This window comes from Cutibacterium porci (assembly GCF_009696315.1).
Classification (GTDB): Bacteria; Actinomycetota; Actinomycetes; order Propionibacteriales; family Propionibacteriaceae; genus Cutibacterium; species Cutibacterium porci.
Genome location: NZ_VUMG01000001.1, coordinates 403,700 through 519,042 on the forward strand (window position 1 = coordinate 403,700; position 115,343 = coordinate 519,042).

Here is a 115,343-nt window from a genome sequence, read left to right on the forward strand (position 1 = left end):
CGCGCCCTTAAACGTCAGGACTCCCAGATCGTCGAGGCATGCTGACTCGTGTTCTTGTGGCCCTACTGCCGTTGACGGTGTTCTTCGGTTCCTACGCGGCGGTGGGGCCCCTGACGTCCTTTCGGGTTGTCGTCGCTGCTCTCGGCGTTGCGGCCCTCATTAGGGGAGCGTCATGGTCGCGGCAGCGGGCGTTAGCTATTTTCGGTGCGGTATGGATAGTCGTCGGGGTGACATCCGGTCTGTTGGCCTCATGGACGCCTGCCTGGGGTGACCTCGTCAATCTCGTTATCGGGTTCGTGCTGGTGTGGGCGCTATCACGGGTGCGCGGCGACCATACTCTTGGTGACCTCACTCATGGCTGGGAGGTCGCTATCGTTATCAGCCTTCCGATTGCTGTGTGGGAGAACCGCACGACGAGACACTTGCCGCGATTCATCGACGGTCAGTGGCAGGGGCGGCCGCTGGTATATCCGCTGCCGGGAACTTTTTTCCCTAACCCGAATTATTATGCCTTGTTTCTCGTGTTGGGGTTGGCGCTTATCGTCTGGCACACGGTCATTCGGGGCGGATGGGAACGCTGGTGCCACGGCGTGATAGCCCTGATAACCTGCTACCTTCTGCTGCTCACTGGGTCGAAATTGTGTCTGCTGGGCGCGGCTCTCATGGCCGCCGGGGTGGCACTGACGTGGAGATGGGGCCGCATTGCCGTCAGCGTCGGATTAGCGACGCTTGTTGTTGCGGCCCTGGGGCCGTTACGCGCAACGCTCATGTCGATCTGGAACGACGTCACCGCAGTTATGGTCCACCACGCCGATCTGGGCGCCCATTCGTGGCCGGTACGTCTGTCGTTGCTGGCCTTCGGGATCCACCTTGTCGCAATGCGACCCCTCATTGGTGCTGGCCCCGGGGGATTCGCCCACCTCGCTCGTCACCCCGGCGATTTTGCACTACATCACAAGACCAATCCGCATAATGGTCTGATTCATGTGGCCTGTGATTACGGGGCCCTCATTGCTCTCGTGCTCATCGTGGCGTGGGTGTGGGGAATTGGTCGAGCGTTCCGACAGTGTGTGCGCCCGCCCGCCGCGACACGCCAGATCGCCAGATTGTACGCCGCGATGATGTTCGCGGTTCCTGCGTTGATGATGGCCAATAGCGTTTTTGTCGGTCCCAACGTTGTTGCGCTCTGGATGGCGGTACTAGTCCTGCTTGACACCATGCTCGGTTCGATGGATTCGCGGTGCGATGGATGGCACAGACCTTGTCACCGCGCCGGTTCCCCTCGACGGGAACCGATAAGCTGAGGTCCCGTATGGTACGCGGGCAGGAAGGTTCATTAATGCGCGTCGTGAGCATCGTCGGGGCTCGACCCCAGTTCGTGAAGTTGGCCCCGGTGGCCAGGGCTTTTGCGGCCGAGGGGATCGACCACAAGATCATCCACACCGGGCAGCACTACGACGTCAACATGTCTGACTCCTTCTTCGTCGAGCTCGGGATCCCGAACCCGGACCTGCATCTCGGTGTAGGGGGTGGCTCCCACGGCGTCATGACCGGTCGAATGCTAGAGCAGCTCGACCCGGTGCTCGAAGAGATGGACCCCGACTGGGTGCTCGTCTATGGCGACACTAACTCGACTATTGCCGGCACCCTCTCGGCGGTGAAGATGCACCTGCCGGTGGCCCATTTGGAGGCGGGACTGCGCTCCTTCAACCGCCGCATGCCTGAGGAGCACAACCGTGTCCTCACTGACCACGCCGCCGATCTGTGCCTTGCCCCGACTCAGGTAGCCATGGGTCATCTGGCCGAGGAGGGGTTGTCTTCCCGGGCGGTTCTTGTCGGAGATGTGATGACCGACGTGTGCCTACAAGTGCGCGAATCTGTGCTCGCCAGCCCGCGTCCAGTGCCCGGTGTGGTGGCGGGCGAGGAGTACGTCATGGCGACGATTCACCGCGCCGATAACACTGACGATCCCGAGCGCCTATCCCACATCCTTGACGCCCTCGGTGGCCTTGATCGTAAGGTTATTTTGCCGGTGCATCCGCGTCTGCGCGCTCGGGCCGAGGCTGATGGCATCACCATCGCTCGTGGAAAACTCACCACCATCGATCCATTGGCCTACCCTGACATGGTCAACGCCGTCACCAACGCCGCTGGAGTCATCACCGATTCGGGTGGTTTGCAGAAAGAGGCCTTCCTCCTTGGCACTATTTGCACCACGGTGCGCACCGAGACCGAGTGGGTGGAGACCGTCGAGAATGGCTGGAATGTGCTCGATCCCGACGCCGAGCACCTACGCGAGTACGCCACACGCCCGCACCCCGCGCGTGATCCGGGGCATCCCTACGGTGATGGCAAGGCTGCACGCAATGTTGCTGCGGTGCTGTTGAAGGCCGGCGAACGAGACCGCTCCTGATGGTGAGTTCTTCCCGTCGGGGCAGAGTCGTCTCCCTCTCGACAGTGCATCACGGCCACGACAACAGGGTTTTCAACAAGGAAGCCAAGGCGCTTGTCGCGGCGGGTTACGATTACCACCTTGTCATTTCGGCCGACCGTGATGGGGTCGACCAGGGGGTTCCCGTCGTCGCACTGCACCGCGAGGAGAGTCGGATTCGCCGACTCGTCGTCAGTCAGCGGGAGGCGTGGCACCAGCTGCGCGTCCTTGAACCGGACGTGTTGCATATCCATGATCCTGAGCTGATTCCACTGGCACTAGCGTGGCGCCAACGGCATCGCTGCAAGGTGATCTACGATGCGCACGAAGACCTCATCGGCCAAGTTGACACGAAACCGTACCTGGGGGCGGTAACGAGACCACTGGCCAGAATGGCCGCTCGTGGGCTTGTAGGGTTGGCCGGCCGCAGCGCCGACGCCGTCGTTGCGGCCACGCCGACTGTGGGGGAGAGGTTTCACCACGCCCCGGTCACGGTAGTGCGCAATTACCCGTGGCTAAGCAACTACACCACGACACCAAATCCAGTGCCCGGGCGGCTGGCATACGTTGGCGACCTGTCTGAGGAGCGCAAGCTTTCCTTCATGATCGAGGTGACGCGAAAGGTTCGTCAGCGAGTGTCGGGAACACATTTAGTACTCGCCGGGCGGGTGTTGCCGCGCTGCCAAGAGACGGTAGAGCAGGCTGTGGCGGAGGGGTTTGTGGAGCATCTCGGGTTGGTGGCTCCTACCGAGGTGCCGCAGGTACTGGCTAGCGCACAGGTCGGTTTGGTCTTCCTTAAGCCGTTGCCGAACTATGTTGCGTCGCTGCCGACGAAGCTGTTTGAGTACATGGCTTCCCAGGTGCCTTTTGCTGCCTCGGACTTCCAGGCTTGGCGCGAGATGTTCGATGGTTTTGGGGCTGGGGTCTTTGTTGATACTGAAGATGTCACTGCTACGGCGAATGCCCTTAGCGAGTTGTTGGCTGATCCACAGCGGTGCCGGAAGATGGGGTATGCCGGGCGTCGAGCGGTTGAGTTGGGGCTCAACTTCGAGTCTCAGGCGGAGGCTCTGACTGATCTGGTCGCCGGTTTACTCGAGGGCTGATTTTCGGCTGGGGACGTGTCCAGCTCATAGTGACCTCGTTAGCCTTCTTGGCTTCGCGTCCGTCACTGTTGGTCGCCCGTATGTACCGGCGGCTATAGCTTTCATCCCCCTCTTTCGCTGTGGTGATCCGGGTCGGGATGGGCCTCGGTGTCATTCCTGCCAGCAGACGCCAGAGTCACGAACCGACTTTCCACAGGCTGGTTGCGTAACCGGACCGAAGTTGTCCACAGGTCTGAAATTGCGTGGCGGAAATCAACTCTTCCGACGACAACTTTTTACGTGAGGAATCTTGGAGAACAACTCGACCGGCGGGGTGTGGCCCGCATCCATCGGCACAGCTATGTCCGGGGCCAGGCCGACCGGGCGGTAGCCCGCGGGGACGCCGTACGCATCTTGCCGGGAGTGGTCGCTGTGACTGCCCTAGCCCGGGACCCGAGGGTCATTATCCGGGCGTTACTGCTGTGGCACCGCGACATTGTGCTGGTCGGCAAAGCGGGCCTCGTCATGCTCGGGATGACGGCTCCAGGCACAAACCGGCGCATGGACTTTCATCGCGTTAACGAGGTGGAGGCGTTCTCTACAACTCGGCGCGTCAGCCGGCCGGGAATTCGGGTGCGTCGGTGGCATGTGCCACGCAGGTTTATTACTGAGCGGGAGCACGTTCGTGTTGCCGCCGCCGAAGTGTCGGTGCTCATACTGGCTATACAGGGCGAGTGGGAATGGGTATGTGAGGCGCTGCGACAACGAGTCGTGACGCCCGAATCGTGTCGACGAGCGCGTAACAGTCTGAGGGGTCGATATCCCAAGATCATGATTGATGCGGCACTGGCTGACATCTGCCTTGCCGCATGGTCAATTCCAGAACTGGAGATGGGAAGGGTGCTCCGTGCGACAGGGATCACGGGGCATAAACCGAATCATAGAATTCGCGTGGGTGATCGGTATTACTACCTTGACCAGGCCTTTGAGGCTGAGAAGGTGGCTTTGGAGGTCGATGGTCGGTCAGTTCATGGAACTATCGATGGGTTTGAGGCGACCATGATGCGTACAGCGCAATTGGATCGTCACGGCTGGAAGGTGCTTCACGTCACCCCAACCATGTTCCGTGAAAACCCCAGGTTTGTCCTAGACTGGCTCGCCTCCCACCTCCACCGACGCCATCGACCCAAAACGATGTTCACTGAGCCAACCTTGCGGCGGATTATGAACGGTGCTGCTCCCGCTTGAAACCGCGGCGCGGTCTAAGAGCGAGGCACTGGAGTCTTGCCCTGCCCCTCACATTCACTTCTTTCTAACCCCGTTGTGGAAATCGGGGTGATGCCCAACTCATCTGCAACCTCACGGAGCATGGTGGACTGTCAGGTACCTGATTACCACAAACACAATGGCCCTGTGGTAACGCAGGTCCTAATAACTGATGGACTGTTTCTTGGCGGGCTCAGGCTCACGACATCGGAGGATGGGGGTGGCGTTTTCGCGTCTCCCCTACCCACCGATCGTGACGTGTCACTTGTAGGAGTAGAAATCGGGGGCCGTTGATACTCGCCCGATGCCACATAGCGGGGTAGCGTGACCGTCAGCCCGTGGATCGCGACGCCGGGTCACTCTGCCGCCGCTGGGCTTGCGCTGAGCGAGATTCTCGAACAACGAAGGATCCTGAGAACCCTTGTCCCGCGGACCTTTGCGCAGAGCTACTACTGCGATTCCGACAATGGCGACGGCAGCCACCGCTACGGTGATCAAGGTGCCCTTGGTGATCTCTTCAGGGCGGATGTCGGTTTTACTCATGCTCCTCACTTCTTCCCGTCGATGGGCTTGGCGCCCTTTTCGTCGTCGTCACGGAGGGCATTCTTGTTCATGTTCTCTTTGCCCTCCTCGGTGAGGACGTCACCGACAATGGCTCCGGCCTCGCGGTGGAAGGCGATGTAGCGGGCGCTGAGGTTGATCATGGCCTGTAGACGGTTGCGGCCTCCCAACAGGGTGTAGACGTGTACGGTGACCCACGTCAGCCACGCGCCGATTCCGGTGAACTTGAGCCTTTCGGATAGCTGCACGACGGCAGAATTTCGGCCAATCGTCGCCATCGTGCCCTTGTCGTTGTACTCGAATTTCTCCAGCGGCTCGCCGAGCTCAAGGTGAACGATCTGACGGGCCACGCACTTTCCACCCTGGATGGCGGGCTGAGCGAGTTGAGGTTTGGGGTCCTCGGTATTGATGGCACCGTCGCCGATAGCAAAGATGCGGTCTTGGCCGTTGACGAGCAGGGTGCCATCGGTGGCGACACGGCCGCCGCGACCTTGCTCGAATCCCCAATCTGCAATGGACTTGTGGGCACCAACGCCAGCAGCCCAGATAACCATGTCGGCGGGGAGGGTCTGTCCGTCTTTGAGGAGCACGGAGTTGCTCCGTACTTCGGCGATGGCAGTCTTGGTGCGCACATCCACGCCGCGTTTCTGCAACTGGCGGCGAGTGTAGTGACGCAGCGTCGAGTCAAATGGCATCAGGAGATGGTCGGCCATCTCGACGAGGGTCACGTGAACTCGGTCGATAGACACGCCCGGGAAAATTGCTGGGATGCCGATGGACTTCATCTCAGCGAGGGTGCCGGCCATCTCGACGCCGGTCGGGCCGCCGCCAACGATGACGACGTCAAAGGTCTTGTCATGCTGGGTGTCAAGGTCCTCAAGGTGGGTGAAGATGGCGTCACGAGCGCGCAGCGAGGAGGCGCGGGTGTAAATGGTGTACGAGTTCTCGGCAGCACCGGGCGTGCCGAAGAAGTTGGCCCCTACCCCCTGAGACAGGACGAGGTAGTCGTAGGAAACCGGGTCGCCGTTGTCGACCTCGACAATTCGGTTCTCGGTGTCGATGCCGGTGACGCAAGCACGACGGAAGTGGGTGCGCGGACCGTTTTGGGCAGCGAAGGAGCGAAGTCGGTAGGTGACGTCCCCAGGATTAAGGCCACCGGTCGCAACTTGGTACAGCAGCGGCTGGAACGTGGTGTAAGGGTTGCGGTCGATGAGGGTGACATCGCAACCTGCTTCGGCAGTTTTCTCGGCAGCAGCCAGGCCGCCGAATCCGGCGCCGACGATGACAACTCGAGGCTTGGAGTCTGCCAGGACCGGTTTGCGACCTAGGCCCGGCAGGCCGATGTCCGACAACAGGGTATTGATGTCCATCTAGACCTCCGATTGATGTTGTGATGTGACGATCCTCCCAAAAATGTCTCGTCACTTGCAATGAGGTAGGTGCCATCAGGAGGTATCGAACAGGCACTTCTGCTTCCAGCGTGACAGGCTGGGAGCATGCCACATCTCCATACCCAGCCGCACGGACATGACGTGACGATCAGCGCGTGGATCCTTAGACAGTTTCCGTCTGACGGCCCCCGTCGTCGCCAGTGGAAAGCACTAGTCCACAAGCACCGCAAGATGAATCTGTGGATCCAACCTGGGGGACACGTCGAGCATACTGAGAATCCCTGGCAGGCGTTGGCCCACGAGCTTCACGAGGAGACCGGCTATCGCATCAACCAGCTGAGCGTTCTGCAGCCCTGGGAGCGGTTGCCCGACGGTGTGCATGATCTCATGCACCCCACTCCGGTGCTCCTCAACACCCACAGCCCGTACCCGAGCCACTTCCACTCCGACATTGTCATGGCGATGGTCGCCCATGGCGATCCGGTGGAGAAACCGCGTCCGGGGGAGTCTCAGGAGCTGCGATGGGTCAGTCCTGACGAATTTGCCATGCTGCCGGGGGCTGAGCCTGACGCCGTCATGATCATGACGATGATCGTTGAAAGGGTCGCGGACTCCTGGTTGCCTATCCCCGCGTCGCGGTGGTCGCTGGCTGATGCCCCCGTCGAGGCGATGACTGATCGTTCCGTCGCTGAGGCCACCGCTCCGGATCCTCTCGATGACCGAGAAACATCGGAGTGGGAGACAACTAAGTGATGAAGAAATGGGGCCCAGACCTTGCGAGGGTGGGGGCTGGGCTACCGGTTGCCGCATACCGTGACGAGATCACCACGGCATTACAGGGTGGTCGAGCCGTCATCGTCGCTCCGCCGGGTACCGGCAAGACGACATTCGTTCCGCCCCTGGTGGCTTCGAGGTGCTCTGGTCGGGTCATTGTTACCCAGCCACGGCGGGTGGCAGCGAGGGCCGCTGCTCGCCGACTTGCCACACTAACCCTGACCCGCCCCGGACAATTTGCCTCGCACACCGTGCGCGGGGAGTCAACGACGACCCGTGACACCAAAGTTGAGTTCGTTACTACCGGAGTTCTGCTGCGTCGCCTACTCAACGATCCCGATCTGACTGGGGTGGATGCCGTCATCCTCGACGAGGTGCACGAGCGTCACATCGACGCTGATCTCGTCGTGGCAATGGTGTGCGAAGTCGCCCAGTTGCGCTCCGACCTGACCATCGTCGCGATGTCGGCGACTGTTGACAGCTCGGGCTGGGCGACTCTTCTCGGCGACGCTGAGCCGGCCCCGGTCATCGAGGTTGCTTCCGCTATGCACGAGCTCGAAGTGGAGTGGGCCCCGGTGCCTGGTGCTGCCGTGGAATTTCGGGGCGTAAGCCGGGAATTTCTCAGTCATCTTGGCAGCGTGACTGTCGACGCGCTCAAACGCCACACGGAAGGGTCGGTACTCGTCTTCGTTCCGGGTACCCGCGAGGTCGATCATGTTGTCGCGGATCTGCGCTCCCGACTCACCGGGATCGAGGTGGTTGGGCTGTCCGGGTCGATGTCAGCGCGAGAGCAGGATCATGCCTTGTCAGATCCAGGGAACGGGCGTCGCGTCATTGTCTCGACCTCTGTCGCAGAGTCTTCCCTGACGGTGCCTGGGGTGAGGCTTGTTGTCGACTCCGGGCTAGCTCGCGAACCGAGGCTCGACCGTGGCCGAGGCATGACAGGCCTAGTGACAGTCCGGGAATCTCGCGCCTCAGCCGTACAACGGGCAGGGCGTGCTGCTCGTCTGGGCGCGGGGGTGGCAGTGCGATGCCTGCGCGCCGAGGACTGGGCGGGTATGGACGCCGCCCCTGCCCCCGAGATCGATCACGCAGATCTTGTGGCACCTTTGTTGTCCTTGGCCATGTGGGGATCTCCTCGTGGCGAAGGGATGGCACTTCCGACACCATTGCCACAGGATCGGGTGGCGGCGGCCGAGGAAGAACTGCGGGATCTGGGAGCCGTCGATGCACAGGGCCGGATAACGGCGAGAGGCCGTCAACTTGCCACGCTTCCACTGGATCCGCGTCTGGCAAGGGCATTGACTGACGGCGCCGCCATAGTAGGGTCGCGACGCTGCGCGGAGATCGCCGCCATGCTTGGTTTGGATGACGGCCAAGTCGACCTAGTTGGGCAGTGGCGTCAGTTGCGGTCTGGGCGACACCCCGAGTCCACAGTGTGGCGTCGTGAAGCTGATCGACTCGCCCGGCTCATTGACGACGTTCCCTCGACTGGCGTCACTGATGATGACGCCGTCGCCGTTGTTGTGTCCCTTGCGCGTCCGGGATGGATCGCGCGCAGCCGAGGGGAGGGGTCTACGTCGTATTTGCTGGCTTGTGGCACGGGAGTCGACCTGCCTCGCAATTGTCCGCCAAGGCTGCTCGGACAGCGGTGGCTTGCAGTGGCACGCACGTCCCGCGTTACGAGCGGCGCCATGATCCGGGCGGCTGTACCGTTGTCGGAATCGGCTGCTCTAGACGCGGGCGCATCGATGCTGGCAAGCGACACGTCGGTGACGTGGGACGGAGGGAAGGTACGAGGCAGGCGGGTGTCTCGACTCGGCGCGATCGAGCTGTCATCGACTCCGCTCCGACCGGATCCAGTGCAAGCTCGCCGTGCGGTTTTGGAAGGAGTGAGGTCCGAGGGGCTTGTGGTGGTCTTGACGAAGAGCGGTGAGGCCTTGCGACGGCGGCTCGCTCTTGCCCATCGAGTGCTCGGTGATCCGTGGCCTGAGGTTAGTGATGAGGCCCTTCTAGACCGTGCCGAGGAATGGCTCGACCTCGATGCGCTTGCAGCAGGACGGCGGAGTGACGCGACCTCGGGGTTGCGGGGATTACTGGGTTGGCAGGAATCTGCCCGTCTCGACGAGGTCGTCCCGGAAACCATTACCGTCCCTAGTGGATCGCGGGTTCGGGTTGACTACCCCGGCCATGACAGTGACGCTTCCCCGATTCTTGCGGTCAAACTCCAGGAGTGTTTTGGCTGGACTGACGGTCCTGCGATTTGTGATGGCAAGGTACGGGTGGTTCTTCATCTGCTGTCACCGGCCCGACGTCCACTGGCCATCACCGACGATCTGGCAAGTTTTTGGGCCAATGTGTATCCCGCGGTGAGGGCCGAGAATCGCGGACGCTATTCCAAACACCCCTGGCCGGAAGACCCTATGACTGCACTCCCGACCAAATACACCAACCGTTCTCTGAGGTTGGACTGAGTCAGTGACGTGTTGGTGAAGCCGCGTGTGGTGAATTGGTTTTCGACGCCGTGAGCAGCCACCTGGAGTGGCTCCCCGAGGGTCATTAACCACGATTGCCACAGGTGGTGTGAGATCGTCGAGGGCTTCTTGCGGGCGCCGGGGCGTGATGCTCGGTGGTTGAGCGCCGGTTCGGGGTCGTAGTCCGGCGGCCACATTCGTAGGCGTTGGCTCGGCATCGTGTCGCTGGGTCTCCCAATCGACCCGACGGCCACATATCGTGGGCGCTGGTGGTCTGCCAGCTGCGTGGCTATGATCAGTGGCAACGACAGGGGAGCATCATCGGATGCTGAGAGTGGGCACTACCCAGACCCTCGAACCTGAACCGGTTAGAACCGGCGTAGGGAGTCGGGCTCTTCGCGCTTTTCGCGCCCCTTCCGAATGAGCGGAAGGACTTCCATGACTAACGACGCGCTTGCCGTACGGTACCGCACCATCGACATCGTTACCCCGGTGATGATTGCGGTAGCATTCGGCGTCATCTTCCTCGGCTATGGGGCGGTATATAGCCTCCTCGCGCCGGCCACCAAGGTGTATCCGCCTGTCGAGGGGCTCCTCGCCGGCGTCTGGTTCTTGCCAGCGCTTCTTGCCGGACTCATCGTTCGTAAACCTGGCGCAGCTTTACTCTCAGAGGTTCTTGCTGCCGCCATCGAGGCAGCACTTGGCGGCCAGTGGGCGATCGGCACCCTCATTTCAGGTATTGTCCAAGGTTTGCCTATGGAGCTGTGCTTGCTCATTGTCGCCTACCGCAAAGCTGGTCCCAAACTTGCCATGGTGGCTGGGGCTCTCACCGGTTTCGCCGAGGCCATCTACGAGCGTCTTGCCTACTATCCGATGTTCCGCGCCAGTGACACCATCGTTTACTTTGTTTTCATGATCGTTTCCGGAGCGTTGCTCGGCGGTCTGGTGGCGTGGGGGATTGTCCGAAGTCTTGCGGCGGCTGGCGCCCTCAATCCCTTTGCCGTTTCTCGTGAATTGCGTGGCGCGAAATCGTCCCGGAGTACGGCATCGTCGCGGAACCTGTCATGACTGACGTCATGGCCCTTAGCCAGGCTGACGAGGTCTCCGATCGCCAGGCGGTACCGGTAGATGTGGAGGGGCTGACGGTCAGGGTTCCCGATCGTGACGAGCCCATCCTTGGTCCGATCGACCTTCATGTGGCGGCGGGCGCCCGAGTGCTTGTCGCCGGGCCGTCAGGGGCAGGCAAGACCACGCTGCTGCACGCCATTGGTGGTTTGCTGGAGGAGGAAAGCCACGACTTGTCCGGGCGGGTGGATACCTGGTCTGGTGGAGTGAACGTCGGTTTGTTGCAGCAGGAACCGGTCCACTCTGTCGTTGCTGCCACGTGCGGGCGAGACATTGCCTTTGGTCCGGAAAACCATCGTGTCCCACGCGAGGACATCTGGTCGATTGTCGAGGACTCTCAACGACGCGCCCGGTTCACTATGTCCACCAACCATTCGACGACGAAGATGTCCGGCGGCCAGATGCAGCGTCTGGCCATTGCGGGAATCCTCGCTACTAACCCCGGCCTGGTGCTGCTCGACGAGCCCATCTCCATGCTGGACGAGGAGTCAGCTACAGCAATCCGTGACGAGATTGCGAGGATGGCCCACGACCGGACAGTTTTTGTCGTCGATCACCATCCCGACCAGTGGCGTGGCATCCTCGACCAGGTCGTCGAGTTGACCGATCACGGCACCCTCAGCAAAATCTGGGATTTTGAGGATTTCCTGGACTCTCGCGAGGCAACGCCGATACCGCTCCCCGCTGCCAGCGCCGGCGAGACAGTCGCCCGCGCCAACGCCCTCGACGTTCACCGCCCTCAGTCTGACGATGTGCTGCTGCGCGGCGTCACCATGTCTGCTCGACGCGGCCACATCACGGTCCTGTCGGGCCCGAGCGGGATCGGTAAGTCGACCCTGCTGAGGCTGCTCGCCGGCCTTGACGCTCCCGTCTCCGGTGAGCTGACGTTGCCGGACCAGGTTGCCTGGGTTCCGCAGAACCCAGAGAACTACCTTGTGGCCCAGACGGTTGCCGACGAGTTATCTGCCTCACCGCTGGTCCCTGACGACGCTGATTTGAAAGGCCTGGTGAGGACTTTTGGGCTCGCGCCGATTCTAGACTCGCACCCCATGACCTGCTCCGGGGGCGAGAAGCGACGACTCGCGATCGCGGCGGCCCTCGCTCAGCGTCCCGACCTTCTGCTGCTCGATGAGCCGACTGTCGGTCTCGACGATGACCGTGGCGCGAGCGTGCTGTCAGCGATTCGTGCCGCGGCCGATTCGGGTGTGGCCATCGTTGCTTCCTCGCATGATCGGCAGGTCGTCGACATGGCTGATGAGGTCGTCGACGTCGCTTCTTACCGAGTGCCGGACCCCACCCCTGACGAGCATCCGGAGGACAAGCCAGCTTTCCTGACGACGATCAATCCGCTCGTCGTCCTCGTCATTGCCGTCGCTGGCATCCTCGGATCCCTTTTTGTGCGTTCCCCGCTCGTCGGGGCAATTGGGCTGATCCCTGTCGTCGTGATGGCTCCATTGTGTTCGCATCATGTCAAACCCCTGGTGGCACGGACGGTGCCGGTTCTCATCGCCGCGGTGATGCTGGTATGGACGACCCTGCTCCTGCACAGCGGCTTTACTGATTCAGCAACGTGGCGTGAAGGGATTCGTCAGGGGTTAAGGATCCTCGTCTTTGTGCTGCCGGGCGCGCTGGCCACGGCGGCCGTCGACCCCACTCGGTTGGGTGACGCCTTGGCCCAGCAGACCCACCTGCCGCAGCGCCCAGTCGTAGCGTCGGTGGCTGGTGTGGTACGGATGGGACATCTCGGTGACCAGTGGCGCATCCAGTCCGATGTGCGCAAGCTGCGCGGGTTGGGGCCGAAACGCTCCCTGCCTTCGTGGATCAGGTATCTGTCGTCGATGACTTTCGCGATGGTGTTGTATGCGATGAGGTCTTCGGAAGTCCTGAGCCGGGCGATGGATTCTCGCGGCTTCGCAACCGCAACCCGCCGAACCTACGCGGTGGAGTCGCGCCTGCGTGCTCGTGACCTGTGGGGAGTGGTGCTTGCAGTGTTCGTCGTCGCAGTTCCAGGGCTGGCGGCAGCGCTGCTCGGTTAAACCAGCTGAGCTGGCTCAGCGATACAGCGCTTTCTCCAACACGGTCGCCAGCTTGTCGACGGATGCCTGCAACGAGTACTTGTTAGCCATGAGTTCGCGGGCTCGCTTGTGCCAGCGCGTCATGGTGGCCTCGTCGGCGTCACGCACCCGCTCGATGCCGGCAACTAGATCGGTCGGATCGACACAGGCGCCCACCTCGTCGTCGCTGATGACGTCACGGATCGGCACTTTGGCGTTGGAGACGACGGCCAGGCCAGCAGCCATGTAGTCGTAGAGCTTGTTGGGGCTCATGCCTTTGTCAAAGACCGATTGCGGGGACACCGTATGTAGGCCGACGTCGCATGCTGACAGGATGCGCACTAATTCTGATTTCGGCACTTGGTCGTGGAAGGTGACGTTAGTCAGGCCGAGCTTGGCGACTTCGTCTATAGCCCACTGTTTGCGCGCCCCGGCACCCACAAGTAGAAAATTGACGTCTGGCAAGCGACGGGCGGCGTCAATGATGAGGTCTAATCCGACGTAGTTCGCGTGGGTTCCTGAGAACACCGCGGTGAATCCGGAGATGCCGTACCGTTTGCGCAGCTCCTCACGGGACTCTGTGACCTCGTATTCGGCCAGGTCGGCGCCGTTGGGGACAACGGTGACCTTATCGACGTTGATGCCGAGTTCGCGAAAGTGGTCCTCCCAGCCCTTCGTCACGACAACGATCTGACGCGCGTGGGCGTAGATAGTTTTCTCTAACCCTTGCAGCACTTTATGCAGGGTTGACCCTTCTTTGAGAGCACCGCCCGATACCAAGGATTCGGGCCACAGGTCGCGGACTTCAACGACGAATGGCTTGTGGCGAAGTGCGGCAACAACCATGGCGGCTGCGGGGGCCAAGATCTGTGGTGAGGAAGCGAAAATGACGTCTGCCGGGCGGATAAGGGCACGCGCGCCGGCACCGGCGGCGAAGGCTATCCAGCCGAGGACCCGTTTCACACCGTTACCCTTGTACTCCGGGATCGGGACGAGTGTGTAACGAGGGTCGTCGACCGTCATGTGCTCGCCGGAGGTGTGGTTGATGTTGGCGGCGTAAAAATGAGGCTGCCAGCCGCGTAGCCGGGAGAACATATCAAAGTTGCGGGTGATGCCACCCGACCCCGGCGGAAAGGCGTAGTGGTTGATCACGCTGACCTTGCGTTGCGGCATCTTTCCTCCTGAGTTGGCGCGCACACCAACCCTACCGGGTGCGGCTGTTGCCCGTGGCCACGATCAGAGTCGTAGCCGATCAGTCTTCGCGGGTGCCCTCCAGAGCTAGGCCTACCAGGATTGGCTGGAAGAGCAGGCGAATCGCGCGTTTGCGGTCGTCATCAAGGCCGAATCCATCTTTGTGCTCGACAAATTGGCCAACGTTACCGGGGAAAATTGCGGCGAAGAAAGCGGCTGCGCTGCGTCCCCAGAATTTCTTGTGACGGCCTGACAATAGACCGGTTCCCAGGATGATCTCGGCAGCGCCGGACAGCAAAACAACCGTGTCGTCGTCCATGGGCACCCAATCTGGAACTTGAGCCTGAAATTCCTCACGGACGAAGGTGAGGTGTCCAACACCCGCGTAGGCCAGCAGACCACCCACTCCAAGTCGGCTCAGGGTGCGCAACGGATGGCGCTTCGACGGTGAAGGAGCGGTGAAGTGTGATGAGTGGGACATTGATCCTCCTGATGGATGTGACCGAAACCGGTACTCAACCGATGGTAGCTCGTGGAAATCCTGTCAGGTTTTCGCCTCAGGGGCTGGCAACAGTGGCAGGGGATTCCGCATGTAACCCATATGCCACAACTGGTCGGTGGGCTGCTTTGGCCGGTGGGCTGCTCTGATCGTCGTTGGCTGACCGGATCCGCCAACGAGAGCCCCCTTTGTGACAGCGAGTGGCTTTGACGTGCCGCGGGTCGGATCTGGATGCTGCTGTGGCAATCCGGTTGGTGATCGTTGAATGAGCTACCTCAGGTGGCAGCCGACGCTATTGGTAACCCGATTACCACACCAGGCTGAGCAGGGGTTGCCGCTGTGTGCGGTTGAGCGGACTGAAACGGTGCGCGGGCGAGGCTAGGTTGCAGCTCAAGGGTGCTTGGAACGCGCATCATCTAACACAGCCGTGCCGTTGCGGCCGCTGTGTTCGTCGATCCGTGGCAGGCATAAAATTAGGGGCCGGTGACAATTGTCATCGGCCCCGTGAGGATCGGGATCAAGACCCGTACGTTGCTTTAGCCTTCTCGAGGGCTGCAACGTAGCCGTTACGCTCATACTCAGCAGTCGACGCATCACTGGGAATGGCGAGCATTCCACGAAGTGTATCGAGGTCGACCTCTTTGCGCTGCAGGTAGGATTCCAGCCCTTTCTGCAATTCTGCTGCGTACTCGGCGCCGTGGCGCACCAACGCTGACGTGGTCATGACAACGTCAGCTCCAGCAAGCAGGTACTTGACGACGTCGTCGGCGGTCTCAACACCGGAGGATGCAGCCAGAGACGCGTCAATGCGGCCCGACAACGCAGAAATCCACGTCAATGGCAGGCGAGCATCGGTCGGGGACGACAGCCACACGCCGGGCTCCACCTGCATTGTCTCGACGTTGATGTCAGGCTGCATGAACCGGTTGAACATCACGAGGGCATCGGCACCAGCGGCATCTAGCCGAGTCGCCATATTGCCTAGAGCCGAGAAGAACGGTGACAGTTTGACGGCAACTGGCACGCTCACAGCATCCTTGACGGCTTGGGCGATCTCGACGTGACGGTCCTCGACTTCCTCGGCGGACTGTTCCAGATCGCCGGGCACCATATAGATATTGCACTCGATGCCTGCCGCACCGGCGTTTTCCATCCGCTTGGCGGTATCGACCCACCCGCCGTTTGTCGCGCCGTTGAGGGACCCAATGACGGGGATGTCAACGGCATCGGCGCTGGCCTCAAGGTGGGCGAGGTAGCGGTCGGTGATGCCTCCCTCATTGCTCGCCACGGTCGGAAAGAAGCTCAGCGATTCGGAGAAGGAGTCCATGTACTCCAGCTCGAGCTCGGCTTGCCGAGCCTCCTCGTGCCTCACCTGCTCTTCGAACAGGGAGTACATGACGATGGCTCCGACCCCAGCGTCAGCGAGGGCCTTGACCCCGTCGACTTTCTGCTGGATGGGGCCAGCGGAGGCAACCAATGGCGACCTCAGCGTCAGCCCCATGTACTTGGTGTGAAGATCACTCATGACACGTCATTCCTTCGTGGCTATCAGGCGCGGTTGGATGAAGCGGCGAACTCGGACATACGGGCGTCGACGGCGAAGTCTTCGGCAGTGCGGGATGCCATCTCGGCGTATTCGGAGTACCGGCGCTCCACCTGGCGTTGACCCAAATCCAGCATACGTTCGGCCTCTTCAGGATGAGCCTTCTGAAGCATCCGGTAGCGCAGTTCGAGCTTGGTGTATTCCCGCCACGTCTGGTCAGGCTTGGGCGAGTCGAGCAGGAACGGGTTGCGCCCCTCGTCGGCCAGCACTGGGTTATAGCGCATCAGCGGCCAGTGTCCGCAGTGGACCGCCTTGTACTGCTGGTCGAGGCCATTGCGCAGGTCGTAGCCGTGGGCAATGCAGTGGCTGTAGGCAATGATGAGGCTCGGGCCAGGATAGGCCTCGGCCTCGCGGAAGGCCCGCAAAGTTTGCTGCGGATCGGCGCCCAGGGCCACACGGGCGACGTACACCGACCCGTAGGCGATGGCCTGTAGGGCCATGTCCTTCTTAGCGGTGGGCTTGCCAGCTGAGGCGAACTTGGCGACGGCACCCAGCGGGGTCGATTTCGACGCCTGACCACCGGTATTGGAATACACCTCGGTGTCAAGGACGAGGACGTTGACGTCACGGCCAGAGGCGAGCACGTGGTCGACGCCACCGGAGCCGATGTCGTAGGCCCAACCGTCACCGCCAATGATCCATACCGACCGGCGCAGCAAATGGTCGGCGACACTCATGAGGTCGCGCACTGCCGGGGTCTGTTCCAGGTCGGCGAGCTTGGCTTGCAGTTCCTGAACGCGGCGTTGCTGGCTTTGTAGGTCGTGTTCGGTCAGCTGCGGGGCGTGCAACAGATCCTCGACGAGTTCCGGGTCGAGCTGATCCGCCACTTCCTGGAGGCGACGCTTGGCCAGGTCGGTCTGGACGTTGGCGGCCATACGCATACCGAGGCCAAATTCGGCGTTGTCTTCGAACAGCGAGTTCGACCATGCCGGGCCACGTCCGGACGCATTCTTGCCCCACGGGGTTGTTGGCAGGTTGCCGCCGTAGATGGAGGAGCAGCCAGTGGCATTCGCCACCTCAGCGCGGTCGCCGAACAGCTGGGTGATGAGCTTGACGTACGGTGTCTCGCCACATCCTGAGCATGCTCCGGAGAACTCGAAGAGAGGCTCCAGGAACTGGGTTCCTCGTACCGTGGCAAAGTCGACGCGGGAACGGTCATTAACGGGGATCGTCTCAAAGAATTTCACGTTTTCGCGCTGGACGGTCTTGTCGAGGTGCTCTTCAAGGTTGATGGCCTTGCGGTCGGGTTCGCCGACCGGATGCGCCGGGCAAGCCTCGACGCACAGTCCGCAGCCGGTGCACTGATCGGGGACGATCTGCAGGGTGTAGCAGGATTCTGGTAGGCCGGCGGCATTGAGCTCGGCGGACTGGAAGGATTCCGGGGCACCTTCCAACTGGGACTGCGGGTAGTACTTGGCGCGGATGACACCGTGCGGGCAGACGAAGGCGCAGTTACCGCACTGGATACAGGCGTCGGGCTCCCAGGTGGCGATGACGTCAGACAGGGTGCGCTGCTCGTACTTCGTGGTTCCGGCCGGGTAGGTGCCGTCGTCAGGTAGTGCCGAGACGGGTAGCAGGTCGCCGAATCCTTCGATCATTCGGGCGGTGACAGTCTTGACGAAGTCTGGGGAGTCCTCGCGCACGGCTGGAATGAGGCTGTGGTCGGCGGTCATGTGGTCGGGGATAGTGACTTGGTGCAGATGCTCCAAGGAGGCGTCGACGGCCGCGTGGTTCATCTCGACGATCTTCTGGGACTTCTTGCCGTAGGTTTTCTGGATCGAGTCCTTGATCTTGGCGATGGCCTCATCCTTGGGAAGCACACCAGATATCGCGAAGAAGCAGGTCTGCAAAATAGTGTTGGTGCGGTTACGCAGACCCACCTTGCGGGCTACGGACAGAGCGTCGATGGTCCACAGGTCGAGGTGCTTGTCGAGGATCTGACGTTGCATGGTGTCGGGCAGCTTGTCCCACACCTCATCGGCGTCGTAGGGGGAGTTCAGCAGCACCGTGGTGCCTTCGCGAGCCATCGTCAGAACGTCGATGGACTCCAGGATTCCCCAAGCATGAATGCCAATGAATCCGGCCTGGCTGACCAGGTAAGGAGCCTCGATCGGTTTGGGTCCGAAACGCAGATGGGAGGTTGTACGCGATCCGGATTTCTTGGAGTCGTAGACAAAGTAGCCCTGGGCGTAGGTGTTGGGGTCTGATCCAAGGATTTTGATGGTGTTCTTGTTAGCGCCGACAGTGCCGTCGGAACCCATGCCATAGAACACTGCGCGAATCGTCTTGGGATCCTCAATGTCGAGCGGCTCCCACGGCAAAGAGATGCCGGTGACGTCGTCGTCGATACCGATAGTGAAGCGCGGACGCGGGCTGTCCAGTTCGAGTTCAGCGGCGATCCCGGCCACCATCCCGGGGGTGAACTCCTTCGACGAGATGCCGTAGCGGCCCCCCGAAACAATTGGCATGGAGTTGCGGGTGCCGCGGGAGTGCGCTTCGGATAGGGCAGTCAGCACGTCCAGGAAGAGGGGCTCGCCGTTCGAGCCGGGCTCCTTGGTGCGGTCCAGAACGGCGACGGCGCGGGCCGTCTCCGGGATGGCCTTGACGATCTCGGCGGCTGGGAAGGGACGGAACAGGTGCAACTCGACGAGGCCGAGCTTATGTCCTTGGGCGTTGAGGTGGTCGACGGTGTGCTCGATGGTGCGGGCGCCGGAGCCCATGCACACCATGACTTCAGTGGCTTCGGGGTCGCCGTGGTATTCGACGATGTGGTACTGCCGTCCGACGACCTGGGCAAACTCGTCCATGAGGGACTGGACGATGCCCGGCACCTTCTCGTAGTACTTGTTCGCGGCCTCACGAGCCTGGAAATGGGTGTCCGGGTTCTGGGCAGTACCGCGAATGAACGGGTGAGCAGGGGATAGGGCACGATCTCGGTGGGCGTGGACGAGGTCGTCAGTGATGAAGTGACGAATATCGTCGTCCGAGAGCATCTCGAGCACGTTGAGTTCGTGGGAGGTGCGGAAGCCGTCAAAGAAGTGAATAAAGGGCACGCGGGAATGCATCGTGGCGGCCTGGCTGATGAGAGCCAAATCGTGGCATTCCTGTACCGTTGACGAGCACAGCATGGCGAAGCCGGTCTGACGGCAAGCCATGACGTCTTGGTGGTCGCCGAAGATAGATAGGCCTTGGGCTGCTAGGGAACGCGCGGCGACATGGAAGACCGTGCTGGTGAGCTCGCCAGCGATCTTGTACATATTCGGAATCATGAGCAGCAGACCTTGGGAGGCCGTGAACGTGGTACTTAGCGCGCCGCCCTGCAGGGCACCATGCATGGCACCAGCGGCACCACCTTCGGACTGCATTTCCATGACGGTGGGGATGTCTCCCCAGATGTTTTTGCGCCCAGCGGCAGACCATTCGTCGGCGGTCTCGGCCATCGGGGACGATGGGGTGATCGGATAGATCGAGCACAGCTCGTTACAGCGGTAGGCGACCGAGGCGGCGGCGGTGTTGCCGTCGGCAATGGTACGGACGCGGGAGTCAGAGCTATTTGCCATGGTCAGTCCTCCTTCTCAGTTCTCGGAGTCGACGGTGAACTTCAGTGAAGCTGACCGTTGTGGATTGGGTTCAGGACGCACCGCCCAGCCGGGGGTGGGGTTGCCCGATCCTGGCACGGTGGCCGGGTCGGTGCCTTCGGAGATCATGTCGATGGCATGGACGGGGCACTGGTCGAAGCAGGTGGCGCATCCGGTGCATTTGTCGTAATCGAATTCGTAACGGTGGCCCTTACCGAGCTTGATAATGGCGTCTTCGGGGCAGGAACCGTAGCAGCCGTCACATTCAAAGCAGTTACCGCACGACAGGCATCGGCCAGCCTCAAAGTGGGCTTGTTCGTCGGTGAGTCCGCCGACGACCTCGTCGAATCCGACGCGCTGAGTTGGGTCGAGTTCGGGCTGGTGACGACGCAGGTGGTCGCCGAAGTACCACAGGTTGAGGTCGTTGAAGCCCACCGTGGTGTTCTTCGCGGCTGGGTAGCCGGACTGACGGTTCAGCCACAGATCGATTTGACGGGCAGCGCGCTTGCCGTGGCCGACGCCGATCGTCACGGTGCGTTCGGAGGGGACGGTATCGCCGCCGGCGAAAATGCCGGGGACGTCGGTCATGAGCGTTGAGGGGTTGACATCGACGACGTCGTTGCGGAACCTCATACCGGGCATCTTGTGCAGGAAGCCGGTGTCTGCGTCCTGTCCTACGGCAAGGATGACAGTGTCGGCCTCGAGCTTTTCGTAGCGTCCAGTGCCGCGCGGCTTGCCGTCGTCGTCGAGTTCCATGACCTCGACGGTGAGGTCGTCACCGACGTCGGTGATGGTGCGCAGCCAGTTCATCTGTACGCCCTCGCGTTCGGCTTCTTCGCGCTCTTCGGCGTGGGCAGGCATCTGGTCGGCCGTGCGTCGATAGACGACGATGGATTCTTCAGCGCCGAGGCGCTTGGCGACGCGGGCGGCATCCATGGCGGTGTTGCCGCCACCATAGACGGCTACCCGCCGTCCGATGAGGGGTTTTTCACCGGCGGCGACGTTGTGCAAGAAGCTGACTGCATCGACCATCCGGGATGCGTCGACAGTCGGGATGTCGACGCGCTTGGATAGGTGGGCACCAATGGCCACAAAGACGGCGTCGAAACGTCCCTTGGCTTTCTCTTCCATAAGGTCGTTGACGGGGTGGTTGAGGACGATTTTGATGCCGAGGTCGGTGAGTCGTGCCACTTCGGCGTCAAGGATTTCACGCGGTAGGCGGTATTCAGGGATGCCGTAGCGCATCATGCCGCCGACCTTGTCGCCTGCGTCGTGAATTTCAACTTCGTGGCCGAGCATCGCCAGGTGGTATGCGGCGGACAGGCCGGCTGGGCCTGCGCCAATGATGAGGACGCGGTGTCCGGAAGGCTCGGTGGGTTTGGTGAACTTCCAGCCCTTCTCAATGGCGAGGTCACCGAGGTACCGCTCGACGGAGTGGATCGAAACGGCTCCATCGAGTTCGGCACGGTTACACGCCACCTCGCACGGGTGGTAGCAGACGCGCCCGTGGATGGCAGGGAAAGGGTTGTCGGCGGTGAGCTGACGCCAAGCCTTCTCTTCTTCGTGGGCCTTGATGAGGCGCAGCCACTCCTGAATGTTCTCGCCAGCTGGGCATCCAGCGTTGCACGGGGGGAGCATGTCGAGGTAGACGGGTCTGCGGGTACGGGTTGGGGTGACGCGACCGGTGGTGCGGGCCAGGTCCGGACGTGCAGTGATGTCCTGGGTTTCCCTGATGACGTACCCGTTGGGGTTGGTGGTGTCACTCGTCATAGTCTCGGCGCTCATACCTAGCTCTTCCTGTTGGAAATGCGGCATTTCAGGTTACGAATGTGGGGCTCACAAGCGAACCTGGAGCCGATGGTAGTCCACATTTGAAAGGTCGTGCATGTAAGGGTGTGAGAAATGAGATTTGGTGCAGGAATGTTTTCTTAAACAATTGGTTGCAAAAATCCAATTATGAACTATTTCTGTGTCGTAAATCAGTGGTAGTCCGGGCGCCCAGAACACTCTGTGCTCCTGGCAGGGTAAGGGCGGTGGACTCCCCGATCGATGGTGCAAGACTGGAGTCATGATCGTTGCTTTCAGTCTTGTTCCCAGTGGTGGTCGAGCTTCGCGAGAGGACGGCGGCGTCGCGGATGCCGTTGCTGCTGCCGTAAGGGTGGTTCGCGATTCCGGGCTGCCTAACCGCACCTCGTCGATGTTCACCGAGATCGAGGGGTCGTGGGACGAGGTTATGGACGTCGTCAAGCGGGCGACTGAGGCGGTTGCCGAATATGGCACCCGAGTGTCGCTCGTCCTTAAGGCCGATATTCGCCCTGGGCGTACCGGCGAGATGACGGCCAAGCTCGAGCGGCTCCAGGGGGAGTTGGATAAGCAGCAGAGGTGATGGCGACCCATCAATCCTTGCCAATGAGCAACGTCTCGTAAGCATTGCGGATGTGCGCTTCGGTGACTTCGGCGGCTCGCTCGGAGTCGCCGTTCTCGATTGCGGCGAGCATTTCTTTGTGGTCGTTGACGAGACCTTCGCGCCACGTGTCCCAGCCGATGAGGGAATGCTCGGCCTTGAGGATGGGTAGGTGTACGGCCTTGCGAATGGCCACCGTCAGGTTGCTCATGAGGCGGTTGTCTCCGGCCTCGGCGAGGGCGACGTGAAAGGCAGTGTCAAGGCTGTTGAAGGAATCTGGCTGCATGGCGTCATGCATCTGGGCAAGGATGTCACTCGCCCGCGCCAAGGGTTCCGGGGCCCGCACCTTCGCCGCTGCGGCGCAGGCGGCTTTTTCGAGCGCCACGCGAGTCTCGGTGAGATCGGCGAACGAGACGACGTCGAGGGCTAATTGCAGCCGAAGGATGCGTCCCATGGCGTCGGAGGGTCGGGCGTCGACGCGGGTTCCATTGCCGCGCCCTGTCCCTGACGACAAGATCCCCTGGGCTTCCAAGGCTCGAATGGCCTCCCGAACTGCCCCTCGACTGACGCCAAGCGACGTGGCGAGTTCGCGTTCAGGGGGAAGGCGGGAGCCGTTGACCCACCGTCCGGCGAGGATTTCGTCGTCGATGTGACGCATGGCGACCGAGAACCCTCCCGTTTTTGAGCCGGTGCTCGACTGCGTGGCCGCTGTCGGTCGTCCAGTGTGTGAGTCTGGCTGACCGGAGTCGGCGTCGCGGGTCTGTGTCATGACTGGGGTCCTCGTCGCAGAAGTGATGTGGTGGCATCAGCCGTTTATTTTATGTCCACCCCATGAATAGCGGGTGATCTCACGGTATTTCGACGTTTCCCCTCTCGGTGTGGAGCGGGGTCATTGCGGGCTGATTTTTAAGGGTGGCAGTAGCTCTGAGGTGTCAACGCTAATGGCCTATTTATGGGGTCAGCGAGAAGGCCTCGGGGTGTGAGGTAGAAATACCGACGACGTGGTCGATAGGTTAGGCAAACCTTAATTATGCACAAATGACTGTGAAATTGGCGACGAATTGAACGGAAGTGCTTGACGACTATCGCAGAATGGTCCTACCGTATTATTGGTCGGACCAAATCGGTTCGACCTTGCCAGCGGTTAGCCGACCGTAGGCAGTAGTTGAACAACGGAGTTCTTCGATGGCTCTTCTCCAGACCTTCACCCCATCGGCCAATCCGTTGGGGGCACAATGGCTGTCAGCCCTCTTGGCTGTCCTGCCAGTGCTGGCCATGCTCATTACTCTTGGCGCGCTGCGTTGGAAGGCGCACCTGGCCGGCCTCTTGTCGTGGGGTATCGCCCTCATCGTGGCGATTACCGCCTTCCATATGCCGATTGGTATGGCGGTTTCCTCAAGCATCCAAGGCTTCCTGTACGGGCTGTTCCCAATTTCGTGGATTTTGTTGGGCGCCATCTGGATGTATCAGGTGACGGTCATTTCCGGCCGTTTCGACGACTTGCGTCGCACCTTCTTCCTTATTAGCGATGACCCGCGTGTGTTGGGCATCCTTATCGCCTTCTGTTTTGGTGGTCTGCTCGAGGCCTTGGCCGGTTTTGGTGCCCCCGTTGCCATTGCGGCTGCCATGCTGATCGCCATTGGTTTCGGCAAACTGCGCGGTGCCGTCACAGCCCTCGTTGCGAATACCGTTCCGGTCGCCTTCGGTGCCGTTGGTCTGCCGGTCCTCATGGCCGCCAAGACCAGTGGTTTGGACGTCGCGACGGTGGCTCCGGTCACCGCCCGAGTCTGCGCGGTACTGTGCCTCGTCGTCCCCTTCCTCATGCTGGCGATCATGGACGGTCGCAAAGGTATTCGCGAATGCTGGCCATTTGGCCTGTTCGTCGGTGTTGTTTTCGGTGCGACAAAGATCATTGTCGGAGGCACCCCGGTCTACAACCTCACCGAGATTTTTGCTGCCGTCGTCACAGTCGCCCTGTCCATGCTCTTCCTGAAGGTGTGGAAGCCCACAGGTGGTCGCGAAGCCGCTGCGCGTATTGGCATCCCGATGGATCCGGCCATTGAGACAGAGCCGGTTGAGGCTCAGGAGGTTGACACCTCTGATCTTTCTGGCAACCGCATCTTTATGGCCCTCGTTCCCTACATCCTCGTCATCGTGGTCTTCGGTATCGCTGCTATCCCCGCTGTCAAGGAGGGGTTGAAAGCCGCCGACGTCGCGATGACCTGGCCTGGGCTGTCCGGGCTTCTCGCTACCGGTGGCAAGCCTGCTGCCCATCAGGCCTACACCTGGCAGTGGTTGTCACAGCCGGGCTTCTTGCTTGCCGTAGTCGCACTCCTCGTTGGCGTCATCTACCGCGTGTCCCTTTCTGACGTTCTCAAGGAACTGTGGGTCAACACCAAGAAAATGAAGTTTTCGATGCTGACCATCGGGTTGGTCGTTGCCCTGGCCTATGTCATGGGCGATTCTGGTCAGACTCTTGCCCTTGGCATGTTCATTGCTGGTGCCGGAGCGGTCTACCCGTTCCTCGCTCCGATCCTCGGCTGGATCGGGACCTACGTCACCGGGTCCGATACCTCCGCCAACATTCTGTTTTCCGGCCTGCAAAGCAGTGTGGGGCAGCAAGTCGGCGCTGGGTCGTATCTTGGTGTTGGCGGTATGCGGCATTTGCTGGTTGGTGCGGGAGCATCCGGCGGCGTCGTCGGCAAGATGATCTCCCCGCAATCGCTGACTATCGCGGCCACCGCGATCGGCTTAGCCGGTGGCGAGTCGGTTATCCTGCGCAAAGTTTTCAAGTTCTCGATCATCCTTCTCGTCCTGATGTGCATCATCGTCGGCCTGATGTCGACGCCGGTGCTCGGATGGATGGTCCCCTGAGTCTGCTGACGGTTGACACCGCCTGGCATCCGTTCATCATCGATGGAGGTCATTATGACAACCACTACGAGCCTGGGAACTAGGGCGGCCTCGCCCGGCCTGCCGGGGGCCGGAATGACCGTTGGGTTGTTCATCACGTGCATTAACGACGTGATGTTCCCTCAGACGGGCATCGCCGTCACGACGTTGTTGGAGCGCCTGGGCTGCACGGTTGAGTTTCCGCGTGAACAGACCTGTTGCGGCCAGATGACGACCAATACCGGATATTTCGACGAGGGTATTCCCACTGTCCGTCAGTATGTGCGAGCCTTTGGAGACTACGACTACATCGTCGCTCCGTCGGGGTCGTGCGTCGCAGCAGTGCGGGACCAGCATCCGATGCTCGCCGAGCATGCCGGCGATTCCGGTCTCGCTAAGGAGGTTGAGCACACCAGTCAGCGCACCTACGATCTGCCGGAATTCCTCGTCGATATTCTCGGCGTCACTGACGTTGGTGCATACTTCCCACACCGGGTGACGTATCACCCGTCGTGCCACGGTAAGCGGCTGCTGAACCTTGGAGATCGCCCTTACGAGCTGTTGCGTCACGTCAAGGGCATGACGTTGGTCGATTTGCCGATGGCTGAGCAGTGTTGCGGGTTCGGGGGCACTTTCTGCATCAAAAACCCCGATATGAGCGCGGCCATGGCCAACGACAAGGCCCGCCACGTCCGCGAGACCGAAGCCGAATATGTCGTTGCCGGCGATAACTCCTGCCTGATGAATATCGGCGGGGTGCTGTCGCGGCAGAACTCGGGCGTCAAGCCAATCCACCTTGCCGAGATCCTCGCCACCACTGAGGAGGACTGACCCATGAGCACCGAACTGCGTCGCGTCACATATGGAAACCATGGCGTTGCCCGCCTGACCCCGGCCCCCGACAAGCCCGGCCCGTACCTGGGTATGCCGAAGTTTTCGAAAGCCGTCAAAGCCGAGCTGAACTTGTCGGTGCAGCGTAAGAACATGCGCAATGCCACCACGACGATTCGTAACAAGCGCGCCATGCGCGTCTCAGAGTCGCCGGATTGGCAGGATCTGCGCGATGCTGCCGAGGCCATCAAGAATCGCGTCGGTCGCCACCTTGACCATTACCTCATTGAGGCCGAGAAGAACCTCACTGCCAACGGGGTTCACGTTCATTGGGCCCGCGACGGTGAGGAGGCCAACCGCATTGTTGCCCAGATCGCCAAGGACAAGGGGGTTGACGAAGTCGTCAAAATCAAGTCGATCACTAGCCAAGAAACCGACCTCAACGAGTACCTCGAAGAGCAAGGCATTGCGGCATGGGAGACCGACTTGGCCGAGCTTATCGTGCAATTGGGCCACGACCGCCCCTCCCATATCGTCGTGCCGGCCATTCACCGTAACCGCGCCGAAGTCCGCGAGATCTTCCTCCATGAGATGAAGAATTACGGCCGCCCGGCTCCCGAAGACATCTCGGAGAATCCGCCGGAGTTGGCCAACGCTGCTCGCCTGCATCTGCGTGAAAAGTTCCTGCGTGCCGAGATGGCCGTCTCGGGCGGCAATTTCGTGCTCGCTGACACCGGTTCTCTGGTGATCGTTGAGTCTGAGGGAAATGGACGAATGTGCCTGACCCTGCCTGACACCCTGGTCTCGATCGTCGGCATCGAGAAGGTCTTGCCGAGTTTTGACGACCTCGAAGTCTTCCTTAAGCTGTTGCCGCGCTCGGCCACCGGTGAGCGGATGAACCCCTACAACTCGGTGTGGAGCGGTGTGACGCAGGGGGATGGCCCGCAAGAGCAGCACGTCATTTTCCTCGACAACGGCCGTACTGACGTCTTGGCCGACACGCTTGGACGCGAAGTGCTGCGGTGTATCCGATGCGCGTCGTGTATCAACATTTGCCCGGTTTATGAGCGCGCCGGTGGTCACGCCTACGGTTCGGTGTACCCGGGGCCGATTGGAGCTGTGCTTAATCCGCAGCTGCGCGGTGTTACGCATCCTGTCGATCGCGGTTTGCCGTACGCGTGTTCGCTGTGCGGCGCCTGCAATGAGGTATGCCCAGTGAAGATTCCCTTCACCGACATCCTCCTCAAGCTGCGCAACAAGGTGGTCGAATCTGAAAAAGCTGACCGTATCCCGCAAGACTATGAGGTGGCCGGTGAGATGGGGCTCATGAAGACCGCCTCGTGGGCGTTTAGTGACCACAAGTACTTCGAGGCGATCCAAGTTGGCTCGCGTGGTGTGGGACGCGTCCTGCGCGGCAAGAAGATGGGTCCGATTCCGGTGCCGGTGGCCGAGCGGTGGCTCAAGTATCGCGACGTCGACGCACCGCCAACTGACACTTTCCGCACCTGGTGGAAGAAGAACAGGGAGGCTCAGCAATGACCACGATTAGCACTGATCCCGTTGCGCGTACCGAGATCCTTGCTCGGATTCGCCGCGCTAGCACCGATATCACTAATCCCGACCCGATCACAGATGTGCCAATCAGGTGGCAGTACGGCACTGGCGTTGAGATGGACGACGTCGTCGGCACCTTCGTCGAGAAGGTCATCGACTACAAGGCGACAGTGGTGCGAGTTAAGGGACTTGACGTTCCCCAGGCCGTTGTCGAGGGGCTGAAGTCTACCGGAGCCGAGCACAGCGCTGTCGTCCCGGTTGGTCTGGATGCGTCTTGGGCCGAGGCGATCAAGGCTGCCGGGTTTGATGTCCGCGTCGATGATCCGCAGTTATCAAAGCAAGACCTCAACAACACCGACGCTGTCGTTACTGCGGCTGCGTGCGGGATCGCCGACACCGGGTCGATCGTCTTAACGCACGTTGAGGACCAGGGGCGGCGGGCCATCACTCTCGTCCCAGATCGCCACGTGTGCGTCATTAAGGCAAGCCAGGTTGTTTCTGACGTTCCGCAGGCCATTCAGATCGTCAAACCAGCGGTTCATGAAGGCCACCCGTTGACCTTCATCTCCGGTGGTTCGGCCACTTCTGACATCGAGCTCTCCCGTGTCGATGGCGTTCATGGGCCACGTCGGCTTTATGTCATCGTCGTCGACGATCAGTGAGCTAATCGACTGACTCACACGCAAGACGCCTCCGCCTGACCAATCGGGTGGGGGCGTCTTGCGTGCGGGGGGGGTACTTGCGTCAGCGAGAGTCTGACGTGCTACGTGCGGTGGCAACATGAATGACCGCTGACGCGAGGCCGATCACAGCGAAGGGGATGTAAATCCACCAGTGCGTGCCGTGAGTGAGCGCATCGGTGATTTTGACGACAATGAAACCGGCGACAAGCCAGCCGACCAAGGCCAGGAAGGCGTTGCGCCAAGAGCGTTGAAACATGGTGATGAATCTCGTTAGCCTAGAGTAGGCAGCCGCTGACAGCGTCGCCAACGAGGATTGAGTGGACTGTTGCTTCACCTTCCGCAGGGGTGGTGATAGCTAGTGCAAAGTTGTCCGATCTGGCATCCGAGAGTTGCGACTGTGCTATCGCTGCTCCTCGTGACGCTGCTGGAGGACCCGGGTAGGGAAACTGAGAAAGATTCATTGAGAAGTGCGTAATTGATTACCGCTATTAGAGGCACGAACTTCAGTACGCTCGGTGTCCTGAGCTGTTGATGCAGTCGCGTGGACGATATTGCCAAAAATGTAACAGGGACAGTGTCACATTCAGTAACGACTTGTAGATTCCAGATTTAGTCTCATGTGTGCTGAAGGTCGCCACTGCAGCTGATTCGTGAGGTTGAGTGACGTTCGTCGTTGGCGGTCCCTGGCGAGTTTGCTGTGTAAGTTAGCCCACGTGCCAGATCCGGTCGCATCGTGCCATGACGAGGGGATCGTGGGTGATGACCACCTTCGCGGCCCCACCGGTGGTCGCCCACAGATCGTCCATGAGAGCTTCGGAGGTCTCGACGTCCAGGTGCTCGGTGGGTTCGTCGAGGATGAGCAGGTCGTGCGCCGCCGCATCAGCGCTGGCCTCGTGGTTGACGAGCACTCGGGCTAGGGCAAGTCGCTGGGCCTCCCCGCCGGACAGCGTCCCACCGTCCTCGGCGATGACCCGCCCCGGCGGCATAGTAAGCCCGGCTTGATCCAAGGCTGTGAGTACCTCGTCCTCGGTGGCCTCCTTGCAACCGATCCGCACGTTCTCGCTGATCGACGTTGCGAACACGTGGGCATTCTGGGCCAAGTAACGCACCCGCCCGGTGGTCGTCACTGTCCCGGTCAATGGTGGGATGAGCCCCATGATGGTTGCCGCGAGGGTCGTCTTGCCAACTCCTGACTTGCCGACGATAGCCACCGATTCCCCAGCCGTTACCTGCAAATTGACGTCCGATAGCACTGGCTGGTCTCCCGGCCAGCCAACCGTCAACCCCTCGATCACCAAGGAGGGTTTTCCCTCGGAAGCGGTCGCAGTGGGGGAGTCGCCTACCCCGACCTGAGGCGCGTCGAGCACTTCGCCCACCCGCTGCAGGGCCGCCTTGGCACGGGTATGAGTCTGGGCGGCTCCAGTGAACGCCCCGAACACTTCGTGGAGGGCCAGCGGGGTCAGTACCAACACAGCGAGCGTCCGCCCGCCGATCCGCCCGTCGGCGACCGCGTTGCCACCGATCCACAAGGCCGAGACGACTGCCAGCCCAGCCGCCAGAATTTGACCGGCAGTGCCGATCCCGCGCCCCCAGGCAGCTCTTCGCTCTGCGGAACGAAGACGAGCATCGACATCCAGTACGTCGGCCAGGATCGCATCTTGGGCCCCGTAGGCCACCAGATCGGGGGCGCAATGGGCTAGCTCACGGGTGCGGTCGGCCAGCTCACCACGTAGCGGTACCAAGGACGAGTCTGCGGACCGGGACAGGCGCTTAGTGACTGCTGGCATGATGGCGGCTGCCAGTAGCGCTGATAGCAGCAGAACCCCAGCCGAGGCCAATGAGAACCGGGCTAGCAGCGCCGTCGTCCCGATGATGACCAGGCTCGACGCGCATGCCGGCACGATCACCCGCACGACCATGTCCAACACCGCATCGACGTCGGCTGTCACCCGTACTAGGAGGTCGCCGCGGCGACGTCCCAGCAGAGTGGTGCGTGACAGTCGGTTATAGACCCGCATCCGCAATGCGCCTTGCATCCGCAGAGCCAGGTCGTGCCCGACCAGACGCTCGGCATAGCGGAAGACGCCGCGGGAAATACCGAAGAATCGCACCCCGACGGCGGCGGCCTCCAGGTAGAGCACTGGTGGCATTTCCGCGGCCCGAGACAATAACCAGGCTGAGACACCCATGAGGGCCACTGAAGCACCGGACGCACACGCTGCGAGCAAGGATGAGAGCACTAACGTCCAGCGACCGCGGGGCACATCCTGCAACAGGGTCTTGAGTAGCTGGGTGGTTCGCGTGGTCATGGCGTCACCTCCACGTCGACGACCCTGTCAGCCGCCTCGATGACATTGCGACGGTGGGTCACGACGAGCACCGACGCGCCTGATGCCCGTACTGCCTGCAACACGGTCGCTTCGGTGGCGGCGTCAAGACCTGCGGTCGGTTCGTCGAGGACTAACAGGCCGGCCCCGGCGTGTTCTACACGCACCAGAGCGCGCGCCAAAGCTACGCGGCGACGTTCTCCGGCAGACAGCCCCTCGGCGTCGTCGTCGACTCGCTTGTCCAACGGGATTGACGCGGCCCCGCAGCGGTCCAGGGCGTCGCGCAGCACAGACTCAGGTGCATCCGGGCACCCTAAACGGATGTTCTCAGCAACCGTTCCGGCCATCATTGCAGGCAGCTGAGGCACATAGGCTAGGTGACGCCGCCACGCCTGCCATACCGACTCGTCGGCTCCGACGAGCTCGCGATCACCAACGAGGATGGACCCGGCGTCGGGGTCGATGAATCCGAGCAGACACGACAGGGCAGTCGTCTTGCCACCGCCGGAGTGCCCGACGAGGGCGACGAGATTCCCAGGCTCGATGCGCAGGGACAACCCGTCAGGGGCGGCACGATCCGCCCCTTCATACGTGTGCGTCAACCCGCTGATGACCACCGGGACCTCGCGAGGTGAGGCGATCTCGACGTCGCTCTTGGGTGCCGTCGGCCGCCCGGACTCAATAAGCCCGAAGGACACTTCTGCGGCGGCCATTCCGTCAGCGGCATCGTGGAAGAGCACCCCCACCTGCCGCACCGGCAGAAATACTTCAGGGGCGAGGATGAGGATGAACAGGGACGTGCGCAGATCCATCCCGCCGGCGGCTACCCGGAACCCAATGGTGACGGCCACCAGCGCTACTGAAAGAGTCGCCAGTAGTTCAAGCACGAATGAGGACAAGAAACTGATGCGCAGGGTGTGCATCGTTTCTCGGTGATTGGCGGCCTCGGTACGACGCAGTCCCTCAAGTTGGGCGCGTGCTCGTCCAAAGACCTGCAGGGTCGGTAGACCGGCGACCAGATCGGCGAAATGGTTGGCCAGCCGGGTGGCCACGGCGAACCGCTTCGCTACAGCAGCCTCGGTTCGCCATCCGATAAGCGCCATGAAGAGGGGAATGAGCGGAATCGTTACGACAACGATGACGAGGCTGGTGAGGTCGTTGAGACCGATCGCAGTCGCCAGTACCACCGGCACGATGACGGCGAGCACGAGTTGGGGAAGGTACTTCGAGTAGTAGCCGTCGAGTGCGTCTAGACCCGTGGTCACCAGGTTTATGAGGGTCCCCGACGGCATGGTGGCGTCGGTGGGACGCGACAACCGGGCGTGCAGAATATCGCGTCGCAACTGTGATTTGACTGACGCTGAAGCCCGATGAGCCAGGGATTCTTGCAGCCAAGCAAGGCCGGCGCGGCCACAGAACACCGCTGCAAGCAGCCCACACCAGATTGCCACACCGTCGAAGCGGTGGGTAGCAAAGACCGACGAGATCCCGCGAGACAACAACCAGGCCTGTGCAAGGATGAGCAAAGCTGTAGCCACGCCCACCACGCACAGACCTGCGAGGAAGGGAAGAGTGGCCCGCGCCCGGCGAACCAGGCGCGGGTCAAGCGGAGCTGCCACGGATTATGCAGCCACCGCGGTGTCCGGGATAGCTTCCCGTGTGAGGCGCTTGCGGAACACCCAGTAACTCCAGATCTGGTAGGCCAGCACAATCGGTACGAAGACGCAGGCGCTGATCGTCATGATCTTGAGGGTGTACGGCGTCGACGAGGCAATCCACATGTCGAAGGGAATTCCTGCCGGGCGGTAGCCAAGGTTGCCGTACATGGCAATCATGCAGGCAACGATCATGAGGGCGATACCTAGACCGGTGCACAGGAATGCCAGACCTTCGCGACCCTTCGCAACGACTGTTGAACCCGCCGCCAGCAGTACGACGACGAGCAGGGCGAGAATCCAGGTGAGTACCTGACGCCCATCATTGGTGACGTACATGAGGTTAAACATCAAGGCCCATACCAGGGCGACGATGGTGGCGATCCAGCCGAGCTTGGCCGAGGTCTTGCGGGCGCGGTCGTGCAGGTCACCCATAGTTTTCAGTGCGACGAAGTTGGCTCCGTGAGCACAGAAAAGCACCACAAATAGGATTCCGCCCATGAGGGCAAACGGGGTGAACAGTCCCCAGAAGGAGGTCGTCACCAGCGGCGCGGTGCCTCCGTCAGGGGTCGGGCGTGGGCCGACGGCCAGGCCGCGTACGAAGTTCGCGAAGCCGACGCCGAGCACCAGGGTGGGCAGGAAGGACCCAATAGTGGCCATCCAGTCGAAGGTGTTGCGCCACGAGGACGATGGGTGCTTTGAGCGATATTCAAAGGACACGCCACGAATGATGAGTCCGAGCAGCACGAGCAGCAAAGGCAGGTAGAGGCCCGAGAACATCGTCGCGTACCAGCCGGGGAAGGCAGCAAACGTTGCGCCACCGGCGGTCAGCAGCCATACCTCGTTGCCGTCCCATGTTGGGCCGATGGTGTTGACCATGACGCGACGGTCCTTGTCGTCACGGCCCAAGAAGGGAAGCAGCATGGCGACGCCGAAGTCGAAGCCCTCCAAGAAGAAGAACCCAACCCACAGCACGGTGATGAGGATGAACCAGACGATCGTCAGCGGCGAGTGGGCGGTTGTTTCAAGAACGGGAAGCATGTCGGTGACCTCCTCAGTACGCGAAGGACACCACAGTGTCCTCGCCCTCGACAGCAGGTTGACGACGGTTCGGCAGTTCAGGCAGGCCCTTCTTGAGGGTCTTCCAGAACAGGCTCACCTCGACGATAGCCAGGATGCCGTACACCGCGGTGTAGGCGATCGTCGAGAAGAGCACGCTACCGGCCGAGACACCAGGAGACACAGCAGCTGTGGTCGGCAGTACACCGGCGACGATCCACGGCTGCCGTCCCATCTCAGAGAAGATCCAGCCGAAGGAGTTCGCGAATAGTGGCAGCAGCGGCAGGAGGGTCATGAAGACGCTTAGCCAACCGTGTGGCTTCGGATTGCGGTCACCACGCATTGCGACCAGCATGACGATGCCGACGATGACGGCGATCATGCCGAGGGTAATCATGATGCGGAATGTCCAGTAGGAGACTGGGACATTCGGCTCGAGCTTGATGCCGTTGGCGTCGATCTTCTGACGCAGCACATCCTGGTAGGAGGCTTGCAGGGAGGTCTGTGAATTGTCCCTGCGATGGTAGGTGTACTCATGAACCTGGTAGTTCTTGAGGTCGTCGATACCCTTGATCTCCTCGCCCCACTTGCCAGTGCCAAGGAAGCCGAGCATGCCCGGAATCTTGAGGGCCCACACCTCCTCGGAGCCATCCTTGTTGCCAATGGTGAGCACCGAGAAGTCTGAGGTGTTCTTGAAAGCACCTTCGGCGGCTGCCATCTTCATCGGCTGGGCGTCGGTCATTACCTTGCCCTGGTAGTCGCCGCTAAAGACGACGCCGATACCAGCGATGATGAGCACCCAGGCTCCGAACTTTGAGGCCCAGCGCCACGTGCGCGCGGTTTCGACGTCGTCGGCGTCAGAAATCTGGGAGGTGATGCGACCCTTGGCAACTTTGGAAAGGTGCCAGAAGGCGATCGCAGCGATGACAGCTCCCGCCACCATGTAGCAGGCGGAAATCTGATGGAGGAAGGTTGCCTTGAAGACCGGATTGGTGAGAACAGCACCGAAATCGGTCAACTCGGCTCGGTGGGTGACCGGGTTATAGCTGGCCCCGACGGGGTTTTGCATCCACGAGTTCGCCGCAAGGATGAACACAGCAGAAATCATGGTGCCAAGGGCTGTCAGGTAGATGCAGGCCAGGTGAACCCCCTTGGGGAGCTTGTCCCAGCCGAAAATCCACAGGCCGACGAAGGTCGACTCCATGAAGAAGGCCAGCAAGGCTTCGAGAGCCAGCGGGGCACCGAAAATGTCGCCGACGAACCGCGAGTACTCCGACCAGTTCATGCCGAACTGGAACTCCTGCACGATTCCGGTGACGACACCGAGGGCGAAGTTGATGAGGAAGAGCTTGCCGTAGAACTTGGTCAGACGTAGATAACGGTCGTTATGGGTCTTTAGCCACACTGTCTGCATCACAGCCACGAGCATTGATAGCGCGATCGTGATTGGGACGAAGAAGAAGTGGTAGACCGTCGTGATCCCGAATTGCCATCGGGCGATCAGTTGGGCATCCATGGCGGGTACCCTACTATCTGGGCTCATCGGTTTGGCCCGTCTGCGCAATGTTGCGTCAAAAAAGATCAAAAGGCCAGGGGGAGTCTCCCCATACAGGCAGTTTCAGATCACAGCCGTGTGGCCGTCGGCACCGATTGACTGCACACCGGTTCACGTCGTCGAATTCTCGTCGCCGTTTGGCAATGCCTCATGCGCGGGCACAGCGTCAGTAGAACTGTTCCGACGCAGTGGGGCACCGCGCCAATAGCCGACTAACGCTGTGACGATGATGAACGCCAAGGTGCCAAGCGTTAACGCCTCGAAGGACGCATACGACACCCCCTGCGCCTGCGAGAAGTCGTGCGGCATTCCGACGAGGGCCTCCACAGTGCCGGGGAAGATGCTGACCCACGACCCGAAGGCGACGAACGCCGTCGTCACGGTGCACATGAGGACGAACAGCCAGTTTGGTCCGGCTCGGAAGGGCCGCTCGACGTCAGGCTCAGTGAGGCGCAACTTGGCCGCGGCTGGAATGACAAGCAGGTAGCTGAATAGGTAGGTCGTGACTGCCACCCCTAGGACGACGTTGAAAAGGTCGGCGCTGGAGCCCGTCAGCTCCATTGCTGCCAACATGAAAAGAGTGGAGACAATACCCGATAGCAGATTGACGTGTACTGGCGTTCCCAGCTTGGGGTGGAATTTTCCGAAGAATCCACCAAAGAAAGAGCCGTCGGCAGCGGCCATAGCTTGCATTCGGTCGGACATAATCATCCAGGCTGCGCCTTGACCGATATTTGCCAAAGTGAACATGACAACGGCCAGCACCATCATTGGCTGTGCAGCCGGGCCGTATACTGAGAATACTGTATTGACGGCGTTAAGCAATCCGGAGACTCCATTAATGCCCGACGGCGGCAGGACAAGCAGGATGGTGGCTACTGGAAGTAAGTAGAAGATTCCTGCCATGGCGGCTGAGCGCAGCACTGAGACTGAGACGTCGTGCTGGGCGTTTTGCATTTCACCCGATGCGCTCGATCCGCTCTCAAAACCCAGGAAAGCGAAAAGCAACAAAGGCGTCAGGGTGATGAATCCGCTCAGAGTGGGAGAAAAACTATTGAGACTGAGGGGCTGGACGCCGTGCTTAGTTGCGTACACGGCTGCGGTGGCGATGAATATGCAGAGGAAGGAGATTTTGAAGAAAGCGCCGGCGGTAGGAATCCATTTGGCTTTTGCTAAGGACAGAATAGCGGCAAGTACCGTCAACCAGATGAAAGCTAATTTAAACAGGTAGTCGCCGGTAGACCCTGAGGAAAAGTGGACGAGGTGGTTGCGAGCAGCCTCCGCGTTGAGGAAGGCCATTGACCCTCCTACCCATACCGGTTGGGTGATCCAAGTGAAGACACTGGTGATAGCGGCAGCTGGCCGTCCGAAGGCGCGACGGGTCCACAGATACACCCCTCCCTCTCCGACAAACGCCGAGCCGGTCTCGGCAAAAATCAGGGAATAGGGGATGAGGAAGACGATGATGAGGAAGACCAGCCAGGTGAAGGTTTCGGGGCCTTGAGCTGAGACCGATCCCAACATTTCCAGCCCGACCACTGCCGAGACGATGAGGAAGACGATGTCGAATCGGTTGAGGGTGCGTTGTAGGACCTTCGTCTGGTCCTTCGCCATGGTGGTGTCGTTGTGGGCAGTGAGCTGGGTATCGGTGACCTCGGCCATGGGTCTCTTTCGTCGACGGGAACGACCGGCTGGGGGCTGGCCGGACGCTGCGCCCTAGCGGGCGCTGGATTTACTGTAAAGCCAGGCGGTGCCAACAGATGCGGCATCTCATTCATGCCGCGTTGAACTGCGTTTGGTACAGCTCGTAATAGTGGCCTTTACGCTCCAATAGTTGGCTATGGCTTCCCTGCTCGACGATGTCGCCATGCTCCATGACGAGGATGAGATCAGCGTCGCGGATAGTGGAGAGGCGATGGGCAATGACGAAGCTGGTACGCCCATCGCGCAGGTTTGCCATGGCTTCTTGGACGAGCATTTCGGTTCTGGTGTCTACCGAACTTGTTGCTTCGTCAAGGATGAGCAGGTCAGGGGCAGCGAGGAAAGCCCTAGCAATAGTGATGAGCTGTTTTTGCCCTGCCGACACATTGGATCCGTCTTCATCAATGACGGTGTCATACCCCTCGGGCAGGGTGTGGACGAAATGGTCGACGTGGGCGGCACGCGCAGCGTCAAGGATGTCGGTCTCGGATGCCTCAGGGCGTCCGTAGGCGATGTTGTCGTGGATCGATCCGCCAAATAACCAGGTGTCTTGTAACACCATGCCGAGTCGGGAGCGCAGCTCGGTGCGGGGGACGGTGGAAATATCGACGCCGTCGAGGGTGATGGCCCCGCCGTCAATCTCATAAAACCTCATGAGCAGGTTCACTAGCGTCGTCTTGCCTGCACCGGTGGGGCCGACAATCGCAACCGTCTGCCCCGGCTCTGCGACGAGAGACAGATCGGTAATGAGGGGCTTGTCCGGGCTGTAGGAAAAGTGAACGTGGTCGAAGACGACACGTCCCTGTGTTGCCGGAAGGGTCCCGGTAGCATCCGTGGATAATTCGTCGGCATCAAGGACTTGGAACACCCGCTCTGCGGATGCAACCCCGGATTGCAACAGATTTGCCATAGATGCAATCTGGGTGATCGGCTGGGTGAACATTCGGGAGTATTGGATGAAAGCCTGCACATTGCCTAGCGGCATCTGGCCTTTCGCGACTCGCAAGCATCCGATGAGGACGATGATGGCGTAGTTCGCGTTACCGAGCAGGAACATCACCGGTTGGATGAGGCCGGACACAAATTGAGCTTTGGCGGTAGCACGACGCAGCTCTTCGTTGCGGTCGTGGAATTCGTGCGCGACCGCCTGGCTGCGGCCAAAGGTTTTGACAAGGGCATGTCCCGAGTACGCCTCTTCCACCTGGGAATTGAGTTCGCCGGTGGCTTTCCACATCCGGGCAAACTGCCCCTGGGCCCGTTTGCCAATGAGGCCCGCGACGACCCCGGCGATCGGGATAACGATGAGGGAGATGACAGCCAGCAGCGGTGAGATCCAAAACATCATGGTCAACACCCCGATGACTGTCAGGACGGCGTTGAGAAGTTGCTGCAAGGTTTGCAACAAGGTTTGGGAGACGTTGTCGATGTCATTGGTCATCCGGCTCATGAGTTCGCCGTGGGGCTGTCCGTCAAAGTAGGACAGCGGCAATTTCTCCAATTTTGCGCTGACGCGACGACGCAGGTCATACATTGACCGCTGAATGGCGGTGTTGAGTAGGAACCCTTGCATGAACATGAGGAGCGCCGCGCAGGCGTACAAAGCCAGTGCCCAACCCATGATGATGCCGAGCCGGTGGAAATCGACGCCAGCGCCAATGATGACGTCAGGGTATTGCTGCAACAGGGTGACAATCTTGCCTCGATCTCCACCGTGGCCAGCCTGCCCAAGGCTGCTGATGAATTCGCCAGCTGTCATGCCGTGGGCCTCGGGAACATACTTGCCTATCTGCCGTCCGATGATCCCGCCGAAGATGACGTCGGTTGCGCGTCCCAGGATCTTCGGGCCGATGACGTTGAAGGCCACCGAGACCGCAGCCATGATGACGACGACTGTCAGCGTGATGCGATGCGGTTTGAGCTGGCCGAGCAGCCGTTTGAGGGAGGGGCCAAAAGAGATAGGTTTCTCGGCAACCCGAGCGGCACCGTGCCGGGAGGAGGCTCGGGCTATCTCGGCGTGTTTACTTCTGGTCGGTGCTCCAGCGGAGTCCTTGCCGGTCATGCCGCCTCCTCAATTGAAAGCTGAGAGTTGACGATTTCGATATAGGTCGGGCACGACGTGATGAGGTCGTCGTGGGTTCCCTGACCGACGATGCGTCCGGCGTCGAGAACGAGGATCTGATCGGCATTGCGGATTGTCGAGACGCGCTGGGCGACGATGAGCATCGCGGCGTCACCGTGACTGGCGTCGAGAGCGGCTCTGAGTCGGGAATCGGTGGCCACGTCGAGGGCGCTGAAGGAGTCGTCAAAAATGTAGAGTTGGGGGTTCTTGACCAAGGCACGAGCGATGGATAAACGTTGCCGCTGGCCGCCGGAGACGTTGGTACCACCTTGGGCGATGGTGGCTTCCAACTGGTTGTCCATGTGGGAGACGAAATCGTCAGATTGTGCGATACGCAGGGCATCCCAGAGCTCGTCGTCGGTGGCGTCGGAACGGCCATCACGCAGGTTCGATGCCACCGTGCCACTGAAGAGGTAGGGGCGTTGTGGTACCAAGCCGATGCAGCTCCACAGGCTTTCGGGGTCGTATCGGCGAACATCAATGCCCCTGACGAGCACGTGTCCGTCGGTGACGTCGACGAGCCGAGGAATGAGGTTGACCAGAGTGGTTTTCCCCGCCCCGGTCGACCCAATGATGGCAGTCGTCGTGCCACGGTTCACAGTGAAAGAGATGTCCTGGAGGACGGGCTCGCTTGCACCGGGATAACTGAATGTGACGTCGCGGAACTCTAACAAGGTGGGGTCATCCGGCAGGGTCGTCACGGGTTCGGAATCAATGGTCAGAGACGAGGAGGTGTGGAGCACTTCTTGAATGCGGGTGGCGCATACTGCGGCTCGGGGCCACATGACGACGAGCATGACCGCCATCATGACGCTGATGAGAATTTGCATGAGATATGTGGTAAATGAGGCCAGCACGCCGACTTCGGTCTGTCCGTTATCAATTCGTGCTGCCGCAAACCAAAACACCGCAATCTGGGACAGGTTCATGATGAGCATCACGAGAGGGAACATTGCTGCCATGGTCCGTCCGACGCTGACCTGAATGTCGCGCAGGGAGGAGTTGGTGACGTCAAAGCGCACTGCTTCGTGGCGCTCCCGGGCGAAGGCTCGAACGACGCGGATACCGGTTATTTGCTCACGCACTACCCGGTTGAGGTCGTCGATGCGTTGTTGCTGGCGCTGAAAGAGTGGTCCCATCCGGGAAACGATCAGTCCCGCGCCGACGGCTAGCAGGATGACCGCTGCGACGATGATCCAGGACAGCCCGACGTCGGCACGCACAGCCATAATGACCCCAACCACCATCATGATCGGCGCTCCGACAAGCATCGCCAACGTCATGAAAACCAGCATCTGGACTTGCTGGACGTCATTGGTGGTGCGGGTAATGAGTGACGGTGCCCCGAAGTGGCTGATCTCGCGGGCCGAGAAGTCGAGGGTTCGGGTGAACACGGCGTCGCGAATGTCGCGCCCCATTCCCATTGCTACCTGAGCGGCGAGGAAGACGGCAACGATCTGGCAGATCGTCTGTCCTAGAGCGACCGCCAGCATGAGGAGGGAGTGAGAGGTGACGTAGCTGGTGTCGACGTTGACGACGCCTTTATTGATGATGTCTGCGTTGATGGTTGGCAGGGTCAGGGCAGCGATTTGGGCGCATACCTGCATGACGATGATGACGGCTACTTGGGGTCGATAAGCCTTGAGGTGCTGGGCCACGAGTTTTGTCAGCAAAAGTGCTCCTTGGGCGGGAACGTGTGCAAGCGCCATTGTTGGGCGAATGCGAACCGACGACAGCCTAGTGGAGTTCGTCCTCGTCGAGTTCGCCGGTGGTCCCAGTGATGGGTCGGTAGGCTGTAGGTCGCAGGAGGCGGGTTGTTATGAGGGGGATGACGAGGCGGAGGCTGGCCCTGGTGACGGCCGGGGTCCTGGTGACGAGCATGGCAGCATGTTCGCAAGCGTCGTCCCCCATGGCTCCTCCCAGCTTTGATAATGCCGTTGACGTATGGCATCGAATGTCTATGGCTCCTGGGCTGCCAAGCCTTGAAAACGCTGGGGATGAATATCAGCGACGCAACCCTGGCGTGAATCTCAATGTGCACGCAATATCTGCAACAACTGACACATACCTCACCATGGTGGAATCTGCGGTTGCAGCCGGAAAAGGGCCATGTATGGCTCAGGTTCCAGAGGCGTCTGTCGAGAAATTAGCTCATGACGGGGTGCTGCAAGATGTCACCCAGTTTGCCGAACAGTATCGCGACAAATATGACCGTGGTCCGATGTCGAGGGTGTCATATCAGGGTCGCACCTACGGTCTCCCGCTCGACACTTCTCCGCTGGTTCTTTTCTATGATTCTGACGCTTGGGCTGCGGCTCATGTTGCACCGCCGAGTCAGTGGAGCGAGTTGCGTGCCGCAGCGGCAGTCCTGGCTTCTTCAGGTAAAGCGATAACCGATATGCCGGTGCAGGATGCGGGGTGGCTGGCAGCAATGTCTGACGCCACAGGTTCACCGTGGTTCACCCCAGTGAATGACACAACGTGGCACGTTGGTATTGATTCTGACGGAATGCACAAACTCGCCGATGAGCTGCAGCAGATGGTCGGTGCCAAGCAGATTATTTTATCGCGCAGTTGGGAATCAGTCCACAGCGATTTCGCTTCCGGGAAAATCGTTGGGCATATCGGTGCTCCAGGTGATCTCCCTGATCTCAAGGCTGTCGTCGGGGCAGGGCAGCATCATTGGAAAATTGCCACTATTCCTCCTTTCGACGGTCATGATGCGCGGGTGCCGTCATATCGAGGATCATCATGGGTGATTATGAAAGGGTGCAAAGCTCCGAAGGAAGCATTGGACTTTGCCGATGAGTTGGATGGTCAACCCGACCTCTTGACGGAGCGTGGTCTCATCCCGGCTGGTAGGGCCGACAAGATGACGACGCCAGCCTCGTTGAGAGGCTTGGTGGGGGACGAGGACATTGTCAAGGATCTGGCCGGTCATGGCCGCACAATTGCGGATGATTCATCGGTGTCCCCAGTGTGGGATGAGGTGGCTGCGGCATGGTCTCCTAGTGCGGAGCTGTGGGCGTCAAAGACAAAGGTGTCGACGACATTGCCCGCCCTGGCCGCTACGGCCAGGAGCGCCTTGGCGGCTAGTGGACTCAAGAGCAGCGGCAGGTAGGGTGCAGCAGCGCCCCACTAGCCGAGGCGTACCGGGGATTGGTAGCTCGGCGGCTTCGCCAATGCGCCATCGTCCCATCGCGTGCTTTTCGATAGAATCTTCCGGTGAATTCTGACACCGCATCCAGCCAGTCCCCTGACGTCTCTGAGCAGATGCAGGTCCGCCTCGATAAGCGGGCCCGGATCATTGCCGACGGAGGTCAGGCATATCCGGTCGATCTGCTTCGCGACCACACCTTGGCCGAGATCCGTCAGAAATACGCCGATGACAATGGCGAACCGATCATGGCCCCCGGTGAGGAGACGACCGATGAGGTCACTGTTGGCGGGCGTGTTGTCTTCGTTCGCAATACCGGAAAGCTTTGTTTTGCCAGCCTTCAGGACGGGTTTACCGAGGCGTCCAACGGCGAACGGCTACAGATCATGCTTTCCAAGGCTGAGGTAGGTGACGAATCCTTAGCCGCGTGGAAGTCCGACGTTGACTTGGGCGATCATGTCTGGGTGCGTGGCCGTGTCGTCGTTTCGCGTCGCGGTGAGTTGTCGATTATGGCCGCTGAGTGGCGGATGGCCTCGAAGGCGCTGCGCCCACTGCCGACCCTCCACAAGGAGCTTTCGGAGGAGACCCGAGTACGTCGCCGCTACGCGGATCTCGTCGTTCGCGAAGAGTCGCGTCAGATGGTGCGTACTCGCTCCGTCGTCACCCGCACGGTGCGTCGCGTCCTTGACGAACGTGGATTCCTTGAGATTGAGACTCCGATTTTGCAGTTGGTTCATGGCGGTGCTGCTGCCCGCCCGTTTAACACCCACCTCAACGCTTTCGACATTGACATGAGTTTGCGCATCGCCCTTGAGCTTTACCTCAAGCGGGCGATGGTTGGCGGCACCGATCGGGTCTACGAAATGGGTCGGGTGTTCCGCAACGAGGGCATTGATTCCAGCCATTCGGCAGAGTTTTCCATGCTCGAGGCCTACATGAGTTGGGGCAACCAATTCACTATTGCCGAGGTCATCAAGGACGTCATTATGGCGGTCGCTGACGCCCTTGACGTCCATCAGATTGAGACCCCCAAAGGTGTCATCGACCTCGACGGTGAGTGGCGCTGGGTCAGTGTTTATCCTGGGCTATCCGAAAAGCTAGGGCGCGAGGTTACCCTCGACACCCCACTGGAGGATCTGCGGGCAATCGCGGCTGAGCACGATGTTGAGGTTGACTCGTCGTGGGAGGCCGGGAAGGTCGTCATGGAGTTGTTCGGTGAACTCGTTGAACCTGACCTCATTAACCCTACGTTTGTCTGCGATTACCCGGCTATCGCCCAGCCACTGGCTCGCCCACACCGAGACGATCCTCGCATGGTCGAGGCCTGGGATCTCATTATTGGCGGCATGGAGCGCGGCACTGGGTTCTCTGAGCTCGTCGACCCAGTCATTCAGCGTGAGGTGCTCACCAAGCAGTCTCTCGCTGCCGCTGCGGGCGACCCTGAAGCTATGCAACTCGATGAGGACTTCCTTGAGGCGTTGGAATTTGGCTGCCCGCCCATGGGCGGCCTGGGGCTTGGCGTTGACCGGCTGGTGATGCTCTTTACTAACGCTGGCATCCGCGAGACGATCTTGTTCCCGCTGCTCAAACCGGAACGCTGATTCGGGTCGGGGTACGTCGGCGGGCGGCGTGCGTCGCCCGCCAACACACGTGGGATTGTATGTGTCGTGCGGGGCGGTGAATCGCTAGCTTATTTCCACAAAGTGGCGATGCCGAACCCGGCAGCCATGAGGCCCATACCGATGAGGATGTTCCAGTCACCCAGGTTGCTCATGCCGGGCACCTGATTACCCGCGATGTAATAGACGATCAGCCACAGTACGCCGAGCAAAAAGAGGGGGACGAAGACTTTCGGAACCCATGACCGATCAACCGGGGCAGCCTTCTTTTCAGCCCGGCGTTCGTTCATGGTGGCCCGGTCCTTGGCCTGGGCCTTCTTCTTGGCTTGCGGTCTGACCTTCGATTCGGGCACGGTGACTACTCCTGGGGATTGAGGACACGCCCACCGACCGTGGACTGCTTGACTAGCCTAGAGGACGTACGCCAATTCCGGCGAAACGGGTCAGCTTACAAGAGGGGGACGATGAGCGACGACACCAACCCTGACGATCGTCGCGGCGACGACGTCGATTGCGACTCCAAGGCTGCGACAGACCCGTCAATTCAAGATGTGCGATCGGATTCGCGTTATCCGCGTCTGGCCAGATTCGCCACCATTCTTGTCATGGTTTTGGCTGGGTTCATGATGACGACGGCTGCTATCAATTCCCGTGGCCGTGATCTTCGCCCTGAGCGTGACACCGACATGGCAACGTTGGTGCGGAACCAGGCTAGCCACAACGCTGCTCTGCAAAAGGAGGCAGCCGGTTTACGGGCTCAGGTGGACGATCTTTCTAAGGCCGATCAAACACCGGGCGCGAAATCCTCAGTCGTGTCGTCGGCGTCGGCCTTAGCGCCGTCTGTCGGTTTGGGGGCTGTCAGAGGGACAGCTTTGCGCGTCACCCTGAAAGACGCGCCTCTCAGCGAGAATCCGGACGGGGTCGACGCCAACATGCTGGTCGTCCACCAGCAGGACATTCAGATGGTCGTCAACACCTTGTGGTCCGGGGGAGCAGAGGCTATGACCATTCAGGGACAGCGGGTCATGTCCACGACTGCGGTGAAATGCGTCGGAAACACTGTTGTCTTGCATGGTGTCGCCTATGCTCCGCCCTACGTCATTGAGGCGATTGGCGACCCCGATGCTATGGAGGACGCCCTCGACACCTCCGAGGCGGTAAGCATATATAAAGAGTATGTGAGTGCTTACCAGCTTGGGTGGTCGGTGGAGAGAGCCGGTGACGTCACCATGCCTGCCTACACCGGTACGGTTGCCATGGGCTATGCCACGCCTCGGTGAGCCATTCTTGGGTAGGGCATTCTTGGGTTTGGACATGGACACAACTCGGTCATGATGGCGTCGCGGCGTCAGCCTGCGCCACAATGACCCCATGACTGCCAGGATCCTCGTCGTCGATAACTACGACTCATTCGTGTGGAATCTTGTGTCCTACCTAGGTCAAATTGGGGCGGACACGACGGTTGTTCGCAATGATGATCCCCTCTTCGATACCCCGCAGCGGTGGCAGCCCTTCGATGGCATCCTGCTTTCACCTGGACCTGGGCGTCCCGAGGATGCCGGGGTGTGTGTCGATATTCTGCGCGGTGCTCGTCGCCCCATCTTCGGCGTGTGCCTTGGAATGCAGGCCATGGCCGTGGCGTGGGGAGGCCATGTCGGTAGAGCCCAGGAACAACTTCACGGCAAGACGTCACCTATTCACCATGAAGGCAAAGGGGTTTTCGCTGGCCTGCCGGACCCCATCGTTGTCACCCGCTACCATTCCTTGGCCGTGGATGAGGTTCCCGCCGAGCTGGACGTGACGGCACACACTGATACCGGCGTCGTCATGGGGCTGCGTCACCGCAGCTTGCCAATCGAGGGAGTGCAATTTCATCCCGAATCGGTTCTTTCCCAGTACGGTCACCAGATGCTTGCCACCTGGCTGGCGGAGTGCGGGGACGCTGATGCCCCTGCTCGCGCCAGTCAGATGAGCCCGCTGATGAGTGCTCCGGGTTTTAGCGCCCCGACGTTGAGCTAGCTGTGGGTCGAGCAGTCGACGAGGGGGGCACTACGGGGGTCGGTACCGGGGCAATTGACGACGACGGATCCTCAGTCGGAGCAGAATCTGTCGGTGATTCGCGTTGAGTAGGCTGCGATGGCGTGACGGCAACGAAAACCTTGATAGCTGTCGACCTGTCAGCAATAGCCCCGTAATCCGGGTCCTGACCAAAGACGGTGCCCGGAGCAGCAGTGGACGTCATCTGACGCTCCACCGAGATGGAGAATCCGCTCGATCCAGCGGCTGAGTTAGCCTCCTCGACGCTCATGCCTTTCAGGTTCGGTACCACCGATTTGCCGGTGGCGATCGTCAAGGTGACTTGCTGATCGGGGGTTAGCGACGTCCCGGCGTCCGGGCTGACGGCGTCGACGGTACCAGCCTTCGCTGAATTCGGCTCAGTCTTGGGGTCGTCGTTCGTTACCTTGATCTGGCTATCGGAGAACCCGGCATCTGTGAGGGCTTTAATCGCGTCAGCCTTAGACGATCCGACGATGTTTTGCGGGATCGTCAGCTGCTTCGGGCCGTCGTTAACGGTGATCGTCACCTCACTACCTGCAGGAACCTTCTGGCTGGCGGCGGGACGCTGCGAGACAACTTGGTTGGCAGTCGACTCGTCCTTTTGGACGTGGCTGACCTTAACCTTCAAACCGGCATTTTCCAGCGTTGAGGTTGCTCCCTGCTGGCTCAAACCGGTGACTGCCGGTACGTCAACCATCGTCACGGTGCGGGAGGGCGTCGGTGCGGCAGGTTCGGCGGACGGACTCAGCATTTTGTGTAATCCGAACCCGAGTAGAACAAGCAACACCACAATGATGGCGAGCACAATTGGCCAACGTTTGCGGCGCGGTTTCTCAGGTTCTTGGGGGCTTTCAGCGCGAGCAGGGCTGGCTTGATCCCGCTGAGTAGCAGCTGTCGGGATGGACGTTGCAGCACTCCCGGCAGCCGCTGGAATGAGGTGAGTTTGCTCCTCGGTGTCAGCCTCGGCGTCGCCGTGAGTCTGCATCGCGAACGGTTCACGCCCCGACAGCAGACGATCAATGTCGTCGCGCATCTGTTTGGCAGTCTGGTAGCGATCCGCCGGGTCTTTGGCGAGCGCTTTCAGCGTGATGGAGTCCATCTGGGGTGTGATCTCAGTATCCAGAGAGGACGGCGGGGCGGGAATCTCGCGGACGTGTTGGTAGGCCACCGAGACGGGGGAGTCCCCGATAAACGGCGGGCGCCCGACCAACAGCTCGTAGAGCAGACAGCCGGTGGCATAAATGTCGGCGCGGTTATCGACGGTTTCACCGCGGGCCTGCTCGGGGGACAGGTACTGGGCGGTGCCAATGACTGCGGCAGTTTGAGTCATGGTGGCGGAGGTGTCGGCGACCGCTCGCGCGATACCGAAGTCCATCACTTTGACGTAGCCCTCGCGGGTGAGCATGACGTTGGCCGGCTTGATGTCGCGGTGGACGATTCCGGCAGCATGGGAGTAGCTCAGCGCGTCGAGTACACCTTGGGTGAATTCGAGTGCACGGCGGGGGAGGATCTTGCGACCGTCACGCAGCACATCGCGCAGAGTGTGACCGTCGATGAGCTCCATGACGATATACGGCACCTGTAGGCCGGTGGTGGGGTCCTTCGTTTCACCGGTGTCGTATACGGCAACGATATTGGGGTGATTGAGCCGCGCAGCCGACTGCGCCTCGCGCTGGAACCTCGCCTGGAAGGTGTCGTCGCTGGCGAGATCGGTGCGCAGCTTCTTGACTGCAACATCGCGGCCGAGACGGTGATCCCGTGCCTTCCAGACATCAGCCATGCCGCCACGCCCGATGAGATTTTGCATTTCGTAACGCCCGGAGAGCCAACTCTCAGCGCTCATTGAGGGATCTCCTTTGTGTTGACGTCGTGAGGTGTGTGTCTGCTCGTCATCTCATCGCCTCGATAACATCTTTAGCGATGGGAGCCGCGAGTCGGCCTCCCGAGACCTCGTTGATATCAGTGTCTGACGATTGAATAAAGACGGCTACCGCGACGTGCGGGTTGTCTGTCCATCCCACGAACCACGCATACGGGGCTTTACCCTTCAAGGTTTGCGCAGTGCCGGTCTTGCCGCCGACGGTGACCCCGGAGATGCGTGCCCGTTTGCCGGTGCCGTTATTGACAACCGAGACCATCATCGACTTCAACTGTTCGGCTGACTGCTTGGTCATCGGCTGGGACATCTGCTTGGGACGATGCTCGGAGACCACCTGCAAGTTGGATGCCCGGACTTGCGCTGTGAGGTAGGGGGTCATGAGTTTGCCGTCGTTGGCGATACCGGCGGTCACCATTGCCATTTGCAGTGGAGTGGCTGCGACGTCGAATTGGCCGATCGAACTTTGCGCCAGCTCGGCATCGGTGAGGTTCTGCGGGAATTTCGACGCGACGGACGAGATGTCAGAGCCGACGCTCTTGCCAAATCCGAAGCGCTCAGCTTGGTCGCGAACCTTGTCCTGGCCCAAGGTCACCCCGAGTTTGCCGAAGGCGGTATTGCACGAAATTTCGAGGGCATGGTTCAGGGTGATCTGGCTTCCCCCGCAATTGGAGTCGTTCGTCAGCGGGGTGCGAGTGCCTGGCAGAATCCAGTCTTCCGGTGAGTCGATTTTGGTATTCGGGTTGTACCCGTTCTGTAGAGCGGCTGCAGCAGTCACCAGCTTGAATGTCGATCCTGGGGCGTAGATCTCTCGCGTTGCACGGTTCGACAGTGGAGACGACTTATCTGCGACGAGGTCTTTCCACGCCTGGGTGGTGTCGTCGAGGTGATGGGAGGCAAGGGCGTTGGGATCATACGAGGGCGAGGACGCCATAGCTAGTATTGCGCCGGTGGTGTAGTCCATCGCAACGACGGCACCCTTTTTACCCTTGAGCCCGTCCCATGCGGCATCCTGCGCTTTAGCGTTGATCGTCGTCGTGATGGAGCCGCCTTCAGGTTTGTGGCCAGACAGCGTTCCGGTAATGCGGGAGAGCCACTGCGCATCGGACGTTCCGGTGAGCTGGGCGTTCTGGGTCTGCTCCAGCATGGTGCGTCCATAGTAGTAGGAGTAATACCCAGTAATGGGGGCATATTCTGGCCCTGACGGGTACACCCGCTGATAGGCAAACTTGCCGCTGCTTGACGTTGTCGTGGCGATCGGCATCGAGCCAACCAGGATGTTGCCGCGGTTTTGGGAAAATTCTGCGTCGCGCACCCTGACGTTGCGGGGGTCATTGTTGAGACCGGCCTGGCGGAAAAGAGCCGAACCCGTGAGGTTAGCCATGAGAGCCAGAAACATGAGCCCGGCAAGTAAAGAGACTGCGCGAATTTGCTTATTCATCGCGTGCCTCCATGCGACGTGATTTCTTGTTGTGGGTTAGGGGCGGTGGCGACGAAGTTGTCGGCAGGTTTCCGGTTTCGGTGCGAGACGATCATGATAATCGCGACGATGACCCAGTTTGCTATCAACGACGATCCACCTTGGCTCATAAACGGTGTTGTCAGACCAGTCAACGGCAGGAGACGGGTGACGCCACCGATGATGGCGAAGACCTGCAAGGCGAGCGTGAAGGACAATCCAGCGACCATCAGTTTGCCGAACTCGTCGCGGCAGCCCAGGCTGGTGCGCATACCGCGAGCGGTAAAGATGAAAAAGAGCACGATGACAGCCATGAGGCCTGTGACGCCAAGTTCTTCGCCAATGGATGTAGCGATGAAGTCGCTCCACGACAGTGGGACCATGCCGGGACGGCCTAACCCCCAGCCGCGCCCAGCTAGCCCTCCCCAGGCGAGCCCATATTGCGCCTGGATGATTTGGTAATTCTGGCCGTAATCGGTGAAGGGGTGCAACCACGAGTCGAAGCGAATCCGTACGTGGCCAAAAAAGGCGTATGCCAGTACTGCGCCGCCGATGAAACTCACCGCTCCCAGAATGGCCCATCCGACTCGCTCGGTGGTGACGTACAGCATGACGACAAACATGCCGTAAAACAGCATTCCAGTGCCCAGGTCATTTTGGTAGACGATGACGAGCATTGTCGCTACCCACATGACGGCAATAGGGCCGAGGTCGCGGGCGCGCGGCAACGTAATTCCGAGGATCTTATGCCCAGCGCGGGACAAGACGTCGCGATTGTCGACGAGGTAGCCAGCGAAAGCGATAGCTAACACGACTTTCGATACCTCGGCCGGCTGAAAAGTATAGGAGCCAACGTGGATCCACACTCGGGACCCCAATTTCTCAATGCCAAGGCCTGGTATTAAAGGCAGCAAGAGAAAACTGAGGCCCACGATAAACAGTACGTACGGGTATCGCTGCAAGTTTCGGTGGTCGCGCAGGATGAGCAGGGTCGCAATGAACAGGATAACGCCCATAGCCGTCCACAAGGCTTGGGTTTCCATGCGGTGGTAGTGGGGGTTGGGAATGTAGTCAATGCGATGAATCATCGCTAGCCCGAGCCCGTTGAGTGTGAAGGCAATGGGCAGGATGACCGGGTCGGCATAGGGGATGACGATTCTCACAAAGATATGCGCGACGAGTGCGATAGCTAGCCATGCACCACCGACGATCGTCCAGTTAGCTGGCACAACGTCATTGATGTTGAGTTCGGTTAAAGCCCATCCGCCGAAGCCGATAGCCCATGAAAGGAGGAGCATGAAGAGTTCGGTCCAGCGCCTCTTGGCCTGTACGACGACTGTGCCGTCATCGAAATCCTGTTCGATATTCATCGGCAATCTCCCGGATTGACGGCTGGGAGGTCTACCTCATCTTCCGTTGGAGATGGCGTCGCGGAGGATGGCGTCGGTATGGCCGGGGGGCGCGCGGCCTGGCCACTTGGGTGGGCGGTAGCGGAAGGCCGCAGGGGTGCTGGGGGAGTCGTCGGGGATGTGGCGGGGGTCGGTGCATCCTCGTGCCTGATCGCTTGGCATTGCTGAGCTCCGCTACGCAGTTCAGCAACGGTGGCATGTGCTGAATCCATCGAGGAGACTCGGATGTTCGCTGAGACGCGGCTTCGGTAATAGCGGGGAAGATCAGCAGCCTTGATGTCGGTTTTTTCGGCGACGTGGGATAGCTGAATCCAGGCTAAATTGTCGGGTGATCCCTGGTAGATGGCTACGGTGTCGTTGTCAATACCGACGTAATACTGGGTACTGAGGTAGGCCCGAGTACCGAAAATCCCGCCGGCCACTACTGCGATGACGGCTGCAATGACAACCGGCCACAGCCAATGGCGGTGGTGACGGTTCATGGAGTCGACAGGGGCATAACGCATTGACTCTTCGGCTTCGGAGTCAAACAGCACCGTTGACTTGCCGCGGCTTTTCGACGTGGACGGCGGTTGCTCAAGGGACAACGGTGCGGTGACCTCATGTTCGGGTACCTTGCGGGTTGTCGCCGCGCCAATGATGTGAGGTTCTGACGCGTCCAATATGGGATCGAACTCGACGACCTCGGCGACGACGATGGTGATGTTGTCAGTGCCGCCGCCAGCATGGGCATCTGTGGTGAGCAGATCGACGACGTCGTCGAGGTTGGTGGTGTTGAGGTGTTCAGCGATCGTGTCGTCATCGACGAGGCCGCACAGTCCGTCAGAGCAGAAGAGAATGCGGTCGCCTAATCGAACATCCACGATCTGGGTGTCTGGGACGTGCTGAGGCTGACCGTTGAGCACCTTGAGTAGCAGGGACCGGTGCGGGTGAACAGCGGCCTCCTCGGGGGTGATCTGCCCGTCGTCGATGAGGGACTGCACCCAGGAGTGGTCGTGAGTCATCCGCTTCATGTGGCCTTGGCGCAGCAGGTAGCCACGGGAATCGCCGATGTGGACGATGCCGAGCTGGGTACCAGAGAACATCGCGCCGCAGAAGGTTGTTCCCATTCCCTCCAAGGAGGAGTCCCATGCGACGAGATCGGCGAGCTCGTCGTTGGCGTCAGCTACCGCACCAGAAAGAACGGTGAGCATCTCCTCGCCGTGAGGGTGTGCCGGGGCGTCGTCGCCGGAGAATCGTCGATCGACTCTCGCTACATGACGCACGGCGACTGTCGAGGCAAGATCACCTGCGGCTGCCCCGCCCATGCCGTCAGCGACGACGAGCATCCTTGGGGAGACGTATCCGGAGTCTTGGTTGTTGCGCCGGACTAGGCCTATCTCGGAGTGGCATCGAATATCGAGGGAAAAGGCCATCGCTCACCGCCCACCGGTGACAGTCATGATGGTCCTGCCGATTCGCACCTCGTCCCCCACCGATAGGCGCGTCGGGTGTTCGATGCGCTCACCGTTGACATGGGTGCCGTTTGTTGAGGCAAGATCCTCAACGAACCATGCGCCGTCGATTCCTGGGCTGAACTCGGCGTGGTGGGTGGAGGCGTAGTCGTCGTCGATGGGCAGGGTGCAGTCGTTTCCTCGTCCCACTGTGACGGTATTGGCCAGCGGAATATAGGTGCCCGCCCGGCTTCCCGAGATGACTTGCACACCAGTTGGCAGCGGAGCAGGTTCACGACGGCGAGCTTTACGGCCTCTGTCGCGTCGCCCTGATTCCACAGCTCCGCCATTGCGGGGAACACGGTGGCCGTAGATATCGGTGCGAATGACATTGGTGATGAGCAGGATGAAAACCCACAATAATGCCAGATAGCTGATGCGTAATAGTGTGACGAGAAATTCGCTCACGATCACATCCCCGCTGGCGAGTGGATCAGCATCCTCGTCGAGCCGATCTCGATGCGTGACCCGTCGCAAAGCTCGGTACTGGCAATCTTGACGCCATTGACTGTGACGCCGTTTGTGGAGCCGAGGTCCTCAATGGACAAGCCGATGCCGTCGCCCTGGGGCCAGACGTTGATACGGGCGTGGAGGCGGGAAATACCTGGATCGTTGATGCGGATGTCGGCGTCGGAACCGCGGCCAATCGTCAGTCCCGGAGGAGTGAGGGGGTGACGCACTCCGTTGACCTCCAAGACCAGCGGTGCACGCCGATGTGAAGTGGCCTTCGCGTGGTCTTCTCCGGTAAGGACAGTGAACTTGCCTACCGGAAGGGAGTCGTCTAAGTCGTACCGAATGTGGATAGGCCCGTTGAACACGTAGCGACGTTCGCTGGCGTGGTCACGCAAAGTCGGGATGATCTCGGCGTTAAGGGTCTTGGTGTAGGGGACAAGACGCTCGTAATCGTGGCTCGACAGCCGGACGACGAAATCGTTCGGGACTAGCGACTTGTCGCGGGAAAGGATCTGTGCCTCGGAGTCGAGCTCGCGTTGCAGCCGACCAGCAATCTCCACTGGTTCAACCTCACCGCGGAAGGCGCGCGCAAAGACGCCGCTGACGGCACCTTCGATCGACTTCTCGACTTTGTCCAAGAATCCCACCCGGCTCCTCCTTCCGGCTTTATGTCGGGTTGGGCACCTGTTTCACACAAGTGACCACCATGCGAGTGTACCCAGAAGGTCGGACGACACCCCGTGCAGATCATCTTCCGCGTGGCGTGAGGATCGTGAAGCACGCATTACTAATATAAGCCACAGGCTGTTGAGAACGGGTTTTAGCGGCGGTTGCGTCCAACATTGAACATGAGGTCGAGCCATGCTCACCAATCTTCTTGCTGGCGTGGTCGGCAAGAACTGTGGCGATAGATTCCCGCTGGATTCGACGTAACGGGGCGTCAGCCATCCCCTGAGCCAACGCACTAGACAACTCATCAGTTGCTGGGGAGCATTTGATCTTCTCATGAAGATGGGTGTAAAAGCTTTTATCGCTGAGGACCTCGGTCTCTACCCCACTCCAGAAGCACCTACCGTTCGATTGGAAAAGCTTTCACGCTTTTAAATGAAAGAAATCAGCATGAATAAAGCAACGATTCGACGGCGAACTGTGATAGCCGGAACTGCATGGGCAGCACCTGTCGTTATCTCGTCGTCCCGCATGCCAGCTTTCGCGGCATCCACACCAGTTCCCTCGGAATCCGCCCAATATGGTCTCTTCGTCACCGCCGGTTCGTACAGCACCAACAACATCGGTTACGACGGCACCGACAACCCCGGGGTGGTGACCGCACCAAAGACCCCAGACGAGTATTTCGCTCAGGTCAAAGCCGGCACCGATCCCGATAACGACATCGCTTGGACGGACTCCAATACCTGCTACAGTGATATTTCTTACTTTCGGAACGGCGAAGGATCATTCACCCCTGTCACCAACTCAGCTACGGGAAGCCCTGGTTCCTATGCGTCGTCAAGCGGTTTCTGGTGGTCTGTCCCCACGACGTCATTGCAGAGCGGAACAGCATATATCCCTGGCTCGTCCGCTACGTTACAGGCAGGAGCCACGTTTGTTACGGAGGTCGAGCTCATCGTGCCCCCGGAGGCCTCGTTCACGGCAACCAATATCAGGATAAGCGGATTCATTTGGAATAAACAGCTTTCTGGCAAGCGAGCGTTGCGGGCAGCCACGGCGGCTAACTTGGCCAGCCAGACTGTCGCCGGTACCTGGTCGATCACCGCGCCGACGACGACAACCCTGCCAGACGGATCCATCAGAGTCACGGGCACGCTCACTTATCAGACAACGGCGCCATTCACGGTTACCCAGAAAGGCACCGTGTATTACGGGCAGACCGAGTTCATGCCGAACAATATTCAGGTAATGCGGACATATGGATGGACGTCATTCAGCCTTACGTCATCTGTACAGTCCGCGACCATTACTTACACTGGGCAGCCTGCCGATTCACCGTCAAGCCGCACCCTATTCGATCAGTTGCTAACGACGAGCAAAATCGTCAATAAGTCCTGCTGAGAGCGGTTAGCGCCGTCTCGTCATGACGGTAAAAAGTCAAGATCTCATAGCTCAAGGGCCCTTTTGGTTGATGAAGAATCTCTCATTACCCAGAAAGGCCCTCCGCTGTCTAGTAGGGTCTCACTCGAGTGACGAGTGTGTTTTCGTATCCTCACCACCAATTGCGGCGAGGTCATCTAGGCCCTCCAGGGCCAGTTGCTAGTGATTCCTATCATCCTATCAAAGTTAATGAATGTCGCGGTGTAGCAGCCGACGCATACCAGCAGAGAAGGGGAATGCTGTCGCAACGGCGCTAGTGGCGCTGGCCCCAGGCTACTCATCTTATCCGGCTCTTCTGATCGAATGGTGGGTGTGTTGGAGTGGCGATGCCGTGGGTTGCGTGGTTGATGGTTTTGGTGAGGTCGAGACGAGTTGTATGAATGCCTATTCTGCCGCGCGACGGGGGCTTACGGGGGTCAGCATGTGTGCAAGGTCCATCAGAAGTGTGTCTAATGTGTCAGCGCACGACCGCGCGGCTTCGCTGCCTTGGCGATATGGGTCTTTAATATCGCCGGTGTTTCCCGCGACAGCGCGATTCCGAAACGCTTTGTCAATGACGTCTTGAGGGGCGGTTGAAGGATCATCCCAGGTGAGTCTGCGGGCGATTTCGACGAATTGTGGTAAAGTAAATGCCCGTTTCATGATGTAAGGCCACCACCCGACGATGGTGTCGCGCTGACTGGCCGTCATGGTGAGAATGAGGTCCGCGCCCTCAAGATCGTCGATCTCGGTTTGGTGAGAAGACACGGGGAGTACCTGGGGTTGGCGTCGTTCAAGCTCGCGGTGCATCTGTGCACACATAGGAAGACCCTCCTCCGCCTGTATACCTGAGCTGGATACCTCAAAGCGTGAAGGATCGAATAAATAGAAGGCCCGGGCGTGGCAGTACGCTGAACGGCAGATATTTGCGGTGCAGATGAAATGGATTTGTAGCATGTCCGCAGTAGATGTGTGACTGGTCATAGGTGACTATTCTCTCGCGATCACGATACCTAGAGTTCGCAGATGTTGTAGGTAATCGGACACGTCATCGCGTATGCGATCGGCCGGCACCTCGGCAGCTGAGGCGACGCTACGGATGACCTCTCTAGTTGTGGCGTTGGGGTGTTGTGCCAGAGCATCCCAGATAAGCACACCGCTGGACTCAAGACGGTACACCTGGGTATCGGGAACAGTAGCGACCGCCACCGCGTCATTGTCATCCGCCCATGCCACATGGGGGTTAACCATCCACCTCATCGACGTTTTCTCCGGTGTTGCGAATCTAGCCGTCTGCGAACGTGGCTTCGGGCGATGTTAAACACCTCTCGGGAGGCTTTGACGGTGCGGTTGAGGTAGCCTCGTACCACGTCAGCACGGGTGAGCTCGTGGTCGAGCCCCATCCGTAAATGGCTACGGTTGAGGGCCAGGGAACTCAGTATGACTTTGATAGCAGCCGTGCGAGTAGGGGCTGCGCGAACCCGGGCGCGCCACTCATGCAGACGGCTGGAATCGCCAGTAGAGAATTGTCGCCAAAGGTCATACGTCCGGTAATTCCGATAGCGCTCTAATTCGCCGATAGCTGCAGCTAAAGCGACGTCGGCGTCAAGATCGCGGGCCAGGGCGCGGATGGTGCGGCGCTCTCGGTCGTCAACATCATCCCAGCAACGCGCCGTGTCAGGGTGGTTTGAGCCGCCGCTTCGGGCCGCGTGCAGTAACAGGATTAGGCGCTGATCAGTGACACTCGGAGTGTGAATAATGGTATGGGCAATGGTGACCTGCTGACGGCGCGACCACAGCGCTTGGAATGCTTGTGACGGTGCGATTCCAATACCAGGAAATTGACGGTGAACGTCGACATATCCGAGCAGATCATGCCAATAATTGGCGGCATGGCCAAAGGCTGATCCGTCGCGAAAGTCAGCCATTTTTTGCCAACCGTGGTTAGTCAACATGGACTCAAATAGACTCAGATGCTCGGGACGTACTAAGACGTCGGCATCCGTGGAATTGCGTGGGATGATGGTGTCCTTACCCGCGATAACACGGTGCTCCAAGAGCTCGGGGGAAACGGTGGGGCCTTTGATGTGCAGCAGATCAGCCCCGCATAAGTTGGCTAGCCGCTGCAGCACGCCGTGAGTCAACTCGATACGACTCGCGGTGTCGATTATCGTTTCCTCGATCATTCCATTCACCGACGTGAAGTTTATCAATTGGCAGCGTTACGACGTCGTCACTATCCCGTTGTGGGATAAGTCATCAATGAAAGTCGCGAGAGCTTCGGTCAGCGTCCCTTCGGGCGGTGGCCCAACGAGAGGCTCGAGCTGACAACGCAACTCCTCGAACTCCAGCGGAGTCTCCAGAACCTCCCAGATGGTGACAGCGAGTGGGGAGAGCCGAAAGATGCAGCTATTGACGACGACGAGTGCTTCACCGCCTTCAAACCAGATGTCTGTGATATTGGCTCGCTGAATCAGCACGGTGCCCCCAATAACCCCTCGATGAAAGGTTCTAGGGTGTCGTGTTCGGCATATTGTGCCCGCCAGACTCCTCCAGTGTGCGACATGAGATCAGCAAGCAGATGCAGGGGTTTGGGTAGCTTGTAGATTGATGATGATTGTTCGGCAATCGCCGTCATGGCATCCAGCTGTGATTCGATCATCGTGAGTTTCGGGGAAGAACCACAGCGGGTGAGTAAAATCAGGTGGCTGGCATGAGGATCAGGATGGCTCGGCTTCAAGTTGAGGTCGTCAGGGCTGAGCTCGGCCTTCTGCCCCGAAAGTTGCGGAATGCGAGTTGACAGCGGCTTGGGATAGGGATGAATGCGCCAGGTTCCCGGCTCGATGGCCACAGTCTCATCGCTGATATAACCGTATCGTCGGCCCAAATGGGTGGTGAGAGTCGTTTTTCCTGTGCCTCCTGGAGCGATGAAAACAACCGAGTCTCCAGTGATTGGGTGGCACACAGCACCGGCATGAAACATAAGCAGCTGGCCGATCTGGCGGGAAATGAGCTGCCGGGTGATTTGCTGAGTCAATGCGGATGCTGTTATCGGTCCAGGGGTGAAAACTGATAATTCAGGATCCGGGTCACAGAGGCAACGAGTCCACGCATGATAGACCTCCTTCTCATCTAACCCAGTGCCAGAGAGGTCGACCCGCACTCTGGTGCCGAGGCCGGCAATATCCATCATGCGGTCAGGCCTAGATATTCACGCAACCGCACAGTGGCATCTTGCGGAGTGAATCCAGCAGCCTCAATGCGGGACAGGTCGAGGGTAGAATACGTTGGGCGGGGGGCCAGATTTTTGTCCTTACCCCATTCTGCGGTCGAGGTTGGGATGACGGTTCCCCTTGCGCCGAGGAGTGTGAAAATCTCGGTGGCGATATCGAACCAGGATTGGGCCGGCCCTTCGTTGCTGAGGTTATAGGTGCCGAAGGGAACGTCGGTTTCCAGCACGTAGACGATCGCGGCGGCAAGGTCGCGGGCAAAGGTGAGGCGACCATACTGGTCCGACACCACGTGCGGGTTGATACCGCGACGGGCCAGGCTCGCCATGGTATCAACGAAATTGCTGCCCTCGCCAACGACCCAGCTCGTCCGAAGCAGGTAGTGATGCGGATAGCTGGCGACGATCTCGTCAGCGGCTGCTTTAGTGATGCCGTAGACGCTTAACGGGCTAACACGCTCGTCCTCAGTATGACGTGGCTTGGTGCCGTCAAAGACGTAATCACTGGAGATATGGACGAGGGTGGCGCGTCGTGCGGCGGCGATGTGAGTTAGGTGGGCGACCCCGGAGACGTTTGTTGCCCAGACTTGAACTCGGTTGGCTGCGTCTTCGGCGGCATCCACTGCGGTGTAAGCGGCAGCGTTGATGATGGTGCTGACATTATCCCAGTCAAAGCCGTCAAGGCTGGCTTGATCGGATAGATCAAGGGTGGCTCGGGTCGTGAACTCTGCATCGGGAAGTAACGGGCGCAACGCCTGGCCAAGCTGGCCGTTGGAACCGAGGACGACTGTTCTTGGTTGACGGATAGGGGTGACCTCACTCAAAGGTGGGTGGTTGCGATCGGCTTCAGATAACTCGGCATCATTGAGGGAGATTGGCCAATTGATGCCGAGAACTGGGTCGGCGAGGTTAACGAATGTGTACGACTTCTTGGCTTCGGCTGACCAATGGTCGTTGACGAGATAGGTGTACGTCGTGCCGTCTTCGAGGGCCTGGTAGCCATTCGCGACGCCTCGGGGAACAAAGACGGCAGTCTCGGGTCCCATCTCGATAGTGACCACAGTGCCAAGGGAGTCTCCGTCACGAAGATCTACCCAGGCGCCGAGGATACGTCCGGTAGCCACTGAAATGAGCTTGTCCCACGGCTCGGCGTGCATGCCGCGGGTGACGCCAGCGCGCGTGTTGTGCGACATATTGTTTTGTACCGGCCTGAAATCGGGCAGGCCGAGAGCGATCATTTTTTCGCGTTGCCAGTTTTCTTTGAACCAGCCGCGGTTGTCACCGTGCAGGGGCAGGTGCAGGACGAGAAGGCCGGGGATGTCGGTGATATCGATGTTTAGCTCACTCATCACTGTCCTTTCGCTGCGTAGGCGGCTTCGGTGGCCTCCTTCTGGGGGCGCCACCACGACTCATTGTTTCGGTACCAGTCGATTGTCGCTGCCAGGCCGCCACGGAAGTTTGTGTACTCCGGCTGCCAGCCGAGTTCCTCGCGCAGTTTAGTGGCGTCGATGGCGTATCGCAGGTCGTGACCGGGGCGGTCGTTGACGTGGTCGTAGCTGTCGGTGGGCTGGCCCATGAGTTCGAGAATGAGTTCGATGACGGTTCTGTTGTCGAGTTCTCCATCGGCTCCGATGAGGTACGTTTCGCCGATCGTGCCGCGTTCGAGGATTGTCCACACTGCCGAGTTGTGGTCGTCGACGTGGATCCAGTCGCGAACGTTGAGGCCGCTCCCATAGAGCTTGGGGCGGCGTCCGTCAAGGATCTCGGTGATCTGGCGGGGAATGAACTTCTCGACGTGCTGGCGCGGGCCGTAATTATTTGAGCAGTTCGAGATGGTGGCCTGTACACCGAAGGAACGTACCCAGGCGCGCACTAGCAAATCCGCAGAAGCCTTGGCGGCCGAGTAAGGGGACGAGGGGTTGTATCGCGTCTCGGGGGTGAACCGTGTCGGGTCATCGAGCTCGAGGTCACCATAAACCTCATCGGTGGAGATGTGATGCAAACGGGTGTGATGTTTGCGGACGGCTTGTAACAGGGTGAAGGTGCCGATGATGTTGGTTTTGATGAATAGGCCCGGGGTGTCCAGGGAGTTGTCGTTGTGGGATTCGGCGGCGAAGTGGACGACGGCATCGTGGCGGGCGACGAGGTCGTCGACCAGATCAGCGTCGCACACTGATCCGCGCACCAGCTGGAAACGCTTCTCGGGTAGCCCGACCAGGGAAGCCTCATTAGCGGCGTAGGTCATGGCATCCAAAACAGTGACTGTGGAGTTGGTGTTATCGAGGACCCAGCGTACAAAGTTGCTGCCGATGAAACCAGCTCCGCCGGTGACGAGAAGGGAGTGCATGACAAACAGTCTAGAGGACACAATGCTCGATGGCTTTGCTCACGGCTGGGCAACATGGTGTTGCGGCAGAACCAGCCTCACATCGGCCTGTCTTCATGTGCAGTACTACGTTCAGTGTGTCAGAACCAGCATCATCCTCACGCCATGAGGTGCTTGTCGTTCGCTCGACGACTGACCTTTGTGCTGTGAGGAGGTGCCAGGTATGGCGTCTGGCAGGGCCAGGCGTTGGTCAATCCGTCAAGTATCAAGGAGGGGGAAGGTGAATCAGATTCACCTTCCCCCCTCTCGGTGAGGACACTAGAGAGTGCCTCAGCACTTGTCGGTGTAGTCCTTGGGGTTCGTGGACATGCCCTCGGGGACCCAGAAACTGATCGTGACGTTTCCGGGCTTGCCATAGTTCTTCGGTAGACTAGGTGCTATTAACACTGTGCCGTTGGAACGCTCGCCACCAGTGTCGGGGAAGTCGAACGCCCCGGTTGCACTGAAGCCACCATCCAAACTGGGTGCGAGGTAGCTGCTGCCAGCGCCGCCGGCGCCAAGAGCCCCCAACTGTCCGGGGAGGTCGCTAGCGGCCCACTTCAAGAGTGGATCGCGCGAGATGAGGACGAGTGCCCCAGAACCACCGCCGGCATAGCCGCCGCCACCTGCTGCCGAGGACAGCGCGATGAAGTCATCAATGTGACCGTCTCCGACTACGTGGCGCCTGCGCTCGAATTTGACAGGCGCACCACCGTTACCACCACCGTGGTTACCACTGCCGTGGTTGCCGCCTGACTGGCCCGCAATGATGTGGTCGAACTCGAGGTTGCTGGCAACGTACGAGGTATTTGCCTTGCTGCCTCCGTTGCCACCATCACCTCCGTGGGCCCCTGAACCGCCGGCTGCAGTGACCTGGGCGTATGCCGTCTCGAAGTGGGACTGACCGCCATCAGCGCCGTCCCAACTTTTGCCGCCGTCACCCCCGTTGCCGCCCTCTCGGACAGGCCAGACTGTAGGGCCCATATTTGCCGCTTCACGTGAATACGTACCTGTACCTGCGGCTCCGCCGCCGCCGGCCACCGCCACCAGTTGGCCTGGTCCCTCAGGGTCACCGCCGATGGCTATTGCCGAACCGGCACCGCCACCGTGGCACCAACGTTCAGACCACTCTTCGGTTGAAACCATACTGGTGTGGTAACTCACCCCAATAGACGGACCGCCGTTACCGTATCCGGTTGCGAACTCGACAGCGCTGTCGTTCCATGCGGCTGTGGGTCCGTAACCACCAGCTACACCCCAGATGGTAAACCCCTGTGCCGTGGCCGTGCCCTCGCCAGGCCGACGAATCTGGCCTTGCACCTGGGCGCCGGATCCGCCGCGTTCGCCCCAGCTGTCCTTGGGGCCTGCGCCGCCTGCCCCGCCGCGGATGGAGTAGGCGATGTCAGTAGCTTCGGCTGGCACGCGTACGCACTGAACGGTCTCTTTGTGCTTCTTTGCGTCGAAAGTGATCGTGACCTTCTTGCGTTGTGTACTGGCCGCAAAAGCCGGCACCAGTGTCATGCTGGTGATTGCCGGTATCGCCCATGCAGTGCCCTTGGCCACTGACCGGCGTGATACTTGTGACGGCTCAGTTGTGTGGACTTGTCCTTCCTTGCTGCTGACCATGTCTGCTCCTCGGAAAAATAGCAAAAGTTCTTTCTAAAGCTATGAGGTTTTGCTAAACAGTTACGACAAGATAAGTAAGACTATAGCACGTGTGCATGGTTTACATCCAGGGCCTGGCCATAGTGTAAACACTGTAATCGCGCTACGTCACTATGTCTTTCTGGTGATTCCTGGGATGGCGTCCCTCTTCGCCCCTTGCCGGAGAACCAAGAAACCTGCCAACTCCATGGCAGGGGATGCACAGCGATGTTGCATGGGGCTGTGATTACACAAGCTCTTCAATGATGAGGATGTGGGCGGACCTTTGGGCGGAGATGAAATGTGTGGTCATCATGTCTGGCATGATGGGGGCATGCGAGGCATCATCTTGGCCGGTGGTACTGGCTCCCGGCTTTACCCAATTACCTTCGGGATAAGTAAGCAGCTTATGCCTGTCTATGATAAACCGATGGTCTACTACCCGCTAACTACGCTCATCTTTGCGGGTATTCGGGATGTTCTTGTTATCACGGCTCCTCATGACGCCGAAGCCTTCCGTCACTTACTCGGCGACGGTTCTCAGTTTGGGATTTCGATCAAGTTTGCAGTGCAGCCTGAGCCCCAGGGACTCGCTCAAGCCTTCACGATCGGGGCTGAGTTCGTCGGGTATGATTCGTCATGTCTCATCCTGGGGGACAATCTTTTCTCAGGGCCGGGGCTAGGAACTCGCCTCCTGGCTAAGGCCCAGTCAGTGGACGGTGCTCTTATCTTTGGCTATCAGGTTGCTGATCCGCGCGCATACGGCGTTGTCGAGGTTGACAATGACGGACTTGCGGTCTCTATCGAGGAGAAGCCGGAGCGTCCAAAGTCGCATTGGGCGGTACCGGGGCTTTATTTTTACGATAACGATGTCATCGAGATTGCCCGCAGCCTCAAGCCTTCTGCGCGTGGCGAGTTGGAGATCACAGACGTTAACCGAAAGTACATGGAACAGCGCCGTTTGCATGTGGAACTCTTGCCGCGTGGTACCGCATGGCTGGATACCGGGACCTTCGACTCTCTCAACGATGCAGGTAATTTCGTGCGCGCAATCCAGGCTCGTCAAGGCCTGCAGGTGGGGTGCCCTGAAGAGGCGGCGTGGCGGCGGGGATTTCTCTCTAATGAGGAGCTCCTCGAGCGCGCGGCGATGTTCGACAAGTCAGGTTATGGGATGTACCTGCGCGGCTTGGTGGAGTCAAATTGAGGCTGCTGGAATGATCGGGACTCGCCCGTTCGCCCGGAGCGACGTAACATTATCGCGCCTGCATGCTGTTTAGCCGACCTGCATGAGGGTCAGCGAACGACCAGAGGAGTCCAAACGCCGTGACAATCGTCGATATAGTCCGCATTCTGCGCCGCAATTTTGTTCTGCTTGTTGTCTGTGTCCTTGTGGGGGGATTAGTCGGTGCGGTGTATCAGTTGACGCGCCCGGAGGTGTTTACGGCTAAGGCGACTGGAATTGTGGTGGCCGGTGATTCTGCTTCCGTTGGCGGAACGATCTCAGGAAACACCATCGCCCAGCAGAGAGCGGTGACGTACACCAAGCTGGTCGGGACTCAAAGCATGGCACAGAAAACGGCTGAGATCCTTAAGAAGCGGGGAATGCCCGAGGCGGCGAATGGACAGTTAAGTGCTTCCGTGCCGGCGGACACGGCGTTCATCGACATCGAGGCTACCGGCGGCACGGCGAAGGATACCCAAGCGCTTGCAAATGCCGGGTTGTCAGCACTCATATCCGAAGCCCTACGTATGGAGACGTACGCTCAGACTGGCGGGGCAAGTAAGAGCGATGCCGAGCTTGCGAAGATGACCACTGTGCACGTTTTGGGTTACGAGTCTGCAAGCCTGCCCTCTGGTGACCGTGGCAAGTCGCTGATCATTTATGTGGTGGGTGGTTTAGTCGCCGGCTTCCTTGTTGGTGCGGTTGTGGCTGTGATCCGAAAGCAGTTCGATGCCAAGATCCGAGATCAAGCGACCGTCGAGGAACTCACTGGTTCCGGCATCCTCAGCGTCATTCCTGATGACAAGAGGCTTGCCGAACAGCGTGAGAAGTCGATCGTCCATCTTTCTGGCGTTACGGGTGAGGCTTTTCGGCAGCTTCGCACGAATTTAAGGTTTGCCAACGTCGACAATCCGCCACGAGCTGTCGTTATTACCTCGGCAAATCCTGGTGAAGGTAAGTCAACTGTGTCGACTCACTTGGCGGTTGTCATCGCACAAGCGGGTGAGAAGGTCGTCCTTATTGATGCTGACATGCGTCGCCCTGTTCAGCATAAAGTTTTCGGAGCTGAAGCAGGGGTTGGCTTATCTCAGGTTCTGGCCGGTGATGTGAGTTTGGACGATGCCCTGATGAAAACTGAGACCAAACGACTTCAAGTGCTCTCTGCTGGACGGATTCCCCCGAACCCTTCCGAATTACTCGGCTCTCAGCGGATGAAAGACCTCTTGATCGAACTTCGAAGCCGTGGCTATTTCGTTGTCATCGATGCGCCGCCACTGCTGGCTGTCACGGATGCGGGCTTGCTTGGAACAATTACTGATGGAACTATTTATGTTGCTGTTGTCGGCAGGACTCATCGCGATCAGGTGTCGCTTGTAAATAAAAGACTCGAACAAGTTGGAGCGCCATTGCTTGGGTCGGTTCTCACTCGGGTTCCCCGAAAGAAAATGGGTGACGTATTATACGGCTATGGTGCATCCATGTACGGATATCGTTCCTACAGCGATTACGATAAGCATGGCTATTATTCTTCGTACGGCACCGAAGAGCAGGGTAGCGAAGAGTCGTTGGCGGTAGCTAAAGATTCATCGCGTGCTGATGAGGATTTAGTCCGGACTCGGAAGAAGAGCCGTACTGATTTTGACGCTGCAATTACCCCACGACGAGCGAAATGATCGGCGCAGTGCCTGATAACGTTTCACACCCTAGGACTGCGGTGAACAATGCCTCGACTGTCGGCTCGAAGATTCGTGATATTGCAGGGAGGATTGGCGGCATACGGGTACCTGACTTCCTATTCGGGATGATATTCATCCTGGGGCGTTACGACCTCGGTCTTCCGCTGCCAATAGACGTCGTCCTCATGGCTCTCGCTATTACGGTGTCGACCTTTGTGCGTCCGACCATTAAGGTTTGGGGGCTTGGATACTATGCCCTGTTGTGGCTGGGGATGCTATCATGGGTAATTTCGGTATCTATATATCTGAATCAGCCGTGGGAGCAGCGGTCGTTACGATGGTTCCTGCTGGTTCTGTTCTCAATGTGCATCGCACAGGGGCGGATTTTGTGGCCATCTTTTATCGCAGGATACGCTTTCGGGCTGCTTGCCATCAATATTCCCGTGAACTCTACGTCACTGCGTTCGCCAGGTTACCAAGGCTACTTGGTGGGTTTTTTGGGTGACAAAAACGTGGCCGGATTGGTATATGCAGTAGTCGGAATTCTTGCTTTGGCTGTACTGCGATCTACAAGAACGAAAATGATTGTGGTGCTGGCCTTTGCAGTTGCCCTGTTTTTCACAGGTTCTCGAACATCGATGATGGCTTTCGCGGCTGGGTGTGTGTGGATCTTTGTCAGGAACCGCCTTGCCCTCTTTCTTCGACTTTTCATCGCGCTCATGGGGTGGATGGGAATTAGGTGGGTTGAGGAGAATTTGGCTCGCGTTGGAGTCTTTTCCGACCGGATGGGGACGGATTGGTTTCGAGGTATCATTGAAGTTGCGACTGCGGCAAAAGTTAACGCATCGCCGTGGTACGGCAACGGATTGGGTACAGCCTGGGTTATGATTTCAGAGAATCGCCGTATGTGGTTCCATGATTCCTATGCTGCCCTGCGGATTGAGGGGGGAATTCCCCTTTTCCTGGCAGTCGTCGGGCTTTTTGTCTTCGTAGTGTGGGGGTTGACGGATCAGCGGACTGAGACTTCCGACAACCAGGCGATTGTAGAAGGGGCGGCCGTCACCGTTCTGGTGTGTGCTTGGAAGTTGGGTGAAGTGTTCTTCACCGTTCCAGCCTTCGTTGTGATCGGCATCAGCCTGTGCGTGCGATATGGCTCTCCAGTCACTGTGGAATCCGAGACGTCAAGGCACAATGCAGTCGCAGGGCCTGTCTTGAGTCAGTCGCGGGGGAGAAGCATTTATGGAGTATTGGGTTGATCCCCTCATCGCGCTGATGACTGCGGTGTTTTGTTATGTTGCACGTCGAAATCTCCTTAAGGTGGTGAACTTATGCGACTTCTTATCGTGACTCCACGCTTCCATGGTTATGGGACTGCCATTGGTGACGCTTTTACAAGGCGAGGATATGACGTCGTTGTCTACGCATACGACGCCGCACCCCGGATCGAAAAGGCTTGGAACAAGATCCGATACGAACTGCCGGCCAAAATTCGTGGTACCCAAGAGCATCTCTCGGGCGAGACCGTGACGGCTCGGGCGATCGACTGTATCCGTGCTGTGCATCCTGAGCTTGTACTTACCGTCCGAGGTGATGTTCTCGGAGCGGCTTATTGGGAAGAAATGAGGCGCGTCACCACACATTCAGTTTCTTGGCTTTATGATGAATTGCGGCGCATGACATTCGATATTGACATGGCGGCGGCTGTTTCCACGATCATCACCTACAGTCGTGAAGACACTGCGGAGTTGCAGGGCAATGGAATCGATGCTCACTACGTTCCGACAGGGTTTAACATGTCGGCGAAACCCTCGGGTCGCTGGCCACGGAACGACGTTACTTTCGTGGGGTCTAACCTACCTGCCCGTCAGCAGCTTCTTGTCGCTCTCGACAGCGCGGGAATCCCCGTGATGGCCTATGGCAGGGAATGGTCAGATCATCCGATTGATCGGCTGAGAACTTGGCGGCTGAAGCCCATCGGTATTCCTGCGAGACGAGACGTCAGCCTTAGCGAGGCATACGGCATCATGCGGGACTCGGCGGCCACGATCAATGTTCACGGTGACCAGGATGGGTTCACCATGCGAACTTTCGAGGCCTGCGGAGTTGGCGGCATCCAAATCGTGGATCGAGACGATGTGACTGAATTCTACGACCCCGGCAAGGAAGTGTTAGTGCAACATAGTGCCGAAGAGACGATTGAGCTAGCACGTCAAGTGCTATCGGATCCCCATCGGGCGATATCCATGCGGCGCGCTGCGAAAGCTCGGACGATGGCCGAGCACACTCTAGATCACCGTGCTGCCGTCATTGATGAGTTGTGGTCATGAGTGAAGTTGGACTTGTGTTCCCGGAAGACCTCGAAGCGTGGCGTATGTGGTCCGATAGCCGTAACCGCGTGCGCTTCGCGCTGTCGGCGGCAAGAAGACGATTCGGGGGCGCGTCAGTCCCTGTGAAACCGATGCTGTACTTGCCGGTCGAGGAGCCACGGGTTTTGGTGGTTCTGGATCAAGTGTCCGCAAGCTGTCGGTATGCGACCTTCGATCCGTTGGCCCATCTGGATCCCAAATACACAGCGGTATTGTCGCACCATCCCGAAGCGCGGGAAGCCGCCACGGGTGCCGTTCGCGTCATGGAATGGCATCGCGGTGCGCCACTACCTCGGTCAATTGAGCAGATTCTTACACTTGGTGCCTTTAATGGTCTCGCCGCCGATGTTCGTCAATGGGCGGTACAGCGCGATGTCCGTTTCTGCGTCATTCAGCACGGTTTATTGACCCCTTGGTCCCCGCCATTGAGCTCCGGTGACCATCTGTTTGCGTGGTCGGATGCCGATGAGGAATATCAGCGCGCGGGGCGTAGTGACGTTACCAGCGAGGTTGTCGGTTCGCAGATGCTTTGGAAGGCATCCTTGATGCCGACAGTAGACCTTATCGACGAGACTCCTGTCATGCTGGGGCAGTTGCATGGTTCCGAACTTGGAAGGTTAGCCAAGCAACGCATTTACACCGATTTTTGTATCCGTAACGGCGCGACGTATCGCCCCCACCCCAACGAGGCAGATGCGCTGTCCCGCGCTCAGCACCGCCTCATGCAGCGAGCCGGGGTTGTTTTCGAGAGGTTTCGGGGGTCCTTGGTGGAGCAGGGGCGACCTGTCGTCTCGATCTTCTCGACCGGAACCTTGGAGATCGCATGTCGCGGCCTACCCGCGTGGGTACACCATCCAGCACCGCCTGCATGGGTTAAGGCGTTCTGGCATAGGTATGGTCTGTCGCCGTGGGGCAGTGAGCCGACTCAACCGTTGCCGCAGCCCGAGAAGGAGCCGGCTCAGGTCGTGGCCGAAGCACTTATGGGGCGCGCGTATCGCATAGGATAAGTAACGCTGATTTTCGCTTGGTGACCGTTGAATTTATCACGCAGTGGGCGGCGCGGGATTGCGAGTTATCGCTATCGCTGTCACTGCCTGAGCGTGTTCATTGCGAATCGTGGCTTTTGCCAACTCGAACATGCCAAGCGTGTGCGATTAGTCTGCGCTCGTATGCGCTGATAGCGCGGGCGTCAACGTCTTTTACTCGCCGTATCTGACGGCTCAGATTCCACACGAAATTGACTTCGGTTGCCGCCATGAGCAGTACCCGTAGTCTTCTGGCGCCGCCCCACTTGTGGGCGTATTGAAAGCGTGAATCGGTTACCCAACTTCGACGTCTATCTGATGGTGTGGAGCCGCCCGCAGCGTGCTCGACAGATACTCCCGGAATATATATTGACGACACGCCTATTGCAGTTAGTCGTCGTTGCAGGTCGACCTCTTCACTATTCATGAAAAAGCGCTCGTCGAAACCGCCTACCTCCGTGAAGGCGCTCCGGGGGATGAGCATACAGGCACCCATCACCCAGTCAACGTGGCGCGCTGTGATGGCCTCGTAAGCTGCAAGGTCATGGCCGACAAGTCGATGCCATAACCTGGTGTGCCTGATACGCGCGAAAGGCGTCATCCACTCCCAGACGTGATGACGATTTTTCGGCCAGTGACGAGCGGTGTAGTTCGGACGATCGTGCTCCACTACCCGAGGACTCACGACAGCAGGCATGTAGGGCTGGGATGCTCGCAAGAGTTCGCCAATGAATGTCGGAGATAGGGACAAATCACTATTAAGGATAAGCAATAGCTCGCCTGTGGCCGATGCGGCACCGGAATTTACGGCGGAGCCGAAGCCGCCGTTGTGATCTCTGCGAACGACACGGTAGCCTTCGCCCTTGGGGAATGGCGAGGGTGAAGCATCGTCGCTAACGATGATTTCTAAGCGTGTGTCTTGGTGCCTTAACTGGGATATCAATCTCAGTGTTTGGAAAGGATCCCCATAGTGGGGGATCACGACGCTTACGCGGTGTTCGTCGTTCATATGAGATTTCCCAACGCAATAATAAGCTTTATGGGTCGCGATACATTCATGCATAATCCTAGGCAGAGTAGCTATGTTAGCTTAGAATAACTGAACCGTTTGGCATGTCCGGAGGTGTGCTGTTGATGTCCGAGTGGTTTGTCTGAGTGGATTGACAAGGAGGAGCGCACCGAAAGGGTTTCATGACAATGAAAGGATGGGAAGTCTAGGCGTTGCCCGATTTCCAATTCGCCACAGCCGACAAACCACATATCGTGCCTGAAACTATTGAACCGTTGGGTTACCGCTCCTTGGTGTGCGAGTCAAGGTCGCCAAGCTCGACGAGCTGAGCGAAGGACGGCGACTGCTGTTCGACCTCGGAGAACGTTCCTCGTGCGGCGATTTCACCGTGCTCAAGGAAGAGGAGTTGGTCAACATCGCGAACCGTCGACAGGCGGTGTGCTACGAGAATAGTCGATACTTTCCCCTGCAGGTTCTGGATCGTTTTGGTGATCTCGGCTTCGGTAGCATTATCAAGGGCTGAGGTGGCTTCGTCGAGGACGAGGATTTGCGGATTACGGTAGAGGGCCCGTGCGATACCGATGCGTTGCCGCTGGCCGCCGGATAACCGAGTCCCGTTGGGGCCAATACCGGTATCCAGCCCCTCGGGCAGCTCATCAACGAAGTCTCGAAGTTGAGTGGCGTTGACGCACATGTCGATTCGATCATTATCCCAGTCGTCCTCCGGGATGCCAAACGCGATATTAGCCCGAATCGAATCGTTGGTCAGGAAGACGTCCTGGGGGACGTAGGCGACGTTTTTATGCCATTCGAGCTGGTTTGCGAAGATGTCTTGCCCGCCAAAAGTAACCGATCCCTTATTCGGGTTGATGAGACCCAGCAGGATGTCGACGAGAGTCGTCTTTCCTGATCCAGAAACTCCGCACAGCGCTAGCGAAGTGCCTGGTGGGATACTGAAGTTGACGTCGCGCAAAACGGGCTGGTCTCCATCGGGATAAGTAAAAGAGATCCCTTGGGCTTCAATAGTTTTTGGCCGTCGATTGCTGTCGTCAATGAGGACATGTTGTGAATCGAAGTTCTGCACCACGGTGGCGTCAATTTGGTGAGATGTGACGAGAGGCCGGAGAGTGTCGACCGTGATTTTGAGTCCTTCCCTGCCGTAGTTGGCAGTTCCCAACGTGGCGTTGATGGCAGCCATTGCAGGGAGAAGTTTGATAGCTGCGGCAATGAACACAGAGAAGGTCGCCATAATCTCAGTCGGATGGGGCGACTTGGCGATAAAGATGAGGATTATTGACAAGAAGACAATAGTGATGACTTCGAGGACAGATTTTGGCAGGCTCTGGTAAAAATTCGCACGGCGGATTGCTTCGGAATTTGTGAGGACCGCACGGTGGTAACGAGTGACGAAGTAGGGCTGCGAGTCGTTCATGGCGACCTCGCGGAACCCGTCCATGGGTTCGATGAGTCTCTTACTGACATCCCAGGCGGTTTCTTGGGCCTCGCGGCCAGCTGCTGAGTTGACCGGGCTGAGAAAACGCTGCAGGAAGAACATAGAGGTTCCGAAAAAGGCGATTGCGCCCACGGTTGCCGTCGGTGCAATAATCAGCAGGACGATCAGAATAGCGAGCACCGAGGCCAGCTGGCCGGTGAGGGTGAGCACACTTCCGAGAACATATAAGTGGGCTGCCTGGACGGCAGGGCCCACAGTACGGATAAGCTCTGGCACATCTCGCTTTTTGTGTTCCAGATAATCCTCACCAAGGTACACCTTGAGTAGATTGGCGGATGTTCCTGCCATGAGCCGCGTGACGAAACCGGTTTGCCACCAGTACAACAGGATCGTTCCGACTGCTTTCAATAGAAATGCGGCTACGATGCTGCAGCACAGCTCGATGACTAGTTTTGCACGGGAAGGATGCCCCAGCGCGGCGATGACCACACTGAGGTAGCCTTTGTTGAGATCGGCGCCCATGAGGATTTGTGCGACCGGAAGGATAAGGGCGATCCCGGCGAAGTCCATGATAGAAGTTGCCATCTGGCCGATGACGTAGAAAACAAGCCGTGGTTTACTTCCTGGCGGAAAGGTTCCGACAAGGAATCGCAACTGTTTAAGAAACGATTCGTCTTTGTGGTTCATTCAGAAGTCCCTTTCGGGGTTCTCTGGGGATCGGTGGCCTGCTACGACGGCAGCTTCGACAACCAGCGCGATGAGTTTGCGGGCTATCGGGGTGGGAGTGATGTGGATGATCGCATCCACAGCGCGAGCCATGGCGATAGTCCGTCGATAGTCTAAGACTAAGGAAGTCTTCAAGACTGCATTATTCCACAGCCCTACGGCTTCAGGAGCTGCGGGGCCGGCCGCGTTTGTCCCGTGAAGGGAATCGAATATACGTCGCGCTTGGCCTGACCTAAATGCACGGGCTGCACGAATTGCTGCGGTGACGGCAGCCGCATGGTGCTTGGTTTCCAGCGACGGATCGATGACAACCGGGATTCCGGCTTTGTGAAGACGCCAACCATAATCTACGTCTTCCCAACCGTAAGCGCGATAGTGGGGGTCGTAGGTGCCGATCTGCTGCCAAATGTCCCGGGTCACCGAGACGTTGGCCGCCCAGTAGCGCCACGTTCCGTCTGGGTTGGCACGGTAGGCGTGGTTGCGGGCAAGCTTGCCAAAATGGTCTCCATAGACTGCGGAGTATCGGGTACGTGGTAACACGTTGACGCACAATCCAATGGTTCCTTGGCGTCGGCTCGAATGGCTCGCTACGTGGTTTGCGACGAAATCCGGGGCGGGTTCGAGATCATCATCGCACCGAATGAGCACGTCACCTCGGGCAGCTTCGTGGCCAGCATTAAGGGCGGCAACACGACCGCGGTTCTCTGGAAACACGACGGTTCGGATGGGCAGATGAGAATACTTCGAGATGACGTGCTCAGAACCGTCTACGTCGCCGTCGACGACCACAATCGCCTCCCAGTCGTCCGTGGTCTGAGCCGCTAGGGCGGATAAGAGTCGAGGAAGACGGGTAGCTCCGCGATAGGACGGGATAATGATAGATGCGGTTGTCATTTCACTCGCTCTCGTGGTTGGACAACGATCCGACGCGGTCGGGATCTGACGGTACTTAGGGTGCGGTGGAATTGGTAAAGGCCAAGCCCCATGTACGTCACGTCATTGGCATCCAGGTGTGTCGCAGTCGCCTGAGAGGTGCGCGGATTCTCATGCATGTGCAGGCTAACCGTGCGTTGCTTTAAGGCGGCTGCTTGGGGGATGATGCGCGCGTGCTGGTTGTGTAGACTGATTATCTTGCAGTCCTCGGATGAAGCGGTACTGGTATTTAGCATGCTTGAGCCCAAGGTCAGAAATCTAGGTAAATAGGTGCAGGTTGCCCTTAAGTGCGGTGATTTAGCCTTGGCGATAGGCTCTGGAAAAGCCATCATTTCTTCACTGGTAAAGGGCTGGTGTGAGGTGGGATTACCGAAGCTCTTTATCTGTGACAACTGGTAGACGATCGCGTAGAGGGCGAGAGTGTAAATATGAGAGCAACATTCCGACATCGTGATACTGCGCGGGATGTGAAGGCGATAATGTGTGTTGCTGGGTTTTGATTGGGTCATATATTTATGGCTCTCAAATCGGTCGAGTGTATAACGCGGTTCGCTAGGGCATCGGGCTTTGAAGCGCTCTATGCGCCAGTGAGGTTCATCCTGTAATTCCCGCAGTTCGGCATAATGGCGGTCTCGAGTTATTGGTCGTCGGAATGAACCTCAAGGTGGGCCGCTAAATTTTCCGAAAAAGTATCCGGGGAAAACTGTTTGGCGTGTTCAAGGACGGTGCGCATTTCGATGGGGTTCTCGCGGAACCGGTGGACTGCCTGAACGACGGCCCGAGGGGACGGGGAATCGAAGAATTGGCCCGAGACGCCGTCTACAACGGTGTCTAAATAGCCACCAGCGTGCAGAGCAAGGCACGGAGTTCCAAGGGCGAAACCCTCAATGGGCGTCAATCCGTAATCTTCTTTGCTCGGAGCAATGACAGCAGCTGCGTGGGCGTAGGCCCATCGCAACTGGGCGTCGCTGACGCCTTCGAAGAAAGATACGTTGGCTGGCGCTAGGCGATGTAACTCGTTGCGCAAGGGTCCTGACCCGATGACGACCAAGTGCTCGTTAGGAAGATCGGAAAAGGCGTGTAGCAAGACGTCAACGTTCTTGTAGGGCATGAGCCGACTAACCGTGAGGAAGAAGTTCGAATGACCCGCCATCTTTGGGAGTGGCTCTTGCGCATCAGTGGGGTCCAAGGAATATGGCGGATGGACGACGGTCGCCTCGATACCGTACACATCACGGATGCGGTCACGCACCACTGTGGAGTTGCAGAGGTACTCGTCGGCGGAAGCGGCTGCCTTGCGATCCCAACGACGTAGCTGCGGAGTGAGGGCCTTGAGCACTATGCCCTTCGGCGAGCGCCACCACTGACCACCAAGGTAGTCGTCGGTCAGGTAAAGGAATCGGGCAGGTGAGTGACAGTACACGACTTTGCGACATCCTGCTGGGGCTGTGATCCCGTGCGCGAAGCCAGTCGTCGAGACGAGGACGGTGTCGCTTTCTTCCGGTATCCGTACGTGGTCGAAGGCCCAGTCGTAGAGAGGGAGGCCAAGACGGAAATGGCGTCGGAGTAGCCCGATTCGGTTAAGTGGGGAAGTGATGACTTTATGGTGAGCGAATTCCGGATAGGTCAGGTCCGGCTCGTACACTGCTGTGACGATCGGGGCATCTGGGAAGATCGTCGCAAATTGACTGACGACCCGTTCGGCTCCGCCACGCTGCGTTAGATAATCGTGGGCAATGGTGATGCGGGAGGTACCGCTGACAGGCTCGGGATCGACAGCGTCAAGGATCTCCGCTAGTCGAACGCGTCCCGCATCTGGGGAGAAGTTCTTCTGCCAACGGCGGTGAGCGGAGTCGAGGAGACGCTCGTCGTAACCATCGACAGCATCCTCGATGACATCGGCCAGACTGGTGGCGTCATCGGCTCGGGCGACAAAGGGATGCTCTGGGCCTGCTACTTCAGGCAGGGCGGCGGTGTCGGTAATGACAAAGGGGCAGTGCGCTGACATTGCTTCGGAGACAACCAAACCAAAAGACTCGTGCTGCACTGAGGGGAAGACGGCCAGGTCTACTGAGGAAAAGAACTCATTGCGATCCATCCAGCCGCGATGCTCGACGAGGGGACCTAGTGCCGCGATGTGGTTGGCGACAAGCTGGGCATCTGCTGAGTCAACGAATCGGGATTCACCAGCCAGCAGCAGTCTGAACTTCCCAGGGTGGCGGGACTCCAATTCGGTTATCGCCTCACACAGTCGCGGGAACCCCTTGTCAGAGGACAATCTGCCAAGGAAACCGACGGTAACAGCGTCATTCGCCAGCTTGCGGGTACGCTCGCGTGCCGGAGGATTCCAGTTCCACATCACCTGGGCGCCTGTTATTGTCTCGGCCATCGACGCCGAGGGAACGATAGTGGCCAAAGCGTCGCGACGTGCTATGGCGGCTAGAGCGCGTAGCTTGCCCTGTGGACGCTGGTGCAGGTGAATGACCCGTTTGGAATGACCCGCAGTAGCGAAGGCGGGACGCAGGCCGTTGCACCACAGTAATCCGGTGCGTTCTGTGATGTCCCAGCGTCGTAGGTTGGTCAGATACGCCAAGGTGGTCTGGCCGTGGATAGTGATGACGCGGAACCCGCGCCGGAGTGCTTCCTTGGCGACGTCCCCCGGGGTCTGGGGGGCCACCACAGTGACATCGCGACCTAGCTCGCGCGCGGCTTCGGCAATAGCGAGCATCATGACCTCGCCGCCACCGATAGCTCCCTGGTTCGAGGCGATGGTGAACGTAGTCATGCCACGACCTTTCGGTAGATCTCGGCGATGTCAGTGGCCATGCCGGCAATGGTGGGGACGGTAGCGGGTAGGGAAGGGCGCTTGTCCACGTTCAAGCCCTGTTCGATGGCGATCCTGGCTAGCTCGTCGACGTCGTCTGCCTCTGCGATGCATCTGCGAGGAAGGATCTCAGGGTTACCTCCGACCGGACTGGCGACGACACCCATACCTTGGGCAACTGCGTCGAGGAGGGTGTAGGAGCAATTTTCTGATCTCGAAGGCTGTATAACGACGTCGTGGTTGGTCATCGCCTCGTCAGGATCAGTAAAACCTGCGAAGTTGACCTTAACCCCCAGCCGTTGAGCGAGCTCTCTTAGAGAAGGCTCTTCTTCTCCAGTGCCGGCGACGGTGAGGGTCGCCTCCGGATGCTCGCGGACGATGTGTGCAAAGGCGCGAATCGTCGCAGAGATATTTTTCTCATTCGACAACCTCGCAAGGGACAGCAACCTCAGGCTGGGTTTGCGTACCGGTGGTACCTCGGGACGGTCGACGCCGTTGAGTACCACGGTAATGGGTAAGGTGGCATGCCACTGCCGTCGCATCTGGTATTCGGTTGCTTGAGATACCGCAATGACGTGGGCGAACCGATGCAACCGAACTCGATGGGCCGTCTCCATGAGGATCGCCGAGGCCCGGTTCGAGTGGTATATGAACCGATCAGTGGGAATTGTATGTTCCGTCGAGACCAGCTTCACTGTGGTGCCCACAGCAGCCATTGTTGTGAGAAAGTCGGCTTTGGGTAGGTGGGAATGAACGATTGAAGGCTTGATCCGTGAGATCGTGGCGCGCAGAGATTTCACGGCTGTTGTAGTCCCGTTCTCAACAGGTAGATCGACGACGTCGACATCCATCGTGCGCAGTCGGTCAGTCAGTGGCCCAGGCGGGCACGCGACGACCATGCGCCAGTCGGGAATCCCGAGCGAGCCTACATCAAGGATATGGCGGGCCACTCCGGCGAGGTCGCTCACCGGAGAAACCCACAGGGTTGTCATGTCATTCAATGGAAACCTCACTCACCTGGACGGATTGATGCGATTCGCTCGTTGAGCTCGGCGATCTCTCGATCAAGGGTTGATGTCGAGATCCGCATGGACTTAGAAATGTCAGCGATCCGATGACGCCAATCTAAGTGTGTCAAAGCATGAGCCTGCAAGCGGGGCGCCAGCTCGGGAGTCCACGACTTGACGGCATCAGTGAGGATTGGAATGCCCTCTTCTTGAGAGGAGACTGGCATGCGTATGAAACCTTCCTCGGGGAGGAGTTTAGCCGCTTGGCAATTGGGTGGGACTCCTGCTATTTGAGTACCGCACGCTGCAGCGTCGGTGAACCGGGCGGAGATGTACTCTCTGTCCGGGTGCGTGTAGTACGTTGGGCTGGCCTTGTTTCCAGAGGCTAAGACGATCTTCGATCGCAGCAGGTATGAGGTAACGATCGCTTGATTCGAAGCGCTGTCTGGCTGCCCGGGGAATTTCCCCTGGAATGACAGTCCTGCTGCTTTCAGCGCCTTTCGCGAAATGTCGTCATCCTGCCAGGCTTCGGGCTGACGCCCGAGACGGAGCACATCAATGTCTCGGTCTTTCGGTGTGATCTTAGCCCAACGCAGTGCGTCAGTTCCCCATGGCGCCCAAGACACCGGGACATTGACCCGCGCTTGGTAGTCGTCGATCAATTCGCCGTCCGTGATCCACAGATGATCAAGGATGTGTCCCTGACGGGCGAAGCGGGGCAGTAATTGGTCCCAAAAGGAGTCAATGACCCACCCGTGGATTGTTCCGTATCGGCCTGCGAGGATTTCCGAGCGAGCCAGACAAAGTAGATCTCCGGGATTGGCACAAATGACGAGGAGAGGATCCTTGCCTCGCCGTCGTGGCGACATGGCCAAAGCCTGTCGCCACGACGGCGTCGACGATGTGCTGGGAACAATTGTCAGATTGGTTTCCCATAATTGGGCGATGAGGTGCCCCAGTTCGGTTACGGGTGCCCATCCCACCGGCGTGGTGGTGGGGAAGACACACCAGACCTGGGGTCTGCTTAGAACCACTGCTCAAGCCTTTCGAGAGCCGTCCAGAATCCCTCTCCGTTGTTGACGTGCCCCTGCCAGATCTCCGGGATGAACGTAATGTTGGGAGCTAGCTCGTCGAGCTGCTTGGCGGTCATTGGCCAGTCGATTTCGCCCTCACCGATCTGCGAGCCCTCACCATCGACACCTTCGGCGTCGACGATGTGCAGATGGTCGCTCAGAGGCGCGAGCTTGGCAACGTACTCGCTGAATGGGGTCTTGGTGAAATTGGCGGCCAGCTTGGAATGGGAGAGGTCGAAGGTGAGACGACGTCCGTACTGGCGGCAGAATTCGACGGTGTCATCCAGGGCCATGAACAGGTTGTGGTGTTGCTGGCCGCCCATCAGCCATGGGTAGGGCGGCAGGGTTTGGGAAGTCAGGCGCACACCGTCCTCGTCGATCCGTTCGAGTGCCTGGGCAATCCTGGCGTACATAGCCGGGCGTTCTTCCGGAGCCGCGAAAGCGTCTTTCGTAAACCCGCCCATGGTGCAGATGACGATCGGTGGTTCGTCGGCGTCGAACCATTGGTCCAACTCGCGGGCGATCTGGATGACCTTCTGCACTTCGACAATTGAGCGTTCCCAGATGTCGTCGTTGGAGGATGCGAGGTTGATGATGAAGTCGCCGGCATACAGGTCAGGGCAGTGGACGGTATAGCCCATCGCGTCAAACTTGCGGTGTTCGAAAGCATCGGCGATCTGCTCGCTGGTCATCTCCACGTCCTTGTAAGACAAATGGAATTCCAGGAAGTTCGGGTTAGTGGCTGAGTGGGACAGCAGCTTGCGGGCGTCGTGGTAACGCACCGGGAGACCCCACGGGCGATGGAAAGCATAGTTGCGGCCCTGGGCGACGGCGTCAGTCAAGTCGGTGTCGTAGAAGAAGTCGTCAGCCTCGATGTCTCGACGCATGGTGCGGCCGATGAGCTCGTCTAGGTGGTTGGGTTGTAGGCCGCGTCCTGGTGATTTGACCGCCACCGCATCTCGGGTGATGACCTCCCCGGCGTGCAGCGTGCGGGTGGCTACAAGGGATTTGGCTAGATTGGCGCGGTTCATCAACTCGCCGGTCGACACGGCGCGGGCTTTATCTGTGCCCAAGGCCAGCTCGACTTCCCGGATGCGGGCCACCATTTCGGAGAACTCTTCGGGGAGCAAGGAGACCTGGTGGTCATTGCCTTCGAGAGTTTTGTCGATGGTGAAGTGCTTTTCGATGATATGGGCACCACGGGCTACTGCAGCGATCGGCACGTGGTAACCACGCTCATGGCCAGAATATCCCACCGGGCAGTTGCCGAGGACAGCCAGGCGATCCATGTAACGCAGGTTGACGTCTTTAAATGGAGCTGGGTATGTCGACTGGCATTGCAGTAGAGCAAACTGGGCACCAACGCGACGCAGTACGTCGACGGTTGCGACGATCTCGTCCTCGGTCGACATGCCCGTCGATACCAGCATCGGCAAGTGCTTGGCGGCACAAGCCCGTAATAGAGAGTGGTTGGTCATGTCAGCGCTGGCGATCTTGAGGGCTGGGACGCCGTAGTCAGCTAGCACCTCAAGGCTGGGAAGATCCCAAGGGGTACAGAATGCGTCGATGTCGACGGCTTTACAGTGGTCAAGTACGTCAATCATCTGTTCAGGGCTCAAGGAGAACCTGGACAAGAGGTTGAGAGTGTACTGGGCGCCGAGATCCTCACCCGTCGTGGCTCCATCAGCTTGACGGTAGAGGGCATTCAGATCGCGTAACTGGAACTTGACGGCGTCGGCTCCGGCCTGCTTGGCAAGGTCGACGAGATGTTTGGCTAGCTTGACGTCACCCTGGTGGTTATTGCCGATCTCAGCGATGAGGAGGGAGGGTTGTCCCTCGCCGACGGTATGTCGACCGATGGTCATTTCGGCAGTACCTTCAGTTGCGATCGCCGCTAGATGGCCACGCTCGTCGACCAGTGGGATCACCTCCACACCGGGGCGGAAGAGTCGGGAAATAGCCGAAATGTCGGCGTCGATGTTGGTGGACACACAGTCACGATGGGCAGCCATCTTCACCGGGGTTGTCATGTCGCCAGCGTCGGCCGAAGTGATCCAACGGCGGAAGTCGCCGTCGGAGAAAGAGCCGGTGAGTATGCCGTGCTCATTGACGCAGAATACGATGCCCGATTTGTTGTCGGTGATCTTCGTGAGGGCCGTGAGTACGGTGTCCTCGTCGAAAATAGTGAAGGGGGTGGTATGGCGGTCGACGATCATGGATTGTGATGGCCTCTCTTGGGGTGGGATCGTGAAATTCAGTGTGCTAGGCGTGACAGTTCGGCTGCTGCGATGTCAAAGTCGTGTGGGGTATCGATGTCGATTCCCTCGATCGGATCCATCACGAATAATTCGATGTGGCCACCGAGACGGTTGTGGTCACGTTGGTAGATCGCGGTCTTTGTCAGGTACAGCGATCCGGTTTCGCGGTAACGCAGCTGGTCGGGGGTCATGTCCTGGCGGCGCGGGCGGTTTTGGTACGGGTAGTGGGCAGTGACCATCGGCTCCTTTTGCCAGATAAAGATCGGCTCGGGAACCACACCAACCATGGAATCGGCGTCAGATATCGCGAATTCTCTGAGAGCTCGTTCTAGAGTATGAGGAAGGCGCAGTGGAGAAGTGGCTTGTAAGAGCATCACCTGGTCGGGGCTTTGATCTTGTTTGGTGAGAACATCGATAGCGTGTTCAACAACCGGTTCGGTTGCTGTGGAGTCCTGAGCGAGCTCAGCGGGACGCTCAATGACTTCCGCTCCCGCTTGCTTGGCCACCTCGGCGATCTCCGCGTCCTCGGTGGAGACATAGACATCCAAGCCGGGAGTGGCGAGGGCCTGCTCAATCGTCCAGATCAGCAGAGGCTTGCCCGCTAGATCCTTGAGGTTCTTGCGCGGTATTCCTTTAGATCCGCCACGGGCTGGGATGATCGCAAGTGTTGTCGGACTCATCGGTTCTCCTGTGAGTGTTTGATCAGGTTCTGCTTGAGATGATGCAGGTATGCGGCTATCCCAGCGCCGACCCAGCCGCCTACTGCGTTCTCGATGGCATTGGACACTAAAGGGCGACGGCCCAGTTCAGGGAAGACGAATTGAGCTGACTCGGAACAGATGCCGATAATCGTGGCGGTCATACCCCACACCCACCAGCGCACCTGCGGCCACCCGAGAGTAGCCAGCAGGGTGAGAGGAAGAAGCATGACCACGTTGAGGGCATGATCGCCGATTATGGTGACCTGGTCTCCGCTTAGCTGGTGGGCGCTGATCGGGATGGTGCCGCCAGTTAATAGGTGCCCGATCCTCCATTTGAAGGTTCCGATGTGGGTGCCCATCGGAACAATGACGCCTACCGCGGCAATGATGAGATAAAAGCATGCCAGAGTCCGGGTCACCTGCTGAGTCCGCGTAAGCATCAGTATGCTCCGGAGGAGGAGAATACTGCGCGTAATGTTTTTGCGAGGATATTGACGTCTTGCAGGATCGACCAGTTGTCGACATAGTAAAGATCCAGGCGAACGGTATCTTCCCAGGACAGATCAGAGCGACCGGATACTTGCCATAGACCGGTGACACCGGGACGGACGTCCAGCCGCCTATGCACGTGGGATTCATAGGCAGCGACCTCGTTCTCGAGGGCGGGGCGTGGTCCCACGAGGGACATATCTCCTCGTAAAACATTGTAGAATTGTGGTATCTCATCGATCGAGTAACGTCGGTGGAATTTGCCGCATTTGGTAATACGGGGATCGTCTTTTATCTTGAATAGGACACCGTCGGACTCGTTCTTGTCAGCCAGCATCTTGGCCTTGATCTCGTCGGCGTTGACAACCATTGAACGCAATTTATAGCACTCGAAAATTTTGCCTTTGCGGCCTACCCGACGTTGCTTGTAAAAGACCGGACCACCATCCTCGTGCTTGATGGCTATAGCGGCAGTGAGGATGATCGGAGAAGTGACGATGAGTAAAATCAGCGATCCAACGATGTCGAAGCTCCTTTTGAACCAACCTGCGGCTCGCTCGGCCTGAGGCTTCTCGATGTGGACTAGCGGCATGCCGGCAGTCGGGCTGATACGTATACGTTGCGTGGAGATATCGGAGAGGGCGGGGACGACGATGAGTTCAGTGTCCTGTCCCTCAAGGGCACGTGCCAACCGATTGAACTGGTAAGCGCGCGAGAAAGATCCTTCTGTGAAGATTACTGCTTCCGCTTGAGTACGTTGGCAGACAGCTTTGACGTCCTTAGGCTCGCCGAGAACTGGCACGCTACCGATTCGGCGGCGTGCTTTCTCGCGAGTCAATACACCGATGACGTCATATCCCAACCACATTTCGCGCTGCAATACCTTTGCCAGATCGTCAATATGGTCGCAGTCGCCGGCGATGATGACGTTACGACGGAACCGACCACGGTACCTCTCGTGATGCAGCCAGCGCCTCATAAAGAACCGTTCGAGAAGCAGAGCTGGGATACTGAAGAGGAAGAGTAAGAAGTAAAAACCACGGGATAGTGGGTACATGAACAGGTATGCTGAGATGCCGAGTAGGGCAGCAGTGATCGTCGAACCCTCTAGAACAGCGCGATACTGGGCCATACCCGCGTCCAGGTATTCGGTGCGATAAGCCCCGCAAGCTGCCATGATAACCAACCATGCAGCAATGATTCCTCCAGACCAAGGAATAACATTGTCTTGAACGTCAGTGGCCTTAGGAAATGTGGTTATCGTTGTTCGTGCCTGCACTGCGATGAATGATGCCAGGGTAGTGATAATGAAGTCGGCGACGAGGATGTGTATGCGGTGCTGACGAAGCTGATTCCGAGTGTGGTGGCGTGGCCGTGCTTTTTGGGGCGGAAACTGAGTTGACGTCAATGCGTTATTAGGCGGAGTGGGCTCATTGATGGCCTCGATCACGGCCAAACCTCTCCTCTCTGAAGGCTGCTGAAGCCCGTAGTAGGATGTACTCCAGGCACCATGTCAGCACCGCCGATACGATATTGTCGAGAGTTGACTTTAGCACGTCGGCATGCAATTCGGGCCGAGCGCATAGGGCTGGCTTGATGCAAAGTCCACCCGGGTTATAAGTGACGAAGTCATCCAAGGTGACCAAACGGTGAAGCGGACGTAGTTGTCGGGTTATTGCGTGCAATCGTCGCCATGTCCTTAGGCTCCGTGTCCACATCCATGGTGGCGATGTGTTCGCGCTCGACGTCGGGTGTTGTTTTTGAGGGTAAGAAGGATGTTCTCAAAATCTAGTTGGGCGAGGGAACAAGGGATCGGCGAGGTTTTGGTCCGCGTGGGTTCTGTCGCGCTACTTGACAAGCGTTGCCTCTCGATGTGAGACTGCTCTCGGTACGTGGTATCTCCACGTTCGTTCCGGCAGCATCATCTCGCACTCTTGGGGGAGAAGTGAAAAGTAATTTGAGTCGGCGTAATGTGGTGAAGGGTACGGCATGGGCGATACCTGTGGTTGCTGCATCGACTGCATTGCCCTCGGTCGCCGCTAGTCAATCCTGCAACTATGTATCACCAGCGTGGCAGGGTAATGGATTCATTGCTTCTGGCTTGACGGCTCGGAGGGAAGTGATTGGTAAAACCATCATTACCCATGGTGACGCTTATGCAAGTAACTCGGATGGTGATCTCATTAGTACGAGAAATCTTTCCGAGATCAGTGACAGGTATTCGTGGGTGCCTAATCTAATTGTTATTGCTCAGAATGGTGATGACACTAGTGGCAGCTATTTGCATGTTGATTTCCCCCAAGCTGCCCATTGCGTGCAATTTTTCCTCCATGATATTGATTCACAAGGTGCTGGTAAAAGGGATCATTATCGGGATTCAGTGACCGTTACCGCCAACGGCTCACCTATCATGGCGTCTCCCCTCCATCCAGAGAATCTTCGCGTCACGGGTAACGGGAGTGATCGTGTGACTATTGAATCTCCCTTTGAGCACGGCGTGCTTGACTCGAAGTACGAGTGGGATATGAAGAGAAGTACGAAAGGGACTGCGCTGGTTACCATCAAAGGTCCGATTAACGGGTTTTCCATCTTATACCAGAATGCGGATACCCTATCTGATGATAAGTACAATTATCAGCAAATAGCTATGAGCCCTGTTCGATGGTCAACCACTCCCTGTGACTGTAATTAGGCGGGGTGAGTTGTACTGAGACTCCTCAAGCCGCGCTTTTTACCATGGGATTGTCTCCTAAGGTGTGTGGGTTAATCTCACCTGCCGCTTCCTGGCGGTCGCATTGATTGGGCTTGGGTAGGGCGTTGTAGTTTACCTGGTTAGATCTGGGCTGCGCATGGATAACGGATGTGGATTAGACGTATTTCTGGAGGAATCTGGATGCTCTCGGAATTCTCTCAGTTCGTCTCGGATTTTGAGCAGTGCAAGCAGTGCAATATAGGCGTCCTATACGCGTCTTATGCGCATAGGACGCCGAGTGTCCTAAGTGTCAGTTAATAACAACGACGCACCCCGGTCCGGTGAGTGTTACAGAACCGTTTTCAAAGCGATGGTTTCCCCGTGCGAGGACGCGCGACGGGTTATCAGCTAACCCCGGAATCGTGACGGGAACATCGCTGCGACTTGCTACGACGGCTACACCCGGGCGCTTCATGACGATAGCATCGGGAGAGATCGCCTCCATGGTTGTCGTCTCTAAGCTATGAGCATTCTGGGTTGGTAGAGATGCGCGAATCCTCAGCAAGTCACGATACCAATTGAGTATCTTCGCATGTTCGGGTTCGTTCCGTTCTGCCCATTTTAACTGCGCCAATCGGAATGTTTTCATTGCCTGTGGATCTGGAATGGCGCTTTGCCACCCCATCTTTTGAAATTCCTGACGCCGCCCGGCAGTAACTGAGGGGCCAAGGTTGGGGCCCAGGTCGCTGAAAAATGGGAATGGCGTCGAAGCTGCCCATTCTTCACCCATGAACACCATAGGTGTGAAGGGCCCCAGTAAGTAGAGAGCGGCGGAGGCTGCCTGGAGGTTTGGGTCGGCGCCGTTGTGTCCTAGGCGGTCTCCTGCGGCCCGGTTACCGACCTGGTCGTGGTCTTGGATGAAGCTGACGAACGATGCCGCGTCGTAGTGGCTGCTATGGATGTCAACTGGCGCGCCCCAGTTTTGCTCTCGGAAGGACGACCACCCGCCATCGTGGACGAATACCTTGGTAAACGCCTTGACGAGGGTCTCGGCGCTCCCGAAATCGGAGTAGTAACCCGCAGTTTCACCTGTGAAAAACGCATGCAGAGCATGGTGAATGTCGTCGTCCCATTGCATCGTCATGCCGCGGGCTTTCTCAGTGACGCCTACGGGAGTGACCATGTCAGGCTGGTTGAGGTCCGACTCGGCAATGAGGGTTAGGGGGCGGGAAATCTGGCGTGACCATTCAGCGACTTTGGCCGACAGCTCGGCGAGGATGTGGGTGTCGGAGTCGTCAACGAGGGCGTGAACGGCGTCTAATCGCAGCCCGTCAACGCCATATTTGACGAGCCATTGATAGGCATTGTCGATGACGAATTGACGCACCGGGGAATTGTCGTCGCCATCGAAATTCACCGCATCTCCCCAGGGGGTCGCGTGACAATGGTTGAAATAGGGACCGAAGTTTGCCAGATAATTTCCCTCGGACCCTAGATGGTTATAGACGACGTCAAGGATGACTCCGAGCCCTTTGAAATGGGCGGCGTCGATGAATTGCTGGAAGGCCGCCGGGCCGCCGTACGTGTTTTGGGTGGCGTAGAGATCGACGCCGTCATATCCCCAGCCGCGAGTACCAGGGATTTGGGCGACGGGCATTACCTCAACAGCTTTCACCCCAAGCTCCACGAGGTCGTCAAGGTGGTCGATCGCGGCGGTGAAGGTACCTTGCTCGGTGAAGGTGCCAATATGCATCTCGTAGAGCACCTGACCTTTGAGGTCCATACCGTGCCACGGGGCCGGTTGGTGAGGCGTGTAGACCTGCGACGGGCCGTGGACGCCCTCAGGTTGGTAGCGGCTGCGCGGATCGGGGAATGGGCCGCAACCATCCAGGATGAACTGGTAACGCTGGCCATCCTTGACAGGCTGGGGGAGGGTCCACCACTCGCCGTTACTGGTCATATCGAGGAGATGCCCGTCAAGGAGCGTCTGGACTTTCGTGGGGGTAGGGGCCCACACCGTCAACTGGTTGGTCATCGCTTCTCCTGCCTGACGAGTAGTGCAACGGGCATGACGTCAAGGAGATCAGCGAGCTTGACGGTGCCTCCCCGTCGGGTCTGTCCCGTGATGACGTCGGTGAATGTTTCTTCAGGCAACACGACTTGATGGTTCAACCAACCGCCGCGCCCCTCTAAGGCTCCGGCTAGTCGCGTTGCGATGGTGATGGCTATGGGGGGCTCGTCGTCGATTCCTCGGGCGAATGCCACCGCGTGCCCAGTAGTCGTCGCGACGGGACGGTAACTGGCGTGATCGCCACGGAAAGCGTCGGCATGTCGGTGCCGCACATCAAGGGCCCGGTGAACGACAAGTAACTTTTCGGCGTCCAGGCGGTCTTCCGGTGAGACTGCGTCGAGGCCTTTCTCCACGGCACGCAATAGCTGACTACAACGATTGTGGTCTACCGGGCGACGGTTATCCGGATCTACCAGCGACAAGTCCACGACCTCGCAGCCCTGGTAGGTGTCAGGCACGCCGGGCATGGTCAGCTGCACCAGGACTCGCCCAAGGATCGCGGCTCGCACCGCTGTACTCGCCGTCTCGGTGAAACTGTCAAGGGCGGTTGCAACAGAGTCGTCAGTGAGACAGAACCTTGCCAGATCCATCAGCGCGGACTCGTAGTCGTTGTCGGGGTCGGTCCAGGTGGTGTGGGACTTCGCTTCTCGCACTGCCTTCGTGAGGTAGGCGACGAGCCTGTCTTCGCTGATAGGTCTAGCCCCGGCAGCAGTACCGGGTAGGCGCCAGGTGCCAGCCAAGGTTTGCCATAGCAGGTTGATCGTCGCACCATCGAGGAGTTCAGAGCGTTGATCGGCGGTGGCCGTCTCTAAAGCTGCAACGGTGTGCTCCCACTCGTGCGGAAACTCCGTTAAGGAGGCCAGGCGGGCCCGGACGTCGGTCGATCGCTTCGTGTCGTGGGTCGACAGAGTCGTCATCGTCGTCGGGTAATTCTCGCCGAGACTGCTGGCAAAATCATGGAAATCGTCGACGGAAATGCCAGCCACTTCAGGGTCGCAGCCGACTTCATTAACTGCGGTGAACCGGGTGTAGCGGTAGAAAGCGGTATCTTCTTTTGCCTTTGCCATTACAGGCCCACAGGTTTGCGCGAAACGCACCATGAACTCGTCGCGGCTGGCTTGCACTACCGGATCGGTCGAGGGGCCGAGTCGTCCGCACACCATGTCGACGACTAGTTCAAGGGTGTCGTGTTCCTCTTCAGGCAACTCCAGACGGGCGAGGTTCGCCGCAGCTTCGATGACCTTGACCTCACCGGGCCCAGGAACACGACCAGGCTCAAGGTAAGCGCGGTAACGATTCATTGCTACGAGAAGCTCGGTGATAGCTCTCGTCAACTGACGCCGGGTGTGGTCGCGCAGCATGATGTCAGAGGCGCAAATATCCATGGCACCATTCGCCAGGCGGTTGAGCTCGGTGACGAGCATGTCGTCGAGCACCTCGCGCTTCGCCTGATCCAGCTGCGCGGGGAAAGAGAGCCTGGAGTCGTCGTCAGCACAAATACGTTCGTAGAGTGCGCCTAGCGGCACTAACCCGGTTGGGTCGATGAACAGCCCGTCAATGCGCAGCAGGGAATCGTAGCCAGTTGTGCCCGCACATGGCAGTTCGCCAGATAGGGTCTCGGACGGTTCGAGGATCTTCTCGACGACGACCCATGCGCCCCCGGTGGCTTGTCGCAGGTCCGCCAGGTACTTGTGCGGATTGGCTAAGCCGTCCGGGTGATCAATGCGGAACCCGTCAATGAGCCCGTCATGATAAAGCTGCAGCAGTTTGGCGTGCGATGCGGTAAAGACGTCGTCATTCTCGACGCGGATGGCCGCCAGGGTGTCGACGTTGAAGAAGCGGCGATAGTTGAGTTCTTCGGTGGCGACCTTCCAGTACGCTAGCCGATACCACTGTTGGTCGAGCAATTCAGCCAGCGGCAAGGATTCGGTGCCTGGGCGCACTGGAAAGACGTGATCGTGATAGACGACGACGTGCTCGGCATGGGTAGTGCCGTCATGATCGGTGATGTCTCGGGTTTCGACGTGGATGGTGCCGGCCGTCAACTCGGTGCCGATGCGATCACCAAGGATCGCCATGAGGATCGACAGTGACCTCGAGACGTCGACGTCGAACCAGGCCGCGTACGGAGAGGAAGGGCCATCGCGCAGCACGCTCCACAATGCGTAGTTGTGCCATAGCGGCGTCGGCACAGCCATGTGGTTAGGGACGACGTCGACGACGATGCCTAATCCAGCGTCGTGGGCCTTGGCACACAACCTGCGAAAATCCTCCTCGCCACCACACTCCTGTGAGATCCGGGTGTGGTCCACGACGTCATAGCCGTGGGTGGATCCGGGCGCTGCCTGTAAAATCGGCGAACAGAACAGATGGCTCACGCCAAGGTGAGCTAGATGGTCAAGCTGAGCGATGGCGTCAGCGAAGGTGAAGTCCTCGTTGAACTGCAGACGGTAGGTTGAGGTGGGCGCGGCTGACGGGGGCTTGGGAGTCGTCACGACATTCACTGTAAGGGGACCTTCAGACAGGTCTGCGTACATCCATGTTCTGAACGGCGCGGTTCAGCCCGGCGATTACGCGAGATGTTCGGAGGCCCACAACCAGGCGCGTAACCGGCTTGCCCTTTCGCGTTGGAATTCGCGGAATTGCGGCATTCCTGCTGGGTCTGGCTTGCGGCATTCGCGCTCTGATAGCCCTAACACGGCCACAAGAAGGTCAACGATGGGTTCAACTGCTGGTTCACCATGAGTGGACGGGGAGAACTCCGCTGCGACGCGCTTGACGAGGTTGTCGGCGCGATTCCATCGCGGGGCGTCAATCGGATCGGTATGAATGATGTCAATGATGAGCCCAGCGGCGTCAACCCATGCTGGGCCAATGACAGCGTGGGACCAATCGACGAGAACGGCTCCGTCAGCGCGTAACAAGACGTTGTCTGATCGTATGGCACCATGGACGACGGTCTCGCCGTGGCAGTGGTGGGCGAGTCGCTCAACGCGTCCGGCGAGGTCGGGCAGGCGCTCGATGAGCCATGGGTCGAGGTCGGCGGGGGTGTCGGTCATGAACTGTTCCCACACCGATGGGGTGTTTTGTAAGCGCGCCTCGAACGATTCCCATGGTTCGTGGAAACCAGCCGTCACTTCAGCCAAGCGGGATAGGCTCTCAAGAGTGGCGTCAATATCGTCATCAGACCAGGGCAGGTTGGGGTGAGGACCCTCGACGTCGGAGGTGACCATGCCCACCCATCCGTCGACGTCAATGCGGCCAAGTAGGTGTGGGGCGGGTGCAGCCGCAGGGAGTAGAGACAGCAGAGTGGCTTCGCGGCGGTTGAGGTTAGGGGTGTCATCGTTGATCGAAGGATGGCCAACTTTGACAAACGCGTGGGAGCCGTCAGCAGTGACGACGCGCGATGCCGTGCCGGGAGTAGTGCCGTGGGTCTGGACGTTATCGACGGAGACGGGGGATCCTAGGATTTCGGTAACCCGATGGTGAACTGAATCGGGTAACTGATCCCAGCGAATTCGTGACGGTTTCATGGACGCCTCCTCGTGACCCTGGCTCATACCATAGTTCACGGCGCGATCATTGGGTGGTGGCTCAGGGGCACGGGGCTCTCTGCGGAGAGGCGTGTACCGGACGGCGCCGTGGCGCTATGCAGGTTGCTGGTGTTAGTTGTCGTAGTGGTCTGGTGGTGGGGTGAGGGCGTTGAGGCGTGCTAGTTGTTCGGGGTGGGTGTCGTAGAAGTCGCGGTGTTCTCGGTAGGCTTCGGCTGCCAGGATGTTGCGCCATATTTGGGCTTGTTTGTCCCAGTTGGGGTCGTTGATGTTGGCTTTGGGGAGTTGGATTCGGCGGTGGTGGAGTTCTTCGAGGAGGCGTAGGTAGAAGAGGGCGTAGTCGTATCGGTGGTAGTCGATGTTGATTTTGGTTTTTCCGGCCCAGATTTTGTAGCGTTCTATGCCGATGTCGAATCGGGTGATGTCGTTGAATCGGATGTGGCGGTAGAAGAAGGGTCCGAATCGGGTCCAGACTTTGTCGTAGTCGACGCCGTATCTGCGGAGTGTAACGTCACTGAGAATCCAGACGGGCGTTCCGAGGAAGAAAATGAAGCAAAGCCATCCTGCGATGCTGTCTCGGATTCCGTCGGAATTACTCAGGAATACTGACAGCATGCCCCAGGTGATATCTGCTGTGATGGGCAGCCATACCGGGACTAGGCCTCTGGCTTGGGATAATACGCGTGGGTGGTGTGGGTCCCATCCCATGACGCGTAGTGCTTCTTGGACTCGGTAGGCTCCGTCGGCGGGTAGTTCGAGTGATGCGTCATCGTTGGGGCCGAATTCGCGTGGCCCGGCACTGTTGTCTACAAACATGATTCCCGTTATTTGGAGGCATGTGGTTTAGGGAAACTGGTGGTGCTAGGCGTCGTAGTGGTCTGGTGGGGGGATGAGGGCGTTGAGGCGTGCTAGTTGTTCGGGGTGGGTGTCGTAGAAGTCGCGGTGGTCGACCCAGACGTCTTCGGCGAGGCCATTGCGCCATATTTGGGCTTGTTCGTCCCAGTTGGGGTCGGTGATGTCGGCTTGGGGGAGTTGGATGTGGCGGTGGTGGAGTTCTTCGAGGAGGCGTAGGTAGAAGAGGTGTCCGAATCGGGTCCAGATTTTGTCGTGGTCGACGCCGGGTCGGAGCCATAGGCCTTGGGCTAGGCCTGTATATGGTGCGGCGAGGGATCCGAGGATAATAATCCATCCGGCATATCCTTCTCTGAAGCCGTCGGTGTTGTCGAGGAACATCGAGACTCCAGCCCATGTCATCAGGGCCCCGAGAGGCAGCCATGCGGGGATCATGATGTGGGCGAGGGAAAAGGCGCGGGGTTGGTGGGGGTTGCGGCTCATGACTCGTTCCATGCGGGCGATGCCGTAGATGCCTTCTGCGTAGGGTGCCGTGGGTGGGTTGTCCATGTCTGCTGATAGGTAGCGGGGTTCGACGCTCATGTCGTTTGTTTGTGGGGTTGGCGCGACCGCTTAGACGGTCGGCGGTCGGACGAGGGTGTTGAGCTGCACAAGGGCGTCGGGGTGTGTGGCGTAGTAGCTGGTGTGGTGGTCGTAGATGGCGGTGGCAAAGATGTTGCGCCAATGTTGGGCCCAAGTGGGCCAGTCTGGATGGTCGGGTGAGCCCTCGGGTAGGTCGATGGGTCGGGTGTGAAGGGTAGTTAGTAGGTGCAGGAGCGCCCGGTCGACGTCGTGAGCGTGATGGTTGATGCGCAGTCGGCGTCCCGACCCATCAGTGATGAGGTAGCAGTTGGGTGTGATGGCAAGTTTCGTGATGCTGCGTGCGTCGATCGTTCGCCGGAAGGGGCCGATGTGGATGGAGATGGTGTCGTCGTCAATATGGGTGCGGTAGAAGAGGCCGTAGACGATCATGATGTAGCCGGGAAGGGTGACGGATAGTTGGCAGCCTATGGACAGAATGGGGTAGTCGCCCGGTTTGGAGATGACCCACCACAAGAAGGGGGTGGTGATGACGGCGATGATGAGTCCTCGTCTGATCCATTTCCGCGGGGGGCGTAGGCGCTGGGGGCTGGCTGGGTCTTGCGTTGACTGCTCGTCAGGTGCGTAAGCGACGGGCTGGTCCGAAGGTTGTGAGGCCCACGGGTGGGTGAACGTGAGGGGTTCGGCAGTCATGGTCATCTTTCTGGACGAGGTTAAACGCACGCCTGTTATATGACGAATCTGTTAGTTGTCGTAGTGGTCTGGTGGTGGGGTGAGGGCGTTGAGGCGTGCTAGTTGTTCGGGGTTGGCGTTGTAGAAGTCGCGGTGTTCTCGGTAGGCTTCGGCTGCCAGGATGTTGCGCCATATTTGGGCTTGTTTGTCCCAGTTGGGGTCGTTGATGTTGGCTTTGGGGAGTTGGATTCGGCGGTGGTGGAGTTCTTCGAGGAGGCGTAGGTAGAAGAGGGCGTAGTCGTATCGGTGGTAGTCGATGTTGATTTTGGTTTTTCCGGCCCAGATTTTGTAGCGTTCTATGCCGATGTCGAATCGGGTGATGTCGTTGAATCGGATGTGGCGGTAGAAGAAGGGTCCGAATCGGGTCCAGACTTTGTCGTAGTCGACGCCGTATCTGCGGAGTGTAACGTCACTGAGAATCCAGACGGGCGTTCCGAGGAAGAAAATGAAGCAAAGCCATCCTGCGATGCTGTCTCGGATTCCGTCGGAATTACTCAGGAATACTGACAGCATGCCCCAGGTGATATCTGCTGTGATGGGCAGCCATACCGGGACTAGGCCTCTGGCTTGGGATAATACGCGTGGGTGGTGTGGGTCCCATCCCATGACGCGTAGTGCTTCTTGGACTCGGTAGGCTCCGTCGGCGGGTAGTTCGAGTGATGCGTCATCGTTGGGGCCGAATTCGCGTGGCCCGGCACTGTTGTCTACAAACATGATTTGGAGTTACTTAGCGACGTGTAGCCCAGGGAAGCTGGCGTGGGCTGCGTTTCCTAGGGTGCGGGCTGTCTTCTTGGTGAAACCATCAGCAAAATCACGGGGATCCTGACCCTTCATGGCAGTGGAGATTTCCTGAGTGGCGGCGTCAGCAATCGCGCCTCTCGCCATTTCGCGGCCAAAGGTGGAAAACTGCTGCTTTACCCCCATCGTGTCTGTCACCAGCGCGGGTCCGCGCTTGAGCCACTCGCCACTAGAGGTACTGATGTTTGGCCGCACCGTCGCGTTTCCACGTAGCGACATGACCACCCCGAAAATAGCGTTTCCATTGGCCTGAGCCAGATCGCTCGCACTGAAATGCTTGTCATGGGACATGGCAGTGTCCATGATGTATTGCGTGTTGGCGGCGGCGAAACTAGATGGTGCCGCACCCGCAAAGTGACGCATGTACATGGTTTCGAGCGCATTGGAATCTCCACTCTTGGCGGCCAGCTTCAGAGCGTTGTCGGCGGCGGTCCTGCCGTTCAGCTTAGTCAGTAAACTAGCTCCTGCTTGGCTAACTTTTGTATCAGCTGCGTATTTCTCTACTAGTGCAGCGGCAGTGTCGGAGTGTTTCAAGACTTGGGAACCGACAATGTTGGCGGTGCCTGTCCCGACGCCCCCCACAACGCCGCCAACGATTCCATCTTTAATCACTGTTCTCCAATTGACATCCCCGGTTGCGTATTTCTGGGAGCTAGCGGAGAAGCCTCCTGACATGAGGGCTCCCGAGATGATCGCAGCCCCAAGCGGGCCACCGAAACCCGTCGCTGCTACGGCGATACCGCCGATGAGGAGGCCAGCGCCGATTAGGAAGTCCCGGGAGAGGATCCGGTCTTTGTGGGTGGTCCACCAGTGGCGGACGGGGTGGGTGAGGCCTGCCAGTTGGTCGTCGGTGACGGGGTGAGTTCCGAGAGGGTCGGTGAGGGTGAGCGGGTTGTTATTGGCGTAGTCGTAGGGATTGTTGGCCCATAGTGCGCCAACCGGCGGGGCTAACGGGTCAGGAGATAAGAAGGTAGTGGTAGTTGGGTCGTAGAGGCGCGCCCCCCACCAAGGATGACCATCAACCACTAGCGCGTTCCCGGCCATCCTGATCGTCTCAGGGACGCCCTCAATAGCGACCGTGGCCGGTTGATATGGGTCATCAGGATCGGTGGGCATCACCTCACGCCATAGGCTGGTATCGTCGATGGGTGTGGCACCGAGCACGCGTCCTCCTGGCAGGGGAAGCACAGGATGACCATCAATCGAGGTAGGGGCGCCGGTTACAAGGTCCCAGTCGACTCGCACACGCTGCTCTTGCGTGGTGATGCGAACGGGGTACCCGAACGCGTCGACGTGAGTCTCTACGGTTGTGGAACTGGTGGTAATACCGGATAGCCAGCCTCGCTTGTCCCAGGAATAGCACCGGTCTTGGCCATGTGGGCCATTCGCACTGGTACGCCGTCCCGCCGCGTCGTAAGCGTATTGGGTGGTCGTGGTATGCCCATTTACATAGCTACGGGTTTGTGCTAAGCGGCCGTGCTGGTCCCAGGCGAAGGTGGTGTTGGCTCCGGGGGCAGTATGGCTGGTGAGTCGGCCATAAGCGTCGTGGTCCCAGGCGTGGTGAGTGTGAGGACCGGTCGCGCTGATGAGTGACCCAGCTTTGTCGTAGCCGTAAGACCAAAGGCCTTCGGGCATCTCTAGCCCAGTAATTCGCCCCTGCTTATCACGGGTGATGCGTGTGACGCGCCCATCGTGGGTATACCCACATACCATGCCGCCGTCGTGGTCCCAGCGATCATGATGACCGGTGGTAGTGACGTCGGTGAGCCGTCCGGCACTATCCCATGTCAGATTCGCGGTACCCAACGCGGAATGAGTAATACGGGCCAGTAGCCCATCATCCTGATAGTCGTATGACACGCTGGAGTGGGTATCGTCGGCATGAGTCAGGCGGCCCTCGCTATCCCAGTCCCAGTGGTGGCAGCTGACAACCCTACCGTCACCGTCAGTGGTGGTGTGGTCGCAGACGAGCCCGCGCGCATCGACACTAATGATGTGACGCAGGGGACTGGCAGGGTCGGTGTGATCGTCAACGTGAAGCTGGCGGGCCTCGATGTCCCACCACCTGCGGGTAGAAATCTGCCCATCAATGGTGACTGTTTCTGTCCCGCCGCGCGCGTCGTAGCTGGTCGTGGTGCCGTCAGGGCCGGTATGGCTGGTGAGACGCCCGGCTGGATTCCAGGTATAGCGGTGGATCCCGCCTGCGGGATCAGTGGATTCGACGACCTGATCAAGGTTGTTGTACCGGTACGTCGATATAGCGTCAGTGCCTGTTGTTGCTGTAACTAAGCGTCCGCGTTTGTCCCAGGTGTATCGGTGAACCTGGCCTGAAGCATCGACGGCGCTAACGAGCCTACCGGCGGTGTCGTAGCGGAAAGCCCGGTGGCCGGCGACCTGATCCCACGCACGGACTGGCCGTCCACAGATGTCGTAATCGGCGGTGAAAGTCACCGTATCACCGACTCGCGTCTCGACGAGCCGACCGACTGGGTCCCAGCTGTATTCGGTGGTTACCCCGGTGGGGTCGATAATGCCAGTCAGCCGGGAATCAGCGTCGTAAAGGTAGTGGGTAACCGCGCCGGTCGGATCAATTGTGCTAGCCAAGCGCCCAGCCGAGTCGTAGGAATAATGCTCCTGCAGCCCGCTGGGGCTCGTGACGGCAGACAGGTGTCCGACCCGGTCATAGTCGAACCGGGTGGATGAACCGAGGGGGTCGGTGAGCACAGCTGGTAGGCCGACTGCATCATAGTCGATGCTGCTGGTGGCACCGAAAATATCGGTGCGTGAAACGATGCGCCCGTAATCATCGAACTGATCGGCGGCTACCACGTGACCCGCAGCGTTCGTGACTTGGGTCTGGTGGGCGGTGGTAGTGGCGTGCAGACTCATCCCGGTTGGGTCGGTCAGCGAGGTCAATTCTCCGATGACGTTGTAAGAGGCACGCCAGCGGGCACCGTCTGGATCCCTCACCTCGCACAGTCGGGCCATGGCGTCACGAAGGAATCCCCAGCTGGTGCCGTCGGGCAGCCCTATTCCGGATAAGTCCCCTAACTCGTCATAAGACAGTGTTGTTGTGGCACCAGTTGGGTCAATGATTGTGGTGATTTGGCCACCGGGGCCCCAGGCGTACCGGGTGATTCCACCGTCAGGGGCTGTTGTTGCCTCAAGGTGTCCAGCCTCATCGTAGTCGTAGCTCCAACAGGCTCCGTCCGGGTCGGTACGCTCGACCAAGCGGCCTGCCTGGTCATGGGTCACCTCGGTGCGATATCCCAGCGGGGTGATGATGTGGTTCACGTTTCCGGCATCATCGTGGCTGATTTGCCACGTGCTACCGGCCCCATCGGTGATGGCTACGATTTGGCCATACGTGTCATGGTCGAAACGCATTTTGGCCCCAGTAGCGTCAACGAGCTCTCGCAGTAGGCCACGGTCCCACGACAATGTCATAGTGGTGCCCTGGCTATTGCTGAGGCTAGTCGGGTTGTCCGCGTTGTCCTCGTAACCCAGTCGCAGTCTGACAGTGTTGTCGGTAGAGATGGTGGTGAGGCGATCAGCGTCATCCCAGCTGTAATCAATGATCCCGCCGGTAGGCAGAGTAGTGCGGGTGCGATGTCCCCGCTTGTCATAGGTGTGACGGATAACCTTGCCTGCCCGATCCGTAGCCTCTATCAAATTGCCATAGCGGTCGTACAGCATGGAGGTGCGCTGTCCGTCAGCGTCAATGATTCCGACAGTGCGACCACGTCCATCACTGATCCACGTATTGGAATGGTGGCCTTGCCCATCATCTGCGACGGTCACCCCACCGGGAAGATACGTAAACCGTGTCATGTGCCCTGTCGCATCGCGCTGGGTACAGATCCGGCCGAGGTCGTCGAAGGTGTTAACGCACTTGGCCACACCAGACGGGTCAACGACCTCACTGAGTAACCAGCCATCCCATTGATAGCGGTGAACTCCGTCAGGGCGAGTCACCTCACTCAGTCGGCCTTGGGAATCGTAGGAGTAGCTTACGCTGCGGCCATCACTGGCCACAGCCTTAACGAGGCGATCCTGCGCGTAGGACAGAGCCACCGAGCGGCCCCATTCGGAATGCAGGGAAGTGACCACACCGTCATGGCGTTTAACCCACACACCATTACCGATACCGGAGTCTGAGCCCACCCAGGCGCCGGCGGCGGTGAACACCCATCGGCTACCAGCATTGTCGGTGACGATCCACACCGGACCAGTGATATCAACAGCTTGAGCATCAGCGGCATCACCGCGTGACAGCCACACGTTATCTTGTGTGGCCCGCCACGGTCCCGCGACGGTATCACGGCTCTCAGCAGTGGCGGAGTTGCTCGCATCATCGTGATTCGTGAGAGGGAAAATGATCTCGCGGCCATCATCGCGCACCCAACGCGCCTGCTCATCAGTGACGATCAAACGCTGATCCAAGATCGTCGACCAGCCGGGGCCTAACACCCCACACGCCTCAGGCTCGTCGTGAGCAGCGGCCAGTGTTGAGTTGTACATCCGGGAGATCATCAGCCCCTGGCTCGGCCCACCGAAAGCCAGGTCCGTTTCGGGGAGCACGAAGTTCCCGGTTGCCGAGTTCACCGGGTCCTCGATGTAACCCGTGGCAGGATCGATCCCGCTCAGAGTGGGCGAGGATACTTCAACATTCGCCCGCATCACATTGACTCCGGCAGCCTTGAGCGAAGCCTCCAAAGCCACATCGGCCATCTTTACCGATCCTGAGCCACCAGCGGCAGCAAATGCACGGCCCACTGCCTCCAACCACACCACATCAGCGTCGTTGAGACCTATCCACCGCTGGTACTGTCCGAACAAGCCATCCACAGCTAACGACCCGTACTGGCAGCTCCCGCAGAAGTGCTCATACAGTGTCTCCAGCGCCGACGCGGGCATCAATCCCCGGTTTGCTCCATGAATCAGCCGCGCTCCACCCGCCAGATTTGCCGGGACTGCGCTTGAAACACCTCCAGACGGGCCACGCAGTCCCTGGTCAGCTTGCCGCTGGCTCGTCTGAGGTGGAGTCACCCAACGAGCAGAGGGAGGGGTCGGCTTCGGTGCAGGTGCATCGTCAGGCTCGAACAAACCTTTTACGAAGCGCTGAATCCAATTCTCGTGAGCATGGGCGGTCACATAGTTGCGCACCTGATCGCGCCGCTCGTTTTCTTTGTAAGCCTCCCCGGCCAGATAGTCGACCTCCCTAGCAGTCTCGACGAATGCCGATGAGAGCTCGGACGCATCAGTCGAACACACCCGCATGTTCTGACGGAACACCTGAGAGAAGAAGCCTCGAAACTCGTCCGATGCCATCGACTCAGCGTGGCCCCGTTCACCCTCGAAGATGGTTATCTTACTGGCCGCCTCGCGGAGCTTGTCCGCGAACTCGGCTGCTACCGCGAAATCGAACCTGACAGGATTCTGGTAATCACCCAAGTCATTCGTATCAGACACGGAGACCTCACATTACAGATACAACATCGATGGATAGTCCCACACTTCTAGGGGCAGATAGTGCGGATATATTAGCAGCACCGGGATAGTTCAGTGGTTGTTTCCCCTGATGTCACGTTGGGTTTACCCAACATGACATCAAAGTTACGAAAAGCAAAACAATGAAATGATCGTGGTGGCGAGACAGTGCACTGTCTCGCCACCACGTGAGGGAATTGTTACTGGCCGCCACCAGCGGTGAAAATGTCGGTAGCGATCTTCTGCAAGCTTGCCCGCAGCTGCTCCAATTCGGCCTTTGCTTTCTCCAATGCGCTCCGGGTCTCGGGCCACACCTGGCTCCGGAACTGGGATGCTAGCGGGCCATCCCACACATCTGGGGCGGACAACCGCTGGCCCTGGTTATCCAATGCTTGAATCTGATCTGTCAGCCCACCATTAACAATGGACTGAATCTGGCGGATGGCCTCCTTGGCCTCATCGGTAGACAATACCCGAGACATTGAACACACTCCTATAAGAACGTGACGTAGATCTGACCCAGTTGACGTCGATCGCCTTCCAGAATCTAATATGTAGAGTAACCCTGAGAGGGTCAGGTACACCACCAATGTATCTGATAAATAAAAGTGGTTGGGCTCCAAGGAGGACAACAGTGCGCCGATCTCACCGCTGGTGCCGAGACGTAGCCATTTTCGCTGCTTGTAGTTGCGCCACTTTAACTGTGGCGACACCCAATCCCGTGTTAGCTAGCCCCGCTTCCGCTTCTGCATCGGCTGGAGTCACGATGACCATCGATCAGCGCGGAGCGGTCACTGGTATGGGTTCTTCGTCCGGAGTCCCCCTCGCACCGACGTCGGATGCCACACACATGCCCTTTCGTGTCATGGTGACCTATTCCCATGACGGCAAGGTCTCCTCGGACCCGTCTCTCGTTAGTGGGGTCGATGGGACGGTTGGTATGGATGTGACCATTTACAACACCACTGGCCGTCTGGAGACGGTGAGCGCTGATGTTGATGGGCACTCGATCTCTCGCGAGGCTCTCATCTCCACGCCTATGACTATGGCTGGCAGTGCCGTACTCGATGGTGTCGACCCTTCCAAGGTCGTCACTGCCGCCAATCGCAGCAAGCGCACCGATCCTGCCGGAAATGGCGTAGTCGGGGTCAATGAAAGTGGAAAGACTGTGGTGCAATGGGCTGCGCTTACCGGTATTGATCCTCTCGGATCCGTGGCTCGTTTCTCCTTGGTTGTCAATGCCCATGACTTTCACGTTCCGACGATGAACCTCGCAGTGACGCCCGGGTTCGGTGTTCAAGATGTTGGAACTAAAGATGAGAATGCCCTTGTCGTTTCCACCATCAAGACCCTAACTGCGACCAGCCAGGTGCTCGATGACTCGGGTAAGGCGGTTCAGCTGGCCAGCCAGCGCCTGAACGAGGCTGGATCCAATATTGGCGACAAGACGATCAATGACTTGAAAGCTTCAAGCGCTCGTATTGGTACCAATGCTCAAGTGACCGCGGAAACCGTGTCCCAGCTTGCAGGACAGACCAGCGTTGCCTACCACGAGACAGGATCGCTCATTTCTGGGCAACTCGCTCAGGCCACGGCGACGATGAGGGATCTGCTCGGGGACCCGCGTTCGAATGCACCGCAGGTATCGGTCGATTCACCCAGTTGTAAGATCAAGGCCAGCGATGAGTCATCTAGGAAGGCATTCAGTGGCCCCGAAGCTCATGATGTTCTCGGTGTTATACATGGCCTGTCCGCGCGGTTGGATGCCTTATCGAAAACCAGCGGCAAATGCCAGGAACTCGTCACTGCTGACCTGATCTCGTTCTTGGGCCCGACGAATCCTGATGCCAAGACATGCGCCGCGAAGGCTGGTGGGTTGTCCTGCGCCTTATACGCCCAGAAGGAACGCTTGAGTCAGAGCATGGAGGACCTTACTAGTCAAAATGTTCAGCTGGCTGCGCAGCTGCGTAACGGGTCCCAAGGCAAGATGCTGGCGTCGGTGCAGCGTCTGCGGTCGAACTTTAATGACTTGCAACGTGCCGTAGATGACCTTTCGACGGATTCTCCGCAAGCCTATGGTGAGAGTCTGAGAAAAATGGACGTAGCTCTTGCGGTGATGACCGGTGACGTCACCGAGGCCCGGACTGATCTCGACCAGATCCATACCAAGCTGCAAGACGAGCTCTCTCTTCTTGATGAGCAGGATCATCAGATTACGGCTGTGAAGCGAGAGATCTGTTTGGCTTCTGGTCAAACCATGCCTGCCCGTGAGCCCTCGCCGGCTCCTGGCCCGACGAGTTCAGCCAGCCCGACTCCGACACCAAGCACGGATCCTTCTGCGACGCCATCAAGACCAACGCAGCACGCTATTGACCGGAAAGAGGGGGCCCGGTTGGTCGATATGCTGTCGTCAACTACGTGCCCGATTGTTGATCCTGGCCCTGATGTGCCCTTCGAAGGTCATCGGCACCTTCACAACATGGCGAACCTGGCGGATACCGATTCCCAGATTCGCTCGGGTATAGAGGAAGCCGTCAAGCAGACTGATATCCACAAGCCAGGGGGGATCGCCGGTTCTCGGGTAGCCCGCAAATTGGATGATCTTGAAGCTACACTGAAGATCCTGGAGACCAACCTTCACAAGGCTGAGGACCAGAGAAACACTGGAATTACCACCCTCGCTGGGCACATCCAGTCCATTAACAATCACATGGCGGCTACTGGTAGGCAGTTGCAGGATCTGGAGAAAAACTCTGCAGCAGTGGGAGGCGAACTTTCTACCCTGGGAACGGATCTGGACGGCGTCGTCGTCAGCACACGCAGAGCAGCTGACGAGGAGCTTACGAATGATTTGGCGACCTCCCTTAAGGGGGTTGGCTCGATCCGCAATCGTGGTCAACAAGCTGTCGGACAGATGTTTGGAGAGTTCACCAATAACCTCACTGAGCAGTCAGGCCACGTCGCGGCCGAAGGTGAACGCACGGTTGGGCTGGCTAATGAAAAGGTGGAATCGACCAATGGCCATCTCGCCGGTCAGATGAATAATCTGATGCAAGTACGTTCTGCGGAGGCGAGGAAGACTGCTGACGGGGCTGTCGCTGACACAGAGCAGGTGTCAAAGCTGCTTTCTGGCGACATCGCGCGTGTTCTTGATGACATTGGTCAGCACACACACAGCGGCGGTGGACTACTTGGTGCTATCAGCACTTCGGCTAGCTATTTAACTGTGGCTGACAACAAGGTAGCCGATGCTAACACTCAGACTCACGTTGCTCAGTCCACACAGCGCACAGTGTACGGAAACTCCCAAGTGGACGGCGCTGCAAGACGAGCCAGCTTGGCTCGCCTCGAGACGCCGCTGACGATCGGGTCGCACAGCGGCACGGTTTCGGCTACGTGGATGAGCGCACGAATCGAGGGCCGCGCCTCATGAGTGAAGGCAAAGATGAACAAGCTCACGGTGACCAGGTCAAGACCCTTTCGACGACGCCCAAGAGTAAGAGATTGCCACGGAGAGGGGTGGCAATTGCCGCAGCGGTAATTATCGTCTGTGCAGTGATCACCGGTATCGTGGCATGGAGGGGTGGCGACGGTGATGCCACAAAGCCTCCTAAGCCTTACCAAGGCTCTAGAGTCGAGCTAAGTATTGGCAAGGTGCCATCTCATGTGCGGATTGGTTTAGTTGTGTCCTATACCGAGAATCCGCGTGAGGGCAGCGGCTGGATCGGAAATGCCCATGGGGCTCAGGTAGCTATGTGGCGCCTGACCCAAGGTGGTGGCGATGCTGAGATTCAAGTTGTCTCCGACAAGGGCAGTGAGCGGGGAGCTAAGGATGCTATTGCTCAATTTAAAGAAGCCGGCGTGGCAGGCATAGTTGCAGCCACGAGTGGCTCCCACACCAAAGTATTGGTTAAGGAGGCTAGCCGTGCTGGTATCCCCATACTCCTCCCTTATGCAACGAGGCTGGATGACGTTCCCGACGGCGCATGGTTTGGAATTCCCACTGCTAGCCGTCAGAGCAATATCATTAAAGCCCAGGCCGTGAAACTCGGATGCAAGCGCTTTGTGACGCGGGGGACTGGGTTGCAAGCAGCAGATACGACTGACATCCCTGTCGACAACAAGGGACAGGTCACCAAGCAGTTTGTTGATAAGTTAGCAAAGGATCCCAAAACTTGTGTGTATCTCGAAGGGCTTGGCCCTGCAATAGCATCGGACGCTCCCACCATTGTCTCCGACTTGCGCGCTGGCGGAGTGACTGCACCGATCTTTCTTGGGCCCGATGCGACCTCGGCGGAAAGTACTGTGGCACTGGCGCGAAACGGTGCTATTCCTAATGGTATTTATACCGTGGGAGTTCCCTCTGACGAGGTAGAAGCGGTCAGTCTTGCAGGTAACGAGGAGTCTCGGGCCTTCTCCGAAGCTGTCACCCATTTAGCGGCCTCCAAGGAGAAGTCAGTAATCGATTCGTCCAGGTCGTTCGAGACTTATGCTGACGAAGCCGATGGACGCTCCCATGACGCGGTGGTCACGCTCATCGCAGGTAGCGTGAAAGCCAACTCTAGCCACGCTGAGGATGTTCGTGTTGCATTGTCTAATCTCGACATGTCGAAGTTACCGTTGGTGAACCGACCTGATGCCATTGGAAAGATGACAATCGAAGCTGGTGTCCAGATCGTGCAACTCGCCAATGTGCAGGGTGCTCCGGCTTGGGTGCCAGCCGCAAAGTGAAGCGTGGTGGATGGGCCCTCCAGGTCGCGGTGTCGGCAATGGCCAATCGTGAGGGAACGTTCGTTGGGTTGGAGCAGTATCTCGCGACGCGCGATAGGCGGTGTAGCCGATGCGAATTGTGATCTCGCAGCAAGGTCACGAACGGATCTTCTTCGTGACGAATGCAGAACCTACGACAACCCTTCGCGAGGTATTGGAAGGCGCCCACATTGATATGCGTCATTTCACGCGAGTCTGGGTGGATGGCCGTGAGGTCGACCACGATCTCGGGATCCGGGAAGTGGGGCTGTGTGAAGGCGCGGTGGTATCTGATGCCCCGGAAGTGACTGAAGATGCGGACCGCCAGGTGAGTGAGTACTGGCAGCTGATCATGGTTGGCGGTGCGACCTGTGCCCGTGTGTACGGCCTCCCCGTCAGCGGCCTCGCCCGTATCGGACGTTCCGACGAGGCCGAGATCTCGCTGGAATCAGCATCGGTATCGTGGTCACACGCAGTACTTGACGTCACTGAGGACGCCGTTCATGTCATTGATCATGACTCGGCTAATGGCACCTACCTCAATGGCAAGAAGATCGGCGGGGACCCTACTCATCCAACGCTGATGTGCCGGGGGGATGTGCTATCGGTCGGAGGCGTATGCCTCATGCTTGTCGACCCCCGCCAGCGGGCGGCGCAACGAGCGCACGGTGTCGTCGGGAAGGTACAGACAGCTGGGGCGGGCGGGCGCATCGCATTCAATCGCCCGCCACGCGCCGCATTGCCTCCTCATGGGGGGCAAGTGAGCGTACCAGTCCGCAAGGAGCCTGATAGTCCGGCACGGTTCTCCTGGGCTGCGGTCATTGCTCCGCTGCTGATGGCCGGACTATTGGTGTTCGTTCTCGGGTCAGCACGCTATGCCCTTGTTGCATTGCTGTCACCAGTAATGGCTATCGGGTCGTGGGTAGAACAGAAACGTCGGAACAAGGGCTCCGACAAAGAAAACGAGCGAAAGTACCGGGAGGACCTGGAAGCCGCCCGCGCTGAGATAGAGCAGGCAGCGGCCCACGAGCGATCTCGTGCGCGCGCCCAGGTTCCTTACCCGCACGAACTCATAGACGCAGCCACAGGTTCAACGTCAACCCTGTGGCAGGTTCGGCGTTCGGATCGTGACTTTTATACCGCCATTGCCGGAACTGCCAATATCAAATATGTGCCGACTCCGAGGTCGCATGGCGGCGTTATGCAGCCACGCACTAAGGCGCTTTTTGACCGGGCTGAGCTGCGTGCAACTCCGCTCGTCGTCGATCTGCACGCTGGCCCGGTCGGGATCTGGGGGTCTCGAGAAGAATGCTTGGCCATTGCCCGTTCGTTGGTGTGCCAGTTGGCTACCTTGAGCGGTCCAGCTGACTTCCGATTCGCGGTTGCGACCGACGAGAGTAGGGCCAAAGACTGGCGATTCACCGCTTGGTTGCCTCATACGCAAACGGGAAGCACCAATCCTCACGAGCGATTCGTCGCCGTCGACACGGCAGCAGCGACGTCGATGCTGCGTGGACTGCGCGACTCCCTCAATACTGCAAAACCTGCATCCATGGTTATCGTGGTTGATGACCTCGCGCTGACACAGGGCAGAGACTGCCCGTTGCGTGACATTCTCGAGTATCGTCCCGAGCGCAGCGAGCAGGCTGCTCAACGATATGTCAGCGCGATCATCGTTGCGCCAAGCGTTGATCAACTGCCCTCGTCATGCCATACCGTTATCCATGCGGAGGCTGACAATGAGGCTACCGTCGTGATTCCGTCACAGGCAGAGAGCACCTCACACGTAACGGTGGCGGGTATCGACGCGGATACGGCCCAGGACTGGGCACGTCGGCTCGCCCGGTACGACGACCCGAGCGCGGCGACCAGCGGTGGCGGCCTACCCGGGCTTGTGCATCTTTTCGACATCCTGGGGTTTGACCGTGCGACCATGGATGCGTCCACCATCGTCAAGTCGTGGCAACAGTCCACTGGACCGAATGTGCCCCTTGGCGTGTGCGACGACGGCACCTTCGTCTTCGATCTTGTCGCAGATGGTCCGCACGGGCTGGTCGGCGGAACCACCGGTTCGGGCAAGTCTGAGTTATTGCGGTCGTTGGTTGCAGGATTGGCAGCCCGCGTTGATCCTCAGCATCTCACGTTCATCCTCATTGACTTCAAGGGTGGTGCCGCATTCGCCACCCTTGACCAGCTGCCACACACCATCGGTACCTTGTCGAACCTTGAGCCCTCTTTAGCGTTCCGGGCGCTGCAAGCTTTGAACGCCGAGCTCAAACGTCGTCAGCAGTGTTTTGCTGATGCAGGCGAGGGTATCGACAATCTCGACGCCTACCTGGCCACGAACCCTACCGAGCCGATGCCGCGTCTGCTTCTTGTTATTGACGAGTTTGCCCAGTTGGCCAAGGAATACCCGGATGTGCTGTCCGGACTGGTCTCGCTGGGTGCCGTTGGCCGTACTCTGGGTGTCCACATGATCTTGGCCACCCAGCGCCCTGATGGTGTCGTCAACGACGATATTCTGGCCAACACCAACATGCGTACCGCGTTGCGCGTCCAGAGCCGGGAACAGTCGTCCAACGTGATCGGGGTGCCTTTGGCGGCCAGCATTGGGCGAGAGCAGAAGGGGCGCGCCTACATCAAGTTAGGTGAAGAGGACATCACCCCTATCCAAACGGCGCTGGTGACCGGCGTGAGTGGGGCTAGGGGTTCGCAGGACCTCCACGTCGATCCAATGATCTTGGGAAACGCTCCCGAGGAGCACGCCATCCGGTCCAACAGCGCCGAGGTTAGTGACATGGATGCCCTCATCCGATGGATTACCGAGGCCAATGAACAGCTCGGATATGGGTCGGCACGTCGGGTGTGGCCTGAGCCCCTCTCCGATCATGTCGAACTATCCCTGGAGCATTATCGTCCTGCCACGTGCCGCGAACAACGGGTGTCGTCGGGTTCAGAGCCGACGGTTCTTGACGTGGCCCTTTTTGACGACCCCGAGCACCAGCGTCAGTACGTCTCAGGGTGGAGATTCGCCACGGAAAATCTTGTCCTAGCAGGTATGCCTGGGTCTGGTACGTCCAGTACCTTAGCTGCATTGGCATTAAGGATTGCCGACACTTATGCCCCTGGCGATGCCGATATCGTCATACTTGACGTCTTCACAGCGTCGCTGGACAGGTTAGAGAGGCTTGCCCATGTGCGCGGCTATGCCGGGCCGGGAAACACCAGTGAAAGCCGACAGCTTCAGAAACGAGTGTTGCGCTATATTTCTGCAGAACTGGAACGGCGCAGCGCCCGGCCTCATGATGCCTTCCCGCCACTATTTGTCCTCGTCGACGGGTTTGCTACCCTGCGTGAGGGTTACAGTGATGTGGCTGATATGTCGCTCATTGAGAGCTTCTATCAGGTTTGGGCCAAGGGCCCGGCAATGGGTATTCACTGTGTCGCGACCGCGACCCGCCTCAAGGCGCTACCGCCGGCCATTAGCGACTTGACCGGCCAAAAATGGCTGTATCAGCTGGCCGACACCTCGGAGTATCACCCGACCGTTGACAAGGATAATCATCCAGCTAATTTGCCTGGGCGGTTCGTTTCGACAACCCGGGCGCACCATGGTCACGTCGGGCTTCCTGACGATATTGACGCTGCCGTGGCGGCGATCAACGAGTTCTGGGGAGTCGACGGCTTACCTCCCTTAGTGCAGGAGTTTCCGAAACGTGTGGAGCCCGAACAAGTGGCGATGTACCTCGTTCCGGGTAATGAAAAGTGGCAGATACCAGTCGGCATCAACGAAGCTGACCTCAATACGTATGTTTTAGAAGCCTTTACAGGTGAGCACGTGCTCATTAGCGGACCTGCTCGCAGCGGCAAGTCCACTATGCTTGCTGCGATTCACCAGATGCTGGTGCAACAGTCGCCGAGTACCAAGATCGTTGTAGGGGCGCCGCGTCGTTCGCCACTGCACCAGATGCTGCCTGGTGTTCTGTTGCCCGAACAATTCGTGGACGTGGTGGCAGCACAGAGCGCTGTACCCGAGCCATGCATTGTCATGATCGATGACGCGCACTTGATTGCCGACGAGAGCCAGGTTTTGGCACGAGTGTTGGCCACTCCGGACTCGCCGCTGTTATTTATCGTGGCCGGTCGCAATAACGATCTTCGTACGCTGTACAGTCACTGGACGGGGCAGATCCGCAGGTCACGGCTGGGGGTCTTACTCATGCCAGATGCCGACTATGACGGGGACCTACTGGGCGTCCGTCTGCCGAGGCATCCAGTGGCGACGATAAGCGAGGCACGTGGGTATGGATGCCAAAATGGCGCCGCCACTCTTATCCAAGGCGTTACTGCGAATACGAGGGGGCACCGGTGAACGCCGTACTGCCCTTCGACTTCGGGTCCAGCTATCAGGCCATTCGAAAGATTGGCCAGGGCTCTTCTGGACGCGTGTTCGAAGGAATCGATCGAGTTCGTGGAGATCATGTCGCGATCAAGATTTTGCGTTCCAATCTCGACGATGACGCGCAACTAGTGCAGCGGTTTGTCAACGAGCGCCGAACTCTCACCGAACTCGCACATCCGCGCATTGTTGCAGTGCGTGACCTCATTGTTGACCAGGGCTTGCTCGGAATCGTTATGGAGCTGGCGAGTGGGCCTACCCTCAGTGAGCAGTTGGCGGAGGGTCCAATGGCCCCCGCGGATGCGCTGGCGGTAGTACGACAAGTGGCTGAGGCCTTGTCTTACGCCCATGATCGTGGTGTGGTACACCGCGATATCAAACCGGACAACGTCATTCTCACTAATCCCGGCAGTGTCAGCGATCCCGGGGTGAAGGTTGCCGACTTTGGTATCGCGAAAATCCTTGGCGAGTCATCGACGGCTACACACCTGGTCGGTACTGCGCACTATCTGTCACCTGAGCTGATCCGGGACAATGTATTAAGTCCTAGTGTTGATGTGTACGCCTTGGGTGTGACGCTGTACCAGATGGTGTCAGGCCAGTTGCCATTCGGTGCAGGGAATGACAACTCGTTTGCCGTCGCCCACCGGCATTTGCACTCCACTCCGGCGGTGATACCGGGGCTCGACGACCAGGTGTGGGGTCTCATTAGCGGGATGCTTGCTAAGAACCCGGCAGATCGTTTGTCTGACGACGATGTGGTCAGTCTGGTGGATGACATCATTGTTGGTATTGAGGGCCAGCCGCCGCTTACCGTGCCCGAGGGGACATTAGTTCCCCACGCAATGACTATGCTCCGGCAATCGACGTCACTGGCAGCGGCTGAGGGAAACGAGATCGACGATGAACCTGCTTCCATCGACCTGGAGAATCTGCACACTCTGGGGAGGTCTGCGTCTGCCACTATTCTTAAGGCTAGCCCGGAACTGGATAGCGAAATACCGGACGGCTCGCCTGTGGGGGAGGAGACGGAGAAATGGTGGTCGAGTCGCAAGCACCGGATCGTTGTCTATGCTGCTGGGGTCCTCATTATCGCAGCAGCCGTCATCATATGGATGGTGATCGGCGGTAACTCTCGGGGGGACGAAAAGCATGGGCCGAAGGTTGTCAATGGGCTGAGCGCCTCGCTGCCAATGCAAGTGTACCCATCTGGGCTGAATGTTTCTCGGGCCGCGACAGTCAGCAGCGGAACATTGACATACACCCTCACTTATCGCACCATCAAGCAGCCGCTGAGCGGAGACGTCCTCGAGGTGGTTACCTCGACCCATTCCTGCCCTGATGCTACATGGGATGACGCTGCGAAAGTTGTGCCGCATAGTCCAGCGCTGACGTCGATTGATGCCGACTGTGGGTGGACGATCACGCTGAAAACTCTCCTACAGGAGGGGTCTGTGACTGTTACGGCGAAATTCCCAGCGAAGGAAGCCGCGATCAGTGATCAGGCAAGCCTAGAGACGTGGCTGCAAAATCAGCAACAAGTTACTGACAAGGCACTGAACAATGACGCTGCTACCTCAACTGCGTATTCATTGCAGCGATTGCAAACGATGCGGATCAAGATGCCTTCTCGGGTGAGGGAGGGGGCGGCGATCCCCGTGACGATCCTGGGCACTTGGCCGGGCGGAGAGAACGAGATGACGCCGATCTACACCACGCCTTTCAACTCAAATCCGACGAGCATCCTCACCGACATCACAGGAGGCAAGTTGGAGAACGTTCGGCTCACGGATCGTTGTTCGGGCGCAGTGTCCATCACTCCGGACGGCCACGATGCGAGTGCTCTGCATCCGGCTTCGTGCAGCATCGGTGCAGAGATCGGGAATTACCAGGTGCAGGAGAGTCCTATCACCATCGTTGCTGGAGGGTCGTGACGGCGTCTGCCAAAGAATGACGTTTGTGGGGTTGGGGAAAGGTTCGTGCTGGCTGCAGGCTGGCGCTTCCTACAATTTTTGTCCTTGATAAAGCGCTCACTTATCTCGATGTCATGATTCAGTCGGATCATTGCGATAACTAGCGGGACAGCCCTGGTAGCCGTAGCCTATTCGCCAGATTGATCCATCGGCGTCAAGCTAGAACATAGGGGTAGATGACCCCCACTCATGATGTAATCCAGCTATGGTCAATCTGCCGCGCCTATTTTAGTTTTGCTTGCCCCTGTTGTCATGGGTGCCGCGAAATTCAACTACGGCATGGAGATTGGAAGCTAGGACGACGTCCGCTCGACGTTCGTCTACGGTATCTCTAGAGCAGACATACAGGAGGCAGGGAAGAAGCCGCCAGATTTCTCCGATTGCGACAAGGCGTTCGAAATATCTGCCTCAGACAAGGAACGCGGGGCAAAACCTGAGTTCGTCGAAGACAAGGAATACGTTGGCTGCAAATACACGGTGACGACCACTGCAGATGACGCACGGGGCGTTGGATTGGGATTGACTCTTGATGCGGACAAGGTGTCACTGTCCATTGGTAAGAAATTTTTCAATGGTGTTGAGCTTGATAAAAGCATGGTAGGTGACTTTAAAGTCTCAGTGACATTCCCTGGTAAGGTGATTAGCCACTCGGATTCAAGCAGTGTTGACGGCAATACTGTCACGTGGACCGATATCAAGGACTCCACATCGAGGTTGAAGGCAGTGAGCGAGCGACCTAGCGCTGGAACGGAGGGTCCGTCCTACTGGAATAACGTCGGGGGGCGTGCCATCCAGGGAGCGCTTATTGGCCTAATCGTGGGTATTTGGTAATAAGAGGCGTGCGAAGAAGATGCAGGCGAAGTCTGGCCGGGCAACCGCGACATCGCAGTACCCGGGACACGGGCAGCCGCAGCCCCAAGAATGGCAGGCTCCGGGTCAGGACGGTCACCAGTATGGAGAATCGACGAATTCCGGGGGCAACCAACCTTATATGCAGGATGGTCGTTACATCGGGGACCCGTGGAGTACGGATTCGACGAACGTTTCAACGCCAGACCAGAAGCCCAATCCACGATAGGAGAGCACGGGCGTCGTTACTCCTCCCGGTGCAGTAGTTGCCCATGATGAATCTTTGGGTTGTGTCGGCTTCGGCGGAGTGGGTGAAGTAGGTTTCGGGTTTGTCCACCAGTGATAATGGACCCAACAGGGAATTCTCTGCGTAGTTGACGTGCCCTGTTGTGATTTTCTGGTGGATCTTGCTTTTCTCCGGCTTGCGAACCTTCCTTTCGCTGTTTGATGTTTGGTTTGCTGCTAGCGTAGCCACGTTTTGGGGACGATGTGGTGCCACCATTTGGGTTCGATGGGTTCGTGGCTGAAGGCCCACGACCAGTCATTGAGGATGGTGCGATTCGTGCGGTCGAATATGTCAGCATAGTTTGATCCAGTTATCCTGCTTGCGTCATCCGCATGATTTATGCGGGTGTAGGATATGGTTTCAGTGCTGTAGATGCGCACAAATTTTACTGACTGTATTGCGTAAATCGGTTTTTGGATATTTAAGAGGAATGGCTCGACCATCTGAATTTTCAGGTGTGTATCCGGAATGTAGTCATATTTGGATGGCTTAAATGACAGATCTCCCGGTTTGCCGATGCATTCAGAATCGACGTAAATTAGGGACCATTTTCCTATAACGAGCGGTCCGATTTCCGAAAGGCTAATGATTCTGGACGGTGCTTCTATTTCTTCGGTTTCCATTGATTTTTCACCTGTTCGTCGATGATAAGTATCTGATTTCCGCCTCCGGGCAATTGGCCTGAGGTGTCTGAGCCTTTAGTAGCGTTTACGGGTTGCTCGTCGACGAGACCCTCGTAGTATTTTGTGTACTGTGATATTTCGGGTTCGGGTAGTGTTGTGGGTGTGAACGTACGGGATGGTGCGGCGTTTGTTGTAGCTGTTGTGACTTCCGGCGGAGCAATATTAGGTCTGGGTAGGGGAGTAGTGGATTGTTGTGTGGTTAGCGTAGCCATGTTTTGGGGACGATGTGGTGCCACCACTTGGGTTCGAAGGGCTCATGGCTGAAGGCCCACGACCATCCGTTGAGGAAGCCCCGCTCTGTGGAATCAATTATGTCGACATCGTGATGCCCGACTATCTTGCCTATTTCACTGTTATCACGTATGGCAGAGAAATATGTCGGACCCTCGCTGTATATCTGTATGTAGTACCTATCTTGTACTGCATGCTTGGGCTTGTTTATTTCAAGGATAAACTGTTCTTCCATCTCTATTCTTAGTTGGACTCCGGGAGTGTATTCATATTTGACGGGTGTGAAAAGTAAGTCTCCTGGCTTCCCTATGGTTCTGGTGTCGAGGTATATTTCTGTCGCCTTGTTTAGTATCAGGGGTCCAATCTCGGATAGATCAATTTCGCGAGAGGGGGGATTCATTTTGGAGACTTCCATTGGTTGATTAATCCTTCATCTGTGACGAGTATTTGGTTTCCCCACTGTGGGGCCAGTGCTAGGTCGAGTTGGGCTTGGAAGGGTCCCGCTGGTCGTGTCCGGGATACGTAGCCGCCCACCTTTCGGGCTACGTGCTCTAGGTAGGTTTCGGCGTTGTGAGGCCCGGGTGATGTTATCCAGTGGTAGTTGCCCATCACGTAGCCTTGGGTTGTGTCGGCTTCTATGCCGTGGGTGGGTAGGGTTCGAGTTCGGAGACATGTGGTCTTGTTGTGCTCGGGTCCGTCCATCAGGGGTAGTGGGTCTAACGGGGTATCCTCCGCGTAGTTATGCGCCCTGCTATGATTTTCTGGTAGATCCTACTTTTCTCCGGCTTGCGAAGTTTCCTTTCGCTGTTTGATGTTTGGTTTGCTGTTAGCGTAGCCACGTTTTGGGGACGATGTGGTGCCACCATTTGGGTTCGATGGGCTCATGGCTGAAGGACCACGACCATCCGTTGAGGAAGCCCCGCTTTGAGAAATCAATCATGTCGACGCGATAATGTCCGACTATCTTACCAATTTTACTGTTATCATGTATGGAAGTGAAATATATCGGACCCTCGCTGTATATGCGTATGTAGTACCTATCTTGTACTGCATGCTTGGGCTTGTTTATTTCAAGGATAAACTGTTCTTCCATCTCTATTCTTAGTTGGACTCCGGGAGTGTATTCATATTTGACGGGTGTGAAAAGTAAGTCTCCTGGCTTCCCTATGGTTCTGGTGTCGAGGTATATTTCTGTCGCCTTGTTTAGTATCAGGGGTCCAATCTCGGATAGATCAATTTCGCGAGAGGGGGGATTCATTTTGGAGACTTCCATTGGTTGATTAATCCTTCATCTGTGACGAGTATTTGGTTTCCGCCTCCGGGGAGGTGGTCGAGGGTATCTGAATCTTCGATGGCTTTGACGGGTTGCTCGCCGACGAAACCCTCGTAGTATCTTGTGTACCTTGGTATTACAAATTCCGAGACATTGTTGCCCCATTGGGGGGCGAGTGCCAGATCGAGTTGAGTCTGGAGGGGGCCTGCTGGTCGTATTCGCGAAACAAATCTGCCGGCTTGATATTTTGGGTGGCTCCAGCAACGGTAGACAGTGATGGGCTTGATGGCTATTTTTTGTTTATATGTTGAAGAGCGAAATGTGTTGGCGTCGTGTAGTTCTAGTTCCCATTTTTTCCCGAGACTGTCGAGGTCGTCGTCGATCATGCGGCGTGGGTTTCCGGTGGCTATTTTTGTGGTGTGGTAGGGGTCGACGCGGTGGATGGGCACTGAGTCTGGGAGTGTGTCGTATGCTTTTCCTCCCATCTTGGCGGTGACGCCTTCGAAGGCGGCGCCGCTGAGTGTTTCTCCGCCTACTTGCTCTAGGTAGGTTTCGGCGTTGTGGGGCCCGGGTGATGTTATCCAGTGGTAGTTGCCCATCACGTAGCCTTGGGTTGTGCCGGCTTCTATCCCGCGGGTGAGGAGAGTCCGAGTTCCGAGACCTGCGATTTCGCTGAGTCCCGGCCTCCCGTAGGTGCCAACGCTCCCGACAAGGCAACCTCCGCATAGTCGACGTGGCCGTGTACGACTTGCTGGAAAACCATGTCACTTTCGGCGTTACCAATCTAGTGAGAGAGCAGCACTGTTTCATTGAGTGTGTGGACTATATGCTAATAAAGCCATTTATCAGGAATGAGGTGGTGCCACCAACTAGGCTCTATAGGCTCATGACTGAACGCCCACGACCAGCCATTAAAGAGGCTCCGCTTTGTATAATCCCCTATGTCCACGTAGTGGATTCCTGTTATTTCGCTTCTCTTCTGTCCTTCATGCATGGCGTAGTGGGATATAGGACCAGCGGCGTAGACCCGCACGAACCAAACGGCTTGTATCGCGTATTGCGGCTTTTTTATATCTAAAATAAATGGCTCCGACATCGTTATCGTAAGTCGAGTGTTTGGAATATAGTCATACTTGGTTGGAGAGAAAAACAGGTCTCCTGGCTTTCCTATGCATCCGGTGTCCAGATTTATCTGTGTCAAGCTGTTTATAATAATGGGTCCTACTTGGGATATATCGATTTCTCGAAAGGGACGTTCTACTTCTTGGATTTCCATTGGTCTAACACCTGCTTGTCGGTGATGAGTATTTGGTTTCCGCCTCCGGGTAATTGGCCTAAGGTGTCTGAGTCTTCGATGGCTTTGACGGGTTGCACTCCGGCTGCACCTTCGTAGAATGGCGCGAATTGTGGTATCTCATATTCGGAGATGTGGTTGGCCTTGTTGCCCCATTGAGGGGCCAGTGCTAGGTCGAGTTGGGTTTGGAGGGGTCCTGCTGGTCGTGTCCGGGACACGTAGCCGCCGACCTCGTAGTCTGGGTCACTCCAGCTACGGTAGGTTGTGATGGGTTTTATGGCGATTTTGCTTTTGAATGTGGATCCACGGAATGAGGTTGCCTGTCCGATGTCCAGTTTGCCGTTTCTTTGGTATTTTCGAATGAACGTCTCGGGCTGTTTACCAACGCGGAGTATCGTGTTATGGGGTCCGAAGTGTCCGGTGGGTATTGAGTCTGGGAGTGTGTCGTATGCTTTTCCTCCCATCTTGGCGGTGACGCCTCCGAAGGCGGCGCCGCTGAGTGTTTCTCCGCCTACTTGCTCTAGGTAGGTTTCGGCGTTGTGGGGCCCGGGTGATGTTATCCAGTGGTAGTTGCCCATCACGTAGCCTTGGGTTGTGCCGGCTTCTATCCCGCGGGTGAGGAGAGTCCGAGTTCCGAGACCTGCGATTTCGCTGAGTCCCGAGCCTCCCGTAGGTGCCAACGCTCCGGACAAGGCAACCTCCCCATAGTCGACGTGGCCGTGTACGACTTGCTGGAAAACCATGTCGCCTCCGGCACCGATCAGCATCGCCCCGGGCACCTCAGCCCCAAAACACATCAGGAGTCCTCCGGCGGTGGCCAGAGCAACACCCCCGAGGGTCTCCCACGAGAACACGTTGCGGATGTGGCGGTCCCACAGGTTTCGGGTGTCAATAGTGCTAGCGAATTGGCGCATCTGGGCGTCGGTGACGGGTCTGAGACCCAGCGGGTCTGCCAGGGCGAGCGGATTGGTGGCGTATCCGTAGCTGGCGGCCTCCCACAAGGATCCTGGTGGCGCCGCAAGCGGGTCAGTGGTCAGAAAACACGCCGTGGTGGAGTCATAAACGCGCGCTCCCATCCATGCCAAACCAGCTACACCAAGATGACCTCCCGTCATATTGATGTCCGCCGTCAGGTGTTCTTGGATCAACGTATACGGGTCGAGGGGATCGGTGGCTGGGTGACGCCACGGCTCATCCTGATCGCTGTCTGCGCTCACTGGTGTCAGAACACTGCCGTCGGGAAGTGGCAGTGCTGGTATGTCGCCAACCTGTACTAACCGAGGTTCACCGGTCGCAAGATCCCACGCAATCGGGGTTCGTCCGGCAGGACCGGACACGTCGGTCAGACATCCGAAAGTGTCGACATGTGTGGCAAATTCGTGTGACTGCCCCGCATGGAAGGTCATCACTCCCGCCAGCCAGCCCCGTGAATCCCACCTGAACTCCTCGCGCATCCCAGTCGAGGATGCAGCCTCGATTCGTCGGCCGCATGGGTCGTATCGGTAGTGCGTCTCTACTGTGCTGTTACCAGGCCCCAATTGCGTCACCGTGCTGACGAGTTCGCCGGCGAGGTCGTAGTTGTAGTGACAGGTTTGACTGGTGCCGGCGTCCTGACACGTCGTGGTGACGAGCCGTCCCGCCGTGTCATAAACCCATCGACGGCTCGATCCATCAAGGCCGTCGGCGGACGTGAGCGAGCCGGAATCGTCATACCCGTACCGGAAATCCCCGTATGGTGCGCTCACCCGGAGTACTCGGCCCATCTCGTCGCGACTGATGGTCGTGGACCCGCAGGAGGAGGTGTGGCTAGTGACGAAACCATCAGTATACCCCCACTGCTGTTGATCCAGAGGACTGCCTAGCTTCGCGAGACGACCGACCGCGTCCCATTCCAAGCTCACCTCACCCAATCGAGAGTGGCGAATCGACCCCAATACACCGGTGTTGGTGTATGCGTAATCGATAGAATCACCAGTCAACGTGAGATGACGTACCCGACGCCCCTCGGCGTCGTACCACCACTGTTCGGACGAGGTGAGTGGCCCCTCGTCCACAATCGATTCGTCTCCCGGCACGGGGACGACGCTGTGGGTCAAGAGCAGCCCACGAGGGTCGTACCCCAACAGGTGACGCCACGGGAAAGCAGGATCGGTGTAGTCATCAATAGTGACCGTGCGGGTGGTCGGCGTGATGAGGATACGACTGACCAGCTGGTCATCAATGTATTCCTCGACGCCCTTAGGGCCGAGACGACGGCTGACAACCGTGCCATCCGGGCGGGTGATGGCGGCCAGGGTTCCGGACTTGTCCCAGGTATATTCGGTAATCCGCCCCAGTGGGTCGGTGGCGGCGATTATCTGCCCACACTCGTCATACCGATACGTGGTGAGGCCACCACCCGGATCGGTGCGGGTGAC

Annotated in this window: 85 protein-coding genes, 4 pseudogenes and 1 riboswitch (2 of these 90 running past the window's edge); of the genes and pseudogenes, 31 read left to right on the forward strand and 58 right to left on the reverse strand. The window is 58.6% G+C overall.

Going from position 1 to position 115,343, the window contains the following annotated elements; all coding sequences use genetic code 11:
- The 5 genes from FYJ43_RS01685 to FYJ43_RS01705 all read left to right on the forward strand — a co-directional run.
- Window positions 1-45 carry the 3' portion of a glycosyltransferase gene (locus tag FYJ43_RS01685; protein ID WP_154561388.1) on the forward strand. 1,092 nt of this gene lie to the left of the window's left edge, so 45 of the gene's 1,137 nt are visible here — the last part of the coding sequence; its start codon lies beyond the left edge, outside the window; it ends in the stop codon at window positions 43-45.
- Window positions 39-1,304, forward strand: coding sequence for an O-antigen ligase family protein (locus FYJ43_RS01690; RefSeq protein ID WP_229771558.1), 1,266 nt, complete (start codon window positions 39-41; stop codon window positions 1,302-1,304). The genes FYJ43_RS01685 and FYJ43_RS01690 overlap by 7 nt, the downstream gene beginning before the upstream one ends.
- Window positions 1,305-1,339: 35 nt before the next feature.
- The gene (gene wecB, locus FYJ43_RS01695; protein ID WP_154561390.1) at window positions 1,340-2,413 is read left to right on the forward strand and encodes a non-hydrolyzing UDP-N-acetylglucosamine 2-epimerase; all 1,074 of its coding nucleotides are present in this window, start codon (window positions 1,340-1,342) and stop codon (window positions 2,411-2,413) included.
- Complete coding sequence (locus FYJ43_RS01700) at window positions 2,413-3,534, forward strand: glycosyltransferase family 4 protein (protein WP_154561392.1); 1,122 nt, start codon at window positions 2,413-2,415, stop codon at window positions 3,532-3,534. The genes wecB and FYJ43_RS01700 overlap by 1 nt, the downstream gene beginning before the upstream one ends.
- Window positions 3,535-3,936: 402 nt before the next feature.
- On the forward strand, window positions 3,937-4,761 hold the full coding sequence (locus FYJ43_RS01705) for an endonuclease domain-containing protein (protein ID WP_326833303.1): 825 nt from the start codon (window positions 3,937-3,939) through the stop codon (window positions 4,759-4,761).
- 279 nt (window positions 4,762-5,040) lie between these two features.
- On the opposite strand, the gene FYJ43_RS01710 is transcribed toward FYJ43_RS01705, so the two are convergent.
- A complete protein-coding gene (locus FYJ43_RS01710) occupies window positions 5,041-5,331 on the reverse strand; it encodes a hypothetical protein (RefSeq protein WP_326833226.1) in 291 nt (96 codons plus the stop codon).
- Complete coding sequence (locus FYJ43_RS01715; protein ID WP_154561396.1) at window positions 5,328-6,710, reverse strand: NAD(P)/FAD-dependent oxidoreductase; 1,383 nt, start codon at window positions 6,708-6,710, stop codon at window positions 5,328-5,330. The genes FYJ43_RS01710 and FYJ43_RS01715 overlap by 4 nt, the downstream gene beginning before the upstream one ends.
- 126 nt (window positions 6,711-6,836) lie before the next feature.
- On the opposite strand from FYJ43_RS01715, the gene FYJ43_RS01720 reads away from it, so the two are divergent.
- From FYJ43_RS01720 to FYJ43_RS01735, 4 genes are all read left to right on the forward strand, one after another.
- Complete coding sequence (locus FYJ43_RS01720; RefSeq protein ID WP_154561398.1) at window positions 6,837-7,484, forward strand: NUDIX hydrolase; 648 nt, start codon at window positions 6,837-6,839, stop codon at window positions 7,482-7,484.
- The gene (hrpB, locus tag FYJ43_RS01725; protein ID WP_154562110.1) at window positions 7,484-9,979 is read left to right on the forward strand and encodes an ATP-dependent helicase HrpB; all 2,496 of its coding nucleotides are present in this window, start codon (window positions 7,484-7,486) and stop codon (window positions 9,977-9,979) included. The genes FYJ43_RS01720 and hrpB overlap by 1 nt, the downstream gene beginning before the upstream one ends.
- A gap of 299 nt (window positions 9,980-10,278) precedes the next feature.
- A riboswitch (TPP riboswitch) is annotated at window positions 10,279-10,382 on the forward strand.
- Window positions 10,383-10,417: 35 nt separating this feature from the next.
- Complete coding sequence (locus tag FYJ43_RS01730) at window positions 10,418-11,047, forward strand: ECF transporter S component (RefSeq protein ID WP_154561400.1); 630 nt, start codon at window positions 10,418-10,420, stop codon at window positions 11,045-11,047.
- Window positions 11,044-13,140 carry an ATP-binding cassette domain-containing protein gene (locus FYJ43_RS01735; protein ID WP_154561402.1) on the forward strand — a complete coding sequence of 699 codons (2,097 nt, stop codon included), beginning with the start codon at window positions 11,044-11,046 and terminating at the stop codon, window positions 13,138-13,140. Before FYJ43_RS01730 ends, FYJ43_RS01735 begins: the two co-directional genes overlap by 4 nt.
- A 15-nt stretch (window positions 13,141-13,155) precedes the next feature.
- Here FYJ43_RS01735 and FYJ43_RS01740 read toward each other — a convergent pair whose 3' ends face one another.
- The 5 genes from FYJ43_RS01740 to FYJ43_RS01760 form a co-directional block, all read right to left on the reverse strand.
- Window positions 13,156-14,331 carry a glycosyltransferase family 4 protein gene (locus tag FYJ43_RS01740; protein ID WP_154561404.1) on the reverse strand — a complete coding sequence of 392 codons (1,176 nt, stop codon included), beginning with the start codon at window positions 14,329-14,331 and terminating at the stop codon, window positions 13,156-13,158.
- Window positions 14,332-14,410: 79 nt separating this feature from the next.
- Complete coding sequence (locus FYJ43_RS01745) at window positions 14,411-14,830, reverse strand: DoxX family protein (RefSeq protein ID WP_154561406.1); 420 nt, start codon at window positions 14,828-14,830, stop codon at window positions 14,411-14,413.
- A gap of 535 nt (window positions 14,831-15,365) precedes the next feature.
- Window positions 15,366-16,373 carry a dihydroorotate dehydrogenase-like protein gene (locus FYJ43_RS01750; protein WP_154561408.1) on the reverse strand — a complete coding sequence of 336 codons (1,008 nt, stop codon included), beginning with the start codon at window positions 16,371-16,373 and terminating at the stop codon, window positions 15,366-15,368.
- Between the two features lie 23 nt (window positions 16,374-16,396).
- Window positions 16,397-20,011: a pyruvate:ferredoxin (flavodoxin) oxidoreductase gene (gene nifJ / locus FYJ43_RS01755; RefSeq protein ID WP_154561410.1), complete on the reverse strand. Its 3,615-nt coding sequence runs from the start codon at window positions 20,009-20,011 to the stop codon at window positions 16,397-16,399.
- 15 nt (window positions 20,012-20,026) lie between these two features.
- A complete protein-coding gene (locus FYJ43_RS01760) occupies window positions 20,027-21,844 on the reverse strand; it encodes an NAD(P)-binding protein (RefSeq protein WP_154561412.1) in 1,818 nt (605 codons plus the stop codon).
- A 253-nt stretch (window positions 21,845-22,097) separates the two neighbouring features.
- On the opposite strand from FYJ43_RS01760, the gene FYJ43_RS01765 reads away from it, so the two are divergent.
- Entirely contained in the window at window positions 22,098-22,415 is a 318-nt protein-coding gene (locus tag FYJ43_RS01765) for a thiamine-binding protein (protein WP_154561414.1), read from the forward strand.
- A gap of 10 nt (window positions 22,416-22,425) precedes the next feature.
- Here the strand turns inward: FYJ43_RS01765 and FYJ43_RS01770 are convergent, their stop codons facing one another.
- A complete protein-coding gene (locus FYJ43_RS01770; RefSeq protein ID WP_195839883.1) occupies window positions 22,426-23,091 on the reverse strand; it encodes a FadR/GntR family transcriptional regulator in 666 nt (221 codons plus the stop codon).
- Window positions 23,092-23,618: 527 nt separating this feature from the next.
- Between FYJ43_RS01770 and FYJ43_RS01775 the strand changes: the two genes are divergently transcribed.
- The 4 genes from FYJ43_RS01775 to FYJ43_RS01790 are packed head-to-tail and all read left to right on the forward strand — an operon-like array spanning window position 23,619 to window position 28,372.
- Complete coding sequence (locus FYJ43_RS01775) at window positions 23,619-25,307, forward strand: L-lactate permease (RefSeq protein ID WP_154561418.1); 1,689 nt, start codon at window positions 23,619-23,621, stop codon at window positions 25,305-25,307.
- Window positions 25,308-25,349: 42 nt separating this feature from the next.
- Window positions 25,350-26,156 (forward strand): (Fe-S)-binding protein, encoded by an 807-nt coding sequence (locus FYJ43_RS01780; protein ID WP_154561420.1) that lies wholly within the window; start codon window positions 25,350-25,352, stop codon window positions 26,154-26,156.
- A 3-nt stretch (window positions 26,157-26,159) separates the two neighbouring features.
- Window positions 26,160-27,695, forward strand: a complete 1,536-nt coding sequence (locus tag FYJ43_RS01785; RefSeq protein WP_154561422.1) for a LutB/LldF family L-lactate oxidation iron-sulfur protein — start codon at window positions 26,160-26,162, stop codon at window positions 27,693-27,695.
- The gene (locus tag FYJ43_RS01790) at window positions 27,692-28,372 is read left to right on the forward strand and encodes a LutC/YkgG family protein (protein ID WP_154561424.1); all 681 of its coding nucleotides are present in this window, start codon (window positions 27,692-27,694) and stop codon (window positions 28,370-28,372) included. The genes FYJ43_RS01785 and FYJ43_RS01790 overlap by 4 nt, the downstream gene beginning before the upstream one ends.
- Before the next feature lie 82 nt (window positions 28,373-28,454).
- Here FYJ43_RS01790 and FYJ43_RS01795 read toward each other — a convergent pair whose 3' ends face one another.
- From FYJ43_RS01795 to FYJ43_RS01830, 8 genes are all read right to left on the reverse strand, one after another.
- The gene (locus FYJ43_RS01795) at window positions 28,455-28,649 is read right to left on the reverse strand and encodes a hypothetical protein (protein ID WP_154561426.1); all 195 of its coding nucleotides are present in this window, start codon (window positions 28,647-28,649) and stop codon (window positions 28,455-28,457) included.
- Window positions 28,650-29,097: 448 nt separating this feature from the next.
- Window positions 29,098-30,702: a thiol reductant ABC exporter subunit CydC gene (gene cydC, locus FYJ43_RS01800; RefSeq protein WP_154561427.1), complete on the reverse strand. Its 1,605-nt coding sequence runs from the start codon at window positions 30,700-30,702 to the stop codon at window positions 29,098-29,100.
- Complete coding sequence (gene cydD / locus FYJ43_RS01805) at window positions 30,699-32,315, reverse strand: thiol reductant ABC exporter subunit CydD (RefSeq protein ID WP_154562112.1); 1,617 nt, start codon at window positions 32,313-32,315, stop codon at window positions 30,699-30,701. The genes cydC and cydD overlap by 4 nt, the downstream gene beginning before the upstream one ends.
- A 27-nt stretch (window positions 32,316-32,342) precedes the next feature.
- Window positions 32,343-33,416 (reverse strand): cytochrome d ubiquinol oxidase subunit II, encoded by a 1,074-nt coding sequence (cydB, locus tag FYJ43_RS01810; protein ID WP_154561429.1) that lies wholly within the window; start codon window positions 33,414-33,416, stop codon window positions 32,343-32,345.
- 13 nt (window positions 33,417-33,429) lie between these two features.
- Window positions 33,430-34,950, reverse strand: a complete 1,521-nt coding sequence (locus FYJ43_RS01815) for a cytochrome ubiquinol oxidase subunit I (RefSeq protein ID WP_154561431.1) — start codon at window positions 34,948-34,950, stop codon at window positions 33,430-33,432.
- A gap of 150 nt (window positions 34,951-35,100) precedes the next feature.
- A complete protein-coding gene (locus FYJ43_RS01820) occupies window positions 35,101-36,651 on the reverse strand; it encodes an APC family permease (protein ID WP_154561433.1) in 1,551 nt (516 codons plus the stop codon).
- A 112-nt stretch (window positions 36,652-36,763) separates the two neighbouring features.
- On the reverse strand, window positions 36,764-38,749 hold the full coding sequence (locus FYJ43_RS01825) for an ABC transporter ATP-binding protein (protein ID WP_154561435.1): 1,986 nt from the start codon (window positions 38,747-38,749) through the stop codon (window positions 36,764-36,766).
- The gene (locus FYJ43_RS01830; protein ID WP_154561437.1) at window positions 38,746-40,482 is read right to left on the reverse strand and encodes an ABC transporter ATP-binding protein; all 1,737 of its coding nucleotides are present in this window, start codon (window positions 40,480-40,482) and stop codon (window positions 38,746-38,748) included. The genes FYJ43_RS01825 and FYJ43_RS01830 overlap by 4 nt, the downstream gene beginning before the upstream one ends.
- Before the next feature lie 155 nt (window positions 40,483-40,637).
- Between FYJ43_RS01830 and FYJ43_RS01835 the strand changes: the two genes are divergently transcribed.
- Together FYJ43_RS01835 and lysS are read left to right on the forward strand one after the other, a co-directional pair.
- The gene (locus FYJ43_RS01835; protein WP_154561439.1) at window positions 40,638-41,930 is read left to right on the forward strand and encodes an ABC transporter substrate-binding protein; all 1,293 of its coding nucleotides are present in this window, start codon (window positions 40,638-40,640) and stop codon (window positions 41,928-41,930) included.
- A 104-nt stretch (window positions 41,931-42,034) separates the two neighbouring features.
- On the forward strand, window positions 42,035-43,567 hold the full coding sequence (gene lysS, locus FYJ43_RS01840) for a lysine--tRNA ligase (RefSeq protein ID WP_326833227.1): 1,533 nt from the start codon (window positions 42,035-42,037) through the stop codon (window positions 43,565-43,567).
- A gap of 89 nt (window positions 43,568-43,656) precedes the next feature.
- Here lysS and FYJ43_RS01845 read toward each other — a convergent pair whose 3' ends face one another.
- Complete coding sequence (locus FYJ43_RS01845; RefSeq protein ID WP_326833228.1) at window positions 43,657-43,938, reverse strand: cell division protein CrgA; 282 nt, start codon at window positions 43,936-43,938, stop codon at window positions 43,657-43,659.
- Window positions 43,939-44,049: 111 nt separating this feature from the next.
- Here FYJ43_RS01845 and FYJ43_RS01850 point away from each other — a divergent pair, with 111 nt between their 5' ends.
- Together FYJ43_RS01850 and FYJ43_RS01855 are read left to right on the forward strand one after the other, a co-directional pair.
- Window positions 44,050-44,865, forward strand: a complete 816-nt coding sequence (locus FYJ43_RS01850) for a DUF881 domain-containing protein (RefSeq protein ID WP_154561441.1) — start codon at window positions 44,050-44,052, stop codon at window positions 44,863-44,865.
- Window positions 44,866-44,956: 91 nt separating this feature from the next.
- Complete coding sequence (locus FYJ43_RS01855) at window positions 44,957-45,604, forward strand: anthranilate synthase component II (RefSeq protein ID WP_154561443.1); 648 nt, start codon at window positions 44,957-44,959, stop codon at window positions 45,602-45,604.
- Here FYJ43_RS01855 and pknB read toward each other — a convergent pair.
- The 7 genes and pseudogenes from pknB to FYJ43_RS12150 form a co-directional block, all read right to left on the reverse strand.
- Entirely contained in the window at window positions 45,582-47,486 is a 1,905-nt protein-coding gene (pknB, locus tag FYJ43_RS01860) for a Stk1 family PASTA domain-containing Ser/Thr kinase (protein WP_154561445.1), read from the reverse strand. The genes FYJ43_RS01855 and pknB overlap by 23 nt on opposite strands.
- Before the next feature lie 46 nt (window positions 47,487-47,532).
- Entirely contained in the window at window positions 47,533-48,960 is a 1,428-nt protein-coding gene (locus FYJ43_RS01865; RefSeq protein ID WP_154561447.1) for a peptidoglycan D,D-transpeptidase FtsI family protein, read from the reverse strand.
- On the reverse strand, window positions 48,957-50,348 hold the full coding sequence (locus tag FYJ43_RS01870) for an FtsW/RodA/SpoVE family cell cycle protein (protein WP_154561449.1): 1,392 nt from the start codon (window positions 50,346-50,348) through the stop codon (window positions 48,957-48,959). Before FYJ43_RS01870 ends, FYJ43_RS01865 begins: the two co-directional genes overlap by 4 nt.
- Entirely contained in the window at window positions 50,345-51,802 is a 1,458-nt protein-coding gene (locus tag FYJ43_RS01875; RefSeq protein ID WP_154561451.1) for a PP2C family protein-serine/threonine phosphatase, read from the reverse strand. Before FYJ43_RS01875 ends, FYJ43_RS01870 begins: the two co-directional genes overlap by 4 nt.
- Before the next feature lie 3 nt (window positions 51,803-51,805).
- Entirely contained in the window at window positions 51,806-52,288 is a 483-nt protein-coding gene (locus FYJ43_RS01880; protein ID WP_326833229.1) for an FHA domain-containing protein FhaB/FipA, read from the reverse strand.
- Between the two features lie 2 nt (window positions 52,289-52,290).
- A complete protein-coding gene (locus FYJ43_RS01885) occupies window positions 52,291-52,980 on the reverse strand; it encodes a DUF3662 and FHA domain-containing protein (protein WP_326833230.1) in 690 nt (229 codons plus the stop codon).
- Between the two features lie 173 nt (window positions 52,981-53,153).
- Window positions 53,154-53,320 (reverse strand): annotated as a pseudogene (locus tag FYJ43_RS12150) (glycosyltransferase family 1 protein); the annotation flags it as partial.
- Between the two features lie 132 nt (window positions 53,321-53,452).
- Between FYJ43_RS12150 and FYJ43_RS01890 the strand changes: the two are divergent.
- On the forward strand, window positions 53,453-54,406 hold the full coding sequence (locus FYJ43_RS01890; RefSeq protein WP_154561455.1) for an amino acid oxidase: 954 nt from the start codon (window positions 53,453-53,455) through the stop codon (window positions 54,404-54,406).
- Window positions 54,407-54,829: 423 nt separating this feature from the next.
- Here FYJ43_RS01890 and FYJ43_RS01895 read toward each other — a convergent pair whose 3' ends face one another.
- The 8 genes from FYJ43_RS01895 to FYJ43_RS01930 form a co-directional block, all read right to left on the reverse strand.
- Window positions 54,830-55,408, reverse strand: a complete 579-nt coding sequence (locus tag FYJ43_RS01895; RefSeq protein WP_154561457.1) for an arsenate reductase/protein-tyrosine-phosphatase family protein — start codon at window positions 55,406-55,408, stop codon at window positions 54,830-54,832.
- A gap of 6 nt (window positions 55,409-55,414) precedes the next feature.
- Window positions 55,415-55,684, reverse strand: a complete 270-nt coding sequence (locus tag FYJ43_RS01900; protein ID WP_154561459.1) for a PqqD family protein — start codon at window positions 55,682-55,684, stop codon at window positions 55,415-55,417.
- The gene (locus tag FYJ43_RS01905) at window positions 55,681-56,610 is read right to left on the reverse strand and encodes a nucleotidyltransferase family protein (protein WP_154562118.1); all 930 of its coding nucleotides are present in this window, start codon (window positions 56,608-56,610) and stop codon (window positions 55,681-55,683) included. Before FYJ43_RS01905 ends, FYJ43_RS01900 begins: the two co-directional genes overlap by 4 nt.
- 36 nt (window positions 56,611-56,646) lie before the next feature.
- A complete protein-coding gene (locus FYJ43_RS01910; protein WP_326833231.1) occupies window positions 56,647-56,904 on the reverse strand; it encodes a nitrate ABC transporter in 258 nt (85 codons plus the stop codon).
- Window positions 56,898-57,617, reverse strand: a complete 720-nt coding sequence (locus FYJ43_RS01915) for a hypothetical protein (RefSeq protein ID WP_229771561.1) — start codon at window positions 57,615-57,617, stop codon at window positions 56,898-56,900. The genes FYJ43_RS01910 and FYJ43_RS01915 overlap by 7 nt, the downstream gene beginning before the upstream one ends.
- On the reverse strand, window positions 57,614-59,002 hold the full coding sequence (locus FYJ43_RS01920) for a sugar nucleotide-binding protein (RefSeq protein ID WP_154561461.1): 1,389 nt from the start codon (window positions 59,000-59,002) through the stop codon (window positions 57,614-57,616). The genes FYJ43_RS01915 and FYJ43_RS01920 overlap by 4 nt, the downstream gene beginning before the upstream one ends.
- Window positions 59,002-60,000, reverse strand: coding sequence for a dTDP-glucose 4,6-dehydratase (gene rfbB / locus FYJ43_RS01925; RefSeq protein WP_154561463.1), 999 nt, complete (start codon window positions 59,998-60,000; stop codon window positions 59,002-59,004). The genes FYJ43_RS01920 and rfbB overlap by 1 nt, the downstream gene beginning before the upstream one ends.
- Before the next feature lie 309 nt (window positions 60,001-60,309).
- The gene (locus FYJ43_RS01930) at window positions 60,310-61,644 is read right to left on the reverse strand and encodes a hypothetical protein (protein ID WP_229771562.1); all 1,335 of its coding nucleotides are present in this window, start codon (window positions 61,642-61,644) and stop codon (window positions 60,310-60,312) included.
- A gap of 352 nt (window positions 61,645-61,996) precedes the next feature.
- On the opposite strand from FYJ43_RS01930, the gene rfbA reads away from it, so the two are divergent.
- From rfbA to FYJ43_RS01955, 5 genes are all read left to right on the forward strand, one after another.
- The gene (gene rfbA, locus FYJ43_RS01935) at window positions 61,997-62,866 is read left to right on the forward strand and encodes a glucose-1-phosphate thymidylyltransferase RfbA (RefSeq protein ID WP_154561465.1); all 870 of its coding nucleotides are present in this window, start codon (window positions 61,997-61,999) and stop codon (window positions 62,864-62,866) included.
- 119 nt (window positions 62,867-62,985) lie between these two features.
- Complete coding sequence (locus tag FYJ43_RS01940; RefSeq protein ID WP_326833232.1) at window positions 62,986-64,557, forward strand: polysaccharide biosynthesis tyrosine autokinase; 1,572 nt, start codon at window positions 62,986-62,988, stop codon at window positions 64,555-64,557.
- A 41-nt stretch (window positions 64,558-64,598) separates the two neighbouring features.
- The gene (locus tag FYJ43_RS01945) at window positions 64,599-65,816 is read left to right on the forward strand and encodes an O-antigen ligase family protein (protein WP_154561467.1); all 1,218 of its coding nucleotides are present in this window, start codon (window positions 64,599-64,601) and stop codon (window positions 65,814-65,816) included.
- Between the two features lie 72 nt (window positions 65,817-65,888).
- Complete coding sequence (locus FYJ43_RS01950) at window positions 65,889-66,887, forward strand: CgeB family protein (RefSeq protein ID WP_154561469.1); 999 nt, start codon at window positions 65,889-65,891, stop codon at window positions 66,885-66,887.
- Window positions 66,884-67,933, forward strand: coding sequence for a prephenate dehydrogenase (locus FYJ43_RS01955; RefSeq protein WP_154561471.1), 1,050 nt, complete (start codon window positions 66,884-66,886; stop codon window positions 67,931-67,933). The genes FYJ43_RS01950 and FYJ43_RS01955 overlap by 4 nt, the downstream gene beginning before the upstream one ends.
- 97 nt (window positions 67,934-68,030) lie before the next feature.
- Here FYJ43_RS01955 and FYJ43_RS01960 read toward each other — a convergent pair whose 3' ends face one another.
- From FYJ43_RS01960 to FYJ43_RS02005, 10 genes are all read right to left on the reverse strand, one after another.
- Complete coding sequence (locus tag FYJ43_RS01960; protein ID WP_154561473.1) at window positions 68,031-68,960, reverse strand: glycosyltransferase family 2 protein; 930 nt, start codon at window positions 68,958-68,960, stop codon at window positions 68,031-68,033.
- A gap of 280 nt (window positions 68,961-69,240) precedes the next feature.
- The gene (locus FYJ43_RS01965) at window positions 69,241-71,100 is read right to left on the reverse strand and encodes an ABC transporter ATP-binding protein (protein ID WP_154561475.1); all 1,860 of its coding nucleotides are present in this window, start codon (window positions 71,098-71,100) and stop codon (window positions 69,241-69,243) included.
- Complete coding sequence (locus FYJ43_RS01970) at window positions 71,101-72,033, reverse strand: glycosyltransferase family 2 protein (protein WP_154561477.1); 933 nt, start codon at window positions 72,031-72,033, stop codon at window positions 71,101-71,103. It lies immediately after the preceding gene.
- Between the two features lie 676 nt (window positions 72,034-72,709).
- A complete protein-coding gene (locus tag FYJ43_RS01975; protein WP_154561479.1) occupies window positions 72,710-74,857 on the reverse strand; it encodes a glycosyltransferase family 4 protein in 2,148 nt (715 codons plus the stop codon).
- A complete protein-coding gene (locus FYJ43_RS01980; protein ID WP_229771564.1) occupies window positions 74,854-75,888 on the reverse strand; it encodes a glycosyltransferase family 4 protein in 1,035 nt (344 codons plus the stop codon). Before FYJ43_RS01980 ends, FYJ43_RS01975 begins: the two co-directional genes overlap by 4 nt.
- 17 nt (window positions 75,889-75,905) lie before the next feature.
- Window positions 75,906-76,772 (reverse strand): hypothetical protein, encoded by an 867-nt coding sequence (locus tag FYJ43_RS01985; protein WP_154561483.1) that lies wholly within the window; start codon window positions 76,770-76,772, stop codon window positions 75,906-75,908.
- Window positions 76,773-76,927: 155 nt separating this feature from the next.
- Window positions 76,928-79,192, reverse strand: a complete 2,265-nt coding sequence (locus FYJ43_RS01990) for an N-acetylneuraminate synthase family protein (protein WP_154561485.1) — start codon at window positions 79,190-79,192, stop codon at window positions 76,928-76,930.
- Between the two features lie 38 nt (window positions 79,193-79,230).
- Entirely contained in the window at window positions 79,231-79,914 is a 684-nt protein-coding gene (locus FYJ43_RS01995) for an acylneuraminate cytidylyltransferase family protein (protein WP_154561487.1), read from the reverse strand.
- Window positions 79,911-80,375, reverse strand: coding sequence for a VanZ family protein (locus FYJ43_RS02000; RefSeq protein WP_154561489.1), 465 nt, complete (start codon window positions 80,373-80,375; stop codon window positions 79,911-79,913). The genes FYJ43_RS01995 and FYJ43_RS02000 overlap by 4 nt, the downstream gene beginning before the upstream one ends.
- Entirely contained in the window at window positions 80,375-81,874 is a 1,500-nt protein-coding gene (locus FYJ43_RS02005) for a sugar transferase (protein ID WP_326833233.1), read from the reverse strand. Before FYJ43_RS02005 ends, FYJ43_RS02000 begins: the two co-directional genes overlap by 1 nt.
- A 495-nt stretch (window positions 81,875-82,369) precedes the next feature.
- Here FYJ43_RS02005 and FYJ43_RS02010 point away from each other — a divergent pair, with 495 nt between their 5' ends.
- The gene (locus FYJ43_RS02010) at window positions 82,370-83,116 is read left to right on the forward strand and encodes a hypothetical protein (protein ID WP_326833234.1); all 747 of its coding nucleotides are present in this window, start codon (window positions 82,370-82,372) and stop codon (window positions 83,114-83,116) included.
- 310 nt (window positions 83,117-83,426) lie between these two features.
- Here FYJ43_RS02010 and treZ read toward each other — a convergent pair whose 3' ends face one another.
- From treZ to FYJ43_RS02055, 10 genes and pseudogenes are all read right to left on the reverse strand, one after another.
- The gene (gene treZ / locus FYJ43_RS02015) at window positions 83,427-85,151 is read right to left on the reverse strand and encodes a malto-oligosyltrehalose trehalohydrolase (RefSeq protein WP_154561491.1); all 1,725 of its coding nucleotides are present in this window, start codon (window positions 85,149-85,151) and stop codon (window positions 83,427-83,429) included.
- Window positions 85,148-87,682: a malto-oligosyltrehalose synthase gene (gene treY / locus FYJ43_RS02020; RefSeq protein ID WP_326833235.1), complete on the reverse strand. Its 2,535-nt coding sequence runs from the start codon at window positions 87,680-87,682 to the stop codon at window positions 85,148-85,150. Before treY ends, treZ begins: the two co-directional genes overlap by 4 nt.
- Window positions 87,683-87,757: 75 nt before the next feature.
- The gene (locus FYJ43_RS02025; protein ID WP_154561495.1) at window positions 87,758-88,720 is read right to left on the reverse strand and encodes an aminoglycoside phosphotransferase family protein; all 963 of its coding nucleotides are present in this window, start codon (window positions 88,718-88,720) and stop codon (window positions 87,758-87,760) included.
- 132 nt (window positions 88,721-88,852) lie between these two features.
- On the reverse strand, window positions 88,853-89,554 hold the full coding sequence (locus tag FYJ43_RS02030) for a hypothetical protein (protein ID WP_154561497.1): 702 nt from the start codon (window positions 89,552-89,554) through the stop codon (window positions 88,853-88,855).
- Between the two features lie 45 nt (window positions 89,555-89,599).
- Window positions 89,600-90,172, reverse strand: coding sequence for a hypothetical protein (locus FYJ43_RS02035; protein ID WP_154561499.1), 573 nt, complete (start codon window positions 90,170-90,172; stop codon window positions 89,600-89,602).
- A 30-nt stretch (window positions 90,173-90,202) separates the two neighbouring features.
- Window positions 90,203-90,862 carry a hypothetical protein gene (locus FYJ43_RS02040; protein ID WP_229771565.1) on the reverse strand — a complete coding sequence of 220 codons (660 nt, stop codon included), beginning with the start codon at window positions 90,860-90,862 and terminating at the stop codon, window positions 90,203-90,205.
- A gap of 51 nt (window positions 90,863-90,913) precedes the next feature.
- Window positions 90,914-91,615 (reverse strand): hypothetical protein, encoded by a 702-nt coding sequence (locus FYJ43_RS02045; RefSeq protein WP_154561503.1) that lies wholly within the window; start codon window positions 91,613-91,615, stop codon window positions 90,914-90,916.
- Between the two features lie 9 nt (window positions 91,616-91,624).
- Window positions 91,625-92,743 carry an RHS repeat-associated core domain-containing protein gene (locus tag FYJ43_RS12155; RefSeq protein ID WP_229771599.1) on the reverse strand — a complete coding sequence of 373 codons (1,119 nt, stop codon included), beginning with the start codon at window positions 92,741-92,743 and terminating at the stop codon, window positions 91,625-91,627.
- A gap of 3,387 nt (window positions 92,744-96,130) precedes the next feature.
- A pseudogene (locus FYJ43_RS12535) lies at window positions 96,131-97,030 on the reverse strand (DUF6531 domain-containing protein); the annotation flags it as partial.
- Window positions 97,031-97,389: 359 nt separating this feature from the next.
- Window positions 97,390-97,671, reverse strand: coding sequence for a pyrophosphorylase (locus tag FYJ43_RS02055; protein WP_154561505.1), 282 nt, complete (start codon window positions 97,669-97,671; stop codon window positions 97,390-97,392).
- A 284-nt stretch (window positions 97,672-97,955) separates the two neighbouring features.
- Here FYJ43_RS02055 and FYJ43_RS02060 point away from each other — a divergent pair, with 284 nt between their 5' ends.
- The 6 genes and pseudogenes from FYJ43_RS02060 (at window position 97,956) to FYJ43_RS12540 (ending at window position 109,141) form a co-directional block, all read left to right on the forward strand.
- Window positions 97,956-100,622, forward strand: a complete 2,667-nt coding sequence (locus tag FYJ43_RS02060) for a hypothetical protein (protein WP_154561507.1) — start codon at window positions 97,956-97,958, stop codon at window positions 100,620-100,622.
- Window positions 100,619-101,920, forward strand: coding sequence for a type 1 periplasmic-binding domain-containing protein (locus FYJ43_RS02065; RefSeq protein WP_154561509.1), 1,302 nt, complete (start codon window positions 100,619-100,621; stop codon window positions 101,918-101,920). The genes FYJ43_RS02060 and FYJ43_RS02065 overlap by 4 nt, the downstream gene beginning before the upstream one ends.
- A gap of 109 nt (window positions 101,921-102,029) precedes the next feature.
- Window positions 102,030-106,310: an FtsK/SpoIIIE domain-containing protein gene (locus FYJ43_RS02070; protein ID WP_154561511.1), complete on the forward strand. Its 4,281-nt coding sequence runs from the start codon at window positions 102,030-102,032 to the stop codon at window positions 106,308-106,310.
- A pseudogene (locus FYJ43_RS12175) lies at window positions 106,247-107,086 on the forward strand (serine/threonine-protein kinase); the annotation flags it as partial. The gene FYJ43_RS02070 and the pseudogene FYJ43_RS12175, both read left to right, overlap by 64 nt.
- A gap of 444 nt (window positions 107,087-107,530) precedes the next feature.
- A complete protein-coding gene (locus FYJ43_RS12180) occupies window positions 107,531-108,271 on the forward strand; it encodes a hypothetical protein (protein WP_229771601.1) in 741 nt (246 codons plus the stop codon).
- A 381-nt stretch (window positions 108,272-108,652) separates the two neighbouring features.
- The gene (locus FYJ43_RS12540; RefSeq protein ID WP_407643720.1) at window positions 108,653-109,141 is read left to right on the forward strand and encodes an LppM family (lipo)protein; all 489 of its coding nucleotides are present in this window, start codon (window positions 108,653-108,655) and stop codon (window positions 109,139-109,141) included.
- Between the two features lie 480 nt (window positions 109,142-109,621).
- On the opposite strand, the gene FYJ43_RS02085 is transcribed toward FYJ43_RS12540, so the two are convergent.
- The 6 genes and pseudogenes from FYJ43_RS02085 to FYJ43_RS02105 form a co-directional block, all read right to left on the reverse strand.
- Window positions 109,622-110,068: a hypothetical protein gene (locus FYJ43_RS02085; RefSeq protein WP_154561515.1), complete on the reverse strand. Its 447-nt coding sequence runs from the start codon at window positions 110,066-110,068 to the stop codon at window positions 109,622-109,624.
- 259 nt (window positions 110,069-110,327) lie between these two features.
- Complete coding sequence (locus tag FYJ43_RS02090) at window positions 110,328-110,774, reverse strand: hypothetical protein (protein ID WP_154561517.1); 447 nt, start codon at window positions 110,772-110,774, stop codon at window positions 110,328-110,330.
- Window positions 110,756-111,028, reverse strand: a pseudogene (locus FYJ43_RS12545) (hypothetical protein); the annotation flags it as partial. The gene FYJ43_RS02090 and the pseudogene FYJ43_RS12545, both read right to left, overlap by 19 nt.
- Before the next feature lie 585 nt (window positions 111,029-111,613).
- The gene (locus tag FYJ43_RS11980; RefSeq protein ID WP_195839852.1) at window positions 111,614-112,231 is read right to left on the reverse strand and encodes a type IV secretion protein Rhs; all 618 of its coding nucleotides are present in this window, start codon (window positions 112,229-112,231) and stop codon (window positions 111,614-111,616) included.
- A 230-nt stretch (window positions 112,232-112,461) separates the two neighbouring features.
- The gene (locus tag FYJ43_RS11985) at window positions 112,462-112,908 is read right to left on the reverse strand and encodes a hypothetical protein (RefSeq protein ID WP_195839853.1); all 447 of its coding nucleotides are present in this window, start codon (window positions 112,906-112,908) and stop codon (window positions 112,462-112,464) included.
- Window positions 112,890-115,343: the final stretch of a DUF6531 domain-containing protein gene (locus FYJ43_RS02105; RefSeq protein WP_326833236.1), read on the reverse strand. Its footprint extends 3,198 nt past the window's final position; only the last 2,454 of its 5,652 coding nucleotides appear in the window; its start codon lies off the right edge, out of view — the gene reads right to left on this strand; the stop codon is at window positions 112,890-112,892. Before FYJ43_RS02105 ends, FYJ43_RS11985 begins: the two co-directional genes overlap by 19 nt.

What these genes read in the sequence shown, in the direction of transcription:
- FYJ43_RS01690 (WP_229771558.1), top strand. Translation starts at nt 39, where the DNA reads ATGCTGACTCGTGTTCTTGTGGCCCTACTGCCGTTGACGGTGTTCTTC.
- wecB (WP_154561390.1), top strand. Translation starts at nt 1,340, where the DNA reads ATGCGCGTCGTGAGCATCGTCGGGGCTCGACCCCAGTTCGTGAAGTTG.
- FYJ43_RS01700 (WP_154561392.1), top strand. Translation starts at nt 2,413, where the DNA reads ATGGTGAGTTCTTCCCGTCGGGGCAGAGTCGTCTCCCTCTCGACAGTG.
- FYJ43_RS01715 (WP_154561396.1), bottom strand. Translation starts at nt 6,710, where the DNA reads ATGGACATCAATACCCTGTTGTCGGACATCGGCCTGCCGGGCCTAGGT.
- FYJ43_RS01720 (WP_154561398.1), top strand. Translation starts at nt 6,837, where the DNA reads ATGCCACATCTCCATACCCAGCCGCACGGACATGACGTGACGATCAGC.
- hrpB (WP_154562110.1), top strand. Translation starts at nt 7,484, where the DNA reads ATGAAGAAATGGGGCCCAGACCTTGCGAGGGTGGGGGCTGGGCTACCG.
- FYJ43_RS01730 (WP_154561400.1), top strand. Translation starts at nt 10,418, where the DNA reads ATGACTAACGACGCGCTTGCCGTACGGTACCGCACCATCGACATCGTT.
- FYJ43_RS01735 (WP_154561402.1), top strand. Translation starts at nt 11,044, where the DNA reads ATGACTGACGTCATGGCCCTTAGCCAGGCTGACGAGGTCTCCGATCGC.
- FYJ43_RS01740 (WP_154561404.1), bottom strand. Translation starts at nt 14,331, where the DNA reads ATGCCGCAACGCAAGGTCAGCGTGATCAACCACTACGCCTTTCCGCCG.
- FYJ43_RS01745 (WP_154561406.1), bottom strand. Translation starts at nt 14,830, where the DNA reads ATGTCCCACTCATCACACTTCACCGCTCCTTCACCGTCGAAGCGCCAT.
- FYJ43_RS01750 (WP_154561408.1), bottom strand. Translation starts at nt 16,373, where the DNA reads ATGAGTGATCTTCACACCAAGTACATGGGGCTGACGCTGAGGTCGCCA.
- nifJ (WP_154561410.1), bottom strand. Translation starts at nt 20,011, where the DNA reads ATGGCAAATAGCTCTGACTCCCGCGTCCGTACCATTGCCGACGGCAAC.
- FYJ43_RS01760 (WP_154561412.1), bottom strand. Translation starts at nt 21,844, where the DNA reads ATGCCGCATTTCCAACAGGAAGAGCTAGGTATGAGCGCCGAGACTATG.
- FYJ43_RS01765 (WP_154561414.1), top strand. Translation starts at nt 22,098, where the DNA reads ATGATCGTTGCTTTCAGTCTTGTTCCCAGTGGTGGTCGAGCTTCGCGA.
- FYJ43_RS01770 (WP_195839883.1), bottom strand. Translation starts at nt 23,091, where the DNA reads ATGCGTCACATCGACGACGAAATCCTCGCCGGACGGTGGGTCAACGGC.
- FYJ43_RS01775 (WP_154561418.1), top strand. Translation starts at nt 23,619, where the DNA reads ATGGCTCTTCTCCAGACCTTCACCCCATCGGCCAATCCGTTGGGGGCA.
- FYJ43_RS01780 (WP_154561420.1), top strand. Translation starts at nt 25,350, where the DNA reads ATGGAGGTCATTATGACAACCACTACGAGCCTGGGAACTAGGGCGGCC.
- FYJ43_RS01785 (WP_154561422.1), top strand. Translation starts at nt 26,160, where the DNA reads ATGAGCACCGAACTGCGTCGCGTCACATATGGAAACCATGGCGTTGCC.
- FYJ43_RS01790 (WP_154561424.1), top strand. Translation starts at nt 27,692, where the DNA reads ATGACCACGATTAGCACTGATCCCGTTGCGCGTACCGAGATCCTTGCT.
- FYJ43_RS01795 (WP_154561426.1), bottom strand. Translation starts at nt 28,649, where the DNA reads ATGTTTCAACGCTCTTGGCGCAACGCCTTCCTGGCCTTGGTCGGCTGG.
- cydC (WP_154561427.1), bottom strand. Translation starts at nt 30,702, where the DNA reads ATGACCACGCGAACCACCCAGCTACTCAAGACCCTGTTGCAGGATGTG.
- cydB (WP_154561429.1), bottom strand. Translation starts at nt 33,416, where the DNA reads ATGCTTCCCGTTCTTGAAACAACCGCCCACTCGCCGCTGACGATCGTC.
- FYJ43_RS01815 (WP_154561431.1), bottom strand. Translation starts at nt 34,950, where the DNA reads ATGGATGCCCAACTGATCGCCCGATGGCAATTCGGGATCACGACGGTC.
- FYJ43_RS01820 (WP_154561433.1), bottom strand. Translation starts at nt 36,651, where the DNA reads ATGGCCGAGGTCACCGATACCCAGCTCACTGCCCACAACGACACCACC.
- FYJ43_RS01825 (WP_154561435.1), bottom strand. Translation starts at nt 38,749, where the DNA reads ATGACCGGCAAGGACTCCGCTGGAGCACCGACCAGAAGTAAACACGCC.
- FYJ43_RS01835 (WP_154561439.1), top strand. Translation starts at nt 40,638, where the DNA reads ATGACGAGGCGGAGGCTGGCCCTGGTGACGGCCGGGGTCCTGGTGACG.
- FYJ43_RS01850 (WP_154561441.1), top strand. Translation starts at nt 44,050, where the DNA reads ATGAGCGACGACACCAACCCTGACGATCGTCGCGGCGACGACGTCGAT.
- FYJ43_RS01855 (WP_154561443.1), top strand. Translation starts at nt 44,957, where the DNA reads ATGACTGCCAGGATCCTCGTCGTCGATAACTACGACTCATTCGTGTGG.
- pknB (WP_154561445.1), bottom strand. Translation starts at nt 47,486, where the DNA reads ATGAGCGCTGAGAGTTGGCTCTCCGGGCGTTACGAAATGCAAAATCTC.
- FYJ43_RS01865 (WP_154561447.1), bottom strand. Translation starts at nt 48,960, where the DNA reads ATGAATAAGCAAATTCGCGCAGTCTCTTTACTTGCCGGGCTCATGTTT.
- FYJ43_RS01870 (WP_154561449.1), bottom strand. Translation starts at nt 50,348, where the DNA reads ATGAATATCGAACAGGATTTCGATGACGGCACAGTCGTCGTACAGGCC.
- FYJ43_RS01875 (WP_154561451.1), bottom strand. Translation starts at nt 51,802, where the DNA reads ATGGCCTTTTCCCTCGATATTCGATGCCACTCCGAGATAGGCCTAGTC.
- FYJ43_RS01890 (WP_154561455.1), top strand. Translation starts at nt 53,453, where the DNA reads ATGAATAAAGCAACGATTCGACGGCGAACTGTGATAGCCGGAACTGCA.
- FYJ43_RS01895 (WP_154561457.1), bottom strand. Translation starts at nt 55,408, where the DNA reads ATGACCAGTCACACATCTACTGCGGACATGCTACAAATCCATTTCATC.
- FYJ43_RS01900 (WP_154561459.1), bottom strand. Translation starts at nt 55,684, where the DNA reads ATGAGGTGGATGGTTAACCCCCATGTGGCATGGGCGGATGACAATGAC.
- FYJ43_RS01905 (WP_154562118.1), bottom strand. Translation starts at nt 56,610, where the DNA reads ATGATCGAGGAAACGATAATCGACACCGCGAGTCGTATCGAGTTGACT.
- FYJ43_RS01915 (WP_229771561.1), bottom strand. Translation starts at nt 57,617, where the DNA reads ATGATGGATATTGCCGGCCTCGGCACCAGAGTGCGGGTCGACCTCTCT.
- FYJ43_RS01920 (WP_154561461.1), bottom strand. Translation starts at nt 59,002, where the DNA reads ATGAGTGAGCTAAACATCGATATCACCGACATCCCCGGCCTTCTCGTC.
- rfbB (WP_154561463.1), bottom strand. Translation starts at nt 60,000, where the DNA reads ATGCACTCCCTTCTCGTCACCGGCGGAGCTGGTTTCATCGGCAGCAAC.
- FYJ43_RS01930 (WP_229771562.1), bottom strand. Translation starts at nt 61,644, where the DNA reads ATGGTCAGCAGCAAGGAAGGACAAGTCCACACAACTGAGCCGTCACAA.
- rfbA (WP_154561465.1), top strand. Translation starts at nt 61,997, where the DNA reads ATGCGAGGCATCATCTTGGCCGGTGGTACTGGCTCCCGGCTTTACCCA.
- FYJ43_RS01950 (WP_154561469.1), top strand. Translation starts at nt 65,889, where the DNA reads ATGCGACTTCTTATCGTGACTCCACGCTTCCATGGTTATGGGACTGCC.
- FYJ43_RS01955 (WP_154561471.1), top strand. Translation starts at nt 66,884, where the DNA reads ATGAGTGAAGTTGGACTTGTGTTCCCGGAAGACCTCGAAGCGTGGCGT.
- FYJ43_RS01960 (WP_154561473.1), bottom strand. Translation starts at nt 68,960, where the DNA reads ATGAACGACGAACACCGCGTAAGCGTCGTGATCCCCCACTATGGGGAT.
- FYJ43_RS01965 (WP_154561475.1), bottom strand. Translation starts at nt 71,100, where the DNA reads ATGAACCACAAAGACGAATCGTTTCTTAAACAGTTGCGATTCCTTGTC.
- FYJ43_RS01970 (WP_154561477.1), bottom strand. Translation starts at nt 72,033, where the DNA reads ATGACAACCGCATCTATCATTATCCCGTCCTATCGCGGAGCTACCCGT.
- FYJ43_RS01975 (WP_154561479.1), bottom strand. Translation starts at nt 74,857, where the DNA reads ATGACTACGTTCACCATCGCCTCGAACCAGGGAGCTATCGGTGGCGGC.
- FYJ43_RS01980 (WP_229771564.1), bottom strand. Translation starts at nt 75,888, where the DNA reads ATGACAACCCTGTGGGTTTCTCCGGTGAGCGACCTCGCCGGAGTGGCC.
- FYJ43_RS01985 (WP_154561483.1), bottom strand. Translation starts at nt 76,772, where the DNA reads ATGTCGCCACGACGGCGAGGCAAGGATCCTCTCCTCGTCATTTGTGCC.
- FYJ43_RS01990 (WP_154561485.1), bottom strand. Translation starts at nt 79,192, where the DNA reads ATGATCGTCGACCGCCATACCACCCCCTTCACTATTTTCGACGAGGAC.
- FYJ43_RS01995 (WP_154561487.1), bottom strand. Translation starts at nt 79,914, where the DNA reads ATGAGTCCGACAACACTTGCGATCATCCCAGCCCGTGGCGGATCTAAA.
- FYJ43_RS02000 (WP_154561489.1), bottom strand. Translation starts at nt 80,375, where the DNA reads ATGCTTACGCGGACTCAGCAGGTGACCCGGACTCTGGCATGCTTTTAT.
- treZ (WP_154561491.1), bottom strand. Translation starts at nt 85,151, where the DNA reads ATGACCAACCAGTTGACGGTGTGGGCCCCTACCCCCACGAAAGTCCAG.
- FYJ43_RS02025 (WP_154561495.1), bottom strand. Translation starts at nt 88,720, where the DNA reads ATGAAACCGTCACGAATTCGCTGGGATCAGTTACCCGATTCAGTTCAC.
- FYJ43_RS02030 (WP_154561497.1), bottom strand. Translation starts at nt 89,554, where the DNA reads ATGTTTGTAGACAACAGTGCCGGGCCACGCGAATTCGGCCCCAACGAT.
- FYJ43_RS02035 (WP_154561499.1), bottom strand. Translation starts at nt 90,172, where the DNA reads ATGAGCGTCGAACCCCGCTACCTATCAGCAGACATGGACAACCCACCC.
- FYJ43_RS02040 (WP_229771565.1), bottom strand. Translation starts at nt 90,862, where the DNA reads ATGACTGCCGAACCCCTCACGTTCACCCACCCGTGGGCCTCACAACCT.
- FYJ43_RS02045 (WP_154561503.1), bottom strand. Translation starts at nt 91,615, where the DNA reads ATGTTTGTAGACAACAGTGCCGGGCCACGCGAATTCGGCCCCAACGAT.
- FYJ43_RS12155 (WP_229771599.1), bottom strand. Translation starts at nt 92,743, where the DNA reads ATGGCCGGGAACGCGCTAGTGGTTGATGGTCATCCTTGGTGGGGGGCG.
- FYJ43_RS02055 (WP_154561505.1), bottom strand. Translation starts at nt 97,671, where the DNA reads ATGTCTCGGGTATTGTCTACCGATGAGGCCAAGGAGGCCATCCGCCAG.
- FYJ43_RS02060 (WP_154561507.1), top strand. Translation starts at nt 97,956, where the DNA reads ATGACCATCGATCAGCGCGGAGCGGTCACTGGTATGGGTTCTTCGTCC.
- FYJ43_RS02065 (WP_154561509.1), top strand. Translation starts at nt 100,619, where the DNA reads ATGAGTGAAGGCAAAGATGAACAAGCTCACGGTGACCAGGTCAAGACC.
- FYJ43_RS02070 (WP_154561511.1), top strand. Translation starts at nt 102,030, where the DNA reads ATGCGAATTGTGATCTCGCAGCAAGGTCACGAACGGATCTTCTTCGTG.
- FYJ43_RS12180 (WP_229771601.1), top strand. Translation starts at nt 107,531, where the DNA reads ATGCAAGTGTACCCATCTGGGCTGAATGTTTCTCGGGCCGCGACAGTC.
- FYJ43_RS02085 (WP_154561515.1), bottom strand. Translation starts at nt 110,068, where the DNA reads ATGGAAACCGAAGAAATAGAAGCACCGTCCAGAATCATTAGCCTTTCG.
- FYJ43_RS02090 (WP_154561517.1), bottom strand. Translation starts at nt 110,774, where the DNA reads ATGGAAGTCTCCAAAATGAATCCCCCCTCTCGCGAAATTGATCTATCC.
- FYJ43_RS11980 (WP_195839852.1), bottom strand. Translation starts at nt 112,231, where the DNA reads ATGGGCAACTACCACTGGATAACATCACCCGGGCCCCACAACGCCGAA.
- FYJ43_RS11985 (WP_195839853.1), bottom strand. Translation starts at nt 112,908, where the DNA reads ATGGAAATCCAAGAAGTAGAACGTCCCTTTCGAGAAATCGATATATCC.